103 protein-coding genes and 2 pseudogenes (2 of these 105 only partly in view) are annotated in these 115,343 nt (G+C 43.9%); 59 read left to right on the plus strand and 46 right to left on the minus strand.

Annotated features, from left to right (window positions below):
- Together OCU36_RS16660 and kdgR are read right to left on the minus strand one after the other, a co-directional pair.
- On the minus strand, window positions 1–758 hold the 5' portion of the coding sequence (locus OCU36_RS16660; protein ID WP_261840646.1) for an MFS transporter. The gene continues 574 nt to the left of window position 1, outside the view; the window shows 758 of its 1,332 coding nt (coding positions 1–758); the start codon lies at window positions 756–758; the stop codon falls past the left edge of the window.
- A 129-nt stretch (window positions 759–887) separates the two neighbouring features.
- Window positions 888–1,673 carry a DNA-binding transcriptional regulator KdgR gene (gene kdgR / locus OCU36_RS16665; RefSeq protein WP_261840647.1) on the minus strand — a complete coding sequence of 262 codons (786 nt, stop codon included), beginning with the start codon at window positions 1,671–1,673 and terminating at the stop codon, window positions 888–890.
- A gap of 245 nt (window positions 1,674–1,918) precedes the next feature.
- Between kdgR and kduD the strand changes: the two genes are divergently transcribed.
- From kduD to OCU36_RS16690, 5 genes are all read left to right on the plus strand, one after another.
- On the plus strand, window positions 1,919–2,680 hold the full coding sequence (kduD, locus tag OCU36_RS16670) for a 2-dehydro-3-deoxy-D-gluconate 5-dehydrogenase KduD (RefSeq protein ID WP_261840648.1): 762 nt from the start codon (window positions 1,919–1,921) through the stop codon (window positions 2,678–2,680).
- Window positions 2,681–2,694: 14 nt separating this feature from the next.
- Window positions 2,695–3,207: a YgjV family protein gene (locus OCU36_RS16675; protein ID WP_261840649.1), complete on the plus strand. Its 513-nt coding sequence runs from the start codon at window positions 2,695–2,697 to the stop codon at window positions 3,205–3,207.
- Window positions 3,208–3,357: 150 nt separating this feature from the next.
- The gene (locus OCU36_RS16680; RefSeq protein ID WP_261840650.1) at window positions 3,358–3,996 is read left to right on the plus strand and encodes an RpiB/LacA/LacB family sugar-phosphate isomerase; all 639 of its coding nucleotides are present in this window, start codon (window positions 3,358–3,360) and stop codon (window positions 3,994–3,996) included.
- Between the two features lie 97 nt (window positions 3,997–4,093).
- Window positions 4,094–5,518, plus strand: coding sequence for a glucuronate isomerase (gene uxaC, locus OCU36_RS16685; protein WP_261840735.1), 1,425 nt, complete (start codon window positions 4,094–4,096; stop codon window positions 5,516–5,518).
- Between the two features lie 9 nt (window positions 5,519–5,527).
- A complete protein-coding gene (locus tag OCU36_RS16690) occupies window positions 5,528–7,528 on the plus strand; it encodes a heparinase II/III domain-containing protein (protein ID WP_261840651.1) in 2,001 nt (666 codons plus the stop codon).
- A gap of 214 nt (window positions 7,529–7,742) precedes the next feature.
- Here OCU36_RS16690 and OCU36_RS16695 read toward each other — a convergent pair whose 3' ends face one another.
- Both OCU36_RS16695 and OCU36_RS16700 read right to left on the minus strand, forming a co-directional pair.
- Complete coding sequence (locus tag OCU36_RS16695) at window positions 7,743–8,321, minus strand: hypothetical protein (protein ID WP_261840652.1); 579 nt, start codon at window positions 8,319–8,321, stop codon at window positions 7,743–7,745.
- Window positions 8,322–8,536: 215 nt separating this feature from the next.
- Window positions 8,537–10,135: an isocitrate lyase gene (locus OCU36_RS16700; protein WP_261840653.1), complete on the minus strand. Its 1,599-nt coding sequence runs from the start codon at window positions 10,133–10,135 to the stop codon at window positions 8,537–8,539.
- Window positions 10,136–10,263: 128 nt separating this feature from the next.
- Between OCU36_RS16700 and OCU36_RS16705 the strand changes: the two genes are divergently transcribed.
- From OCU36_RS16705 to OCU36_RS16715, 3 genes are all read left to right on the plus strand, one after another.
- The gene (locus OCU36_RS16705) at window positions 10,264–11,217 is read left to right on the plus strand and encodes a LysR family transcriptional regulator (protein WP_261840654.1); all 954 of its coding nucleotides are present in this window, start codon (window positions 10,264–10,266) and stop codon (window positions 11,215–11,217) included.
- A 136-nt stretch (window positions 11,218–11,353) separates the two neighbouring features.
- A complete protein-coding gene (locus OCU36_RS16710) occupies window positions 11,354–13,534 on the plus strand; it encodes a malate synthase G (RefSeq protein WP_261840655.1) in 2,181 nt (726 codons plus the stop codon).
- 434 nt (window positions 13,535–13,968) lie between these two features.
- Entirely contained in the window at window positions 13,969–14,541 is a 573-nt protein-coding gene (locus OCU36_RS16715) for an aldolase/citrate lyase/malate synthase family protein (RefSeq protein ID WP_261840656.1), read from the plus strand.
- Window positions 14,542–14,715: 174 nt separating this feature from the next.
- Here the strand turns inward: OCU36_RS16715 and OCU36_RS16720 are convergent, their stop codons facing one another.
- Window positions 14,716–14,880: a hypothetical protein gene (locus OCU36_RS16720; RefSeq protein WP_261840657.1), complete on the minus strand. Its 165-nt coding sequence runs from the start codon at window positions 14,878–14,880 to the stop codon at window positions 14,716–14,718.
- A gap of 124 nt (window positions 14,881–15,004) precedes the next feature.
- On the opposite strand from OCU36_RS16720, the gene OCU36_RS16725 reads away from it, so the two are divergent.
- Window positions 15,005–16,612 (plus strand): BCCT family transporter, encoded by a 1,608-nt coding sequence (locus OCU36_RS16725; RefSeq protein WP_261840658.1) that lies wholly within the window; start codon window positions 15,005–15,007, stop codon window positions 16,610–16,612.
- Window positions 16,613–16,811: 199 nt separating this feature from the next.
- Here OCU36_RS16725 and OCU36_RS16730 read toward each other — a convergent pair whose 3' ends face one another.
- Complete coding sequence (locus OCU36_RS16730) at window positions 16,812–17,738, minus strand: M14 family metallopeptidase (protein WP_261840659.1); 927 nt, start codon at window positions 17,736–17,738, stop codon at window positions 16,812–16,814.
- 173 nt (window positions 17,739–17,911) lie between these two features.
- Between OCU36_RS16730 and OCU36_RS16735 the strand changes: the two genes are divergently transcribed.
- Window positions 17,912–18,817 carry a DUF808 domain-containing protein gene (locus tag OCU36_RS16735; protein WP_261840660.1) on the plus strand — a complete coding sequence of 302 codons (906 nt, stop codon included), beginning with the start codon at window positions 17,912–17,914 and terminating at the stop codon, window positions 18,815–18,817.
- A 116-nt stretch (window positions 18,818–18,933) separates the two neighbouring features.
- Here OCU36_RS16735 and pyrC read toward each other — a convergent pair whose 3' ends face one another.
- Entirely contained in the window at window positions 18,934–19,962 is a 1,029-nt protein-coding gene (gene pyrC / locus OCU36_RS16740; protein ID WP_261840661.1) for a dihydroorotase, read from the minus strand.
- 192 nt (window positions 19,963–20,154) lie between these two features.
- A complete protein-coding gene (locus tag OCU36_RS16745; RefSeq protein ID WP_004731890.1) occupies window positions 20,155–20,313 on the minus strand; it encodes a YqaE/Pmp3 family membrane protein in 159 nt (52 codons plus the stop codon).
- 217 nt (window positions 20,314–20,530) lie between these two features.
- Between OCU36_RS16745 and OCU36_RS16750 the strand changes: the two genes are divergently transcribed.
- On the plus strand, window positions 20,531–22,387 hold the full coding sequence (locus OCU36_RS16750; protein WP_261840662.1) for a hybrid-cluster NAD(P)-dependent oxidoreductase: 1,857 nt from the start codon (window positions 20,531–20,533) through the stop codon (window positions 22,385–22,387).
- 97 nt (window positions 22,388–22,484) lie between these two features.
- On the opposite strand, the gene nadE is transcribed toward OCU36_RS16750, so the two are convergent.
- The gene (gene nadE / locus OCU36_RS16755; protein WP_261840663.1) at window positions 22,485–23,315 is read right to left on the minus strand and encodes an ammonia-dependent NAD(+) synthetase; all 831 of its coding nucleotides are present in this window, start codon (window positions 23,313–23,315) and stop codon (window positions 22,485–22,487) included.
- Window positions 23,316–23,424: 109 nt separating this feature from the next.
- Between nadE and OCU36_RS16760 the strand changes: the two genes are divergently transcribed.
- Together OCU36_RS16760 and OCU36_RS16765 are read left to right on the plus strand one after the other, a co-directional pair.
- Window positions 23,425–23,946: a nicotinate-nicotinamide nucleotide adenylyltransferase gene (locus OCU36_RS16760; protein ID WP_261840664.1), complete on the plus strand. Its 522-nt coding sequence runs from the start codon at window positions 23,425–23,427 to the stop codon at window positions 23,944–23,946.
- Between the two features lie 27 nt (window positions 23,947–23,973).
- A complete protein-coding gene (locus OCU36_RS16765) occupies window positions 23,974–24,453 on the plus strand; it encodes a hypothetical protein (protein WP_261840665.1) in 480 nt (159 codons plus the stop codon).
- A 124-nt stretch (window positions 24,454–24,577) separates the two neighbouring features.
- Here the strand turns inward: OCU36_RS16765 and OCU36_RS16770 are convergent, their stop codons facing one another.
- Window positions 24,578–25,204: an AraC family transcriptional regulator gene (locus tag OCU36_RS16770; protein ID WP_261840666.1), complete on the minus strand. Its 627-nt coding sequence runs from the start codon at window positions 25,202–25,204 to the stop codon at window positions 24,578–24,580.
- 175 nt (window positions 25,205–25,379) lie between these two features.
- Between OCU36_RS16770 and OCU36_RS16775 the strand changes: the two genes are divergently transcribed.
- Window positions 25,380–26,486, plus strand: a complete 1,107-nt coding sequence (locus OCU36_RS16775) for a 1-acyl-sn-glycerol-3-phosphate acyltransferase (RefSeq protein ID WP_261840667.1) — start codon at window positions 25,380–25,382, stop codon at window positions 26,484–26,486.
- A gap of 164 nt (window positions 26,487–26,650) precedes the next feature.
- Here the strand turns inward: OCU36_RS16775 and OCU36_RS16780 are convergent, their stop codons facing one another.
- Complete coding sequence (locus OCU36_RS16780) at window positions 26,651–27,250, minus strand: hypothetical protein (RefSeq protein WP_261840668.1); 600 nt, start codon at window positions 27,248–27,250, stop codon at window positions 26,651–26,653.
- Window positions 27,251–27,354: 104 nt separating this feature from the next.
- On the opposite strand from OCU36_RS16780, the gene OCU36_RS16785 reads away from it, so the two are divergent.
- Window positions 27,355–27,654, plus strand: a complete 300-nt coding sequence (locus OCU36_RS16785; RefSeq protein WP_261840669.1) for a YnjH family protein — start codon at window positions 27,355–27,357, stop codon at window positions 27,652–27,654.
- A gap of 34 nt (window positions 27,655–27,688) precedes the next feature.
- Here the strand turns inward: OCU36_RS16785 and OCU36_RS16790 are convergent, their stop codons facing one another.
- The gene (locus OCU36_RS16790; protein WP_261840670.1) at window positions 27,689–27,988 is read right to left on the minus strand and encodes a YfcZ/YiiS family protein; all 300 of its coding nucleotides are present in this window, start codon (window positions 27,986–27,988) and stop codon (window positions 27,689–27,691) included.
- 528 nt (window positions 27,989–28,516) lie between these two features.
- On the opposite strand from OCU36_RS16790, the gene OCU36_RS16795 reads away from it, so the two are divergent.
- Window positions 28,517–28,978: a TetR/AcrR family transcriptional regulator gene (locus tag OCU36_RS16795; RefSeq protein WP_261840671.1), complete on the plus strand. Its 462-nt coding sequence runs from the start codon at window positions 28,517–28,519 to the stop codon at window positions 28,976–28,978.
- A gap of 374 nt (window positions 28,979–29,352) precedes the next feature.
- Here OCU36_RS16795 and OCU36_RS16800 read toward each other — a convergent pair whose 3' ends face one another.
- From OCU36_RS16800 to OCU36_RS16825, 6 genes are all read right to left on the minus strand, one after another.
- Window positions 29,353–30,135, minus strand: coding sequence for a heme ABC transporter ATP-binding protein (locus tag OCU36_RS16800; protein WP_261840672.1), 783 nt, complete (start codon window positions 30,133–30,135; stop codon window positions 29,353–29,355).
- Window positions 30,135–31,172 carry a FecCD family ABC transporter permease gene (locus OCU36_RS16805; protein ID WP_048609731.1) on the minus strand — a complete coding sequence of 346 codons (1,038 nt, stop codon included), beginning with the start codon at window positions 31,170–31,172 and terminating at the stop codon, window positions 30,135–30,137. Before OCU36_RS16805 ends, OCU36_RS16800 begins: the two co-directional genes overlap by 1 nt.
- Window positions 31,173–31,275: 103 nt before the next feature.
- Complete coding sequence (locus OCU36_RS16810; protein WP_261840673.1) at window positions 31,276–32,163, minus strand: heme/hemin ABC transporter substrate-binding protein; 888 nt, start codon at window positions 32,161–32,163, stop codon at window positions 31,276–31,278.
- 162 nt (window positions 32,164–32,325) lie between these two features.
- Complete coding sequence (locus OCU36_RS16815; RefSeq protein ID WP_019826831.1) at window positions 32,326–32,739, minus strand: ExbD/TolR family protein; 414 nt, start codon at window positions 32,737–32,739, stop codon at window positions 32,326–32,328.
- On the minus strand, window positions 32,736–33,437 hold the full coding sequence (locus OCU36_RS16820; RefSeq protein ID WP_017062755.1) for a MotA/TolQ/ExbB proton channel family protein: 702 nt from the start codon (window positions 33,435–33,437) through the stop codon (window positions 32,736–32,738). Before OCU36_RS16820 ends, OCU36_RS16815 begins: the two co-directional genes overlap by 4 nt.
- Before the next feature lie 2 nt (window positions 33,438–33,439).
- Window positions 33,440–34,237 carry an energy transducer TonB gene (locus OCU36_RS16825; protein ID WP_261840674.1) on the minus strand — a complete coding sequence of 266 codons (798 nt, stop codon included), beginning with the start codon at window positions 34,235–34,237 and terminating at the stop codon, window positions 33,440–33,442.
- A 161-nt stretch (window positions 34,238–34,398) separates the two neighbouring features.
- On the opposite strand from OCU36_RS16825, the gene hutW reads away from it, so the two are divergent.
- The 6 genes from hutW to OCU36_RS16855 all read left to right on the plus strand — a co-directional run bounded on the left by hutW (window position 34,399) and on the right by OCU36_RS16855 (window position 39,933).
- Window positions 34,399–35,808 (plus strand): heme anaerobic degradation radical SAM methyltransferase ChuW/HutW, encoded by a 1,410-nt coding sequence (hutW, locus tag OCU36_RS16830; RefSeq protein ID WP_261840675.1) that lies wholly within the window; start codon window positions 34,399–34,401, stop codon window positions 35,806–35,808.
- A 57-nt stretch (window positions 35,809–35,865) separates the two neighbouring features.
- Window positions 35,866–36,387 (plus strand): heme utilization cystosolic carrier protein HutX, encoded by a 522-nt coding sequence (hutX, locus tag OCU36_RS16835; RefSeq protein ID WP_261840676.1) that lies wholly within the window; start codon window positions 35,866–35,868, stop codon window positions 36,385–36,387.
- A gap of 156 nt (window positions 36,388–36,543) precedes the next feature.
- Window positions 36,544–37,074, plus strand: coding sequence for a heme utilization protein HutZ (gene hutZ, locus OCU36_RS16840; protein ID WP_004731858.1), 531 nt, complete (start codon window positions 36,544–36,546; stop codon window positions 37,072–37,074).
- A 113-nt stretch (window positions 37,075–37,187) separates the two neighbouring features.
- Window positions 37,188–37,733, plus strand: coding sequence for an ATP:cob(I)alamin adenosyltransferase (locus OCU36_RS16845; RefSeq protein ID WP_261840677.1), 546 nt, complete (start codon window positions 37,188–37,190; stop codon window positions 37,731–37,733).
- Between the two features lie 247 nt (window positions 37,734–37,980).
- Window positions 37,981–38,259 carry a peptidylprolyl isomerase PpiC gene (ppiC, locus tag OCU36_RS16850; RefSeq protein ID WP_261840678.1) on the plus strand — a complete coding sequence of 93 codons (279 nt, stop codon included), beginning with the start codon at window positions 37,981–37,983 and terminating at the stop codon, window positions 38,257–38,259.
- A gap of 285 nt (window positions 38,260–38,544) precedes the next feature.
- Complete coding sequence (locus tag OCU36_RS16855) at window positions 38,545–39,933, plus strand: alpha-amylase family glycosyl hydrolase (protein WP_261840679.1); 1,389 nt, start codon at window positions 38,545–38,547, stop codon at window positions 39,931–39,933.
- Between the two features lie 106 nt (window positions 39,934–40,039).
- Here OCU36_RS16855 and OCU36_RS16860 read toward each other — a convergent pair whose 3' ends face one another.
- The 3 genes from OCU36_RS16860 to OCU36_RS16870 form a co-directional block, all read right to left on the minus strand.
- Window positions 40,040–41,911 (minus strand): methyl-accepting chemotaxis protein, encoded by a 1,872-nt coding sequence (locus tag OCU36_RS16860; protein WP_261840680.1) that lies wholly within the window; start codon window positions 41,909–41,911, stop codon window positions 40,040–40,042.
- Window positions 41,912–42,328: 417 nt separating this feature from the next.
- Window positions 42,329–43,699: a YjiH family protein gene (locus tag OCU36_RS16865; RefSeq protein ID WP_261840681.1), complete on the minus strand. Its 1,371-nt coding sequence runs from the start codon at window positions 43,697–43,699 to the stop codon at window positions 42,329–42,331.
- Between the two features lie 228 nt (window positions 43,700–43,927).
- Complete coding sequence (locus tag OCU36_RS16870) at window positions 43,928–44,602, minus strand: YoaK family protein (protein ID WP_261840682.1); 675 nt, start codon at window positions 44,600–44,602, stop codon at window positions 43,928–43,930.
- 275 nt (window positions 44,603–44,877) lie between these two features.
- On the opposite strand from OCU36_RS16870, the gene OCU36_RS16875 reads away from it, so the two are divergent.
- Together OCU36_RS16875 and OCU36_RS16880 are read left to right on the plus strand one after the other, a co-directional pair.
- Window positions 44,878–45,519 (plus strand): hypothetical protein, encoded by a 642-nt coding sequence (locus OCU36_RS16875; protein WP_261840683.1) that lies wholly within the window; start codon window positions 44,878–44,880, stop codon window positions 45,517–45,519.
- Between the two features lie 216 nt (window positions 45,520–45,735).
- Window positions 45,736–47,058: a peptidoglycan DD-metalloendopeptidase family protein gene (locus OCU36_RS16880; protein ID WP_261840684.1), complete on the plus strand. Its 1,323-nt coding sequence runs from the start codon at window positions 45,736–45,738 to the stop codon at window positions 47,056–47,058.
- A 117-nt stretch (window positions 47,059–47,175) separates the two neighbouring features.
- On the opposite strand, the gene OCU36_RS16885 is transcribed toward OCU36_RS16880, so the two are convergent.
- A complete protein-coding gene (locus OCU36_RS16885; RefSeq protein WP_261840736.1) occupies window positions 47,176–49,032 on the minus strand; it encodes a putative bifunctional diguanylate cyclase/phosphodiesterase in 1,857 nt (618 codons plus the stop codon).
- Between the two features lie 129 nt (window positions 49,033–49,161).
- Window positions 49,162–50,058, minus strand: a complete 897-nt coding sequence (locus OCU36_RS16890) for a LysR family transcriptional regulator (protein ID WP_261840685.1) — start codon at window positions 50,056–50,058, stop codon at window positions 49,162–49,164.
- Window positions 50,059–50,166: 108 nt separating this feature from the next.
- Here OCU36_RS16890 and OCU36_RS16895 point away from each other — a divergent pair, with 108 nt between their 5' ends.
- From OCU36_RS16895 to OCU36_RS16905, 3 genes are all read left to right on the plus strand, one after another.
- Window positions 50,167–51,372: a multidrug effflux MFS transporter gene (locus tag OCU36_RS16895; RefSeq protein ID WP_261840686.1), complete on the plus strand. Its 1,206-nt coding sequence runs from the start codon at window positions 50,167–50,169 to the stop codon at window positions 51,370–51,372.
- Window positions 51,373–51,470: 98 nt separating this feature from the next.
- On the plus strand, window positions 51,471–51,821 hold the full coding sequence (locus OCU36_RS16900) for a hypothetical protein (protein WP_017057980.1): 351 nt from the start codon (window positions 51,471–51,473) through the stop codon (window positions 51,819–51,821).
- Between the two features lie 210 nt (window positions 51,822–52,031).
- On the plus strand, window positions 52,032–52,166 hold the full coding sequence (locus tag OCU36_RS16905) for a hypothetical protein (protein WP_261840687.1): 135 nt from the start codon (window positions 52,032–52,034) through the stop codon (window positions 52,164–52,166).
- Window positions 52,167–52,321: 155 nt separating this feature from the next.
- Here OCU36_RS16905 and OCU36_RS16910 read toward each other — a convergent pair whose 3' ends face one another.
- From OCU36_RS16910 to OCU36_RS16925, 4 genes are all read right to left on the minus strand, one after another.
- Entirely contained in the window at window positions 52,322–52,939 is a 618-nt protein-coding gene (locus OCU36_RS16910; RefSeq protein WP_261840688.1) for a glutaredoxin domain-containing protein, read from the minus strand.
- A 68-nt stretch (window positions 52,940–53,007) separates the two neighbouring features.
- Window positions 53,008–53,898, minus strand: coding sequence for a DMT family transporter (locus tag OCU36_RS16915; protein ID WP_261840689.1), 891 nt, complete (start codon window positions 53,896–53,898; stop codon window positions 53,008–53,010).
- A gap of 152 nt (window positions 53,899–54,050) precedes the next feature.
- Window positions 54,051–55,049, minus strand: coding sequence for a porin (locus OCU36_RS16920; RefSeq protein WP_261840690.1), 999 nt, complete (start codon window positions 55,047–55,049; stop codon window positions 54,051–54,053).
- Window positions 55,050–55,434: 385 nt separating this feature from the next.
- Window positions 55,435–55,683 carry a hypothetical protein gene (locus tag OCU36_RS16925; RefSeq protein ID WP_261840691.1) on the minus strand — a complete coding sequence of 83 codons (249 nt, stop codon included), beginning with the start codon at window positions 55,681–55,683 and terminating at the stop codon, window positions 55,435–55,437.
- Window positions 55,684–55,934: 251 nt separating this feature from the next.
- Here OCU36_RS16925 and OCU36_RS16930 point away from each other — a divergent pair, with 251 nt between their 5' ends.
- Entirely contained in the window at window positions 55,935–57,539 is a 1,605-nt protein-coding gene (locus OCU36_RS16930) for a mechanosensitive ion channel family protein (RefSeq protein WP_261840692.1), read from the plus strand.
- A gap of 165 nt (window positions 57,540–57,704) precedes the next feature.
- Complete coding sequence (locus OCU36_RS16935; RefSeq protein WP_261840693.1) at window positions 57,705–58,541, plus strand: RecX family transcriptional regulator; 837 nt, start codon at window positions 57,705–57,707, stop codon at window positions 58,539–58,541.
- Window positions 58,542–58,718: 177 nt separating this feature from the next.
- Here the strand turns inward: OCU36_RS16935 and OCU36_RS16940 are convergent, their stop codons facing one another.
- The 3 genes from OCU36_RS16940 to OCU36_RS16950 form a co-directional block, all read right to left on the minus strand.
- A complete protein-coding gene (locus tag OCU36_RS16940; RefSeq protein WP_261840694.1) occupies window positions 58,719–60,125 on the minus strand; it encodes a YfcC family protein in 1,407 nt (468 codons plus the stop codon).
- A 74-nt stretch (window positions 60,126–60,199) separates the two neighbouring features.
- Complete coding sequence (locus OCU36_RS16945; RefSeq protein ID WP_261840695.1) at window positions 60,200–61,309, minus strand: NAD/NADP-dependent octopine/nopaline dehydrogenase family protein; 1,110 nt, start codon at window positions 61,307–61,309, stop codon at window positions 60,200–60,202.
- Window positions 61,310–61,501: 192 nt separating this feature from the next.
- Window positions 61,502–62,437 carry a LysR family transcriptional regulator gene (locus OCU36_RS16950; RefSeq protein ID WP_261840696.1) on the minus strand — a complete coding sequence of 312 codons (936 nt, stop codon included), beginning with the start codon at window positions 62,435–62,437 and terminating at the stop codon, window positions 61,502–61,504.
- Between the two features lie 199 nt (window positions 62,438–62,636).
- Between OCU36_RS16950 and OCU36_RS16955 the strand changes: the two are divergent.
- A pseudogene (locus OCU36_RS16955) lies at window positions 62,637–62,819 on the plus strand (IS3 family transposase); the annotation flags it as partial.
- Between the two features lie 434 nt (window positions 62,820–63,253).
- Here OCU36_RS16955 and OCU36_RS16960 read toward each other — a convergent pair.
- Window positions 63,254–65,101 carry a M3 family metallopeptidase gene (locus OCU36_RS16960; protein WP_261840697.1) on the minus strand — a complete coding sequence of 616 codons (1,848 nt, stop codon included), beginning with the start codon at window positions 65,099–65,101 and terminating at the stop codon, window positions 63,254–63,256.
- 225 nt (window positions 65,102–65,326) lie between these two features.
- Between OCU36_RS16960 and OCU36_RS16965 the strand changes: the two genes are divergently transcribed.
- The 3 genes from OCU36_RS16965 to dbpA all read left to right on the plus strand — a co-directional run bounded on the left by OCU36_RS16965 (window position 65,327) and on the right by dbpA (window position 68,579).
- Window positions 65,327–65,899, plus strand: a complete 573-nt coding sequence (locus tag OCU36_RS16965; protein ID WP_261840698.1) for a hypothetical protein — start codon at window positions 65,327–65,329, stop codon at window positions 65,897–65,899.
- Window positions 65,900–66,115: 216 nt separating this feature from the next.
- Window positions 66,116–67,024, plus strand: coding sequence for an aldo/keto reductase (locus OCU36_RS16970; RefSeq protein ID WP_261840699.1), 909 nt, complete (start codon window positions 66,116–66,118; stop codon window positions 67,022–67,024).
- A 175-nt stretch (window positions 67,025–67,199) separates the two neighbouring features.
- On the plus strand, window positions 67,200–68,579 hold the full coding sequence (dbpA, locus tag OCU36_RS16975; RefSeq protein ID WP_261840700.1) for an ATP-dependent RNA helicase DbpA: 1,380 nt from the start codon (window positions 67,200–67,202) through the stop codon (window positions 68,577–68,579).
- An 83-nt stretch (window positions 68,580–68,662) separates the two neighbouring features.
- Here dbpA and OCU36_RS16980 read toward each other — a convergent pair whose 3' ends face one another.
- The gene (locus tag OCU36_RS16980) at window positions 68,663–68,836 is read right to left on the minus strand and encodes an RNA helicase (protein WP_261840701.1); all 174 of its coding nucleotides are present in this window, start codon (window positions 68,834–68,836) and stop codon (window positions 68,663–68,665) included.
- 300 nt (window positions 68,837–69,136) lie between these two features.
- On the opposite strand from OCU36_RS16980, the gene OCU36_RS16985 reads away from it, so the two are divergent.
- The gene (locus tag OCU36_RS16985; RefSeq protein ID WP_261840702.1) at window positions 69,137–69,973 is read left to right on the plus strand and encodes a DUF6279 family lipoprotein; all 837 of its coding nucleotides are present in this window, start codon (window positions 69,137–69,139) and stop codon (window positions 69,971–69,973) included.
- 81 nt (window positions 69,974–70,054) lie between these two features.
- Here the strand turns inward: OCU36_RS16985 and OCU36_RS16990 are convergent, their stop codons facing one another.
- The 3 genes from OCU36_RS16990 to OCU36_RS17000 all read right to left on the minus strand — a co-directional run bounded on the left by OCU36_RS16990 (window position 70,055) and on the right by OCU36_RS17000 (window position 72,451).
- The gene (locus OCU36_RS16990; protein ID WP_261840703.1) at window positions 70,055–70,678 is read right to left on the minus strand and encodes a 3'-5' exonuclease; all 624 of its coding nucleotides are present in this window, start codon (window positions 70,676–70,678) and stop codon (window positions 70,055–70,057) included.
- Window positions 70,679–70,744: 66 nt separating this feature from the next.
- A complete protein-coding gene (locus tag OCU36_RS16995; protein WP_261840704.1) occupies window positions 70,745–71,149 on the minus strand; it encodes a PPC domain-containing DNA-binding protein in 405 nt (134 codons plus the stop codon).
- A gap of 102 nt (window positions 71,150–71,251) precedes the next feature.
- Window positions 71,252–72,451 carry a DEAD/DEAH box helicase gene (locus OCU36_RS17000; protein WP_261840705.1) on the minus strand — a complete coding sequence of 400 codons (1,200 nt, stop codon included), beginning with the start codon at window positions 72,449–72,451 and terminating at the stop codon, window positions 71,252–71,254.
- A gap of 433 nt (window positions 72,452–72,884) precedes the next feature.
- On the opposite strand from OCU36_RS17000, the gene bluB reads away from it, so the two are divergent.
- The 3 genes from bluB (at window position 72,885) to OCU36_RS17015 (ending at window position 77,039) form a co-directional block, all read left to right on the plus strand.
- Window positions 72,885–73,556 carry a 5,6-dimethylbenzimidazole synthase gene (bluB, locus tag OCU36_RS17005; protein WP_261840706.1) on the plus strand — a complete coding sequence of 224 codons (672 nt, stop codon included), beginning with the start codon at window positions 72,885–72,887 and terminating at the stop codon, window positions 73,554–73,556.
- A 170-nt stretch (window positions 73,557–73,726) separates the two neighbouring features.
- Window positions 73,727–75,382, plus strand: coding sequence for an ABC transporter substrate-binding protein (locus OCU36_RS17010; protein WP_261840707.1), 1,656 nt, complete (start codon window positions 73,727–73,729; stop codon window positions 75,380–75,382).
- 196 nt (window positions 75,383–75,578) lie between these two features.
- Window positions 75,579–77,039, plus strand: coding sequence for a hypothetical protein (locus tag OCU36_RS17015; protein ID WP_261840708.1), 1,461 nt, complete (start codon window positions 75,579–75,581; stop codon window positions 77,037–77,039).
- Window positions 77,040–77,160: 121 nt separating this feature from the next.
- Here the strand turns inward: OCU36_RS17015 and OCU36_RS17020 are convergent, their stop codons facing one another.
- Entirely contained in the window at window positions 77,161–78,792 is a 1,632-nt protein-coding gene (locus tag OCU36_RS17020; protein WP_261840709.1) for an NAD(P)/FAD-dependent oxidoreductase, read from the minus strand.
- A 252-nt stretch (window positions 78,793–79,044) separates the two neighbouring features.
- On the opposite strand from OCU36_RS17020, the gene fdxA reads away from it, so the two are divergent.
- On the plus strand, window positions 79,045–79,368 hold the full coding sequence (gene fdxA / locus OCU36_RS17025; protein ID WP_017074827.1) for a ferredoxin FdxA: 324 nt from the start codon (window positions 79,045–79,047) through the stop codon (window positions 79,366–79,368).
- 195 nt (window positions 79,369–79,563) lie between these two features.
- Here the strand turns inward: fdxA and OCU36_RS17030 are convergent, their stop codons facing one another.
- The 3 genes from OCU36_RS17030 to OCU36_RS17040 all read right to left on the minus strand — a co-directional run bounded on the left by OCU36_RS17030 (window position 79,564) and on the right by OCU36_RS17040 (window position 82,043).
- Window positions 79,564–80,298 (minus strand): RNA methyltransferase, encoded by a 735-nt coding sequence (locus OCU36_RS17030; RefSeq protein ID WP_261840710.1) that lies wholly within the window; start codon window positions 80,296–80,298, stop codon window positions 79,564–79,566.
- A gap of 190 nt (window positions 80,299–80,488) precedes the next feature.
- Window positions 80,489–81,541, minus strand: a complete 1,053-nt coding sequence (locus OCU36_RS17035) for an aldo/keto reductase (RefSeq protein WP_261840711.1) — start codon at window positions 81,539–81,541, stop codon at window positions 80,489–80,491.
- A gap of 355 nt (window positions 81,542–81,896) precedes the next feature.
- The gene (locus OCU36_RS17040; RefSeq protein ID WP_261840712.1) at window positions 81,897–82,043 is read right to left on the minus strand and encodes a hypothetical protein; all 147 of its coding nucleotides are present in this window, start codon (window positions 82,041–82,043) and stop codon (window positions 81,897–81,899) included.
- 347 nt (window positions 82,044–82,390) lie between these two features.
- Between OCU36_RS17040 and pepT the strand changes: the two genes are divergently transcribed.
- The 3 genes and pseudogenes from pepT to OCU36_RS17055 all read left to right on the plus strand — a co-directional run bounded on the left by pepT (window position 82,391) and on the right by OCU36_RS17055 (window position 84,820).
- Window positions 82,391–83,623, plus strand: coding sequence for a peptidase T (gene pepT / locus OCU36_RS17045; RefSeq protein WP_261840713.1), 1,233 nt, complete (start codon window positions 82,391–82,393; stop codon window positions 83,621–83,623).
- 161 nt (window positions 83,624–83,784) lie between these two features.
- Window positions 83,785–83,853, plus strand: a pseudogene (locus OCU36_RS20175) (DM13 domain-containing protein); the annotation flags it as partial.
- Between the two features lie 124 nt (window positions 83,854–83,977).
- Complete coding sequence (locus tag OCU36_RS17055) at window positions 83,978–84,820, plus strand: mechanosensitive ion channel family protein (protein WP_261840714.1); 843 nt, start codon at window positions 83,978–83,980, stop codon at window positions 84,818–84,820.
- 165 nt (window positions 84,821–84,985) lie between these two features.
- Here OCU36_RS17055 and OCU36_RS17060 read toward each other — a convergent pair whose 3' ends face one another.
- Window positions 84,986–85,429, minus strand: a complete 444-nt coding sequence (locus OCU36_RS17060) for a dCMP deaminase family protein (protein WP_261840715.1) — start codon at window positions 85,427–85,429, stop codon at window positions 84,986–84,988.
- A gap of 258 nt (window positions 85,430–85,687) precedes the next feature.
- On the opposite strand from OCU36_RS17060, the gene OCU36_RS17065 reads away from it, so the two are divergent.
- The 3 genes from OCU36_RS17065 to OCU36_RS17075 all read left to right on the plus strand — a co-directional run bounded on the left by OCU36_RS17065 (window position 85,688) and on the right by OCU36_RS17075 (window position 90,975).
- A complete protein-coding gene (locus tag OCU36_RS17065) occupies window positions 85,688–86,824 on the plus strand; it encodes an efflux RND transporter periplasmic adaptor subunit (RefSeq protein WP_261840716.1) in 1,137 nt (378 codons plus the stop codon).
- A gap of 11 nt (window positions 86,825–86,835) precedes the next feature.
- Window positions 86,836–89,988, plus strand: a complete 3,153-nt coding sequence (locus tag OCU36_RS17070; RefSeq protein WP_261840717.1) for an efflux RND transporter permease subunit — start codon at window positions 86,836–86,838, stop codon at window positions 89,986–89,988.
- A gap of 300 nt (window positions 89,989–90,288) precedes the next feature.
- A complete protein-coding gene (locus OCU36_RS17075) occupies window positions 90,289–90,975 on the plus strand; it encodes a MaoC family dehydratase (protein ID WP_261840718.1) in 687 nt (228 codons plus the stop codon).
- Between the two features lie 92 nt (window positions 90,976–91,067).
- On the opposite strand, the gene OCU36_RS17080 is transcribed toward OCU36_RS17075, so the two are convergent.
- On the minus strand, window positions 91,068–91,883 hold the full coding sequence (locus OCU36_RS17080) for a phosphate ABC transporter substrate-binding protein (RefSeq protein ID WP_261840719.1): 816 nt from the start codon (window positions 91,881–91,883) through the stop codon (window positions 91,068–91,070).
- Window positions 91,884–92,127: 244 nt separating this feature from the next.
- Here OCU36_RS17080 and OCU36_RS17085 point away from each other — a divergent pair, with 244 nt between their 5' ends.
- Window positions 92,128–92,490, plus strand: a complete 363-nt coding sequence (locus OCU36_RS17085) for a DUF3024 domain-containing protein (RefSeq protein ID WP_261840720.1) — start codon at window positions 92,128–92,130, stop codon at window positions 92,488–92,490.
- 99 nt (window positions 92,491–92,589) lie between these two features.
- Here the strand turns inward: OCU36_RS17085 and OCU36_RS17090 are convergent, their stop codons facing one another.
- The gene (locus OCU36_RS17090; RefSeq protein ID WP_261839747.1) at window positions 92,590–93,414 is read right to left on the minus strand and encodes a helix-turn-helix domain-containing protein; all 825 of its coding nucleotides are present in this window, start codon (window positions 93,412–93,414) and stop codon (window positions 92,590–92,592) included.
- Between the two features lie 122 nt (window positions 93,415–93,536).
- The gene (gene rnb / locus OCU36_RS17095) at window positions 93,537–95,543 is read right to left on the minus strand and encodes an exoribonuclease II (protein WP_261839748.1); all 2,007 of its coding nucleotides are present in this window, start codon (window positions 95,541–95,543) and stop codon (window positions 93,537–93,539) included.
- Between the two features lie 378 nt (window positions 95,544–95,921).
- Between rnb and OCU36_RS17100 the strand changes: the two genes are divergently transcribed.
- The gene (locus OCU36_RS17100; RefSeq protein WP_261839749.1) at window positions 95,922–97,907 is read left to right on the plus strand and encodes a DEAD/DEAH box helicase; all 1,986 of its coding nucleotides are present in this window, start codon (window positions 95,922–95,924) and stop codon (window positions 97,905–97,907) included.
- A 402-nt stretch (window positions 97,908–98,309) separates the two neighbouring features.
- On the plus strand, window positions 98,310–99,503 hold the full coding sequence (locus OCU36_RS17105; RefSeq protein WP_261839750.1) for an acetate/propionate family kinase: 1,194 nt from the start codon (window positions 98,310–98,312) through the stop codon (window positions 99,501–99,503).
- A 437-nt stretch (window positions 99,504–99,940) separates the two neighbouring features.
- On the opposite strand, the gene OCU36_RS17110 is transcribed toward OCU36_RS17105, so the two are convergent.
- A complete protein-coding gene (locus tag OCU36_RS17110; protein ID WP_261840737.1) occupies window positions 99,941–101,263 on the minus strand; it encodes an MATE family efflux transporter in 1,323 nt (440 codons plus the stop codon).
- A gap of 553 nt (window positions 101,264–101,816) precedes the next feature.
- Between OCU36_RS17110 and OCU36_RS17115 the strand changes: the two genes are divergently transcribed.
- Window positions 101,817–102,203: a hypothetical protein gene (locus OCU36_RS17115; protein ID WP_261839751.1), complete on the plus strand. Its 387-nt coding sequence runs from the start codon at window positions 101,817–101,819 to the stop codon at window positions 102,201–102,203.
- Window positions 102,204–102,362: 159 nt separating this feature from the next.
- Here the strand turns inward: OCU36_RS17115 and OCU36_RS17120 are convergent, their stop codons facing one another.
- A complete protein-coding gene (locus OCU36_RS17120) occupies window positions 102,363–103,286 on the minus strand; it encodes a LysR family transcriptional regulator (protein WP_261839752.1) in 924 nt (307 codons plus the stop codon).
- 235 nt (window positions 103,287–103,521) lie between these two features.
- On the opposite strand from OCU36_RS17120, the gene OCU36_RS17125 reads away from it, so the two are divergent.
- The 4 genes from OCU36_RS17125 (at window position 103,522) to OCU36_RS17140 (ending at window position 107,560) form a co-directional block, all read left to right on the plus strand.
- A complete protein-coding gene (locus tag OCU36_RS17125; protein WP_261840738.1) occupies window positions 103,522–104,289 on the plus strand; it encodes a glycine betaine ABC transporter substrate-binding protein in 768 nt (255 codons plus the stop codon).
- A gap of 155 nt (window positions 104,290–104,444) precedes the next feature.
- Complete coding sequence (locus OCU36_RS17130; RefSeq protein ID WP_261839753.1) at window positions 104,445–105,470, plus strand: zinc-binding alcohol dehydrogenase family protein; 1,026 nt, start codon at window positions 104,445–104,447, stop codon at window positions 105,468–105,470.
- Between the two features lie 350 nt (window positions 105,471–105,820).
- On the plus strand, window positions 105,821–106,714 hold the full coding sequence (locus tag OCU36_RS17135; protein WP_261839754.1) for a DMT family transporter: 894 nt from the start codon (window positions 105,821–105,823) through the stop codon (window positions 106,712–106,714).
- A 423-nt stretch (window positions 106,715–107,137) separates the two neighbouring features.
- Window positions 107,138–107,560 carry a VOC family protein gene (locus OCU36_RS17140; RefSeq protein WP_261839755.1) on the plus strand — a complete coding sequence of 141 codons (423 nt, stop codon included), beginning with the start codon at window positions 107,138–107,140 and terminating at the stop codon, window positions 107,558–107,560.
- Window positions 107,561–107,702: 142 nt separating this feature from the next.
- Here OCU36_RS17140 and OCU36_RS17145 read toward each other — a convergent pair whose 3' ends face one another.
- Window positions 107,703–108,659, minus strand: coding sequence for a LysR family transcriptional regulator (locus OCU36_RS17145; protein ID WP_261839756.1), 957 nt, complete (start codon window positions 108,657–108,659; stop codon window positions 107,703–107,705).
- Window positions 108,660–108,759: 100 nt separating this feature from the next.
- Between OCU36_RS17145 and OCU36_RS17150 the strand changes: the two genes are divergently transcribed.
- From OCU36_RS17150 to OCU36_RS17180, 7 genes are all read left to right on the plus strand, one after another.
- Window positions 108,760–110,112, plus strand: coding sequence for an MATE family efflux transporter (locus OCU36_RS17150; protein WP_261839757.1), 1,353 nt, complete (start codon window positions 108,760–108,762; stop codon window positions 110,110–110,112).
- Between the two features lie 120 nt (window positions 110,113–110,232).
- Window positions 110,233–110,478 (plus strand): hypothetical protein, encoded by a 246-nt coding sequence (locus tag OCU36_RS17155; RefSeq protein WP_261839758.1) that lies wholly within the window; start codon window positions 110,233–110,235, stop codon window positions 110,476–110,478.
- Window positions 110,479–110,745: 267 nt separating this feature from the next.
- Entirely contained in the window at window positions 110,746–111,750 is a 1,005-nt protein-coding gene (locus tag OCU36_RS17160; protein ID WP_261839759.1) for a response regulator, read from the plus strand.
- 1 nt (window position 111,751) lies between these two features.
- Entirely contained in the window at window positions 111,752–112,201 is a 450-nt protein-coding gene (locus tag OCU36_RS17165) for a PAS domain-containing protein (protein WP_261839760.1), read from the plus strand.
- 666 nt (window positions 112,202–112,867) lie between these two features.
- Window positions 112,868–113,911 carry a GMP reductase gene (locus OCU36_RS17170; RefSeq protein WP_261839761.1) on the plus strand — a complete coding sequence of 348 codons (1,044 nt, stop codon included), beginning with the start codon at window positions 112,868–112,870 and terminating at the stop codon, window positions 113,909–113,911.
- A gap of 331 nt (window positions 113,912–114,242) precedes the next feature.
- On the plus strand, window positions 114,243–115,022 hold the full coding sequence (locus OCU36_RS17175; protein ID WP_261839762.1) for a MipA/OmpV family protein: 780 nt from the start codon (window positions 114,243–114,245) through the stop codon (window positions 115,020–115,022).
- A 16-nt stretch (window positions 115,023–115,038) separates the two neighbouring features.
- Window positions 115,039–115,343, plus strand: the 5' portion of a protein-coding gene (locus OCU36_RS17180) for a CC0125/CC1285 family lipoprotein (protein ID WP_261839763.1). The gene runs 151 nt beyond the window's last position; only the first 305 of its 456 coding nucleotides appear in the window; the start codon lies at window positions 115,039–115,041; its stop codon lies beyond the right edge, outside the window.

The following is a 115,343-nucleotide window of genomic DNA, read 5'->3' on the forward strand; positions in this document are numbered from 1 at the left end:
AGCAAGATAAACAGAACGTAAGGGGTAGCAAGTACCCACTTACCGGTGTCGGCCGTTAATTTAAGGCTGGCAATGATGGTGGCTGCTTTGGTTTGATCGCTTGGCCCCGTTTTTTTCTCTTCACGCATATTTATGGCGGCATAAATGGCGATCATCGCCACCAACAGGGTGGCAAACACGGGAATGCGCATCAGGTCTTTGGTGCTTTCGGGCTCGGCCAATCCAAGAGTATGAAAGAGAGGCGCCATGACGTTCACATCGTACATGGCAGCACCGAGCAAGGTGACAAAGATACCAACGCTTGAAGCGATTCGAAGTTGTATTTGTAAAACGCGCGGCCACAGCGCTTCATTGCCTTGCTCTTTCAAAGTGTCGTAAGCCAATGCCTCATCGGCACCACTCGCAAGTGCCATAGCTAAGCCGCTGAGTATCCTGTTAATCAAAAATACAACGAAGACCACATCGGGCTCTCCGGTTGGTACTAAGGCGATCATGGCGATTTCAATAAACATCACCATCGATGAGAGCACGACAAGCTTTTTACGCCCGAGCGTATCAGCCAATGCCCCTGATGGTACTTCAGCAAGTACGATGGTGGCAGCCCAAACCACGTTAAGCATGGCAAATTGAGAGAGGGTTAAACCATAGTCTAAGTAGAGTAGGGTGAAGATAGGGTAATAGAAACGCGCAAAGTAACTACTTCTAAACATTAAGAAATAGCGAACGTTAGGAACTTTTAGTATCTCTTTGAGCGTCATGATCGTTTCAGTACTTTAGATAACACATTATTATGTATATACCCTTTAGCTTTTTTAATCATAGAATTATTGTCAAACGCCTCATATATCGAGTTAGAGACGCCTTGATTCGCTCTAAAACCTTTCTGGCTATTTTACTGGGTAATCATTAAACCCTAATTGTTTGGATATATTTCGACCTGCGTTGTGTAATAATTCCACATAAGACGCTTTTTTCTGCTCATCAAAGCGCATGGTCGGAAATGAAATTGACACACCAGCAATCACGGTACCAAAACGATCGTAAACAGGGGTTGCGATACAGCGTAATCCTGGTTCTTGCTCTTCATTATCCTCGCCAAAGTGTTGTTGTTTCACTATTTTTAGCTCATCCATAAGTTGGTCGACGCTTTCGATTGTATTTTTCGTGCTTTTCACAAACTCGGTATCTGCAAGTTGAGCGCGAACGTATTCTTCGTCACGTTCTGCCAACAATACTTTGCCTATGGCAGTAGTATGCAGAGGGTTTCTTCTGCCAACACGTGAGTGCATACGCAAAGCAAAGCTAGAATCAATTTTGTGAATATAGATGATAGAGCCATGATCCAATGCCCCTAAGTGAATGGTTTCATTGGTCTCTTCTGAAATCACACGCATCTCTTTCTCTGCAATTGTGATCATATCAACCCACTCAAGCGATTTAGATCCAAGCTCGAACATCTTCAATGTCAGTGAGTATCTATCGGCCTCGCCTTGCTGAGACACATAGCCCAGCATTTTCATTGTTTGTAGAAAGCGATACGTCGTGGCCTTCGACATCATTAAGCGCTGTGAAAGATCAGATACGCCGATTTCCTTTTGTTTTCCCAGAGATTCAAGAATGTTAAAAACTTTCAATACCGATGAAACGGCTTCTGGTTGGGTGGACTTTTCCATTTTTATTCCTTTGAACTGTCTAATATCAAGATAAAATACCACTTTTCGTAATTTCTAAAAAGCCTATTCAAAAAAATAAAACTCTAGAACGATCAACTTCAAATTTTCGATATAATTTATGATTGTTTTTGAAATGTCGTTTCAAAAATAATTGTCAGAAAGGTATTTATGTTTTATTGTATGACTAAATTAAGTGGCAGGATTAATTGAAGCGCCGCAAACGGAACATAATTGAGGAAGTAAGCATGATATTAGGGTCATTCAATTTAGAAGGAAAAGTCGCGATAGTGACGGGTTGCGATACAGGCCTTGGTCAAGGTATGGCAATCGGACTGGCTGAGGCGGGTTGTAAAGTGGTTGGCGTTAATTATGTTGAACCAACAGAGACGATTGAAAAAATGAATGCGGCAGGTCATACGTTTTTAGACGTACGTGCCAACCTTCTTAAGCAAGAAGATATTCCTGGAATAATCGACAAAACGCTTACTGAATTTGGTCGTATTGATGTGCTTGTAAACAATGCCGGTATTATTCGCAGAGAGGACGCGATTGAGTTTTCTGAGCAGAACTGGGATGACGTAATGAACATCAACACCAAAACAGTTTTCTTTATGTCTCAATCGGTTGCTAAGCAGTTTAAGGCGCAAGGCACCGGCGGTAAGATCATTAATATCGCATCAATGCTCTCTTTCCAAGGCGGTATCCGTGTACCTTCTTATACCGCATCTAAGAGTGCGGTAATGGGTATCACTCGTGCGATGGCGAACGAGTGGGCAAGCGACAATATTAATGTCAACGCGATTGCACCTGGCTACATGGCAACCAACAATACTCAAGCACTACGTGAAGACGCAGAGCGCAACCAAGCGATTCTTGAGCGTATCCCTGCTGATCGCTGGGGTACACCGAAAGATGTTGCTGGCCCATGTGTATTTTTAGCGTCACCAGCATCAGACTATATTAATGGTTATACCATTGCCGTCGATGGTGGTTGGTTAGCTCGCTAACTGAGTATTATAAGATGGTTAGTGATTTTTTTGCGCAGGCAGTCGGGCTATTCAGTTTTGTTCTGGGGTTATCGACCTTTTACCAGAAAGATGACAAAAAGCTCAAAGTGGTGATGTTGCTGTTAAACATTAACCATCTTATTCATTTTTTATTATTGGGTTCCATTACATCGGCAATTGGTGCATTGATTTCAGCGCTCAGAACTTGCACATCAATGTATACAAAATCGTTGTGGGCGGCCGGGTTATTTGTGGTTCTGGCTATCAGTGGCGGCATAAGCTTTGCGCAGCATTGGTATCAGTTTCTACCTTTGGCCGGATCGATTATTGGAACGTACTCAATATTTAGACTGAGCGGTATCGCGCTGAGAGTCGGCTTTTTATTAGGGGCTTTCTGTTGGCTTATCAACAACCTAATTATTGGTTCAATTGGCGGAACACTGATGGAAATATCAGTGATAGGGATGAATCTAAGAACCATTTTCCGCTTATACAAAGATGACGCTAAGTGCAAAGTTACGACGTAAGAATAGAAAAGACATGTTTGCCAAAAGCCAGCGTGTTAATGGATAACTTTACGCCGATGCGTAAAGCCTTTGTTTAAACACTGAATTTTAATATTGATAGTTTCAGACTCAATTTTTTTAAATTTGCAGCAACGCTGCGGGAGAACGTATATGAAAATCGCACTAATGATGGAAAACAGCCAAGCGGGCAAAAATGCAATGGTATCTGCAGAGCTTGAGTCAGTTGCGGGTGGTCTTGGCCATGATGTTTTCAACCTAGGCATGACCGATGAAAACGATCATCACTTAACTTACATCCACCTAGGTATCATGGCGAGCATCCTGATTAACTCTAAAGCGGTGGATTTCGTTGTAACGGGATGTGGAACAGGTCAAGGTGCGTTGATGTCACTGAACTTACACCCAGGTGTGGTTTGTGGGTACTGTTTAGAGCCGTCTGATGCATTCTTGTTTAACCAAATCAACAACGGTAATGCTATCTCGCTTGCTTTCGCGAAAGGTTTCGGTTGGGCTGGTGAGCTAAACGTGCGTTACATCTTTGAAAAAGCGTTCACAGGTGAGCGTGGTCAAGGTTACCCATTAGAGCGAGCTGAGCCACAGCAACGCAATGCAGCGCTACTTAATGACGTAAAAGCAGCAGTAGTGAAAGATAACTTTATTGATTCACTACGCGCTATTGATCAAGAACTTGTGAAGACCGCGGTCGGCAGCTCTCGCTTCCAACAATGTTTCTTTGACAACTGTCAAAACCAAGACATTGCAGATTACGTTCGTTCAATTTTGGGCTAACACTAGCGTTTGGTTTGATAGAGCCAGCCTAATTAGGCTGGCTTTTTTATTCAATTTTTCCTAACGGTTATCAACTCCTGTTTATATAAGACTTTGAATTATGGCGTATATACATACAGATTTTCTATTGCAAGGAGACACTGCCAAGCGTTTATATCACGAGTATGCGGCAGAACTTCCTATTATTGACTATCACAATCACCTTGATGCCAAAGAGATCTATGACAATCGCCAATACGCTAATATTGCGCAAGCTTGGTTGAGTTGCGATCACTACTTGTGGCGTGCATTGCGCAGTAATGGCGTTGATGAACATTATATTACGGGTGATGCGAGTGACTATCAAAAGTTCCAAAAGTGGTGTGAAACCATGCCGTATCTTATTGGTAATCCGCTGTATCACTGGTGTCATTTGGAGCTGAAAAAATACTTCGATCTTGATCTATTACTCAATTCAGAAAATTGTGAGGTAATTTGGCAACACTGTAATCAAAAGCTTAACCAAGCATCTCACCGGTTCCAAGCTCTGCTTAAAGAGAGTCGAGTTGATACGTTATGCACGACCGATGATCCGCTGAGTGATTTGATGTATCACGATAAGCTTCATCGTTCAGAATTTTCAGTAACGGTTTTGCCTACATTCCGAGCAGATAGTCTAATTGAAATTGAGAATCAAAGCGGCTTTCAAAAGATGCTCAATGCATTGGCAGCCATTACGGGCATTAATGTGGTCGATTTTACCAGCTATGCTCAAGCGATCACTTCTCGGGTGGATTATTTTGCGCAGCACAACTGTCGATTATCTGACTTAGGGTTAAAAGTGGTGGATTTTGCACCCTATCATCCTGAGGTGCTTGATCAAGTCATAGCGAAGATCAAACGTAGTCACCCTCTGAATAGTAACGAAATTGCACAGTTTAAAACGGCGGTTTTTGAAGTGCTTGGTAAGGCATACCACAAGCATGGGTGGTCGATGCAAATTCATATTGGTGTGTTGAGCAACGTGAATAAGCGCCGGTTGGATGCGTTGGGTGGCGGGACGGGCTTTAGTGTTATCAGTGATAACCCCATTGCGGAAAATTTAGGAAAATTACTGAGCTTGTTAGATCAAGAACGCCAATTACCGCAAACCATTGTATACAGCCTAAACCCGAAAGATAGCCCAGTTCTCGGGTCTATTATCGGGGCTTTCCAAGACAGTGATGCACAGCCAGGTAAAGTGCAACTTGGCTCCGCTTGGTGGTTTAATGACCATAAAGCGGGCATGGAAAAACAGCTTCAAGACCTCGCTAATTTAGGCGCTTTGGGGCGCTTTATTGGAATGTTGACTGACTCGCGCAGTGTGCTGTCACTCTCTCGCCATGATTACTTTCGTCGCATTCTATGTAACTTACTTGGCCAGTGGGTTGATGAAGGACAGATACCCAATGACGAGTCTTTGCTTAAGCAGAGTGTCGAGAACATCTGTTATCAAAACGCCAAACAATACTTCAATTTTCATCCATCTAAAGATTTAATATAGGTATCCATTATGTTGCAGTTTACCTCTCAAGAAATGGCGGTCATTCGTAAAAATACTAGCCAAGATATCATCGAACAGATCATCCAAGATAATCAAGTTGTGCTTAACTCTGATACGTTGGTGCCGCCAGATGCTCGTGCTACTTGGAACCTGTACTACTTTTGTCCTACACACGGAGTACGTTTAAGCTGGGATAGAAATCGCCCTACAGAACATGTGTGTCCTGTGGATGGCGAGGTACTCACTGGAGAACCTTATGATGGGGCATGGTGGCGCTGGCTAAATGGGCTGAATTCGAAAGCGTGTAATGACTTAGGCTTGCTTTGGCAGGTGACTCAAGATAAGCAATATGTAAACAAAGTTCGAGAGATCTTATTGGGTTATGCAGAGTATTACCCAACTTACCAAGAGCACGGTGGCATTCCATACAACGGTCCAGGTAAAGCGAACGCCCAAACGCTTTGTGAAGCGAATTGTAATCTTGATTTTGCTCGAGGTTATGATTTCGTTAAAGAGCAATTGAATGCTGAAGACCAAATGTTTATTGAACAGCGTTTGTTGCGCGAAGGGGCTGAGTTCTTGATGCAGCATCGAGCGGATCAGCTTCATAATCATGAAATGAAAATCTCAGCAACCATTGGTGTGATTGGTTTGATTCTCGATGACCAAAAATTTATCGATTTTTCAGTGAATACCCCTTATGGCTTGAAATATCAGCTAGAGCATGGTGTGAAAGGTGAGGGGTTGTGGTTTGAAGGTTCAATCCACTATCACTATTACGCGTTACAAGCGCTGCTAAATTTTGAAAAATTGGCATGTAAGACGGAGTATTCACTGCAAGCGGTACCAAACTTTCATACCATGTTGGCATTCCCGCTCAAGCTACTCATCAATACGGGGGATTTTCCTCGCTTAAACGATTGTATTGCGGGTCAAGAGAAGCTCACTCATAGTCACTTATTCGAATTTGGCTACCGAGAGTTTAAAGATCCTTTATTTGCATCAGCGTTGCAAAACATCTATCAAAGTAAACCCCGTAATAATATCGACGCGCTGTTGTACGGTGTGAATGAATTACCAGTGGTTGAGCCACTTAAATGCCAGCCTATTCATGCTGAGCAATCGGGTATCACCATTATGCATAATGAAGAGCATGACAATATGCTATTGGTGAAACACTCTCCTTATGGTGGTGAGCATGATCATTATGACCGATTGGGCATTATCATTACGCGTAATGGCAAAGAGATTCTCCCTGACCTTGGAACGACAGGTTATGGAGCAGAACTGCATTATGGGTATTATAAAAATACCGTCACGCACAACACCTTGGCCGTTAATCAGAAGAATCAACCGCCGGCAAACCCGACAGTGAACCAGTTTTTAGAAGATCAAAAGTACACGTGGTTAGACACGCAAGCCGATTGGTGCGGTGAGTTACCGACAGTTGACAGCCATACTATTGTTCAATGGGATTTAGACTCTTACAAAGACGTTGTATTTCGCCGTCAAATTCTATGGTTAGGGGATGCGGCGATTGAATTCAATACCGTGGAAAACCCTCACCGCCAACAACTGGATATGATTTGGCATGTCAGAGGGCAACACCGTTCTTTGGCATCGACCCAAGGCTGTGATAACCCGTTAGATGGACCTTTAGCTAGAATGACGAGTTGCCATGAGGTGACACTTAAAGAGTCCATTGATTTGTGTTACTCGATTGAACAGCAAACGGAGTTTAATCAGCAGGTGATCACGGATTGTTCTGCGTCTCTATTGTTGGGATATGCCCCCGATAATCCTGCAACCAGTGATTTAGCTTATACGATTCTACGTAGTCAAGAGGCGGTTCTTAAAGTGGCGACTGTACATAACCTGACGCAAAGCGACGAGATCAGAATGTCAGATCTTGAGTGGCGCTCAGATGTAATCAATTTTACCTTGCGAAAAGGTGGCGTGGAGCAATCTGTTTCGATAAACCAAGAAACAGGGGTTGTTTTAGGGGTTTAGTCACCAAAAGATTGAGAATGATAAGTCGTAGAATTTAACCAATCTCCTTATGTAAAAAACCTCAAAGACATTTGAGGTTTTTTTGTTCATTATCGATGTCTAGTCAATCCGTTGCCATCGATGATTGAGTTTTAGGCTCCCTAGTGGTGTTGGCGCTTGTTCTTCACTTTCACTTTAATTTTTCTTTGTAAAAAAGATGGACTGATTGAACGTTTTAGTCGGCCAACTCAGCCTCTGCTAACTCTTGAACACAAGCTCGGCTGATGTCTTGATCAATGTAGGCCATACCAAGTTTATTGAGGAACTCCATGCGATCGGCAGTGCGAAGCTCGATGTCAGGGCCTGCAATGTTGTTGGCTTGATAGATGTCAGTAAGGTGAGACATGAATTGCTCACCCACACTCATCATTAACAGGCTCATCGCACCGACGTCCGGTCTTACTTTAGCTCGTTGCTTTTCCGATAGGTTTACCGCTAAGACGATAGGCTGTTCTTCACCATCGAAGCGAACGCTGCGCTCGCGAACGGTTTGCTGTGCCCAGTAGTACGCCAGCTCTTTACTCTGAGTTAAGAATACGGGTTCAACCGATTCGGTATAGTGGTTGCCGATGGTCGCCATGGTTTTTGAGGCGGCTTCGTTGAGCGCTTTGTCTCCTGAGCGTTTTAGCCCCTGATCTTTAATTGAAGCGAGCAAGGCGGAAGATGTGCCGTGATACCAAGTATCACCTATCGCGAAGCCGTTTTCTGATAACAGTATTTTTGCATCTTGTAGGTGTGTCGGTATCGAAGTCATAGGCACTCTCAATCAATAGGAATTCAAACAAACGTAAGTGTGATTAGCTTAAACAGAAGTCGTTCGGTTAACTGTGGTGTGGAACGCAAATCTGAGGCTTTGAGATAAAGCTGGCAGTCTTAGCTTTATCTCAAAGCCTTCCCCCGGATCTTACCTAAGTAAGAGAGAAGGGCGGGGGAGGCTTTAGCGTTAGCGATTAATCAAAGTGTTCGCGATTAATCAAATTGGTTCGATGTATTCGCTTCACCTGCCGCTTTTAGTGCGTTTTCACCCGCAAAGTACTCTTTGTGGTCATCACCCATGTCTGAACCAGACATGTTTTGGTGTTTAACACATGCGATGCCTTGGCGGATTTCTTTACGTTGAACATTCGCAACGTAACCCAACATGCCTTGGTCACCGAAGTACTCTTTCGCAAGGTTGTCAGTAGACAGCGCGGCTGTGTGGTACGTAGGCAGAGTAATCAAGTGGTGGAAAATGCCCGCTTCACGAGATGCATCGGCTTGGAAGGTGCGGATTTTGTCGTCAGCACGTTTAGACAGTTCAGACTCGTCGTATTCCGCGCTCATTAGGTTAGCGCGGTCGTATGCAGAAACATCTTCACCAGCTTCAACCATCGCATCGTATGCTTGTTGGCGGAAATTTAGCGTCCAGTTGAATGATGGAGAGTTGTTGTACACCAATTTCGCATTAGGGTGTACTTCGCGAACGCCATCCATCATCTCTTTGATTTGACCGATGTGTGGTTTCTCAGTCTCAATCCAAAGTAGGTCAGCACCGGCGTTGATGGCTTCGATACAGTCAAACACACAACGGTCTTCTCCCGTACCTTGGCGGAATTGGTATAAGCCTGAAGGTAGGCGCTTAGGTCGAACCAGCTTGCCGTCACGATTGAAGCAAACATCGCCTTCAGCCATATCAGCCACATCGATCTCTTCAACATCTAGGTACGAGTTGTAGATGTCACCTTGGTCGCCCGGCTCTTTCACTACTGCAATTTCTTTTGTTAGACCCGCACCTTGTGAATCGGTACGCGCAACAATGATGCCGTTGTCGATGCCCAGTTCAAGGAATGCGTAACGAAGCGCACGAAGTTTCGCGTGGAAGTCAGCGTGTGGCACCGTTACTTTGCCGTCTTGGTGGCCACATTGTTTCTCATCGGCTACTTGGTTTTCGATTTGCAGACAACAAGCACCCGCTTCAATCATCTGCTTAGCCATTAGATAAGTCGCTTCTGCGTTACCAAAACCTGCATCGATGTCAGCGATAATAGGCACTACGTGTGTTACGTGGTTGTCTATTTTGTCTTGGATGCGGTCTTGTAGATTGACATCGCCTGCTTCACGAGCGGCATCCAGTTCACGGAATAAGCCTCCTAATTCACGAGCATCGGCTTGGCGCAAGAAGGTGTATAGCTCTTCTACGAGAGCTGCAACTGAGGTTTTCTCATGCATTGATTGGTCTGGGAGTGGGCCGAACTCTGAACGAAGTGCTGCAACCATCCAACCAGAAAGGTATAGGTAGCGGCGATCTGTTTTGCCATCAAAGTGCTTCTTGATAGAAATCAACTTTTGTTGACCGATAAAACCGTGCCAACAACCCAGAGACTGAGTGTATTGAGAGCTGTCTTTATCGTAAGCCTCCATATCCGCACGCATGATATTTGCCGTGTATTGCGCGATATCCAGACCGGTTTTGAATTTGTTTTGAGCTCGCATGCGAGCTGCAGATTCAGCATTGATTGCATCCCATGGAGCACCTGCAGCGCTTTTAGCAACTTCTATCATTTCGATATCTTGTGTAATTTGCGACATAACTATTCCTTAGTTTCACGTGGGTATGGTTGCCAACTTGGCTTGGATTAAACTTTGCTATGGACAAAGAATAATCATGTATGTGATAATTTTGTTAATTTATAGTTATTATGTTCGGTATTTTTTTTATGAATATTGCTCGTATAGACCTTAATTTACTTGTGTATTTAGACATCTTGCTACGTGAAAGAAACGTAACACGCGCCGCAAATCAGTTGGGTATTACTCAGCCAGCCATGAGCAATGGTCTACGCCGATTACGTGATCTGTTTGAAGACCCGCTATTGGTGAGAACCAGTGAAGGGATGGTGCCGACCGAACGCGCACACAAGTTGCAGCCACTGGTTCGAAACATCTTGGCGAATGTAGAAAAGACGTTGCAACCGACAACGGAATTTAACGCAGAAGACAGCGAACGTGTGTTCCGTATTATGGCAAGCGATTATGCAGAGTCGACTCTCATTCAGCCATTGCTTAAAAAGTTGAGTGAGATTGCCCCCAAAATACGGTTGGATATCATGACGCCAAGTGACGTGAGCTATCAGGATGTGGAACAAGGAACGGTGGATATTATAATCAACCGATTTGACGATATTCCTCAGTCTTTTCATCAGATGAGCCTTTGGCACGACGGGTTTTCTTGTCTATTTAGTTGTGACAACCCGATAGCCGATAACTTCGATATTTTATCGTATCTAAAGGCGCAACATATTTGGGTAAGTAAGACAGGTATGGGAACGGGAGTGGGAATAAACCCAAGCGAAGCACAAAAGCTTGGTTGGATAGATGAGGCATTAATGCGCATTGGTAAAACCCGTAACATCACGGTGTTTACTCGACACTACTTGTCGGCGATTCTCTTCGCACAACAGAAGAACCTGATTCTGACTATTCCTACCAAAGCGGCGCAACTGCAGCGCAATAACCCTAGATTGTTGATCAAGCCTGCGCCATTTGCGATTGAACCCTTTGAGGTAAAAATGGCGTGGAGTCCATTGTTACAAACCAATCCCGACCATCAGTGGATGCGTCGCTTGATTAAAAGTGTTGCCAATGAAATCGAAAGTGGTGTCACGGGATAACATCGTTTTTATGGTATTTCTTTTGTGAATAGCCAATATAAACAACATAAATTAGATAAATTTTTGCCATTTAAGTAGGTTTAAATAAGTGAAGTAAATTTATTGAGTTGTCATCCGTTAGTTTGAGAGGGATTTTATGAGCAGTCGTATTCAACAGGGAAGCTTGAACATTGATAGCACCCTCTACCAATTAATTAATGATCAGGTAATTCCAGGGACGGGCATTGTCGCTGAAGACTTTTGGCAGTCATTTGCCACCATCCTTAAAGATTTGGCGCCAAAAAATCGCGCTTTGCTTATCAAGCGTGAAGATCTTCAACATCAAATTGACGTTTGGCACCAAGAGCGTGCTGGGCAAACGCTAGATCCTGTGGAGTACAAACAGTTCTTACAGCAGATTGGTTATTTGGTCCCTGAAGGTGATGACTTTCAAGTGACGACAGCGAGTGTAGAACCTGAGATCGCAACACAAGCCGGGCCGCAGCTTGTGGTGCCAATCATGAACGCACGTTTTGCACTTAACGCCGCCAATGCGCGTTGGGGCAGCCTCTATGATGCGCTCTACGGAACGGACGTGATCAGTGAAAGTGATGGCGCGGAAAAGGGCGGAAGTTTTAATCCAGTGCGCGGCGCCAAGGTCGTGGCTTATGCTCGTGAGTTCCTTGATGATGCCGCGCCATTAAACGGTGTCTCCCATAAAGACGTCACCCAATACAGCATCAGTAATGTAAGCATCGGCAATAAGCTGACAGCGACCCTCAATAATGGTGAAGAAGTCACTCTCATTGATAGCGACCAGTTTATTGGCTATCAAGGTGACGCCAGTTCCCCTTCGTGCATTCTTCTTAAGCACAATAATTTGCACATCGAAATTCAAATTGACCCGAGCGCACCGATTGGTAGCGTTGATGTGGCGGGTATTAAAGATGTACTGGTTGAAGCGGCACTCACGACCATTATGGATTGCGAAGACTCGGTTGCTGCAGTTGATGGTGAAGATAAAGCACTGGCTTACCGTAATTGGTTAGGCTTGATGAAAGGTGATCTGCAAGAATCGCTAGAGAAAAACGGCAAAACCATTGTTCGTAACCTTAACCCAGATCGCCAATACACCAGCGTGACGGGGGGTGAGATTTCACTTAAAGGGCGCAGTATGTTGTTCATACGCAATGTTGGTCACCTGATGACTAGCCCAGCCATTATTGATGCCGAAGGCAATGAAGTGCCTGAAGGTATTATGGATGGCATGATCACTTCGCTCATCGCCATCCATGACTTAAAAGGCAATAGCGTGTACCAAAACTCAACCGCAAACAGCATCAATATTGTAAAACCTAAGATGCATGGTCCTGAAGAGGTTGCATTTACCAATGAGTTGTTCGGTCGAATAGAAGATGCGTTAGGGCTGGAGCGATTCACGATAAAAGTCGGCATCATGGACGAAGAGCGTCGTACTTCGGTTAACCTTAAAGAATGTATTCGTGCCGCTAAAGATCGTGTTGTGTTTATCAATACTGGTTTCTTAGACCGTACCGGTGATGAGATTCACACCAGCATGGAAGCGGGGCCTTTTGCCCCTAAAACACAGCTGAAAACCATGACTTGGATTGGCGCATACGAAGATCAAAACGTTGATCTTGGCTTAGCTTGTGGCCTGCAAGGTAAAGCCCAGATTGGTAAAGGTATGTGGCCAGAACCAGACAATATGGCGAAGATGATGGACGCGAAAATCGGACACCTACAAGCGGGTGCTAATACCGCTTGGGTTCCATCGCCAACCGCCGCGACTTTGCACGCGCTGCACTATCACAAGGTGAGTGTACCAAGCCGTCAGAAAGAGCTTCGTGAGCGAGTGAGAGCCAATGTCGATGATATTCTCACTATCCCGCTACTGGGCAATCAAAAGCTGACAGCGCAAGAGATTCAAAATGAATTAGACAATAACACCCAAGGTATTTTGGGGTATGTCGTGCGTTGGATTGACCAAGGGGTAGGGTGCTCGAAGGTGCCAGATATTAACGATGTCGGTTTGATGGAAGACCGCGCGACGCTGCGTATTTCAAGTCAACACATTGCCAACTGGTTACGTCATGGGATTTGTAATGAAGCCCAAGTCATGCAGACTATGAAGCGCATGGCCGCAGTGGTGGATGAGCAAAATGCGGGTGACCCGAACTATCGCAACATGGCCCCTGACTTTGAAAACAGCATTGCATTTTCAGCAGCGTGTCAGTTGGTGTTCGAAGGCTGTGCACAGCCTAGCGGTTACACCGAACCAGTGCTGCATGCCATGAGATTGAAGTTAAAAGCGCTTTAATGAAAACAACGTCATCACGCAGTAAAACAGAACAATCAATCGGATGAGTAGCGAATAAGAAAATAACAAAAAAGAAAGTCCCTTTAAACCGAGCCAAGGTGCCGCGCTTAATTGTTTATAGCGCGGCTTTTTTTTTGCTTTTTCAGGGGAGAATAGGGGAAACCCAATGATGATCAAAACAGTGGTACTTTATTGATGCCTGCTTTCATCTCATCCGTTTCCCATTTGCTGCTGACGTCATTTGGTATTCACAGGGGCGGGGTTTTAAAAAGCAATTTAGTAAAATTTACAGTGTGAAGTTTTTGTTGTGAAATTGTTTGAAAAATAAAGGTAGTATGAAATACATAGAGACCACACGGTACTAAACCATTTTGAAAAGGGTCAATCGGGATGTTTGGCCTACATGACATTCAAAGCCGTAAGAGGGAAAGACGATGAATATGCTGACACTAGACAAAACAGAACTTCACAGAAACCATTCAACATTTATTGCTGAAGCTGTCTTTGCCGTTGAAATGGTGAAAGCAGACAAGCAACTCGAAAAACAGAAAATGGCGAAACAGTTGCTTGATACCCTATTTCCTTTAGAAGCGGGTTCACACGAAGACGCGGTGAGCTATGAGATTGATTATCGACACGTTCAGGTTTACTTCAAAAACGGTGAGCATACAGGTCTGAAACGCGCTAAGCACTTTGTGGCTTACACAGGGGATAAGGCAAAACCTTCGGCCATTCTTTTCCGTGATGAGAGTGGTACACACGTTGAAGTGACAATTGGTGCTCGTAAAGGAACAGGCCGTCTGGAGTTGGTTGACATTCAAGATATCCAACTAGAGACATGCACCACCTTTGGCCAAACTGAGGTCAGCCGCTCTTCGGGTATCCGTCATTGGGTCAGCTTAGTGAAAGGTGATGAAAGCGGTCGACCGAATGCATCGAGTGAAGACAAAGAGTTCACGGCAAAGAATGGTGAAGACTACAACCTAGGTTTTTGTTTCGCAATTTAATGCTGTGTCACCGCTATAGGCTATAAGCTATCTTACCATCGCTCTCTCTTTTAACTTTGATAACCTTGCCCCGCTTTATTGCGGGGTTTTTTGTTAGAGCTATAAATAAATTGCTCGGATATCAAAGTGATCTGAAAATAATTAACCAAAACTCTCTTTGGGCTATTGTATTGTTTAAAATGTTGTAAAATAATGATTTTTAATCTTTTTTGTCTCAGGTTTGTAGCCGGTTAATTGTTGGTTTTGACTGCGGTAGTGATCATCATCAGTCCAGAATTCAAAAAAAATGCTTTGAGCTGTGCTATAATGCGCAGCTTGAGATTGAGCTAATAAGTCCATTTGTCACCTATTTCAGTGATTTTTACCATGTGTGTTTACGTGATGTGGCAAGCCAATCAAGTAGTAATTGGATATGGAGAGCGTCCTTATATTCGTTGATTCGGATATGCGAACATCATAATTTATGAGTTTTAAATCAAAAAAGTACAGTATTGATTCTACCGATTATCAAGTTGGTCAAGATAACGTTAGCAAATGGGGCATGGATGTCCATAACACCGTATTCTTAGCCTCAGTCGGCTTATCTATTCTCTTTATCGTCACTCTTCTTGCTTTTCCTGCGGCAGATGCTAAAGCTGCGATTGACTCCATCAAGGGAGCCGTTCTATCAAATTTCGACTTCCTGTTTATGTGGGGAGCCAACATTCTTCTCATTTTTGCCATTATTCTTGCGTTTTCACCGTTGGGTAAAATTCGCTTAGGTGGTGAAGATGCGACTGCAGATTATTCAATGCCATCTTGGATCGCGATGTTATTTGCCGCAGGTATGGGAATAGGACTTATCTTCTGGGGTGTTGCAGAACCTACTGCATTCTTCACAAATTGGCTTGGAACGCCCCTTAACGTAGAGCCTTTTACTGCCGAAGGGCGTGAACTAGCATTAGGTGCAACGGTATTCCACTGGGGATTGCATGCATGGGCCATTTATGGCATGACAGCACTTTGCCTCGCATATTTTGTTTATAACAAAGGTTTACCGCTATCAATGCGATCGGTGTTTTACCCACTATTAGGTGATCGTGTTTGGGGCAAGATAGGAGATGTAATCGATGTGCTAACCGTATTGGTGACTCTGTTTGGTCTAGCGACCTCCTTAGGTTTAGGTGGCACACAAGCCGCAAGTGGTATAAGCCATGTGTTTGGTTTAGAAAATAGTATTTACCTTCAGCAAGCGATTATCGTTTTGATTATGGGATTAGCGATCATTTCTGTTTTGCGTGGTATGGATGGTGGGGTTAAGTTCCTAAGCAACCTGAACATGGTCATTGCGTTCGTATTCCTGGGTCTTATTGCTGTTCTGAACTTCACAACCGTGCTTGATTCAGTGGCGACCGCGGTAACGGGTTACGTGAAAAATATCGTGGCCTTGAGTCAAAGTTCTGGCCGTGAAGATACAACATGGTTGCATGGCTGGACGGTGTTCTACTGGGCATGGTGGGTTGCATATGCCCCTTTCTTTGGTATGTTTGTCGCGCGCATTTCTAAAGGCCGCACGGTTCGTGAATTCTTAGTATGTGTATTGGTCATTCCAACATTAGTTACAACGGCTTGGATGTCTATCTTTGGTGGTGTGGCTATCGAACAAGTGATGAATCAGGTTGGGCAACTTGGGCTAGAACAAGGCATTACAGATGTCTCTCTAAGCTTGTTCTACATGCTCGATGCATATCCGTTTGGCAATGTATTATCAGTCATCGCCGTTGCGTTGATCGTTGTATTCTTTGTTACCACGTTAGATTCAGGCTCTATTGTTGTCGATGGTATGACGGCGGGTGGTAAGCTTGAAGTACCAGTGAAGCAGAAAGTCGTTTGGGCGGTGATTTCAGGTGCTATCGCAATGGTGATGTTGTGGATCGGTGGAACTCAATCAATTCAAGCATTGCAATCGATCACGATCATTGCTGCATTGCCGTTTACTATCATCCTTCTGCTCGCTTGTGTAAGCTTGTTCAAAGGCTTACTGACTGAAGTTGATAAAGGACAAACAAGCGTTAGCGAAACAGTGAAATAAAGTCACTGCGTGAATAGTTAACGGCTCATTTCAGACGAAGCGTTGTTCCAAAGCTCTCTTGCACAGTGTGTAAGGGAGTTTTTTATGTTTGATAAGACATTAAGATAAGAAAAAGACAAAAAAGAGCCACAAGCGAATCGTTACTTGTGGCGCTTTTAAAATATAGAGGGCTAGCGATTATTAGGGGGTAGGTATTTGCTTACGCGTTTAATTCGTGTTGAATTACATAGTCTAAAGCACCGACTACCGCAGCAACCTGAGCGTCATTGCACTCTTCGTCTGTTACCTTGTCGCTGTCCGGGTAAACCTCAGTGGTTGTACCGTACTTACAATCAGTCACACCGCCACATAAGCCAAGCTTCTTCATTGGGTAGTTAATCACACCATGTTGGGTAACTTCAGAACCAATGATCTTGCCGTCTTCATCTGCTGGCGCAATGTGAGTTACCTTTTGTACTGCAGCAATCACTGCCGCTTGGAAGTCAGGTTGTGGATTTTCAGTATCGCCCACCGTGTAGAAACCGTCTGGGATCATCCCTTCAATGTACTCAATACCATCACGCGCCGCGAGTGCTGGTCGGAATTCTGTTTCATCAGAGTCTGTCGTCTCATGCAGGTCAACGTGAACCAAAACTTCTGGTAAAGAAGCGACTAAAGCTCTTAAGTTGGCTGACTCTTCTACTGGCGTATCGTCGTAGAAAGAGCGGTTTGGATCGACAGCATTTGGGTTCCAACGGTTGATCACTTCGTAACCCCAAGGGCTTACACAAGGTGCAACAACAATGTTGAAGTGTGCTGAGTATTGTTCCGCTTGAGTTGCGGCGAACTTGATTGCGCCATGCACACCACTGGTTTCGTAACCATGAACGCCACCCGTGACAAGAATCGTTGGTTTTGATGCGTCCCAGTTTTTGCTTTTGATAGCGAAAAGCGGGAAGCGAGCTTCATCGTAGCTCAGCGCCCCGTATTGCTCGATGTCAAAGCGGTCTGCCAGTGCTTGGATTTTTGACACGACTTCTTGCTGGTATTCACGCTTAACGGTTCTTTGAGCGAACCATGCTTGACGTTCTGCTTGTTGCCATTTTTTTCCTGGCTTACCAATTGGGTAGGAGTATTCACTTTTCATCTATACTTGTTCTTTTATGTTCGCGAAAGATGAAGACAGACTAGTCCTGTCTAGCAGAGACGGCAATAGAAAACACACTTTGTGACTTTATTTTTACAGACTCATAACTTTGACGAGCGGATTGATGGTGTTACATTTTATTCATTGTTTAATCCCTTAAAAGAGACCATAAAATGGCTGGAGCAAGTTTATTAACGCTACTGGATGACATTGCAACCGTATTAGATGATGTCGCATTGATGTCTAAGGTCGCCGCGAAAAAAACCGCAGGTGTGTTGGGGGATGATTTAGCGCTCAATGCTCAGCAGGTATCCGGTGTCTCTGCTGAGCGAGAGATCCCTGTGGTATGGGCCGTCGCAAAAGGCTCATTTAAAAACAAGCTAATTCTAGTCCCCGCAGCATTATTGATCAGTGCTTTTATTCCTTGGCTGATCATGCCGCTCCTTCTGCTTGGTGGCCTGTTTCTTTGTTTTGAAGGGGCGGAGAAAATTTTAGAGAAGCTCTCTCCTCATGCTCATCAGCATGACGATAAGGAAAAGGATTCGAGCACTGGTGAATCCATAGAGGCATATGAGAAGAGAAAGGTCGCAGGCGCGATTCGTACCGATTTCATCTTATCAGCGGAAATCATTGTGATTGCATTGGGTACTGTAGCGGGCGCAAGCATCATGACTCAAATTATTGTCGTCAGCTTAATCGCAGTTGTGATGACCATGGGGGTATATGGCTTGGTAGCAGGAATCGTTAAGCTAGACGATTTAGGTTTTTACCTTGAACGTACGTCTAACGGTGAAGGGGTAAAGGCCAAGCTGGGTGGCGCGTTAGTCGCATTTGCACCAAAGTTAATGAAGATGCTTGCTGTGGTCGGCACTGCGGCGATGTTCTTGGTGGGCGGTGGAATCGTGGTGCATAACGTTCCTGCGATTCATCACTTAATTGAGCCGATTATTATGGATTTTCGTGGACATACGATAGCGACAGCGGTGGTTCCAACTCTGTTGAACGGTGTTATCGGCGTCTTAGCTGGATTGATCGTCGTTACTGTTTGGACTGTGATTGGAAAAATTCGCGGTAAGTAGGGCTTAAACAACGTCTTAGTTAAAGCGTTCCTTTCATACAAAATAAAAAAAGGGTCACCCATAAGCGGGTGCCCCTTTTTAGTTAAAGTGAAGTATTTACTACGCTTGCTAAGTTCTTACTTTACAGACCAAGCAATCGTCTCGCCGCCACGGATTGGCACAACGATGTCTGAACCAAAAGGCATCGTTTCAGCAACGTTCCACTCTTCTTTAACAAGAGTGATGGTGTCCGTGTTACGTGGAATACCGTAGAAGTCAGGGCCGTTGTGGCTTGCAAACGCTTCTAGGTTCTCAATCTTACCTTCTAAGTCGAACACTTCTGCGTACAGTTCAATGGCAGCGTGTGCTGTGTAAGAACCCGCACAACCACATGCCGACTCTTTTGCCCCTTTTGCGTGTGGTGCAGAGTCTGTACCCAAGAAGAACTTCTTGCTGCCGCTGGTTGCCGCTTCGATAAGTGCTAACTGGTGAGTGTTGCGCTTCAGGATAGGAAGGCAGTAGAAGTGTGGCTTAATGCCGCCAACCAACATGTGGTTGCGGTTGTAAAGCAAGTGGTGAGCAGTAATGGTTGCCGCTACGTTGTCGTTCGCGTTTTTAACGAAGTTTGCAGCATCAGCAGTTGTGATGTGCTCTAGAACAATCTTCAGGTTAGGGAAGTCGTTCACAATCGGCGCTAGCACGGTGTCTAGGAATTGCTTCTCACGGTCAAAGATATCAACATCGTGAGTGGTTACTTCACCATGAACCAGTAGCAACATATCCACTTCTTGCATGGCTTCTAACACGTGGTAAATCTTTTGAGCCGAAGTTACACCTGAATCCGAGTTAGTCGTCGCGCCTGCTGGGTAAAGCTTTGCAGCGACTACTGCACCAGACTCTTTCGCTTTGCGAATTTCGTCAGGTGTTGTGTTGTCTGTCAGGTAAAGTGCCATTAGAGGCTGGAACTGCTCGCTTGGCTGCTCTGCCATGATGCGTTCACGGTAAGCAAGAGCCATTTCGGTATCGGTTACCGGTGGGATGGTATTTGGCATGATTAACGCTCGACCATTGTAGCGGCTGATATCGCGCACTGTATCTTTTAATACTTCGCCATCGCGTAGATGAACGTGCCAGTCGTCAGGACGAGTAATCGTAAGTTGTGTCATTGAAGGCTCCCACCATTTGAAGTGTTATGTAGTTGGAGCCTAAACTCGGCGAAATCTGTGAAAGCAATCGCTTACGTTTAGGCGACAGGATGATAGTGGAAAAGCACTTTCATTTCATCCTATTTTTAACTCTTCAGGGTTAGGAGCTTGTTTTTCTTAGTATTTTATTCGGTATTTAATTTTGAGGACGAGTTATCGAGTCGCCACCCAAAGCCCGTGGATCATTCCTGGCACCCAGAAGAAGAAGGTCAGGATGATGTTAATCAGCAGATCTTTACCTGCACCACGAGCGAAGAACACACCAACAGGCGGAAGCAGTACACATAAAATGATAATGACGAGTTTGTTCATGATAAATCCTTTTTATTCAATGAAAGTTCAATGCAGTAATTGTGTTCAAAGTATAGAGCGTATAAAGAGTGTTACTGCATTGCTGCCTTAATGTATCAAGGTAGAAAGCTAAACATCTCAAGATAATAGCTTAGTATCAAGTGTTTAGTAGCTGCCAGTTTATCTATTTATAACCATTTGTTAGCATTGGGACAAACAACAAAACATTGGAATCGTTATGTCGCAGCTACCGTCAGATCAAAAGGCTTTAGAGCAAGTGCCTTCTCTATCTCAAATCAATGTATTTCCCGTGAAATCTGTGGGCGGGATCGCGCTCTCTTCTGCTTGGGTCGAAAAACAAGGTCTAACTTTTGACAGGCGTTTCATGCTGGCGTTGGCAGACGGTTCAATGGTTACAGCGCGCAAGTACCCGAAGATGGTTAAGGTCTCTTCAAGTTTGCAGCCAGACGGTTTGATTTTTACTTATGAAGGTAAAGAGCCACTGCGTCTGAAATATGCAAACTTCAAGATGCAAGAAGCGCCAGCAACGGTGTGGAAAGACAGCTTCACGGCATACACGACATGTGATGAAGCAGATGATTGGTTCAGTGACGTGTTGGGTGTTCGTGTTGAGTTACTTTTCTCTGGCGAGCAATCAAATCGTGTCCGAGAAAAGCTTGGTCAGAATGTCAGTTTCGCTGACGGCTATCCAATGTTGGTGATTAGCCAAGCATCACTTGATGAGCTCAACCGCCGCAGCCCTGAAGTTCATTCAATGGATCAGTTCCGCACCAACTTTGTTGTTTCAAATACAGAAGCCTTTGCCGAAGACGGCTGGAAGCGTATCCGAATTGGTGAGGTTGAATTCGAAGCGGTGAAGCCTTGTGAGCGCTGTATCCTAACGACAGTCGATGTTGAGAGTGGCGAATTCAGAGCGACAAAAGAGCCGCTCAATACCTTCTCTACATTCAGAGCCAACGAGCGTGGTGGTGTTTTCTTTGGTCAGAATCTGGTGGCGAAAAATGAAGGTCTGGTGAAAGCGGGTGACATCGTTGAGGTACTTGAAACCAAAGAGAAAGAACACTACGAAGACACTTGGGTAGAGTCACTGCATTTAACTTGCGTTGAGCGTGAAGAGATCGCTCGCGATTTCACAACGTTCTGGCTAGAACCAGCGAAAGAGAACCATTCATTACCAAGCTATCAGCCAGGGCAACATCTGCCGATTGAGATGGTGATTGATGGTGAAAAAGTGTCTCGTCGTTACACACTATCTTCGAGTCCTTCACGTGCCGGTCGCTTGGCGATTTCTGTCAAGCGAGTCAATGATGGTCTAATCTCAAACTGGCTCAATGACCGCTTCCAAGTCGGTGATACACTGGTTGCTCAAAACCCCGATGGCGCTTTCTATCTCGAAGAAAACCCTAAGCATCCACTACTGCTGTTGTCTGCCGGCAGCGGCATTACCCCGATGTTGTCGATGCTTCGTTACTTAGCCGATCACGGCAAAATAGAGGATGTGGTTTTCTATCATCAATGCAGTAGCGAAGAAGATATCCCTTATCAAGCGGAGATCGATCAAATGGCTAGTGAGCATGCAGGGCTGCGTGTAATCTATTCGCTAAGCCAGCCAACGAAAGAGTGGGAGGGTTTATCTGGGCGTCTGAGCGTGTCGCATATCGCTAACATTGAAGAGCTGCATAAGCGCCAAGCATTTGTGTGTGGCCCTGATGGCTTTATGGAGAATGCCAAGACACTGTTGATTCAAATGGGACTCAACCCTTTGCACTACCATCAAGAAACATTTGGTGTTACCCAGTCTACTGAAGAGGCGGTGAAGCAACTGCAGTTAAGTGTTAATGGCTACTTGTTCGAAGGTAATAACCAAGCAACGTTATTAGAGCAAGCGGAGTCGGCGGGTGTGCCTATCGCTTCAAGCTGCCGTGCGGGGTTTTGTGGCGCTTGTAAAGTGACCCTTGAGTCAGGGCAAGTTCACCAACCAGATGTGCCTGCACTGCAAGAGCATGAACGCAATATGGGCCAGATACTGGCGTGTTGCAGTGTGCCGCAAACCGATATCGAAGTTGTGGATTAACAACTTGTTCGGTTAAAACAAAAAGCATTCAATAGAAAAGGTCGAAAGTTCGTGAATGAGCTTCCGGCCTTTTTAACTCTGAGACTAATTCAAAAAATTAATCGTAGATCGTTGGGATAGGTTGACGCTTATGCTGTGTGGCTTTGTAGATGCTCACTAAGCGATCGGATACATCTTGAGGCACGGCTTTACCTTCAAGGAAATCATCGATTTGATCGTAAGAAAGGTTCAATGCGGCTTCATCGGCTTTCTGTGGTTCAAGCTCTTCGAGATCAGCCGTTGGTACTTTCTTAACCAGTAGCTCTGGAGCGCCCAGTGTTGCTGCTAGTTCACGAACTTGACGTTTATTGAGGCCGAACAAAGGGGCTAAATCACACGCGCCATCACCGTGCTTAGTGTAAAAGCCAGTAATGTTTTCTGCTGAGTGGTCAGTACCAATCACCAAACCGCCAACGTAACCTGCAATTTCGTATTGCGCGATCATGCGAGCGCGAGCTTTCACATTGCCTTTCACAAAGTCGATTTTTGCGGAGTCTGTTGGTAATAAACCTGTGCCTTCAAGCGCAACGTGAGAAGCAGCATGCAGCCCATCAACCCCTGCTTTAATGTTTACAGAAACAGATTGAGAAGGCTGAATGAAAGAGAGCGCAAGTTGCGCTTCGTCTTCATCTTTTTGTTCACCGTACGGTAGGCGAACCGCGATGAATTGGTAGTCGTCGCTACCCGCACTGTCATTTAGGCTATCAACGGCCATCTGCGCTAAGCGGCCACAAGTTGTCGAATCCACACCGCCACTGATACCAAGGATCAGAGACTTGCAGCCTGACTGCTGAAGTTTCGTTTTGATAAAGTCCACACGACGAGTCACTTCGAAGTGAGGGTCAATTGAAGGTAGTACGCGCATTTCGTCACGAATTAACTGTTCCATTCGTATTCCTTTCCTGCAAGCAAATTAAAAATCTAGTGTTATCATACATAAATCATCCGATTTAAAAACCTCTTTGCACAAGCTTAGAAAGAGAAGGCAGTAATTAATAATGGAAAAAATAGCCATTTTCGGTAGTGCGTTTAATCCACCGAGCTTAGGGCACAAAAGTGTGATTGATTCGTTGGCTCACTTTGACAAAATTCTCCTGGTTCCAAGTATTGCCCATGCTTGGGGAAAAGAGATGCTAGACTTTGATACGAGATGTCAGTTAGTTAACGCATTTATTCGCGATCTTTCACTGGAGCAAGTGGCGCTTTCCGTGATTGAAAAGAGTCTATTTACGCCAGGTGAAAGTGTGACGACTTATGCTGTCCTGAACGAGCTGCAGAAATTACATCGTGACGCTGAACTGACATTCGTTATAGGGCCTGATAATTTCTTTAAATTTTCATCTTTCTACAAAGCGGATGAAATTACCGAAAGATGGTCGGTAATGGCTTGCCCAGAAAAAGTAAAAATACGCAGTACAGACATACGTAATGCGCTTCTAAATGGAAACGATATTGCAAAACTGAGTACTAAGTCAGTAACAAAGATATTGCAAGGTCGTGGACTGTATTCGATAATGTAAACCCATTTATTAAGAGGTCAGAGGACTATGTTAAAGCGCGCAATACCAGCGACCTTGTTCTTGGCTGGATGCATGCCTGCTTATGCTGAGTGTGATTTTTTTCGGTTAGATTCGATCATGCTGGTCTCTGACGACGGCAACTGCTTAGATCTTTCAATGGGTATTGAGTCTCTTGGACAACGTATTATGGAAATCAGCGGTCTGAGCGATGAGCAACCGAAAAGTCAATCGGACTATTGGTCTGATTGGGTTCTTCAAAGTGAAGACGTCCCTCTGTTAACACAAAACATTGAATCAAGTTATATTGGTTTGGGGACGTGGTTTCCAGAAGATCTGGCAGATGAGGTGGCTGATATGTCAACCGAAGAGTGGTTGTTAAATCATGGCTTACTATTGAGTATTGGCTTTGGTGAGAAAGTTGAGGGGCAACCTCGCATTCGCTTTGATTACCGCTGGCATGAGTCACGAGAGGCCGATCTCATGATGCAGATTGAGTTGCCATTTTAGACAGATACACAGAGAGATGGCGACCTGCGTCTGAATACTAACCATTAAAAAAGCCGCAAAAACTCAGTTTTAGCGGCTTTTTTGTATCTGGACTGCGATTTCAGTCTTCTTAGTATCTTGGTGCTTACAGGTCGTCACCAAAAACAAGCATACACAGTTGCTCGAACTCTTCTTCCTTGCCTGAGAATAGATCGTCAATCACCAGTGAACGCTTCTGGCCAGATTGCATGCGTTTCTTCGCTTCTCGCATCACCATCACCAGCGTGTGCTCTTGTGGCAGGTTGGAGTCATCAATGTTCCATTGGTTGAATCGCTGAGAAAGAGCACTTTCACAAAGCAGTGGTTTAAACGACAACACTTCTTGCTTTAATACAGAAAGCATATCTTTAAACGCTTGTTCAGTATTATTGGCATTGGATGTTCGAGATTTAGTGGCCTCAAGCTTTTCTAGTAGCGCCAAAGAGAGGTTAGTTTGCGTGATGTAACCTGCCTGTTTTGGGAAGGTGTCCGTCAAACGTACAGAGAAATCGACACGATTGATTTGGGTGTTTGGGAAGTAAGTCAATGACGTTAGGCAGTCGTATGGAATCCAGACACTTTGTCCTGGTTCAACGGCATACTCTTGTTTCCCCAGCTTAATCAAAACCAAGCCACTTTGAACCGATACAAGGCTATGTTTGAGTACTTTCTTACGTGGTGTAATCACCAAGTGTGAAAAGTAAGCCGATGTATATTCAATAGCAAAGTTCATAGATAGTACCTTAATTTTGGGGCGTCAAGATTACCGTTAATCTTAACGAATGCCAACAATAACCGGGAATTTTCAATATTTCTGGTCTGACCTTGTCAAAAGTATGGGCTCTGTAGCTGCGATAAGTCAAAACAACGCGTAGAATGAGCCAGCTTTTTATTATATGAATGAAAAAATGACCTCTCCAACCGATCCATATGTTGATATTCGTCCTTACGGCGATGATGAAATTCCAGCGGCACTAAACCGCCTTATTAATGATGAAGAATTTATCAGTGCGATTCTGCACTATCGTTTTTCAAACCATGCGTCTTGGTTCAAAGCACTAATGAGCCCAATTTTACGTGTGTACCTAAAAATGAAATGGAGCAAGCTGACTAGCGTTGAATCCATTCAGATTGAAGTGAAAAAGTACTTACGTGATACGCTCGCGAAAACCACCAATGGTGTGACGTACACGGGGGTCGAGTCACTGGATACGAATCAAGCTTATCTGTTTGTATCAAACCATCGTGATATTGCCATGGATCCTGCGTTGGTAAACTACGCTCTGCATCAAAATAATCACCAGACTTGTCGTATCGCGATTGGTGATAACCTGCTAAAGAAGCCATGTGCGACAGAATTGATGCGTTTGAACAAGAGCTTTATCGTAAAGCGTTCTTTGAAAGGACCGCGTGAGATGATGAAAGCGCTGGGGCAGTTGTCTTCTTACATTAAGCATTCTCTGGAAACGGGTAACTCAATCTGGATCGCTCAAAAGGAAGGTCGTGCTAAAGACGGTAACGATTTTACCGAGCCTGCAATCTTGAAAATGTTCCATGTTGAAGGACGTAAGCAAAAAATGCCTTTTCCTGAATACGTGAAGTCATTGAAGATCGTTCCTGTGGCTATTTCTTACGAGAACGACCCATGTGATACCGCTAAAGCGATAGAGCTTTTCGAAAAAGACGTAAACGGTAGTTACGAAAAAGGTGAGTTTGAAGATATCGAAAGTATCATTCAAGGCATCATCGGTAATAAAGGACGCGTTCACGTTGGTTTCGGTCAGGTTATTGACCAGGATTTTGACACGCCTGAAGCGCTTGCTGAAGAGATCGATCGTCAAATCCACGAAAACTACAAACTGTTTCCTGTGAACTTGCTGGCAGCAGAAAAAGAAGACGAGTCGATTACAGCAGCGGTTAAGCAAGAGTTTGAAAATAAACTATCGGGCTTACCACAAGGTGCTCGTCAGTATTTAATCGACAGTTATGCGAACCCTGTGAAGAACATTGGCTAGCGAATGTCATGCGAGTGAATAGTACTGCAGTTAGTTAACGCATAAGAGAAGCAGCGATTATTTTGCCAATCAATAGATGGAATTGAAAAAGGAGCCTTAGGCTCCTTTTTTATGGGTTGTTTTGTCCTTTCTGCCATGTCGATAATAAGCGCCTTTGGCCTCATTTAGCGAGCGACAGCACCACCAAGTTCTAGATTGGCTGGCCATGTGGTGACCGTGTTGCCTCCTAAGTAGATATTGCCTTTGACTGTCATAGTCTCGGGGAACACGGTAATGGCAGAACCGCCGATATATAAATCACCATCAATTACGATTCCGTTGGGTAGCTCTGTTAAAGGCGTTCGAATTACACTGAGGTCACCTTTGACTCTGAATCCGTTTGGTAGCTTCGTTAGGGGAGTATCGGTGAGGTTGATAAATCCCCCCACCTGGACGCCTCTAGGCCACCGGGTGATTTGGCTGCCCATCAAGTCGGCGTAGCCTTTTATCTTCACTCCAGAGGGAACGCGAGCCAGTTGGCTGTTAGACGCTTCAAGACTACCATTCACCTCTAAGCCTTTGGGTAAACGTGTGATAGCTGTATTTTCGATATTGAGGTTACCATTAACCACCAGATCATTAGGGAGCGATGTATAAGGTTTATTACGTAGGGATAAATTTCCGTAATTATCCAGATGGTTCAATATTTGATACTGATCGAGTGGTTCAGCAGTGACATTTGTTATGGTTAAAGAACCAATAATAAGTGCAATTATTCGCAGCATAACAAGCTTCTAATTTCGATAGACGTTATACACTATAATGATAAAAAAATTCTCGCATAGTGTTTTACTCATTTACTGGTCTGTAAAAAAGGAATTGAGTGACAATGAAAGGTAAATCAGTGATTGGAGTCGGGCGCCAAATGGTTAACGGGGTCGCCATTTTAAGTTTACTGTTTTGTTCTCTATCAGTGAATGCAAAGAAGATCACATCAACACCTACCAATACAGCCGTGATCGTGTCTCATGCTGATTCAAAGCACCGAATTTGTTATTACAATGATAAAGCTTTTAGTATTGGCGCTATTATCGAGGTTTCTGGCGTCGTGATTCAATGTGTAGCAGAAAATGACTTTGAGACTAATGGTACGCTTAGTTGGGTTGAAATGAAAAAAAAAGACGAGTAATGCGCTCGTCTTTTTAATCTTATTGATACTTATACTAACGCGCTAGAGAGCGGGTTTTAAGTTCAAAAATAATTTTTTCAGCACTCACTTCAAATTTAAAGCGAGCTTGTAATTCCGTGCTCTCTTCTGTTACCTCAGAGGCTTCAAATTCGACATTGCTCGACACTTGCTTTGCTAGCTCAACATACTTAGCGAACTCTGCTTCAATGAGAGCTTTAGAGTTACCGTAGATCGTTACTTCAGCAACATCATCACCTTCTTTAATGATGAAGCCGATTTCACCTGCACAACCGCAAGCTTCACACACATCGTTATTACCCATATCTTGGCTCATAAATAATCCTCTTACAAAGTCTGAGGTTATTCTAACGAGCAATTTGAACGGTATCTACAAAAATAAAAATCTTTGAGCTGATTTTTTATCGTTCGATATGTTGTTTATATGGGTATTAAATGGATATTTGAATTCGCGGCGCAAAATATGTATGTGATCTCCATCATGTTTTCCTGAAGGCAACTGTTATTACTTTGTCAGAATATCATCCACTTAGTTGCTTCAAGAATGATTTTATAAGAGTATCTATCGCTTGATAGTTATTTATACAATGAATTCTTGTGAGTATTTCATTTTCTAAGTGGTTATTAAAAATTATTGACCTAGGATCGTAAGGTGATAATTCGAGAACAAATTGTTAAAGCGTCCAAAGAGGTGCCAATGCAGATTTGTTTGTGCAAAGTATGGGTGTAGGGTGAGTTAAAAATACTTGCGAAAAAGCACCTTGTTCACATAATGCGGATAACGATTTTCATTCGCGCTCCTCTTGATGGGGCGAGATGGATTGACAAAGAGAAGAGCCTGAATATGCCAAAGCGTAGTAAAGAAGATACAGAAATTACAATCCAGAAGATCATGGATGCCGTTGTCGACCAGTTACTAAGATTGGGTTATGACAAGATGTCGTACACGACATTAAGTCAGCAAACGGGGGTTTCTCGTACTGGTATCAGTCATCACTTTCCAAAGAAAACGGATTTTACTGCTGCTTTAGATGGTCGTATTTTCAAAATGTTTATGGAACACGTTGACTTCGAAAATGGGCTTGATGCCTTTTCTGATAGTTGGATTAGTGCGCTTGAGGACGCCGAGTTTTTAGCCATTTTACGTTTGCTTTTCCATCATATCGTTGTGACTGAAAGCGCCCATGAGTTTGCTGAAAACGGTATTGTTCGTTTATACAAACTGACAGAAACTCAGTTTGGTGATTCAAGTGGTAAAGTACTTGAGTGGCTAATCGGTAAATCATTGATTCGTATGAGTCAATAATTAATATAGATTAAAATGAGCTCCTGAGGGAGCTTTTTTTATGTTTGTCATTTCACTTATCTTTATATTCTGTTGCTTATGTTCACTTATCCAACTCAGCCGCTGTTTATTTTAGCTTAATATATTTACGTTAATGCACTATGGACTAGTTCGAATCATTAATTAAAAGCAAGGGCAATCAAAGATAACTATTTTTTATATTCTCCAATGACTCAGAGTGGGTAGTGTTAGATTGACTGCTGATGGCGTTATAAATGGTTTTTGAGGTAAAAGAGTGGATTTGAGTTAGAAAACCTCGAAATAATCGAGGCTTAGAGTAGACCGGTAGGTGATACATGGGGTCGCTACTCCAAAACGCAGACCCCTAACGAGACTTATTGTGCAGAGTGTACCTGTGGGAAGCTCATGGTTGGGTGTTTTTCTACGATGCTTCTGTACCCATATACCTCTTCGATCATTGAAGGGTGGAGTGCTTCCCAAGGGCTGCCATCACACACTAAATTGCCATCTTTCAATACCACTAATCGATCGGAATACTGCGCGGCTAAGTTGAGGTCATGCAACACGATGATAACCGCGGCATTGTGGTTATCGGCTAATTCTCTCGCAACCTTTAAGGTGTTGTGCTGATGGGCAAGATCCAATGCAGACGTTGGTTCATCAAGCATCAAAATACACTGATCACCAGAGTGATGAAGCTGGGTTAACACTCGAGCCAAGTGCACTCGCTGCTTTTCACCGCCTGATAGCGAAGGATAAAGCCTTTCACTCAAGTGAGTTACATCAGCCACCTCCATTTTCTGGCTAGCTATGGTGGTGAGTTTCTTGTTGGACTCTTGCAGAGGGATTCCACCAAGCTCGACGACTTCATGTGCCAAAAATGGGAAGGTCAACGTACTGTGCTGAGGTAGCATAGCCAGATGCTTCGCCAATTTTTGAGAAGGCCACTTGTCCTTGGTGTGTCCAAAATATTGGATATCACCGTTGCTTGATATCTCTTGGCACAAGGCTTTAAGCAGCGTGCTTTTACCTGCGCCATTTGGCCCAAGCAGTGTGGTTACCTTTCCCGCTTCAATCTCAATCGAAACGCTATCTAATATCACTTTACTGCCGAACTTCACTTCGATATCGGTCGCTTTTAACGCTGAAGGAAACATTAAAGGATTCTCCCTTTCTGTTGAAATAGTAGATACAAGAAGAATGGAGCGCCGATAATCGCAGTGACAATACCAACAGGAAGTTCAGCCGGAGCAAGTACCACACGTGAGAACATGTCTGCGGCGGTTAGCAGTAGTGCGCCTAGTACTGCGGATAGTGGTAACAGAACTCGGTGGTCAGGGCCTGCCAACATGCGACCTAAATGTGGGATAACCAATCCAATAAAACCAATCATGCCAGACAGGCTCACCGTGATACCAACGCCTGCAGCCGTCAGTAGAATCAGCTTTCGTTTAAGCTTTTGAACTGGGATGCCAAGGTGTTGCGCTTCTGACTCGCCCAGTAATAGAGCATTTAGAGACATCGCTTGGCGGTAGAAAACAACAAACAATCCAACGAGCGTGACAGCAGCCAGCAAAATGCCTGACCACTTAGCGCCCGCCAATGAGCCCATCGACCATAATGAAAGATCGCGCAGCATTTGGTCGTCAGCAATGAAGTTCAAGAAGCCAATACCAGCGCCAGAGAGCGCACTGATTGCCACACCCGCCAACAACATGATGGTGACAGAGGTGCCGAATTTACCGGTGCCCAACTTATAGACCAACAGGGTGGTTAAAGCGCCGCCAAGAAAAGCGAACACAGGAACCGCAGCAAAGTTCATGAAAGCAGGGTATTGAAGTGATAACTCAGAGAAAAGTACGATGGCCAGTGCTGCACCTAGCGCCGCACCCGCAGACACACCGATGATCCCAGGCTCAGCCAGCGGGTTTCGAAATAAGCCCTGCATAACAGCACCACATAACGCGAGAATCGCACCAATCAACATACACAAAATGGTTCTAGGTAAGCGAATCTCTTGAATCACCAAGTTGATGTGGGGGGCCAAGTCATTGTTTGGCTGGAGTAAGCTCGCTGCGCTGTCAGCCAAGCTAATGTTCATTGGCCCAACGGTGATTGAAAACAGTGCGACGAAGACTAGGGTAGCACCTAGGCCTAACATCGATGTTTTCAGTGGGACGGATCGTAACAACATAAAGGGCCTCAATATCTATCTCTAACTTTAATCCCCTTTACTAACAACGTGAGTCTGTGGTGAGGGGGAGTGGATTAGCGATAGCAGAAATAGGGTGGTCGAGTTATAGCGGGTAGATAAGTGCGTTTAAACGCTTGGCTTCAGAGATACTTTCTAGGCCAAGCCCACCAACCAAAGCACTGCCATTCACGGTGATGATTTGCTTGTTCATACCTGCAGGGGTTGCCGCTAACATAGGTAACGATTTAAGGATGGCATCCGCACCGCCGATTTTTTGGTAGCTACGGCCGCTGACTAAGATGACATCTGGCTGCATTTCTACCAGTGACTCCATCGATAGTGGCTTGTAAGACGTTAGGCTTTGAGCGGCAGGGTTCACACCGCCAGCCAATTCAATGATCGCGTTTGGTGACGTTTCACCGCCGGCAACATTCGCAGGACGACCTTCATGCAGCAATAGGAACAGTACTTTCTTTGCTTCATTTTTCGGTAATTGATTTGCTTTTAGTGCAGCAATCTTTTGATTCACATCGGCTTTGACTTGTTGTGAGTGATCTTCGGTATGGGTAATCTTGGCGATTTGGTCGATACGTTTTAGTAGCCCTTCAACGTTAGCCTCGGTGTTGACGATCTCTACATTGACACCCGCCGATTTCAATTGAGAAATCGCGTTGTCAGGTCCCATTTCATCTGAGCCAATCAAGGTGGTCGGTTCTAGGGCAAGTAAGCCTTCCGCAGACAGGTTTCGGTGATAACCAATCTTTGGCAGGTTTTCTGCTTCAGGAAAGTGGCTGGTTATATCAATCGCGACTAACTGCTCTTCAGCACCTAATGCTAAAACCAATTCAGTAACGGCACTGCCCGCACTGATGATTCGAGGTTGTTCAGCGTCGTTGGCCATTGCGGGTGCGCTAAGTGACAAGCTCATAGCGGCAATGGAAAGGAGGTGTGTCTTGGTCTTTAATTTATTGAGCACATTTAAGTTGTTCATAATAAGTTCTTTATATTTTCTTTTTGTATCGCGAAGAGACTCAGTGAGCAGTCCGTTCGCATTGTGAGTTCGAATCGATAGAGGTTTAGCTCTGGCTATTTGGTCTTAGTAACAGGAGCAAAATTTCATAAACGCTAGGCCTCATAAAAATTGAGTATTGTTCTAGCCATCGTCAGTGAGCAATTGAGTCGCTGGTATTCCGTTCTCTTGAAGGAATGACAGCAACTTCACTAGGTTTTCAACGTTGGCGGCTTTGTCCGCGCCAATGATGATCGGTTTTTTATCCGTTGAACCAGTCTCTTCTAACAGGGCAATCTTGAAGTTTTCCCAGTCGATGTATTCTTGGCCGTTAATTGCCCAGTAGGGTTCGCGGTCTAAAATATTGACGCTAATCGAATCCTTGTGGACTTCAGAAACGTTTTTAACATCCGAGCTTGGCAGCTCAACTTCTAGCGATTCCAGCTTTACCGATGCCGTAAGCAATAGAAAAACCATCACGATAAAAATGATGTCGAGCAGCGGTGTTAAGTCCGGCGCTAGGCTTTGTGTGTTCGATGAGTGGGGCGTCTTAATCATGCTTGGCTCACATCACCGATAGAGGTTTTGTTGACAGGCTTACCTTGAGTATCATCAGACTGATTGGTTTGAATCGACATGCCTTCTAGCCACACATTCACATAGTTCAATGTATGCTCCAATTGAGCCAGCACTCGATCGGCCCATAGCCCGAGTAACTGAGCACCTGAAATAGCGGGAAGCGCAATCATCAAACCCGCAGCTGTGGTTCGCATTGCTAAGCCAAGACCGTCTGCCAAATCATTAGGTGTGATGCTGCCTGTTGTCGCAGCAACGCCTTTAAACATCTCAATAAGACCAAGTACCGTACCAAGCAAGCCGATGAGTGGGCTGATCACGCCGATCAAACCAAGCAGTCTTAAGCCAGCATGAAGCTGGTGGCGTTTTTCTTGTAGCCAGATCCCAGCAGCATCTTCACGTAACCCTTTTGAGAAAGAGTGGTGAGCAAGCAACATTGACACGCCCTTGTAGAGTAGCGGGCGTTTACCTGAAATCGACTGAGCAAGCGCTTCAATCTCTTTACTGTTGGTTGGTGAAATTTGGTTAAGCTCACGACGAATGGCACGTTTGCCCACACCAATGCTGAGCATAACTTGGAAGACACGTTCAGCGATGATCATTGCTGTTAATGCTGAACAGATAAGAAGAGGCCAAGTCATTAAGCCAAGTTGATCTTGTAAGTAACTGATTTGTTGCATGATTAATCCAACCTAAAACGAACAGGTATTTGTACTCGGTGAGCAATCGCTCGACCATTGACAGTGTGAGGTGAGAATTTCCATTGTTTAATGGCCTCTAATGCGGCGTTATCGAGCATTAGTGCGCCTGATGAATTGACTAATGCTTGTTTAATTTGTTTGCCTTCAGCGTCTAACCAGATCTCATAAGTCGCGACACCTTCAACGCCACGACGTCTTGCTTGGCGAGGGTAATTCGGTGGGGTAGGACGCGCAGAGAACGAAGGTTGAGTGACCAAAACTGGCTCTTGGTTTGATACGCCTTGATTTACTTCCTGAGGCTGGTTGGCAGATTCGTCCATATTCTTATCGACTTTGTTGTCGGCTAGCTTCTCTGGTTTAGTGGCTGTTTTTGGCTCTGGGCGTTCTTTCTTCACCACCTTTTTCTCAGTCACTGGTTTCTTTTGAACTGGCTTCTTTTCAACAACCTTTTTTTCTACTTTCTTTGGTTGAGGTTTATTGGTGATCGCTTTTTTCTTTGGGGTTGGCTTAGCTTGCTTTGGCTCAACCGTTTTTGGTTCGACTGGTTTAGGTTCAGCTTGTGAGACGGTTTCTTTTATTGGTTCTGGTTCAACTGGCTCAGTGACTGTTTTTTGCTGAGCTTGTGAAGGAACGCTGTTAGGAGTGAAGTTGATTGATACCGTGTTTGATCGGCTACCTGCAGGCATCGCAAATACTTTGGATTCTTGAGCGACAAATAACAACGCTGCATGAATCACTAACGATGCACCGCCTGCAATAACATATCTAGGAACGTTCACAATCAATCCTTTACCAAATCAAAATTCTGTATCGGATTATTGCTTAGAATCTAAATAAGATCAATTATCAATTGCATTATCATTTGCGTGTATTTATGATTCTCTCAGTTTTTAGCGAATAGTCTTCCAGACTTTGCTATGTGAGTGTTTAGAGAGATTATATGAGTCTTGATATTTATAAATTTGACGAATCAATCTTGGGCGTATCTAGCCCTGATCCGCTTCGTTTTGCGTTTGCGAAAAAGCATTCTGCGCACGCTGGAGGAAGTTCAATTCCGGTCGAACCCAGTAAGAAGTTAGAACTCTTTGACGAACTGATGCTGAGTGAAGGGAAAAAACAGGATAAGCGTTGTTTGTATATCCACATTCCTTTTTGTCGCGTGCGTTGTACGTTCTGCAATTTCTTCCAAAATGCCGCAAGCCGTAAATTAGTGGATGAGTATTTCGACGCACTGATGGTTGAGCTAAAGCAGAAAGCCAAAACACCTTGGGCTCAGTCTGGACTATTTCACACGGTCTATATTGGTGGCGGAACACCCACCGATTTGTCACCTCAGCAAGTTGAACAGCTGGGTAAAGCGATTCGTCAATATTTCCCACTAGCAAACGATGTTGAGATGACATTGGAAGGGCGCATCAATCGATTTGGTGACGAGATGTTTTATCGTGCGCTTGAAGGTGGCTTCAATCGTTTCTCATTCGGTATTCAAAGTTTCAATACTCAAGTTCGACGCAGTGCTAAGCGCTTAGATGACCGAGAAGTTGTGCTAGAACGTATCAGTTCACTAAGCCGCACCGAGCAAGCGCCCATCGTTCTTGATCTGTTATACGGATTACCACACCAATCGATGGAAGTGTTCCTGCAAGATTTAGAAGACTACATGTCTACTGGCGCACACGGCATTGACCTCTACCAACTGATTGTTGCGGGCAATGCACCTATGCTTAATCTTGTTGAAAAAGGAAAAATCCCACCACCGGCCAATACGCCCGATAAAGCGAGCATGTATTTGGCAGGTGTGGAGTTCATGGCAAAAAATAAGGTTAAGCAACTGAGCGTGAATCACTGGACTCGTGATAACCGCGAACGCAGTATTTACAACAGCTTAGCCAAAACTTATGCCGAAGTTCTACCCATAGGTTGTGGCGCTGGTGGCAACATCGGTGGTCATGGCGTGATGCAGCATCGAACTTTAGACAGCTACATGGAGTCTATAAAGCAAGGTCAATTACCTGTTGCCATAATGACGAAGCAAAGCTCAGCAGAGCCTATCTTCTCAACATTAAAGGCAGGTTTCGATTCTGGTGTTGTTAGAAGAAGTACGCTACCGAGCTTTATGGGACAAGACACGTTCGACTACCTAAAACCTCTGTTTGCGCATTGGGAAAAGAACGGTTTAGTTGAACTTTCGGAAGATTATTTGAGCCTGACTATTGCTGGCAGCTTTTGGGCAGTAAGCCTAGCGCAGAGTGTAATTCAAGTGCTCAACGCTGAATATCAAACTATGCACCCAGCGCCTAAAGCGTCAGGTTCGGGCGTACACCCGCATGCAAGTTTGAAGCACGCTTAATCTCGAATTTTTAGTTTATAACTTACGCAAATTACTCGTTTATACGGAACCTATTCAATGACAGAGACAAGATTAGAAATGACAGAAACTCTAGAACAACGTGTCGCTCGAATTCTAGAAGAAGAGCCAAAACTACTGGCGACCGCCATTGCGGAGAAGCTAGGTGTTTCAGAGGTTGAAGTGGTTGCTGCTTTTCCAAACGACATGGCGGTAATGCTAGATGGCAGCCGTGCTCAAGAGATTCTAGAAGGTTTAGTGGGTTGGGGCCCTGTGACCACAATTGTGCATTCATTTGGTTCTATCTTTGAAGTAAAAGCGCCATTCCCGAAAGGTAAAGTCGCGCGTGGTTACTACAACCTAATGGGCAAAGAGGGCGAGCTTCATGGCCACCTAAAACTGGATAACGTTAAACATATCGGTTTGGTGAGCAAGGCGTTCATGGGGCGTGAAAGTCATTACTTCGGCTTCTTCAGTGAAACTGGCGAGAACATTTTTAAGATTTACTTAGGCCGCAATGAAAAGCGTGAGCTGATTGCCGACCAAGTAGAACGCTTCAAAGCGCTAAAAAAACAAGCTTAAGTACAGTCAATAGTAAATAATCAGCAGCAATCTTACATAGGGTTGCCAACTGGTTTAAACAAGACATCAATGCTCGAGGGTTGTTTAGTTCGCGAAATGATCGCTCAACCTCGGGCAAAAATAATAAATCAGAGAACGTGAAGAAAGGAATTACCCATGGAACAGCAAGTAAAACAAGAACGTCTACAAGGTCGTCTAGGTCCAGAAATTAAAGAGTTTCGCCAAGAGCGCCGTACCCTTCAACTTGCAACGGTTGATGAAGAAGGTCGCCCGAACGTAAGTTACGCACCTTTCGTTCAGAACCAAGAAGGTTACTTTGTTCTCATTTCTGATATTGCTCGTCATGCTCGTAACTTGAAAGCGAACCCTCAGGTCTCTTTGATGATGATCGAAGACGAAGAGAGCTCGAAGCAGCTTTATGCACGTAAGCGTTTAACGTTTGATGCTCAAGCAAGTGTTGTAGAGCGTGAAACAGAGCTTTGGACTCAAGTGATCGGCCAGATGCAAGAGCGTTTTGGTGAAATCATTGATGGTTTGAGCCAACTTCAAGACTTCTCTCTATTCAACCTTAAAGCAGAGAACGGCCTGTTCGTTAAAGGATTTGGTCAAGCATACCAAGTGTCAGGCGACGATCTGGTCGATTTCGTTCACCTACAAGAAGGCCACAAAAAAGTGTCTAATGAGTAATCTCGTTTAATCGATTTCTTTAGGAGCCCTCCAATGTGAGGGCTTTTTTATGTCTAAATCCAAGAGTTTGGTATATTGGCGTTTGATGACTATTTATGTGTAAGGATCGGTACGTGAAACCAGTAAGTCGAGATTGGGACGAGTTTTGTTATCCGTTTATTTATGAAGACAGTCCTATCTGTGATTTTGAGATTTTATCGGATGAACTTTGTTGCCGAGTTGGATTGGTGTTGTCTTTAGAGCTAGAGCCTCAGGTTCGTGAGATCCTGCAACGCTTGCAGCCAAACCTCTACCATTTGAATGGCTCTGTGCGCGGTAAGCTTGCCATCACCGAGTCTGAATTGGTCGAGCTCAAGCAAGACTATCACCGTATCCGTGAGCAGCTAGAAGGGGGTTTTAAAGGCTTTGTCTTACCCGGTGGACACCGAGTGTCCAGTGAACTTCACTTGTGTCGTTGTCAGGCTAAGAAAGTTGTGCGAGCTTTGGTGAGTATTGAACATCATGAAAGCAAAAAATCGCCAGACCCGATTCTTTTTAAATACGCAAACCTAGTGGCGAACACTCTCTATGCATTGGCCTCTTTTACCAATCATGTCAATGAAGTTGAGGAAGTGGAATTTGTGAGTAAGAGCTACCCTATGCCCAAGAAAAAATCGTGAAACCTAAGTACAGGACACAAAGCGTAACTCGGCGTTCTGTCATTGGGTGTCCGATTACCACGCTTTAGGAGAGTTGTTTTGGGTTATAGAGTGAAGAACACGAGATCTTGGGGTAAAATTACGTTCAATGTCGATGGCTTCATGTCGACAAGTCGTTAGCGATTAATCGATTTATAATAGTCAGTACCTTGGCAATGTTCTAAGCAACGCTTGTAAGTCAACTGACAGAAACAAACAGAGAATGATCATGGCAAGAACAGCAGCAGCACTTCATATTTTGGTGAAGCATAAAGAACAAGCAGAAGACATTATTAAGCAGCTTAAAAAAGGCGCTAAATTTCAAGCACTCGCGAAGAAGTATTCAACATGTCCATCTGGCAAAAAGGGCGGTGACTTAGGCGAATTTCAAAAAGGCCAAATGGTGCCTCAGTTTGATAAAGTTTGTTTTTCTGGTGAGACGCTTGTCCCACATCTTGTTAAAACAAAATTCGGCTGGCATGTGGTTAAGGTACTTTACAGAACCTAGCAAAAGATATGTGTTAGGTGGAATAAAAGGAGCGTTTATACGCTCCTTTTTTGTGATCCTGAGGCAAATTTACGCGCCACCTGGCTGAGTCTATCATCCCATACGTTATGCGATAATTGGCGCTACGCCCTTAACCATCCGCCATGACTAATCGATGGGAGGAGGAGGGGATCTTAATGAGTACCCCCTATAATAAGTGTCATTCTTAATGAAATTTATACAGCTTTGCCTTTTAGCTTTGGTATTTATCTAGAAAGCTGAAACTGAGTTTGGTAGGAGAACAACATGGAGAGTTCAGCTCTGTTAAGCAACCCAGCAACAGATGTCATATTGCATGCCTTTGACTGGTGCTACGCTGACGTAATGAAGAACGCCCCATTGATTCAAGAGTTGGGTTATAAATCTGTTTTAGTTTCACCTGCGATGAAGTCGTTACGTGGCCCTAAAGGTTGCAACCGTAATTCTGGCACTCAATGGTGGCAGCGTTATCAACCGCAGGATTATCGTGTGATTGATAATCAGTTGGGGGATACACAAGATTTCACTGCGATGGTCAACACGTTAAAACAACATGGGCTTCGCACCTATGTAGACGTTGTGTTTAATCATATGGCTAACGAGTCGAGTATTCGCAATGACTTGACGTACCCGAACCTTCAAGATTTAAACTCATACCAAGAAGACGCAGAATATTACGCATCCATACGTTTGTTTGGTGATCTTTCGAAACCGTTATTTGATGAAAACGATTTTGTGGAAGCGTTTGGTATCAAAAACTGGAAAGATACTTGGGAAGTGCAAAACGGACGTATTACCGGTGGTGCGAGCGACCCTGGTTTACCAACACTGCTGGATAACGATAATGTGGTGGCACAACAGAGATCTTATCTAAAAGCCTTGAAAGCGATTGGTGTGAAAGGATTCCGCATCGATGCTGCAAAGCACATGACGCTGTCACATCTACGTAAGGTGTGGACCGATGATATCTGTGAAGATATGCACATCTTTGGCGAGATCATTACCGATGGTGGTGCGACCGAGGAAGAGTATGAACTGTTCCTTGAGCCGTACCTAAAGCACACTCGCTTAGGTGCGTACGATTTCCCGTTGTTCAACACCATCTTCAAGGCTTTTGACAAGCAGGGCAGCTTTAAGTCTCTGATTAACCCCTACTGTTTTGGCCAGGCACTATCGAATATGCGAGCCATTACGTTTGTGGTCACTCATGATATTCCCAATAACGAGGTGTTTTTGGAGCATGTGATGGATGAAGTGGATGAGCAATTGGCTTATGCCTTCATTCTTGGTCGAGATGGCGGTGTACCACTGGTTTACAGTGAACTAAGCACCAGCGGTATTCTAGACAAGAGTGGTCAGCCTCGTTGGCGGAATGACTGGCGAGCCCCGTACATGAAAAGTATGATTCAATTCCACAACCATGTTCATGGTCAAGCGATGAGTGTGATCGAAGCAAATGATGACTTGTTGGTGTTTGTCCGTGGCGACAAAGGCATTGTCGTAATCAACAAATCGAAGCGAAGTAAAACCGCATCATTAGCTTGGACAGGTGCGGTGACTGACTTATTGTCTGGTGAACAATTTGAATGTGCGGACAAGGTGTTAACGATAGAGGTTAAACCTAATGAATGCATGATGCTGACGACGAATGGTTGATTGAGATTAAGCCAGAAGTCACAAGCTATCTAAAATAAACAAAGAAAAGGCATGCTTAGATAAAATCTAGCATGCCTTTTTTGTTCGTATCATTTTTAACGTATTTTTACACGATAAACTTATTCAATAGTTCATCTTGTGCTCGAACATTCTCAGTTTGTGCCTGCATGGCTGCGTTAGCGTCTTGAGCTGCGTTAGAGACTTCCGTTGAGAGATCTTTGATCTTAACGGTATTGTTATTGATTTCTTCCGCGACTAGGCTTTGTTCTTCAGCGGCTGAAGCTATCTGAATATTCATATCAGAAATACGTTGAATCGCATCTCGGATACGGTCAAGCGAGGTGTTCGCTTGCTGAGCACATCCTACGGCGTCAGTGGCGGTATCTTTACTTTGATGCATTGCATTCGATACTGAGCTTGCGCCGGCTTGCAACTGCTCAATCATACTGCGGATTTCAGTTGTAGATTGCTGAGTACGTTGTGCCAAGGTACGAACTTCATCGGCAACCACTGCGAACCCACGACCGGATTCACCAGCACGCGCGGCCTCGATGGCGGCGTTCAATGCGAGTAGGTTCGTTTGGTCTGCAATATCGTTGATGACCTTAAGGATTGTCTCGATGTTTGCTGTCGCTGACTCAAGTACTTGTACTTCAGCTACGGCCTCGTCGATCCGAGTAGACAGATTATCAATTGCTTTTGTTGTGTCACTTACGACTGATGTTCCGTCCAGCGTTGCTTCATCGGCTTCACGAGCGGCGGCTGCGGCACCTTGAGCATTGTTTGCCACTTCTGTTGCTGTTACAGCCATTTCATTCATGGCAGTCGCTAACTGCTCAAGCTCTTGAAGTTGTGTATTAACCGCATTTGCTGATTTGCTTGAACCTTCAACCGTGATTTCCGTACCACGTTTAATTTCGACACCAATCGCTTTCGATTGAATGATTTGATTTTGGAGGTTCTCGGTAAAGGTGTTGAAGCCTTTGGCAAGGTCAGAAAATTCTTTATCTGTATTGGTATCTAAACGTTTAGTTAAGTCACCTTGTCCGCTTGCTACGTCTTGAATCGCTTGGTTGAGTGCTTCCAATGGGCGCATTAGCACTCGGATTAACATTGTCAGTGCAATAATACTGAGAATAACGGCAGCCAAAGAGTATATGATTGAGCTATTTTTTAAGTCATCAATGGTTTTGAACGCAATGTCCTTATCAAGAACGGTTCCAATGTACCAATCTTCACTGGGAATATGAGTAAAGCTAACTAAGAGTGTTTTACCGTCGACTTCAATTTCTTGGGAGCCTTCACGGATAGTGACTTGCGGCATATAGCTTGAAAGCATTTCGCCATTATTTTTAGAATCTGGATGAGCGATGGTCGTGCCGTCGGCCGTGACTAGGAATAAATAACCCGCATCAAACAAGTTAACTTGGTTCACTAAAGTCGACAGGTTCGTTAACTCTACATCGTAGAACATGCCCGCTGTGAAGCGTCCATTGTCTTTAACTGGTGTACCGACTGAAATGATAACTTTTTTACTTGAGGCATCGACATAAGGAGTGGTCACGATTAAATTGTTTTTGGCCTTAGCTGCGACGTACCAAGGACGAGTTCGAGGATCGTAATCGGGACCCGCTTCCCAAGCATCATCATTTTCAATGACTAAACCGCTTTTATCATAACCAAAACCAATCGCAAGAAAGCTACTTTTAAGTTTCGGCTTTTCCAAGATTGTTTTTACGTAGGCAGGATCTTGAGGATTGCTCTCAATGATTTCGGTTGTTGATTGTGCTAATGCTTTCTTGGCATTCATTTCTGACACGACAACATCTCTTACCCCCAAAACCATTTCTTTTAGGCTTGTATTGACGTGGCTTTCTACAGCGTTCTTTACTGTATAAAGTTGTTGTATCGAAAGCAATGATACTGTCACTAGCAGTAGTACTGATGATGCAGTAACCACCTTATGGCTAAATTTCATTGAGTATTCCCCTTCTCACAGAATTTGCGAAGACTAAATCTAATCATGTTTTGTAATTATAGGTATCGACTGGATTGATAATTACTTAAATATAATTCTATCAAATAGGCTAAAAAATAAACGGAAAGTTGTGCGATATCCAGTTATTTAACCATTAAGTTACAACTTTTCAATAACTTGAAGGCTAACTAAAATAAGGTGTGTGTGAAACAAGCGTGCAGTAGTTTGGTGTTTATACGTCAGGAATGCTTTTAAAATTAGCCATGAGTAATAACATAAGTGAAATAGACTCAACACCAGCGTTTTTTCGAAGCTGTCTTTAGAGAAATAATGGAGATATTGGAGGGAATAAAAAACCTCACATTTGTGAGGTTTTCCGATTGATAGCGTTACGTGTTATGTCCGCAGTAAATCACTTTAGAATATTAAATGCGCGACACCAGCAATCACAGGGAGTGTGATTAAAGTACGTAGAATAAAGATAATAAACAGTTCAAAGATATTGACTGGAATCTTACTGCCTAGCAGTAGTGCGCCCACTTCTGACATATAGATCAGTTGAGTCACTGACATGGCAGCGATAACAAAACGAGTCATCTCATTGTCGATAGAAGCCGCCAGGATTGCTGGAATGAACATGTCCGCAAAACCAACGACGATAGTTTCGGACGCTGCGACGGCTTCTGGAACGCCAAGGAGTTCTAAAAATGGAATGAAGGGTTGACCTAGAGTTGAGAAAACAGACGTGTATTCTGCAATAACCAATGCCATTGTACCAAGACCCATAACGACAGGCAGTACTCCAAATACCATATCTATGGCGTTACGAACGCCTTCGCCAAATACGGACTTAACAGACTTAACTTGTGAGGCTTTGCTGACCGCTAATTGTAGACCCCAAGAGAATGTGGAGTGACCCATTGGGATCGCATCAGCATCTTTGTGTGGCTTGCTCCCATCAATAAACGTATCTTTCTTCCTACTCAAGGGCGGAAGGCGAGGAATGATGACCGCCGCGACAATACCGGCTAAACAGATGGCTGCGTAGAAAGGTAGGAATAGGTGTTCAAGATTGACTTGAGCAATAACGACAAGGCTGAAAGTGATCGATACGGCAGAAAAAGTCGTACCAACCACGGCGGCTTCACGTTGGGTATAGAATTTATTTTCGTATTGTTTGCTCGTAAGTAGGATACCAACACTGCCGTCCCCTAACCAAGAAGCCATACAGTCGATAGCACTGCGGCCTGGTAGGTTGAAGATTGGGCGCATGACTTTACTTAACAAGGTGCCAAAGAGTTCTAATAGGCCAAAGTTAAGCAGTAGTGGCAAGAGTAAACCTGCAAAGATGAAGACTGAAAACAGTGTAGGAAGTAGTCCCTCAAGCACTAAACCACCGGTATTTTCTTCCCATATCATTTCAGGACCGATATGGAAGAAAGCCATCAATGCAGCAGCACCGCCGATCAAACGCACTAACAACCATAGAGGCGATGGGTTGAAAAGACCGCTTAAGAATGAACTTGATACGATGAATGTAGGCTTAAAAATGGTGCTTAAAATGGAAGCTACAGACATGAAAGCAACGATTGCAGTGATGATAGGGACCAGATATTCACCGAAAACCGCTTGAATTGACTTGGCTAAGATAGCAACAGGGATCGTAAGATTACCTTGATAGCTAATTGGAGCCATGAAAAGGAATAAACCAATCAATGATGGGATTAAGAAAACCCAGAAACTGCCTTTTGATTTATTGGGCTGAGCAGTATTCGTATTGTTAGACATGTTAATTGTTCTCGTATTTCTACATGAAAAAAAACCACATCCTTGGCATTTTTATTCACTAAACGTCCGTGTTTTTCATTGGCTGCAAGATTACCCAGTATTCACACTCCTTGCAATACTATTCATCAAATATCGCTAAGTATTCAAGTGGGATAATTTAAAAATCACTAATAGCTTAGAATAAACGGTTGTTGATGTTACGGATTTCGATGAGTCATTACCAGATATTTACAGTTTGAGTTGTGTTTCTGTTCGATGGCTCAAATAAAGCCAATAAATGAAGGCAATGATGAAAGCAAAAGAGGCAGGAAAAGCCAGTGCTAATATTTCAAAATGATCGAACAGACAAGCACCGATTAAACCACCAAACAGGAAACCGACGACAATAAATATCAGCAGTTTGGCTTTGCGACGGTCAAAGGGCATGCCTTTTAATCGAGCACCGATCATTATCCCTAGATCAGTAATGATTCCACTCATGTGCGTTGTTCGAATGATCGCGCCACTGTAGGTCGTTATCATAGCGTTCTGCAAGCCACAAGCGGCTGAAGCGAAGTATTGTCCGGAAGTGAAGCCTTGTAATAGTGCCCAAAGCGATACAAACAGTAATCCCCCTTCAATACACAAAGCGACACCGTAACGACGTCCTAACTTTAGAACTTGGTTCTCGATAAAGAATCCACTAAATGCTGCGCCCAACATAAAACTCAATATTACTAATAGTAGGTGTACTGAGGATGAGGTTGGAATCAGTAAGCTACTGCCTAATAAAGATACGGTACCTGAGATGTGCGAAATGGCTTGATGTTGGAAGCCGAGTAATCCGATAGCATTTACGCTACCAGCAAGACCGGCTAGTAGTAAGGCGCCATATTCAACCCAGCGAGGTAGTTTAGAAATCATGGAAGTCATTCCGGGTTAAAATTAGGACCCAGATTATAACGCTAACGAAAAGATACGCTAGCGTTGTTGAACCACTATATTGGATCTTGAACTGCATAGTGCCATCTCATTTTAACGGGTCAATTTATCGCAGTATGACTGTTAGCCGTCATGGTTCATTTGATGTTCAAATTTATCATAACCGTGTTCTACTTCCAGTTAACCCGATATTGATCATTAGACTAAAGCCCTTTATGGTCAGCACAACCAATGAAAATAAAAGATTAAAACTGATCATGAAAAAGAAAATTTTACCGATACCTCTGATTTTACTGGTTCCAATTGTCATGCTAGTGGTCGTCATAGTGGCTGGTATTTATCGATTCAGCCTCAGTGATGAAGAGATCTTAGCGAAGTTTCCTTCATCACAAATCACTTATGATCCCATCGTTGACACTGTGTTTGATTTGAAAACGACCAACCCATGGACAATTAAAGTGCCAGAAACGAATGCATATGCTTTCATTAATCGTGTCGACAACGCCAAAGCGCTCGCATTTGGCCGTTATGACTCTGGTGTGGAGCGTGGTGTGATTACTGTAGATACTAAAAAACTTTCAACCGTGATCATGGGGGAGGCGAGTTTCTTTGTTGCGCCTATGTGGGTATCGAATCAAGGTAGCGGTGTGTTCTACTACCTTGGCCTGTTTAAATTTGATCAAAAGCGAAGCCGTGTCGTGCTAGTCGATCAACTCCTACTGGGCGATCGTGTGCAAATTCAAACCTTGGACGTCACTCCGCCAGCTGATGGTCAGTTTACTGGCGCTGGTTTCATCGGTTTCACTCAACATTCTTCAAAACAATCCTTCGCAGAAGCACCGTCGGAAAAGGTGTTAATGAGTTTTTCTTTTGATACGCAGTCGATAGGTAAGGAGTGACATTTGAGTGAGTGTAAGAAATCACTGTTTGTATGAATGAAGTTGGGGTCTATCTCTCATGGGAAAATGAAATGTAGATGCGTTTTTTCATTTCCAACAACTCAATGACTTAGCCTGCTATTGCAATATTAGTATCATATTATTGCAATGTATTGATGATTTATGCGTATGAAAAGCATATCCTACACCTTTATATCGTAGAAAGACCTGTTTACCGTGTATTCAAAAATATTACCCTCTTCGCTTTCTGAGCTTTCACCTCTAAAAAAAGTGGCTATTTTAGGATTGCCACTTATTGCTGCGATTGGTGTTACTCTGCAATCTACCCATTCAGATCTGACGAAAACCGTTGATTTGAATTTATCGGACTCCAGTGTTATTGAGTCAACGGCACCACCTTCTTCTGTGACGGCTATTGAGCCACCGACGTTTGAGTACCAAATTCAAACAGGTGATAACTTGAGTAGTATATTCACTCAGCTTGGATTTTCGTATAAATCGATGATGAGTGTAATGGAAACCGATTTAAACTTTCTAGCGCTTGATACGTTACGCCCTGGTGATACATTGCGTTTTTGGAAAAGTGAGGCGACAGGTGATCTTTCCAAAATGGAACTTCAATTTAGTATCGCTGATAAAGTGGTCTATCGACGACTTGAAGATGGCACCTATGAATTTAAAGATATCTCTATTCCGGGTGTGTGGAAGCAAAAGCCTTTAGTGGGGGATATCCAAGGCAGTTTCTCTATGTCGGCGAACAAGGCGGGCTTGAGCAGTCTTGAAATTGACCACATTGTTACGTTGCTCAAAGATAAGTTGAATTTTAGCCGAGACTTACGTGCTGGTGATCAGTTTGAGGTCCTTCAAAAAGTACAATTTGTTGAGGGTGTTGCAACCGGAAAACGCGAAATTGAAGCAATAAAAATCATCAACCGTAACCGAGTCATTTCTGCTTATCTTCATACTGATGGGCAATATTACGATATGAATGGTGATAGCTTACAACGTGCTTTCCAACGTTATCCAGTGAACAGCAGTTGGCGTCAGAGCTCTCAATTCAACCCTAAACGTCTACACCCGATTACAGGTCGTATCTCACCACACAATGGTACCGATTTCGCGGTTCCCGTTGGAACTCCGGTTCAGGCTACGGGTGACGGTAAAGTCATTATGACGCGTAAGCATCCTTATGCGGGTAATTACGTGGTTATTCAACACGGCAGCACTTACAAAACGCGCTATTTGCATCTAAGTAAGATCCTCGTTCGAAAAGGGCAAGCGGTTTCTCGTGGGCAGCGTATTGGTTTGTCGGGTAAAACAGGCCGAGTGACAGGTCCACACTTGCACTATGAGTTGATCGAACGTGGTCGTCCAGTCAACGCTATGACAGCGAATATTCCGATGGCAGAGTCGGTACCTAAGAAAGACAAAGCGAGCTTTATGGCCGCGAGAGACGAAGCTGACAAGCTATTTAAAGAAGCGTTGGAATCGCAATCCGATCATAGTGAACGAATTGTTTCGGTAAACGGTCTTAATTAATCCATTGGGGAGAGCCGCGAGTTGCATGCTAAACCGTTCAAAGTTTAGTCATGAACTCGCGGCTTTTTAATGTGTTTTTTTGGGTTAAGGCAATGGGTTTGAACGCGGGTTATTCGGTTATGTATTGTCCGTAACAGGCAGCTCAGCATGGGAGAGATAACTGACGATAGCTTCTGGTCGCATGGGCGGTGAATAAAAATATCCCTGAATCTTGTTACACCCCATAGCGTGAAGTTTTTCTAATTGCTCACGTTCTTCAACCCCCTCAGCAACGACGGATACGCCTAAGCGATGAGCAAGCTGGATGATCAACCATACAACGCTCTCGGAGGTAGAACTTGTCAACAAGTTACGAATGAAGGTCGCATCAATTTTAATGCAATCGATAGGGTAGCTGTGAATGTAATTGAGGCTTGAGTAACCGGTCCCAAAATCATCGAGTGCGACTGTAAATCCTTGATCCCTTAAAAAGTTAAGCGCCGATTTTGTCTCTTTTGTGGGGGACAGTAATACCGTTTCAGTTAACTCAATTACAAACTCATTTGCCTTGAAATGGTGTTGTTCAATAGTGCGAGTGAGGTAGGATATATAACGTTTAGAGTCGGTAAGCTCATGAGCGGAACAGTTAATCCCAAGTTTAACTTTGTAGCCTAAACCTTGTTCTAATATTGTTTTAGCTCGGCACACCAGTTCTATAATACGTTCACCCAGTTCGACAATCAGCCCTGATTCTTCAGCGATTTGAATGAACTCGACGGGTGAAATATCACCGTATTGCGTTGTTTTCCAGCGAGTCAGGACCTCGAAATATTGCCATTGAGATTCGTTTTTAATCACAATGGGTTGTGTCACCACGTACATACCATTGTCATTGTTTATGTCTTTATGTGAAATTGGGCTTTCAAGCTCACGACGTAAAGCCGCGATTAACTCGGTTTTCCTATGGTAACGAACGCTTAGATGAGTGTCATAACATCGAGTTTGGTTATCTTGGCTAAGTTTGCACTCTTTCAACGCCAAGCTGGTGTTAAAGATGATCTGTTCTATGTCTTTGTTATGTCCATCTGAGCGAGCAATACCGATACTGACGTCGATATTAATTTTTATATCGAGGTTGCTATAGCCTTCTTTGGTTTTAGCCTGTAGATGTTCACACACCGCTATGGGATCGGAATGGTAGGTAATAAAGGCAAACTCATTCCCCGCAGTTCGAAAAATCAAGTTACTCTCGGGTAGATTTCGACGCAAGGTATCGGCAACATACTGAAGCACCTTATCGCCAATATAATGGCCATGCATATCATTAATGGCTTTGAAGCTATTAATATCGATCATCGCTAATGTGAATGGCGTGATGCCCTGCTGAGTAATGGATTCTAAGGTATCTGACAAGCAACTTCGATTTAGCAACCCAGTTAAATTATCGTGTGAAACCTCATAACTGAGCTGATTGAGCAGTTGCTCAGAGCGCTCGTTGAACCACATTTCTCTAAGTGTATGGACGATGATATCGGCAAAAAGTTGATGGTACTTTATCGCTTCTTGTTTTTGGCTTGGACTCAGTGGAGAAGCAAAGGTTGAAAATAGTACACCTATTACTTCACCACTCTGAGTGCGAGTAGGAATTGCGATAGTCAGATCTGATGTGATTTCTTGTCTAAATGCCGACGTTGGTAGCGACTGAATGATGTGCTGCGCAAAGGAGCAATCGGGGTGCTTTTGATTGACAGCTTGTTGATAGATGTGACCATGACGTGCGTTGATTTTGTCATGTACGATATGATCAGAATGCGCAATCACCGAAGGAAGTATTTGGTCTGGAAAGTTTCTTTTTTCTATGATGCTGGTGCTCTGAGTACCAAATGTTTGATGCAACATGAGCGCGGCCGACTCTAAAAGGTCGATACCTTCCAATTTGAGTAGACGCCCAATGTGGTCGGTGTTGATTAAGCTGTTGTGTGTATCTTGATACATCGTTTTCACCGCTAATTTGAAGGTGTCTTTATGCATGAAAACCCATATTGTTTTGATACAGTATTGACCACGTTATCGTTTTTTTCAAATTCAGTGCGACTTATAACGTTTATCGCACTTCCTTCCTATTTATAAAACTAATGTGCTGCGCTCTTTGTCTAGCCTACCTTTTAGGTGGTCTAAAAACAGCTTGGTCCGAGTATGTGAGTAATCAAGTTTAGGATAATAGGCGTAAACCATGACTTCATCGGCTGTTATATTTGGCAATACTGGAACTAATGTCCCTTGTTTAAGGTCATCTTTAATCATCGCTTTGATGGTTAATAATATACCCATACCTCTTTTCGCTGCATGGAATAGAGCTTCTGGATTGGTGGTCGCAAAGTTGCCGTTCAAAGTGATTCGCTGTTCTTTGGTTAGCGCCACTTCACGAGTAGGACGCTCTCCCCAGATCAAGGAGTTGTGCCGTTCTAAATCTTGCTCTGATGTGGGGTAACCATGTTTAGCGAGATAACTCGGAGCCGCGTAGAACCCTGCTTTATGTTCAAACAATGGTGTTTTTTTAAAGCTTAGCGAGTTGAGTTGCTCTAACTCACGACTTATCACCAGATCCAATCCAAGTTCGGGCAGTTGGCCGGGGGTGGTGGTGATGAGTTGCACTTTTATGTCGGGGTATTTTTCTAAGAAATCGTCCATATATTGCACTAGAAATTTGGATCCAACAGCAATAGTCGCCCCTATTTTTAACAGGCCGGCAGGGGTTTGATTGACGGAGCGGGTTTCATCGATGATCGATTGCCAACTATCCAGTTGAGCTTTGGCTCGTTGGTAAAAGAGTGCGCCAGCTTCTGTTTGGCTAATCGAGCGTGTCGTGCGTTTTAAGAGCTGCGTGCCGATACGATCTTCTAGCCAATTCACTCTTTTACTGATGGCCGAGCTGGTGGTGTTGAGTTTACGAGCGGCACCATTGAAACTGCCTTCTTCTATTACTCTGACATAGCTTTTTGCGTTAAGAATCCAATCCATATTATTTCCTGATGGGACTTAATAAAATTCCAATTTGGTTGATTATCAATTATTGGGTTTGAATGTAAACTCATTTGATGAACAAATAACAAACAAGGAGGGAATTATTTGAGCCAATCAAACTTTAAAAAAACACCGTTACTGTTAGCCATGATGATCATTGCTACCGGACAAGTCGGTGTCAGCATCTATTTGCCATCTTTACCGTTAATTGCTGCTGACTTAAGTGTTTCTCAGGTGGATGTTCAGCTGCTTGTTACGCTGTTCCTTGTGGGCTTTGGTCTGTCTCAGTTGTTTTATGGGCCGATGTCCGATGCGGTGGGAAGAAGGCCTATTTTCCTATTAGGCCAAGGTGTGTATCTGATTGGTACCATTGTTTGTTTTATATTTTCTGACAATATGACGGCGTTAGAGGTGGGGCGATTACTACAAGGTTTAGGAGCGGGGAGTGCTTCGGTACTCGGGCGTAGTGTTCTGAGGGACAGCTATGATGGTCCGCAACTCACTAAGGCTTTATCTTATATTTCGATGACGGCTTCGATCATGCCGATCATTTCGCCTGTATTTGGTGGTTGGATTTCATTTCACCTAGGATGGCAGTCTGTCTTCTTGTTTGTGTTAGTTTATTTATCTGCGATTTTCATCTTAGGTTACTGTGTGCTACCTGAGACCTTGCCTTATGGAAAAAGTCGCTTTGATGTCAGTCAAGTGGTGAAGAATTACGGACGCTTGTTGACCAATCGCCAAGTGATCAGCAGCGCGAGCTACAACTGGATGAGCTACATAGCGAGTTTGGTGTCGTTGTCTTTGTTCCCATTCTTAATGCAAGAACAACTGGGGCTGACCGCCGCTGAATATGGTTCTTTGATGATTATTCCTTCTGCGGGGTTGATGATCGGCAGTGTTTCTCTTAATTTACTGAATCGAAGATTTAGCACGCCCCAACTCATGAGCCTTTCGATTGTTATTACTTTGGCTTCTGGTGTTTGGTTGCTGACTCACGAACTCTCCATCTTTCATCTTGTGTGGGCATTTACTTGGTTGACGATAGCGCAGGGGATGTCATTCCCTCTTTCAATTAGTTTGTTGTTGGAACCTCATAAGAAACAAGCGGGAGCCGTGTCTGCACTCTCGGGCTCAATTCAAATGTGTTTGGCGGGTTTATTGGGGGGATACTTAGTTGAAAACTGGGTGACGACTCATCTGCAATTGGGGGTGTTTTATCTAACCATTGGTGTGGGGATGGGGCTTGTACTTTGGTTTACAACGAAAATAAATAACAAAGCCGTCTCTCCAAAAGTGGAATACAACTAAATGGTTCTTGCTTTATAGTCTGGCATACCAACGTTAATACATTGTATTTATGTGGTGGGTTTTCTACAATGCTTCGGTCCATTTAATAGGTAAACAACATGCAGCAAAATGAATTTGAAGTACTGGTAAAAGCTATTTGCGCACTCGATGGCCTGCCACAAGCGCTTGAGCTCTTGAAATCCAACGAAGACACTGAAGTCGCTGAGGCTGCCGCATCACTGACTGGTCAATTTGCGCTAGCAGAAGTGGAAGGCGAAAAGCGTATTTACCACGTGACACTTCAAGAGAATGAACAAGGCGAAGAGCAAGAGTACATCGAACATGTTATGAATGAAGGTGATGACTTAATCAAATTTGCAGCTTGGTTCTTCGAAACGATGTTCGAGTTAAAGCAAAAAGATACCTACCAAATTGCGGGTAAAACCTACAGACAGCCAAAGCGTAGCTAGAGATGAGTTATTGCGAATAGCTTCAGCAAAGTCTGTCGTTTTAAGCGAAGCGAGTAAAAAAGCAGCTCACATGGGCTGCTTTTTTATATATATGTGTCTACGTGTAACAACTTAAGTTAACTTGCAGTAAAGTGTGATTTATGTCTTGTTTTTGGTTGGTTTAAGTGTAAAATCCGCGCAAAAGAGAGTCGACTATGTGCGGAGATAAGCATGAATTACGAATTAGGTAACGCATACCTTAGCCAATTAGCTGCGAAAAATATGATGCATGAAGCATTGTATGGCAAGCCAAAGCCGAAAAAAGCATCATTCTTTAAGCGAATGATGAAGAAAATGGCGAAGTAAGTATTGTCCAAAACGGAATTTTAAAAGGCCTTAAACTTGATGAAGTTTAAGGCCTTTTTCGTTTTAGCGATGGGTGAATTTCATCGCTCTATTGTGGATGGATACAATATGGATTAGCGATTAGCTGCCAGAATCCCAACTCTGCCTAAGCGAAATCAGCTAGCCGATTGATTGGATAAATCGATAACGTTGTTTGGAATAGAATCTAGATCACTTTCTTTTATCCAAGCGGCCAAGTTGTCTGCTCCGCCAATGTATTTACCATCTAACCAGATCTGAGGAACCGTGACTGGCGTTTTCTCACCAATGTGTGCTTTTACTTCTGGGATCATGCGATATAAGGCGGCACTGTTTTTTACAACATCGTGGTATTGGTACTCGACGCCGGCTTTATCCAGCATTTTCTTTGCCTTAACGCAAAATGGGCAGGTCGCTTTACCATAAACGATATTGCCTTTCAGGCTGTCTCGTTTTGTCCACTCTTTGATCACGGATTGAACCAATACACCGCGGTTGAGTGCCTCGCCTTGGCTGACTACCTTGCCTTCAACGACAAGGATCGGAGCATGCCAAGAGCCCAGTTTTAAAGGTTCCCACCAGTGAGATAACCAATCTTTCACTTCCAATTCGACATCGACACCAGCCAACTCATTCTCAAATGTATCCTCAAGAATGTCTTTGGTCAGAGTGCATTCTCCGCATGGGATATTGACTTTAAATGGCCCCCAACTGCCAGCCCAACGGTATAGTGTAATCTTGACGGGTTTGTTCATGGTTACGACCTCGTTTAAATTCTCTTATCAATATAGAACGGATAAGAGAATTATTTATTTCATTCACCCTATAGCTTGTTCACTTTAGCCGGTTTTTTTGTTTCCCAATGAGTGATAAATGCGACGGAGGCAATAATAATTGCGGCCCCTAGCCATAGACGGCCCGGTGGAACCCAACTAAACACAATCCAACCGGCTAAGACGTTGAGTGGTAATTTGGCGTGATCAAAAGGTTGCACAAACGAAGCATCAGCGACTGAATAAGCTTTTACAATGGCCCATTGTGCAAGCGCTGTCATCACACCAATGATGAGTAAAATCGCCCAAATAGTCCCCCCGGTAGGGGTTTGCCAATCTGGGATCGCAAGTAGAATATTAAATGGTGTGATCAAGAGTAAAAGGTAGACCACCATGGTTGAAGGGCTGTCTTGTGAAGAGAGTTTTTTCACCATCAGTGAGTAGCATGCCCAAAAGAACGCTGCGCCAACGGGTAACAGCGTTGCCCAGTTAAAGTCTTCAGCCCACGGTTCTAGAATCACCATCGCACCTACAAAGCCTGCTAAGGTTGCCCCCCAGCGAGCAGCCCCAACTTTCTCCTTGAGAAAAAGCCCTGAACCTATAGTTGCAAATAGCGGCGACGTCATCAGTAGGGCAATGCCTTGCCAAATCGGCACTGGGTAAGCCAGCGCCCATATCCAAAGTTGGATACCAATAACCGATAAGAAGACACGGAATACGTGTAATTTGAGATTGTCAGTTTTTAGCGCACGGCGAATACCCAACGTGTTCAAATAGGGAAGAATAGCGAACAGCGCGATGGTGTATTGAATGACGGCCACCGTGGTAGAAGTCAGTCCGAAATGAATGCTAGCAATTTGAGTTAGGCTGTTGATAACGGCAAAGGCTAAGCCTGCGGTTAGCATCCAGCTAGCGCCTTGGATCGGATGGTGTTGTGACATGATGCTTTTAATTGTTTGATGTGGTTCGCCTATGATACGGATTTAGCACCACTTAACCAGAAAAAGCATGGATGAAGTTATTCAGAATATTTGAATATGAAAAAAGGTTGAGCAATGCTCAACCTTCTGTCTTTATCTAATGTCGATTTTGGTTAGAAGTCGTAGCGTAGACCTAGGCGAAGAGAGTCTTCACTTTGTGTTTCTAGACCCGCAACTTTTATATCATCTAAGTTGTTCAATTGGTAAGCAACGTATGTACGGATAGATTTGTTGAACTTGTATGTTCCCGTTAGCTCAAAGAAATCTGCTGTATCTGCAGTGACGTTCTGTGTCGTGTCTTGTTCTTGTTTTTGGTACAAAGCAGCCAGCTCAAATTGGTCAGTTAGTGTGTATTTAGCCGCTACCTCTACACCTGAAAACTCAGTCTTCGCTTTGTCGTCTAGGTCGCCCATTGTGTATGTTGCACCTAGGTATAACGCATCCATCTTGTAATTGATACCCGCTATTACAGCCGTTGCAGAACCGTTGCCAGCACCGTTGTCGTTCCCCGAGTAACCAAGACCGAAACCTAAGCCCATTGGTAGTGTGTAGATACCAGAGATACCGAAACCGTCCGTATCTTTATCGTCGCCAGCGATGAAACTGGCCTTCAACGCAAGAGTATCAGTATTGTAAGCGTAGACAAACGTGTTGTTAACCTGCTCGTTACCCGCGTTAATGAAAGCTTTTTGATCACCGGAATAGATAGTCACATCCGACATTTCTGAGATTTGAGCTGCGGCTGTATCTTGGCGACCTACCGAGACAGCACCGAAATTACCTTCAAGGCCTGCGTACATGTAGCGTTGTTTAAAGTTATCTGTTTCATCGTTATCCGCTGACGAATTTACGCCTTGTTCCGCTTCGTAGAACCCGAAACCAGATAGGTCGCCAGTGATGTCTGCTGTACCGCCAACATTCAAACGCACACGGCTTTTATTTTTCATGGTTCCGTCGATTTCTTTACCACCTGAACCAATGAAATCACCACGGAATTCCGCACGTCCACCAATCTTAAGCTCTGTACTGTCAGAGTTGTAAACGGTTGCTGCTAGAGATGAACCGGAAACTAGTGCTGCTACCACTGCTGAAGCTAGAACTGCCTTTTTCATAATCACTTACCTTGTATTTTAAAATCCGTGAGCAATGCGCTCTCCGTTTCGCTATGAAGCTAATTTAGAGCAGCCAAATTAAGCTTTCATTTCCATACAATTACATTTTCGTGAATGGGGAACTTTTTAGATGTTGATTTTATTGCACTTTTATTTCAGCGGTGGGGTGGGGACATTGTGTTAAGCGCATGAAAAAGCCGACTGCGAGTCGGCTTTCTATTCATTGCTTTTTCGAGGCGCTATCTCTAACTACACACGTTTAAAAAGCACCATCTAGCAGGTCTTTTCATCGCTCATAAGGATCAAGCCGCCGATTAAAGCAACGCCAATCATGACTAGAAAACCGTTGCTACTTTTTTGATGTGCTAAGGACGAATGGGATGCCTTAGTGAGTACGACGAGGTCCGTTGCGAACGAGGTCTTTACCATTATCAAAGACTTCTTTGGAGATCCAGCGAGCAAGAAGCACTTGATGATTATTATTAAAGACGGCAACGAAATGACGACCATCTGAATTATTGGTTGCCATACCGACACCTTCCACACCTTCAAGGCCTAAACCACCCGCTTCAACTGAAATTAGGAATTGTTCTAGCTCTTCTAGAGACTCGATAGTATCCAGTTCGTTGTTCATAGATATGCTCTCTTGCTGCGAGCCAATATAGGATTGAAGGCGTTTTCGTGTATGCGCCTAAGTCATCATATTGGCCATTTTTCTTTAATTGGCGGCTACTCTACAGGTCATAACGAGGGATTGGAACTCTCAAAGACTCAACATATTGGATATTTTGCAGTTTTTTAACACAACATACGTTTAAATGCTTGTTATTAAAATTCTTTTTACTAGTATTTACAGGAGAAATTTAGATATTTATAGGATTTAACATGATAAAGGTTTGGCGTTGTCTATTTTTAATGTTGGCGTTTGTTGCATTCGGGAGTTTTGCGCAAAGCATCGACAAAATAGCAGAAGTTCAAGACCAGCTAATGCTGGATCTAACGACACTTGAATCAGCGCACGAGGCTGAAAAACCGTTTCTTGAAGATATATTAAGGCGCAAAAACCAAGCGTTACGTAAGGAGATATCTTCACAATTATCTTCGGATAAAAAGGAAGGGCTTGATGCTGTGCTCTCCAAACAAACCGAGCTACTGCAGCATTTGTTGTCAATGAATGACGTCAAGATTGCGTCAATGAGCAAAGAGAGTCGCTCGGCAGATGGGGATGCCCAAAAGCGCCTTGAACTGTTGATTCAAAAACACATTGGAATGATGGATGTGTATTACGAGCAACTCTCTAAAACGTTAAGTTGGATCAAGGAGAGAGGTGGAGATGTCGCTTCTTCAGAAAGTCGTCTTAAATCCTCATTGATTGCGCGTTCTGAATACCTGACGAATGCGATTCTTTATACCGATACTCAACGTCAGGACTTAAAACGCCGTTTGTCGTTTGTTAGTGAAGAAGAGAAGGCGACGATTAAAACTGAGTTAGTGCGTTATAGCGAACGAACCAGTGTCATGGTCTCTAGTTTAGAAGAAACCATTTCTTTAATGGAACCTTTTGGTGTTGATGTCACGTCATATAAGCGAATTTTATTGGCGACCACGGGCGATATTAATGCTGATGTTTTAGATATTGATATTGCCTTGGATCTATTGGAGGGTTGGCTACATTCGTTTAGTGGATGGGCTTTTGAAAATACCCCTTCTTTTTTCGTTAAGCTTGCCGTGTTATTAGGTATTTTGTATGTGACTAGCCTGATTGCAAAGGTTGCTCGTAAAATGGTTCGAAAGAGCGTGTCACATTCAAAAATGGACTTCAGCGTATTGATGCAAGAGTTCTTCGTATCGATTGCTTCTAAAACCGTGATTTTGATCGGTTTGCTTATTGCCCTATCTCAAATAGGGATTGAACTTGCACCACTACTTACAGGGTTTGGTGTTGCGGGTGTCATCATTGGTTTTGCTTTACAAGATACTCTATCGAACTTTGCATCTGGCTTGATGATCTTGATCTACCGTCCATACGATGTGAGTGACATGGTCAACGTGGCAGGCGTTCAAGGCACAGTAAAAGACATGAGTTTAGTGTCGACTACCATTCAAACGATTGATAATCAAAGATTAGTGATTCCAAACAACAAGATCTGGGGGGACGTGATCAACAATATTACGGCTGAACGTGTTCGACGTGTGGATATGGTGTTTGGTATTGGCTATGCAGATGATATCGATAAAGCAAAAGCGGTGTTACATGACATCATTTTAACTCACCCTAAAGTACTGAAAAAACCTGAGCATATGATCAAGCTTCATACCTTAAATACATCTTCGGTTGATTTCGTGGTAAGACCTTGGGTTAAAACGAATGATTACTGGGATGTATATTGGGATGTAACGGAAACCGTTAAAAAACGCTTCGATGAAGAAGGCATTACGATCCCATTCCCGCAAAGAGATGTGCACATTTACAATCACGAAGAGAGCTAAGGTTAGCCTAAAGCTCATCGTTGGGTTGGATGTGAAATGGACGCTGAAGTAAGCGTCCATTTTTATTGGCTGTCGTTTATCCGGTATATGGTTTTTTTCTGTCACTTCACTCATCTTAGAATTACGTTATCATGGGGTAGGCTCAGTTTGGACAGTTGAAATCGAATGGATAATTCCCAGCAAAAAACGCGCACTAGCAATACGACGGTAAGAAAAGCGACGCGAATTGAAAGTGTCATGAACTCTGCGATGTGGCATTTAACTCAGAGAGACATGACAGAAAGCGAGCTGATTGCGAAGCTAAAAGTGAAAACCGACAATCAAGAATGGATCGATGAAACGTTGAATACTTTGAAAGGCTTTGGGTATCTCAAGTCTGACCAAGTGTTTGCAGAACAATTCGTGGAGCAAGCGTTCTCTGGTGAGTTTGGCTCTCGCTACATTATCGAAAAACTGAAGAAGAAAGGGCTAACGGATTTGGTCATTTCAGACGCGATCCATAAAGTGTCCTTCGAAAAGTCTATTGATGAACAAACCATCTTGATAGACCGAATCAACCACTACTACTCAAGCTTTACCATGAGTCGTGAGAAACTGGTCGCGACACTACAAAAACGTGGATTTACTTACCAGCAAGTGAAAGTCGCGATGGAGCAACACCCACAAGCACATGAACTTAAGAGCACTCTTCAAATTAAGGCAGAGAAAGCCGATTTGGAAAAAGAGGTGCTCAAGTATGCTCGTAAAGGCAAGGGCTTGACGGCCATTCAGCAAGAACTGAGGCAACGACAAATCGACACGACTGAGTTGTCATCGTTAATCGAGCGACTAATAAACGAAGAGCAGCTGGATTTTTACTCATCTTGTTTAGAACAGTTGCAGAAAAAGTCCTATGATCTTAACGATCACAAAGAGCGTTCAAAAGCCTACGCTATGTTAAGTCGAAAAGGTTTTTCATCGGATGAGATCAAGTTTGCTTTGAGTGAAGGGAAGGAGCAATAAAGCGATAGAAAGTTGCTATTTTTCTATTTTTGCTATTTCGTGTGTGGTTTTTCCTTAAGTCACTATTAATGAATGGCTGAACAAACAAAGTTCATCTCTAAAGAGGATAGCCAATCCGGAGATGAACTTTAATCTACAGCTAATTGACGTTGCTGTTGGGTGTATACTTCAATCAGATTAGCTGATCACAACACCAAGACTTAGAAGAATCATAATCATGGTACAAAGTACGCCAAGCAATGGACCAATGAATTTTAGCCAAGATGAGTAAGCAACTCGCCCAATGGCTAGGCCGCCCATCACCACGCCCGATGTCGGTGTCACAAGGTTTGGTAAACCAGAAGCAGATTGGTAGGCAGTGACAACCAGTTCTCGGCCAACACCAGCAAAATCCGCGAGTGGGGCAAGGACTGGCATTGAGAGTACCGCAAGTCCTGAAGAAGACGGAACGACTAAACACATCACGGCTTCGACCCAGTAGATAGCATTGATGAATGCGATTTCGTTTAACCCACCTAATAAGCCTTCCGCGTAATGCAAAATGGTGTGGGTTATGTTGCCGTTATCCATGACGACCACAAGACCACGAGCAATAGCGATGATCAGGGCCACTCCCAGAAGATCGCGAGCTCCGTTGACGAAACTGTCGGTAATTTCAACTTCTGACATTCGACCAACGAAGCCAACAAGAATGCTTGAGCCAAGAAATAGAGCGGAGAGTTCAGCCATCCACCATCCTGCTGCGGATACACCCCACATCATAACGGCGAAGGTTAAACCGAAGATAGCCAGTACCGCTTTACGTGTGTTGTTTAGCTCTGGTGTTTTTTGCTTTTTACTATGCAAGAAATATTCTAAGTTTGATTCTTTCTGGTGAGCGACGATTGAAAGTTCAGGGTTGTTTTTGACTTTTTCAGCGTAACGCATGACGTAGACGACACAAACGATCCAACCAAGAACAAGGATCACAGCGCGAAGGGCGAAACCTTCCATAAAATTGATTTCAGCGGCGTTAGAGGCAATAACGGTCGCAAAAGGGTTAATGGTAGAACCCAAACAACCTATCCCTGCGCCAACCATAATGATAGCAACACCAACGATGCTGTCATAGCCCGCAGCGATCATGACCGGAATCAAGAGGGCATAAAATGGGATGGTTTCTTCTGCCATACCATAAACCGTACCGCCCAATGCGAATAAGCCCATTAGAATAGGGATCATCCATTTTTCTCGGCCTGCTAGGCGCTTCATGGTACCTGCTATGCCAGCATCAATCGCGCCAGTCTGGGTTACTACAGCCAAAAATCCACCGATAACCAATACAAATAGGGCGACGTCCACCGCACGCGCCACGTAGCTGCCGGGGTCATAGAAGCCTTGAATTGGTGCCATTAAAATATCAACGATACCTTGAGGATTTGAATCAACGGTTTGATATGTGCCTACCATTGGCACCATACGGCCTAGTGTTTCATTGGTTTCCATCTGATACTGACCGGCTGGGATAACCCAAGTTAAAACAGCCATAAGTACGGTCAGGATCATCAAAATTGTGTAGGCAGAAGGGAATTTTAATTTTGTCATTGCGATGTCCTTTTGTTCCTTATGGGGCCGAAGCCCCATTGATTCGGATTTAGCCTAAAGGCCGTTCCTTCACGTTAATTAACGAATTCCATGATTTGTTGAGCGGACATATCGGCAAGCCCCATTTGTTTTAATGTTCTTCCGGATTCGAAATAGTTAGTCTCGTTGTAGGCGTTGTCGATGTGCAGGCATGACGTCACCATAGGCGTATCAATACCGACCAGCTTACCAAGCTCGTAACAAGGGACGAGAAGGTAAGCGGCATCTTCCGTGATGTATCGGTTGCTGGCTGAGTTGGGTGCGCTGTTGAGTTTGCCGTGGGTTTCTGAAGTGCGGTTAACCTCATAAACACTTTCACATTTCATACCGTAAAGGGCATTCATTGCTTGAAGCTCAGGTAACAGTTGTAACCCTAGAGCTTTGCCTATGGATTGACGCTCTGACTCCATTGCTGCTGCCGCTTTTGCTGTTGAAACTGAGCAGCAATCTTTGTAGTAATTGAATTGGCCATCGAAGTTTTCTAGTAAGCCAATATTGAGTGTTGTTAGTAATGGATGTCCACCAAAGTTGATGTTTTCTAATCCGGCTTCAATGACATTACTCAGCCTTGTTAAAGGCAAAGGCATCACAGTTTGTAAGGCTGCAATAGCCTCTTCCGTGCGATGTGCAGGATAAGCAGCGACAGGGAGGTACTCTTTCATACCTAAAATAGCGATCTCTGCAGGCCCAACAATTCGAGTTGCCCAGGGAATCGAAATTGCGTCGACAAAAGTGATATCTAAATGCGCAAACCCTTGTTCATTTTTAATTCGATTAAGCACCAATGAGCCATAATTTCCTGGCATAAGCATGATGATTTGACCATCACGTAAATGGGGCAGCATTTGAGTAAAGAGTGGCTCTTGCGCAAATGATGGAACCGGTAAGATGAGTAAGTCTGCATAGGCCACTGTCTCCGCCAGATCGCGGCTGATTCTGTCACACGCCTGAAAGCCACTGTAAGTCAGTTCAACGCCATTAAAGTTTTCAAGTGCACAGATCCCTCCTCGTTGTTCTATGTCTGCCAGAGGATGGTCAAAACCTGGCGAGCCATAGAGGCAGACATCAGCACCTTGTAGGGTGAAGTGATAGGCCGCTGTTAATCCAGCATTACCGGAGCCAATCACAGAGACGCGTGTTTTCATAATTTCTTCCTTATTGATTTTTGTTTTTCTGGTTGAGAGCTTAAGGAAGAAGGCACATTCGTCGCCAATGATTAAGCTGGAGACTAGTATGCAAAAAAGGAATGATGAACAGCTGGTTGTGTGTCAAATTATTGATTTTAATCGTATAAATTGATTTCTTTAAAGTGATCTGGCATCTCTGTAACTGTGAACTTACTCAGAACCATATTCACTGAGGTTTCGCATTGGCCCAATTTTTAGCTGAATATTCATTGCGTCAGCTTGCAACATGAATTGCTCAATGAACTGTTCCGCATTTCGGTGAATAGGCTTTAACGAAGGGTAGAGAATATCAAATTCAAACGGTAGGCCGAATACGAGCGGTTTCATGACAACCTTTGGGTGCTCGCTTTCCATGTAAGCGGTAAATGGATCAGTGATCGCGATCCCCACACCTTCTCGAACTAAGGTTGCAGCGGTGCTTGCCAGTGAGACTTCGATTTGCTCAATCGTTGATAGATCATAACGACGTAACAATGCATCGATTCTTCTCTGAGTAATATCCTTTTCGTGGCGGATGAGTACTTGACCCGCAATATCGTAGATGTCTATGACCGAGCGTTTGGCCAGTGGCGAATCGGATGGAATAAGACAGACGCATTCGCACTCTACTTTTTGTGCTTTTACACCCGCGAGATGTTCATCAATAAACGCAAAGCCAATGTCTGTTGTTTGACTTTGAACCCGCTGAATCACCTCTTCGGAACGATATGTTTTAAACCCGACTTTGACTTTAGGCGCTTGCTTTAAAAAGACCGCTAAGATTCTGGGCAAAAAAGCGTTTGAGAGAAGAGGCATCGCTGCAATATTCAATGTCCCGAAATGGCATGAGCGAATTGAATGCGCAGCATGATCGAGACTTGATACAGCATCAAAGACTTTGGAGACTTCAATATAGAAAGCTTCGCCCTCATTGCTAAGCTCTAAGCGATTTCGTTTACGAATAAAAAGTTGAAAACCAATTCTTTGCTCTAAACTGGCTAATAGTCGACTGACGGCGGATTGACTAAGTGATAAGCGCTCTGCCGCGGCAGTGACGGTTTGACATTCAACAATGGCTTTAAAAGCATTGAGTTGGGTTAGCTTCATTACATACAGCTCTGGATACAGGAATCAATGAAATTACCAGAAGCTCTAGTGGAATACCTTGAGCTGCTATGAGTAATCAATAATTTCTTGGCAACTTTAGAGTGGGTAAAGCCCAACTAAAAGTCGCTTTGAACCGTGATCCACCCCCGCATTTTTTGGACATCGAGTTAAGTGAGTTCAATCACTAACGAGGTGAACGATGACAACCAAGAAAGCGAGAATTAAACATCCCCCTGAATTTAAAGCAGAAGCACTGAAGTTAACCGAGACAGTAGGAGTAACTGCGGCAGTAAAACAGCTTTCCTTGCAGCAATCTCAGCTCTATGGTTTACGTAAGGTTGTCAATAAAGACACTAAGACCAGTCGACGGAGACCAGCACTAACGACTGGTAAATGAAGAAAACTAAATGATTCCATATGAACCGATTTCCTCGAGAAGCCTAACGGCTAATAGATGGATTTCTTCCTTACCTATATGTAACCGAACATAGTGATAATTATGGTTTAGGCGCACACTAAGTGCCGTTACGTTAAATCGCTCGCCTTAGCCTCAAAAATTGGTGTTTATTATTCCTATTACGTTAAACGGGCGAGTTAGCTATCAAAAATAGCCTTTAAAGCATCTAAAACGTTCTTAGTGAAGATTTTAAACACTTAACCGAGGCAATGCGTACGAGCAATTCACAGGTCAAAAATCAGCGTATTCCTTTGAAGCAAGAACCGCAAATGATACCCATCCATCAATATAAAAAGGACGATGAAATATCGTCCTTTTGCGTTGTTAGCTGTAGGTTACTGAGTTCCCTTAATCAGGTTCTATCGTCCATATTGTTCTAAGATAAAGTGTTCAAAGTTGTCACACATTTGGCTATTCGACTTCGCATTGTTGGCCAATTCTGTTGCGCCATCAACGATCGATATCTTCGCATTCAAATCCGCGACGGGAGCACGTTCTCTTAACGAAAGCTGTTTGATTTTTTGTTCTTCTATTGCCCAAGCTTCTTCTGGTGACAGGTTGCATTCGTCAGCGAGGTATTTGGCATTAAACCCTTCTCCAGTCAGGCTTTCGATGGTTCCATTATGGTTGACACTATTACCTTTGTGCCAATAGTGCTTCGCCAATAAAGGGCCGATCTCTGGGTTATCAGTTAAATAGCCAAACTTATCGGTGAAATACGCACGAGTTTGATACACCGCCATATGAGCCAGCAGGTAACCTTGGTATGCACAAGACGCTTCATCGGACATTAGGTGTGGTATTGCCATTAATGGGCGGGGGCTACAAGCCAACCCAAGAATCGTTTTCTCACAATTGCGAGCAAGCGCAGTGATCTTTTCCGGTGTCAGATCTTCATCCGCCAATTCGTAAAGTGCTCGCTCGAAATACGGAACCACTAAAATGCTGCGTTCTTGATAGGCTCTGAAGGGTTGTTTGTTATCGATGATTGCTTTGATCAGCTCATCAGGCACGGGCTGCTCATCGGCATTGAGCGCGTATTGTTTCAGCCAATCGGCGTCATTTAACAAGCTGTCGCAGAACATGGATTGGGTTTCCGCATAGGCCATCGAGGTTGGGGCAAACTCTTGAGAGAAGCAGGGTGCGTTCATTTTAACGTTGGAAAAATGTGCCGCGTGACCACCCTCATGAAATAATGTGTTGATACCATCATAACCGCTGCCAACTTGATCGGGCTTAGCGTTACTGGTGAAGTTCACTTGAGCGGCTACCCAAGTACCTTGATCGTAGAAAGAAGGGATAGGACCATGGCAGAAGCCGTTTGGATATTTTCCTTTTCTATCGAGCAGGTCGAGCTTGAGTGTTGCTTGAGAGTAGTCAATGTTGAGGCGTCCAAAAGATTCAATCCAGCGCCTCAGTGACTTTGAAAATGGCACATAAGGGTCGAGTTCATTCATAACGTTCCCTGCAAAAGAGTAGGTAAAGTTATGAGCCTCGAGCGCGCTCTGACCTTTTTGTTCAGCTAACGTATTGAGACTTTTTTGATGGTTAGCGCGCGTACGGGTTTCGAAGTCGTCAAGAATCGTAAACAGCTGCTCAGTCGTCATCTGTTCGGTTTTAACCACCGAGTAATCAAAGAAGGTTTTAAAACCCAGAGATTGAGCAAATTGGTTACGCTTTTTGATCAGCTCAATAAAGCCATTGACTAACAACCATTGTTCTAGATCTAATAGTGCTTGGTGTGCTGAAAGCCTCACTTTTTCATCACTATTACTTCTAATTGCTGAGCCTAATACGGGAAGCGATCCTTCTATTTCTTCCCCGGTTTCATTGATGTAAGTCATCACATGATTCTGCTTTTTCTCAAACAGTTCTGCCTCAAACTTTATGAGTTCGGCTTTAAGCTTCTGTGACTGTTCCGACTCAATAGCGTGAGCTCTAAAGGTCGCTAACCAACCATTTAAGCCGGTTAGTGTAGTCTCTTTTTGTTGGGGATCTTGAATGTCATCGATAGCCGCAAGTTGCGTTTCAATGGCAGCAATTTGTTCAGCCGAGCTAAGAAATTCCGTCCACTGAGTTTGCGCAAGTGTCGAACCCGCGTGGTCGTCACTGATGCCCATATATGTATCCCAAAAGAAGTCCTCTTTTGCTTTATGAGTCGCAAGATACTTTTGATTCAATTGGTTGAGATAGTTCGTTGCCGTCATGACATTCCTTGAAAATTAACTCGTAATTTCAACATTATGACATATTCATCGAATGTATTGTGTGATATTGCATATGACGGTGTGTCAGCACTGCGGTTGACACTACGCGACAAGAATATCGCTTAATCAACCGTTTATTTCTCCTAAAATAGGCAGTTCGAACAGTTGTTCTTGGATTGGTCAAGTATAATAGACGCTTCGTATCACATGAGGTAAGCACAATTAATGAGAGCTCTTCTTGTCTTAATCCCACCTTTGTTATTGTCTCTGAATGCTATTTCGTTTTCCGTGCAAGCAACCGAAAGCTGGTGGCTGAGAACGGTCTTCAATAGCAGTCCCACTCAACCGAGTACTCAACACTATATTAACGATAGTGACCTAATGGATTGTGGCGAGAGTGAGGGCTCTCTGTTGTGCAGTGACTTAACCCAATATTACGATTTGGATGTTTATGTTGAGCTGGAGTTGGCAAGCTCAAGCGTCGAGGTGGTTCGCTTTAACTTGCCATATTCGAGCTTAAGTTACACAAAGCTTCAGGCATACCTTCGTCAAGATGGCTTTGCTTTAAGCTCAATTCGTATTGGTGAAGATGCATTCGATGTTACTGCTCAACTCGAACAAGCTCGAAATGAAGGGGTTGGTTTGGATAGGGTGGATAAGCAGTTGGTCGAATTTATCAACGCGCCACACCATTCATCGGAACACGTGAGCCTCTGGAATGTTCCAAGTACACCCTCGCCTTGGATTCAGTTACATCGTGATGGTGAGCATATAATGGTTGAACTACATCGCCTTTAATCAGGTGAGTTTGTCAATGGCTTGGTAATTCATTCGAGTCGGTAAGCCTTTTGGGATGAAGGATCATGGCTAGACTGCAAATTATTATTGCTTTAAATGTTCATTTTTCTGTGGCTCTCACATTTTAGAAACGAGTTTACTTTTTGCATTTATTGTAGTTGAGCCTTTCGCTAAACGGGCATAGGATACATGCAGTATTGATAAAGGAGACAACCCATGGTTGCAAGAGTAACAACAGCGCCACAAGGCCCAGAACTTTCGGAGTTAGTGCAGGGGTACTGGCGTACAGTTGAGTGGGGCATGACTGCGCAACAACGCCTAACTTTCCTGAAACAGCACATTGAGCTTGGTATAACAACGGTCGATCACGCGGATATCTACGGAAACTATCAATGTGAAACGCTGTTTGGAGAAGCGCTCGCACTTGAGCCAGCCCTTCGTGATGAAATTCAAATTGTCACTAAGTGCGATATCAACTTATGTGGCGACCACACTCCTGATCGTAAGATCAATCACTATGACACCAGTGCTCAGCATATTTACCAATCAGTCAATAATTCATTAGAGCGCTTAGGTGTTAACGATATCGATGTATTGTTGATTCACCGCCCAGACGTGTTGATGAATGCCGATGAAGTAGCAGAAGCGTTCGCAGAGCTACACAAGGTAGGCAAAGTTAAGCATTTCGGTGTTTCTAACTTTTCACCGCGTCAATTCGAATTGCTTCAATCTCGATTGGGTAAGCCATTAGTGACCAACCAGGTTGAAATCAACCCATTGAACTTCGAAGTGGCTCATGATGGCACGCTAGATCAATTGCAGATGAATCGTATTCGCCCGATGGCGTGGTCTTGTCTCGGTGGTGGTAGCATTTTCAGTGGCGATTCTGCACAAGCAATTCGTGTTCGTGATGAGCTAGAAGCCATTCGTCAAGAAGTGGGTGCAGACAGCATTGACCAAGTGATTTACGCTTGGATTCGTTGCTTACCATCGAATCCGATCGCGATTATTGGTTCAGGTAAGATTGAGCGTGTGAAGACTGCGGTTGATGCACTAAAAATCGAACTGACTCGTGAACAATGGTATCGCGTGTGGGTGGCATCTAAAGGTCATGGTGTGCCATAGAGAGCTTTTGGAGGTCGTATTTCTATATAGATTTCGATGTCACAATATAAAAACCAGCATCGACGCTGGTTTTTTTGTCTCTGCCTAACATGTTGCCTCAAAACTGTGATTAAGGTGGAATAATTTTTAAAAACACTCATAATGCACTCTGTTTTTCACCAGTTGGATATTTCCATTGAGCACTTCAAAATTCTCTTCAATCGCCCTTAAACCAGAGCTTCTAAACACGTTAGATTCTTTAGGTTATACTGAAATGACGCCCATTCAAGCGTTAAGCCTTCCTACCATTCTGGATGGCAAGGACGTTATCGGTCAGGGTAAAACGGGTTCAGGTAAAACAGCTGCTTTTGGATTAGGCGTGCTGCAAAACCTACGCGTTAAGCGTTTCCGTGTTCAATCTTTAGTGTTATGTCCGACTCGTGAGCTTGCAGACCAAGTAGCAAAAGAGATCCGTACTCTTGCTCGTGGAATTCACAATATTAAAGTGCTGACACTTTGTGGCGGGATGCCAATGGGCCCACAAATTGGTTCACTAGAGCACGGTGCGCACATTCTGGTGGGCACGCCAGGTCGTATTCTTGATCACTTAGAGAAAGGTCGTATCGATCTGTCTGAGCTGAACACACTGGTGTTAGATGAAGCCGACCGCATGCTCGAAATGGGCTTCCAAGATGCTTTAGATGCTGTGATTGAAGCGGCACCAAAAGAACGTCAAACTTTGCTATTCAGTGCCACTTTCCCTAAACAGATCAAATCTGTTGCGGACCGCATTATGCGTAACCCAGAAATGGTGAAGGTTGAATCAACCCACGATCACTCCAGCATTCAGCAATACTTCTATAAAGTGGAAGGGACAGAGGCTCGTGATGACGCATTAGAGTTACTGCTTCTTCATCATCAACCAGAATCAGCGGTTGTGTTCTGTAACACGAAGAAAGAAGTACAGAACGTGACCGATGAATTGAGCCACCGAGGTTTCAGCGTTATCGAACTTCATGGCGATATGGAACAGCGTGAACGTGATCAAGCTTTGGTTCAGTTTTCAAATAAAACCATCTCGATTCTAGTGGCGACGGATGTGGCGGCTCGTGGTCTTGATGTTGACAACCTCGATGCTGTATTCAATTTTGAGTTGTCTCGCGATCCTGAAGTTCACGTGCACCGCATTGGTCGTACTGGTCGTGCAGGAAGCAAAGGCGTTGCGATCAGCTTCTTTAGCGAAAAAGAGATGTACCGTGTTGCTCAAATTGATGAGTACATGGATATGCCAATTGAGCCATGTGAACTGCCAGCCAAACCAATCGCGAAGCCGTACTACTCAAATATGGTCACCATTCAGATTGACGGCGGTAAGAAAGCCAAACTTCGTGCGGGTGATATTCTTGGTGCATTGACGGGTCAAGGCGGCATTGATGGTAAATCGGTCGGTAAGATCAATCTGTTCGCAATGCGTGCTTACGTAGCGGTAGAAAGATCCGTCGCTAAAAAAGCATTGAACAAAATCGAATCTGGTAAGATGAAAGGGCGTCAATTCCGCGCCCGAATTTTGAAGTAATTCGAGTCGTTCTCCCTTTACTGTTGAGCCATACTTGTGACAATGCAGTAAAGGGTGTTCACCATTAATGACGCATCAATAATTTATTCGTCGGGCCTGATTGAATAGATATCATTGATATGTCTTTCTTCACTTAGATACCAAGCTATCGCTTCCTGTCGATTATGAGCGGATATCGTAATTGTAGTGAGTCTTCCATTGTCAAAATAGCAAAGTTCGTACTCTAACTCTTGGGTCTCATGAGTCGTTGTGGACATCGCTTTCCCCCCAATTTAAATCCTTTAAACATAAGTAAACCATTTGTTTTTATGGTTCGTATTCCGTCATGTGAACAATATAAATAAAGTTATCTTCGGTCAGTCGCTGCTTTTATTCTAATCATTTGCCGAAATAACGAGATTAGCAAGGTTGAGCCTCAATTTACTTCATAATATTGATGGAAAAGGTCTGATAAAACGCGTTTATTACTGCTAGAACCAGTATTCAAGATCTTGAGCTAACCTTAGTAAGGTTGTATTGGGAAGTCCATTACTCAGTAAAAATGGCGAGAGGGTTTGATGACAAATTACCGTTGGTCAGTATTATTGTTCTGTTTTCTATTGGCTGGATGCGGAACTAAATTTGCCTATAACAATATAGATTGGTTGATTATTCGCTATATTGAAGATTTCGTCTCTCTCTCAAAGAGTCAAGAATCCGAGCTTGATGAGCGTCTCAATGTTTTGCAGCAATGGCACAAAGACACCCAACTGCCGCTGTATATTACTCAATTAGAAGCCATTGAAAAGGTTGACCGCTCCGAGCTCAATTCTACTTTTATCGTTGGCCAAAGTGATCAAATAAAAAACCACATTCGCACGATCATCAATCAGTTTTCACCGGATATTTATGCGTTAAGCATGCAGCTTAGTCCAAAGCAAGATAGTCAATTCTTAAAGAACTTTAGAGAAAAGCAGCAAGACTATTACGAAGAAAAGTTGCGGTTAAATGATGAAGATTCGAGAGCGCGATATCGAAGTCGAATTGAAGCTCGGCTAGAGCGCTGGCTAGGGTCGGTATCGAAAGAACAAAAACAGATTATTTTTGTTTGGTCACAAGCGTGGGTCAATACGAACGAGAATTGGCGGCAATATCAAAATGCTATTTATCAAGATATATCAACGTTGATGGAAAAAAAGGCCGACCTGCATATCGCTCAGCCGATTATTATGAACCTGCTTTTAAATAATGAAACGTATTACCCAGATGAGCTTGAGTCACAGCTTGAGCAGAATATGCAGACGTCAGCAAAGTTCTTGGTGGATATAGCCGCAGTGAGCAGCGATAAACAATGGGCCTATTTTATGACTGAGTTAGCAAGCCTCAAATCAACGTTGATGGCATTGCAAGAGTAGGGCGTCAAACTTGACTATAACGAGGCTGATGTTACGACACTCATCAGCCTTTATTGTCAGTTATGGTGGCATGTGAGTGTTTTAATTTTGATAGCGCTTGAGCAGTGTTGGAATTGAGCCTTTCGCTGTCTTCGATATTTTTTGCATCAATTGGAAGCTTGGCTGCTGAATACCGTAGTCACTCTGCAGCTCATCGATCATTAACAGCCATAACCTTGCTGTCATTTCTGAATCAGCTAATGCCCTGTGGAAAGTACCATCGTTATCGATATTTTTGAAACGCACAAGATCACCCAGTTTATGGGTTGGCGCATCTTGGATTAGCCGACGAGCAATCAACATTGAGCAAGCAAACTTTCCGGTATAGTCGCGGCCAATAGCGTCTAATTCCGCATCGAGAAAGCGCTTATCAAATGACGCATTATGAGCAACAAGTTGGCAGCCTTGGATAAAGTCTGCAAACTCATCCATCACTTCACGGCAACTGGCCGCGGTGCTTAACATGCGGTTACTGATCCCGGTGTAGCTTTCAATGAAGCCGCTGACACGAAATCCAGGGTTCATGAGTTGTTGGAAGGTGTCGACGACTTCGCCGTTAACGAGTTTAACCGCACCGATTTCAATCGCTCGGTCACCCATGTTTGGCGATAAGCCTGTGGTTTCGAAATCGAGAACGATAACGGAGTCTGCGGAGTTTGGAGCCATCGTGTTTCCTAATACTATTTGGTTGTATCGCTTTATATGGGGCGCTTAGTGTTGCTATGGGGCGATCTATTGCGTGTTGCTGCTGATCGTGAGCTCAGTGTAACCCGTCGAATCGTCATGCTCTCTGTCGAAGGTCAAAGTATCGTAGCGGTGAACGATCAGTTCAGCGGTGGTGGCGATAAGTGTCCCTTCCAGCAAATGACCGCCAATGACATTACCCTTCTCATCGGCAACCGATAGGTGTATATGCTGATGGTTTGGGGTTAGCGTAGCCATTACAGAGACTATTTCGAATGGCGCTTGGACTCGCTTGGTATTGTTCGCATTCGCTAAACGGATATTGAGTTGAGAGACACAACCGACACAAGATGCGATAGAACCTGCCGAGATATTGTGTGTGGTTACTAACCTTTGGATCTCAAGCTTGAGGTCTTGGCCGCGGGTTAATCTCGTTGCGATAGGAGTGATCATCTTATTGCCTCAACTTTATTGATCTTGCAAAGAACAAAACGAAGCCGCATTAGGCTTCGTCTTATTTTTTGTTTTGGTTAAAACGAATTTCTGTCGCTGAAACTAATCAGGTTTTTGCTGTTCTCTTTTCTTCTTAGGAACGAAATTCAATACCGAAATGGGTACTTCTTTGCGTGGTTCGAAACCTTCAACGACGCGACGTTCAATTAAGTGACCGAGACGCTTTTCAATAATGCACAGGTTTTTGAAGTTATCTTTCGATAGGAAAGAGATCGCTTCGCCAGATGCATCAGCACGGCCTGTACGACCAATACGGTGAACATAGTCGTCAGCTGGGAATGGGATGTCGTAGTTCACTACGCGACTTAGATTATCGATATCGATACCACGAGCAGCAACCCCTGTCGCAACTAGATATTTTAGACGACCTTTCTTGAAATCAGCCAGAATCTTTTCACGAATGGCTTGGCTACGCCCACTGTGGAAGGCTTCCGCTTGGATACCACGCTTTTCAAGTTGAGCAACCAACTTAGCCGCACCGTGCTTAGTTTCAATAAAGATAAGTGCTTGGTCCCAGTTACCTTCGGTGATCATGTGGCTGAGTAGGGCTGACTTACGGTCTTTATCGACCGTCACCAACCATTGCTCAATGTTCGGCTTAGATGCATCAGTCTTAGCGATAGAAATCTCTTCCGCTTCACTGATTGCACTTTTCGCTAGCGCACGCACAGGCGTTGAAAGCGTCGCTGAGAACAATAGGTTTTGGATGTCTTGTGGTAGACGCGCGATGATCTTGTTGATGTCTTCAATGAAACCCATGTCGAGCATGCGGTCAGCTTCATCCAGAACCAGTACTTCCACTTCATCAAAGTGAACAGCGCGCTGACCGTACATGTCGATCAAACGACCGGGTGTTGCCACCAGAATGTCGACACCTTCAATCAAGCGGTCTTTTTGGTGTTGGTACGATACGCCACCGTACATCGCGAGTGATGTTAGGTTTAGGAATTTCGCGTACTTGGTAATGTTCTGTTCAACCTGAACCGCCAGCTCACGCGTTGGCGTTAGGATAACGGCGCGGATACGTTTTTTACGCTGCGTTTCACCTTTGCTTAGCATTTCTAAGATAGGGAGAACAAAGCTCGCAGTTTTACCTGTACCTGTTTGTGCTGCCGCAATAAGGTTCTTACCAGAAAGCACAATCGGAATTGCTTTTTCTTGAATAGAGGTTGGCTTTTCATAGCCTTGTTTTGTCACGGCTTTAACAATAGGTGAGCTTAATCCAAGCTTGGAAAATGGCATAAGTTTCTCGGTATGATTTGGCTAAATAGCGATGGAAAGGTTTAACAATCTTATACAAGGATAAGATTAATAGCGGCATTCTACCATGTTGCTTGTGTACTACTAGGGCATGTTGATCTTTCGAGCTGATTTTTGCAGCGAGTTGCTGGGTATTTTTACAAGGCAGGGGCTTTGATGTGTAGCTAGCCTACAAGAGAAGCCGATAACGTAGTAGAAATGACCAGCAAACGCTGCCCGAAGGGTTCGGCTAAAAGCGTTTTACTCTTTGTTGAGGGAGATTTGCTTAGAATGACTAGGCTACTTCTCCCTCGCCGCGATTAAAACGCTTTTATCTCGAACAAATTTTAACCACGAAAGGTCAACGCGCCCTAGCAACATAGACACTTTAGTTGGATAATACTGGCTCAATAAGACGACGATAAGACAGGGATGTATGGAAATTACGCCGAATGAACGCGATGCAGTATATAAAACGATTTTTTCTCGCCGAGATGTCCGTGGTCAGTTTTTGCCAGATGAGATCCCTGAAGATGTGTTGATGCGTGTATTAACTGCGGCACACCATGCTCCCAGTGTTGGATTTATGCAGCCTTGGGATTTTGTCGTTGTCCGTGATATCGAAACCAAGCAACAAATCAAAGCCGGTTTTAATCAGGCTCATGCCGAATCCGCGGAAATGTTTACCGATGAAAAGCAGGCGATGTATAAGCGTCTAAAGCTTGAAGGCATCGTCGAATCACCGATCGGTATCTGTGTGACTTGCGACCGTAGTCGAACCGGAAAGGTAGTGCTAGGTAGAACCATCAAACAAGAGATGGATCTATACAGCACCGTGTGTGCAGTTCAAAACCTATGGCTCGCAGCAAGATCCGAAAATCTAGGCTTAGGGTGGGTGAGTATCCTGCATGATTCAACACTGCGAGAGGCGTTAGATATTCCAGAAAACATCGATATCGTGGCGTATCTGTGTATCGGATACGTAGACCACTTTAAAGATAAACCTGAACTCGAAACCATGGGTTGGTTACCAAGAAGGGACGTCAATTCAGCGATTCATGAAGGGAAGTGGAATGCAGAGCAAATGACGAATTCAGTGAAAGACTAATCATCGCCTTATTTTGTTTGCTAAAAGCGGCGCTTATAAATTAAGTTGGATCTTGATACTATTTATGTCGGCCTTTTCACATCGCATATTCCACCTTTGAACGAGTAAATAGACCTCCCATTTGGGTTACAGCTATTTTCGTTCCTCTAGATGCTTAATTCGGATATCCATTGAACGACGCTAACTTACGTAGACTTCAGCAGCTTATTGCAAAGTATGAATTAGGTGAAGAGTATCACCTAACGATTGATGATCTCGAACACTCGCTATCGACTTCTCGCAGAAACACCTCGATCATCCTTAAATACTTATCGGAATATCGCTGGATTTGTTGGCTCCCGTCTAAAGGACGAGGGAAGCTTAGCCAGTTCAGAATTTTGGTCAGCCTTTCCGAAGCATTAGAACAAGTGTTAGCGCTTCAGTTAGAGCAAGGGTGTTTTAACGTTATTCCTCGTCTTCTAGAAAGTTATGGTGATGCGGCCATTAAGGCTCTAACGCTCGCTACTGAAAAACATAGTCTGTTCAATGAACAACATGACCACTTACTGATCACTCAATATCCATGGGTCGATAACCTTGAGCCAGCTAAAACATACCGAACCGCCGAACATCATATCTTAAGAAGCCTCTACAATACGTTACTCGTCCAAGATCGTGCGGGGAACCTTCAAGCGAGCCTTGCGCATCATTGGAAGGTGGAGGGGCGTTTTGTGCATTTTTGGTTGAGACCGAATGTGTTATTTCATGATGGGGATACTTTAACGGCCAAAGATGTTGCTCAATGCCTGTTGCAGTTAAAAAGCCTCGAAGGGCCGGTACAATCTTTATTTGATCAGTTAAGTGATGTTCAAGTTGTGGGTGATAAACAGCTGACGATTGAGCTAACACACGTAAACCCTATGTTTCTCTATGCATTAAGTAGTCCACACGCGTCTATTTACCGTCTTAAGCGTACTTATTTTTCGAGTGGTCGCAGTGCCTATATAGGAACCGGTCCTTTCTCATTAGATGATTGGAGCGAAGATCGCTTGGTTCTTAAACGTCACCGAAGTTACTTTGCTCAAAATGCCTTGTTAGAACAGATAACGCTCACCGACATCGAGGGCTTAAATGATCACACCCTGAGTTTTAATCAATCTGGCGTAGCAGAAGAAACTACGATTAATGCACTTTCGTACCTTGCGGTTAATCGCAGAGAAAACTCAGGCATAACTCCTGAAGACCTAGACAGCTTAGTCTTGTTTATCAAATCCAGCAGTAGAGAGTTCGATCCTGAAATAGTGGTGGATGATTTGTCTTTCTCATCCAACGAATTAGCGAGCAATCAGCTCATTCCTATTTTGACGGGAAATGTTGTGTTAACTCGACCTAAAATGACGATCCCTTTACTTCAAGAAATGGCGGACTGGCTACAACAAACTATTGCCAAGACTGGTGTTGTGGTTGAAGTTGTTGAACTTCCCAACATCAGTGACCCTAGCTCCATGAGTGAGTCAGCAGACCTACTATTCATTGAAGAAGTTATCGAGCAACCAATAGATTATGGTCTTTATGATTGGCTACTTGCTTCATCTGGACTTCGCTTCATTTTCAATAGCGCTGAGATGAAGGCGCATTGCGAGAGAGTTCGAGTTGCGGTGAGTAGCGAAAACCCTATGAACGAGTTGAAAGAGATTGAACAGTCGCTTTATCGACAGAAGTTACTTTGTCCATTATTTCACGGTAAAGAGATGGTTGCTAATAGTGTCGAGGTGCACGGCGTCGAGATAAACCAAACCGGTTATAGTGATTTTTATAAGCTTTGGATAGCGTCGAGCGAGAAGTAATTAATCCACTTTAAACCCATTCCCCATCTTTTGGTTTCTGGTCAAAATGAAAACAAGCACGAATCGGCGAGCATCCTTTCGTGTTTCTTTCTAATACTCATCACTATTATGACCGGCTATGGCTGTCAGAGTCATTTCTGGTCATCCCCTCAGTGACAACTCTACTTATCAATGTACTTCATTAGGATTTAATCGAATGAAACTTAAACTTATTTCTATCGCACTTATCGCTGGTGGCCTTACGGCTTGTGGCGGGGGAGGCGGTGGTAGCAGTTCCAGTACTCCCGCTCCTCAGACGAAAACCTTACAAGGTATCGCCATTGATGGGTATATTTCTGGGGCGACTGCGTTTCTAGATATCAATTATAATGGCGTGTTAGATGAGGGAGAGCCGAGTAGTATCACGGACGATGAGGGCAGTTATCAGTTGTCTTTGACGGGGTCTAATTCTGACTGTATGAACTATGCCCCCATCGTAGTGAACGTGCCGGTTGGTGCAATAGATGCGGACAGTCCTAACTCGCCGATTACAACACCTTATCAATTGGTATTCCCGCCAGTCATGACGGTGAGTTCTAATCAAGACATTAAATCGACGACACCACTTACGACCGTGTTATGGAATCAGATCCAAGCCGATTTATATAAAGGTGGTTTAAACAGTTGTTCCGCGTTGAAGCAAGCCGTAAACACCCAAAATAGCATTATCCAAGATGTGAAAGAACATGACATCCGAATTGCAAATCGATACAACATCGCAGTCGAAGACTTGTATGGCGATTTTGTTAAAGATCAAAATGCGGAGCTCTATGAACTGGCGCAGAAATTGATGCCCGCTATCAAAAAGTCATATCAAGAGACCAAAGATATTCAACAAGAGAACCCCAAGGCTCAACAAGCTTATGTTGATTATTACTGGGCGCATTGGGATAACATCAAGAAGAATGAAATTAATAAGTGGTATAAAGTTAAGACAGTGATGACCGCTGACAAACTGATTGTCATTGAACATGAAGTGTCAGCTGATCTGCAGACCGAACTGGCCATAAACAAACATATCGAGCGTAATAGCCAAAAGAAAAATGGCTTGGAGTATGATAAACAAGCTTGGTTCTCATTGGATAGTGATGGAATCGAGTACTCATGTTCAGTGCAGGAGACGATCAAGCAACAAGTTTTACCTAACTCACTCGCGACCTTTGGTGTGCTGAACCGTGGTTGGTCTAAACAACCTGATTGGGAAAGTTGTTCAAGTCAGAATGTTGGTGTTGGATTCATGCAAACCTTGACGGCAGATGTTGTCGATGATTACAAAGATCAGTTTACTCAGGTACAAGCGAAATTTAATTTTGAGAATAAAGTGCCACACCCTGAGTGGGTTAATCTAGAAGATTCATTAAATAGCGTGTCGCGTAGCGACTTTGATGAGCTCGACTACCTGTCGGTAGATTTTGATGATAATAGTTCATACGGTGCTGATAGCTGGAATAGACATAAGTATGCGTACATTGAAAATACGCCGTTTGATTATACTCAAACGATAACGTCTAAATATTCTCAAGGGAACTGGACTAAAGGTTATTATTACCAGAATGGAACAAGTCGATTTGAATGTTCAGATAATGGTGTGAACTGGTCAAAAGACACATGTAAGTAAGCGGAGAAATCGTTACTTAATAACTCTAGATGCCTTTGCGCAATAAAAAATCCAGTGTCGACAAGACACTGGATTTTCAGTTTTGGCTGACCGCTATCGGGCTTTAGAGTATCGAAAGTGTTTAAGCGATCTCAATCTTCTCTGCTTGGTTCTGCTCTACCATTGATAGTGCTAGCGCTTCTGCAGCCTTAATACCATCGATACCCGCAGACAGGATACCACCTGCGTAGCCTGCACCCTCACCAGCAGGGTAGAAACCCTTTAAGTTAATGCTTTGGAAGTCCTTGCCACGTTTGATGCAAACAGGTGAAGACGTGCGTGTCTCAACACCGGTTAACAGGCCATCAGGTGTCGCAAAACCTTTGATTTTTTTATCAAACGCTGGGATTGCTTCACGAATCGCTTCGATAGCAAAATCAGGCAGTGCTTTTGAAATGTCAGTCAGGTGGATACCTGGTGTGAATGACGGTTGTACTTCACCGATGGCACTTGGATCGCGGCCTTTCAAAAAGTCGCCGATTTTCTGTGCTGGAGCATCGTAGTTTTCACCACCAAGAACATAAGCACCGCTTTCTAGTTCACGTTGTAAACGGATACCGGCTAGTGCGTCACCTGGGTAGTCACGTTCTGGGTCGATACCGACAACGATCGCACTGTTTGCGTTACGTTCTGCACGAGAGTATTGGCTCATGCCATTAGTTACTACGCGGCCTTCTTCAGAGGTTGCTGCAACCACAGTCCCCCCCGGGCACATACAGAAGCTGTATACCGTGCGGCCATTCTTACAATGGTGAACGAGTTTGTAATCCGCAGCCCCTAGGATTGGGTTGCCTGCGTTCTTACCGAAACGAGCTTCATCGATCATCGATTGCTTGTGTTCGATACGGAAACCGACAGAGAAAGGTTTTGCTTCCATGTAAACGCCACGATCGTACAGCATTTCAAACGTATCACGCGCACTGTGGCCAACAGCCAATACCACGTGACGAGATTTAATCTCTTCACCGTTAGAAAGCGTTAGGCCAGTAATTTGACCCTCTTCCATATGAATGTCGTCGACACGGGTGCTGAAACGGATTTCTCCGCCGAGTTCAATGATAGAAGCGCGCATCTTTTCGATCATGGTAACCAGTTTAAAGGTACCGATGTGCGGCTTGCTTACGTATAGAATTTCTTCTGGTGCGCCAGCGGCAACGAACTCTTCAATTACTTTACGGCCGTAATGCTTTGGATCTTTGACTTGGCTGTACAATTTACCGTCAGAGAAGGTACCTGCGCCGCCTTCACCAAACTGAACGTTTGATTCAGGGTTCAGTGTACGCTTACGCCAAAAACCAAAAGTATCTTTCGTACGTTCACGAACTTCTTTACCACGCTCAACGATGATGGGGTTAAAGCCCATTTGAGCAAGCACTAGGCCAGCGAACAAGCCACAAGGGCCAAAGCCGATAACCACAGGGCGTTCAGTCTGATTTTCCGTAGCTTTAGCAACGAATTTGTACGCCATGTCAGGAGTGACTTTTACGTGCGGATCGCTGATGAATTGCTCTAACAATTCAGCTTCGTTTTCAACGAGAACATCCAGCGTGTAGATAAGTAAGATTTTTGATTTCTTACGAGCATCGTAGCCACGTTTAAAGATATTAAAAGAGAGTACCTGATCAGAGTGAATACCAAGTTTCGCTTCAATAGCGTCTTGAATTGCCGACTCTTCATGGTCTAGTGGGAGTTTAATTTCGGTTAAACGTATCATTTTGATGTCTCGTTTTTAAGGTGTCTTAGCTAGACCACTTCTAAACACAGCGTTTTTTGAAACGCTGTAATTGAAAAGAAGTGATAAGCTCACAATGGCGCGCATTTTACGAGAAATTGATTTATCTGTCATACTAATTTGGAAACATGGCGCAAATAGACATCATATTGGCGCCGTATGATGTTGAATTTTGCCTTGGGATGAGTATTATCCCCATTCTTCAATTTTGACTAACTTATAGAGCAGAGCAACATGGCATTTGTCGTAGGCGATAATTGTATTCAATGTAAATACACAGACTGTGTGGCCGTGTGTCCCGCAGATGCGTTCCATGAAGGCCCCAATTTCATGGTAATCAACCCAATCGAATGTATTGATTGTGGCTTGTGTGTACCTGAATGTGATGCTCAAGCTATTTTCCAAGAAGATGATCTGCCAGAAGATCAAAAGATCTTTATCGAAGTGAATGCAGAGCTTGCTGAGATTTGGCCGGTACAAACGGAAGTCAAAGCCCCGATGGATGACGCTGAAAAGTGGAATGGTGTGTCTGATAAGTTGGCAATGCTAGAAAAGTAATTCTGTTACTTGAAATAAACTTTCTCAAAAAAAGATCCCCAACTCAGTCGTTCCTCCTTCTTGAGAGTGACGGCTGAAGTAAACTTTGCCTCGATTCTCTTTTTTACGTCATTCCCTACAGCGAGGGACGAGCAAGATAGGGAATCTTGCTCTTAAATACCCGCTAAGTCTGGCTAGTCGTTTTTCTCGAATCGATTAGCTATGCTGACGACGCATGTTGTCGAGAATAATGCCTGTCGCCATGGCTACGTTCAAAGATTCGGCACCACCGAATGCGGGAATCGTGATCTTATCCGTTACGAACTTAGCCGCATGTTCACGAATACCGTGTGACTCGCTACCCATCAGTAAAATACCATTGGCCGTAAACTCTGTCTTATGGACACTTTCGCCTTCTAAGAATGCACCGTAAACAGGCAGGTTCGCTTGCTCTAAGTAAGCTGGTAAATCTGTTTGGCTTACCTGAACTCGGCCAAAACTGCCCATAGTCGCGCTGATCGTTTTAGGGTTGTATGGGTCTGCGCAATCGCTGCTGGCAACGATATGCTTGATACCATACCAGTCTGCTACGCGAATAATCGTGCCTAGGTTACCTGGGTCTGACACGCCATCAAGTGCGATCATCAGCCCGGTTGCTTTTGGTAATTTAACGGCAGGGATCTCAACAACCGCAATCGCCGCGTTGTTACTCACCAAAGTGCTCGCTTTGGTAAGGTCGTCTAACGAAGCTTCAACACAATCAAACTCAATCAGTGAAGCGTGATTTTCAGATAAGAAATCCGCGGTAGCAAAGACGTTCTTCACGACTAAGTCACTATTGAACAGCTCAAGAACGTTTTTTTCACCTTGAACTAGAAACAGGCCATGGGCTTTACGTTGTTTTTTTTGGCCCAAAGCGCGAAGGAGTTTTAATTGGTTTTTTGAAATCATGTTTTTATCCTAGATATAAGCCCGCGCATTATAGAGCAAAGGCTGGAGAACCAAAAGCGTGATAACTCAATGCGATCCACATAAAAAGCAAAGCGCCCCACTTAAAAAGAAAAGCGCACTCAATAGCGCGCTCTTATGGGATTGACTGACCTAAGTTAAGCTCAACCGAACAGGCCGGTAAATTGACGGCTTAGTACGGAGCAGGATAGCGCTTAAAAACCGTGTTGATATCGGTAAGAATCTCTTTTGATAATGGCTTACTGAAAGCAGCAACATTCTCTTTTAGCTGCCCGATCGTCGTTGCACCAATGATAGTGGACGTCACACCATCGACTTGATTACACCATGCCAATGCCAGTTGGCACGGAGTGAACCCGTGAGCATTCGCCACTTCAACATAGCCTTTAACCGCTTCATTGGCAGATTCAGTGTCACGGAAAATGCCTTTACGTTGCATGTAAGTCCAACGACTGCCTTCCGGTCTTGCACCATCAATGTATTTACCACTGAGCATACCCGCAGCCAGAGGCGACCATGGCAGGTAAGCGACATCTTCGTGCACACAGTTCTCAATCAAATACGGCCAATCTTTTGCGTGTAGCAGGTTGAATTCATTTTGGATAGAGACCATACGCGGTAAATCGTACTTCTCACTTAGCTTAAGGTAAGTATTAATGCCCCAAGTGGTGTCATCTGAAAGACCAATATGGCGAATTTTTCCGGCCTTAATGCAGGTCGCCAGTGCTTGGAGGATCTCCAGCATATCCGCTTCATGCTGTTTTCGGTCGATGTCACTGAATCGAATGTGATTTGGACAATGTTTACCAAAGTGTGGAGATGTCCGATTCGGCCAGTGCAGTTGATAAAGGTCGATATAGTCAGTTTGCAAACGCTTTAAGGAAGCATCAACGGCGGCGATAACGGCGTCACCCGTAATCGGACCACCATCTCGAACCCAAGGTAGTCCGGGCCCCGCTATTTTACTGGCAATAATGAGCTCTTGGCGGCGCTGTGGATGACGCGATAACCAGTTACCAATAATCGCTTCTGTTTTGCCGTAGGTCTCCGGAGAAGGTGGAACCGCGTACATTTCTGCCGTATCAAGAAAGTTAATACCTTGGCTTAATGCGTATTCGATCTGTTGGTCTGCTTGCTGTTGCGTATTTTGTAGCCCCCAAGTCATGCTACCAAGGCAGATACGGGAAACGGGAATTTGACTACTGCCTAGTTTTGAATATTCCATTGAATTCGGGATTCCTGTGGTTAGGTTCTCTGGTACTCGCATTATAGTGTTGAAAAGCGGGCGAGTGAGGAATGAAAACGAATATGAATTATTAGCACAAAATGGCGCGACAAGGTATGACATCAGAGAGTTTAGTGAATCATTTCTCAGCGCGATAAGCTTGCGTGAGTCATGGGCGAAAATACACTTGTGAAAAGTGATGAACAAGAAGTGACGAGTGACGTTCTAATCGTCAAAACGTGGGCGATCAGAATAGATCAAGAATAAAAAAGCTCTACAGAATAGGGCGTAGAGCTATTTTATAGGGGTATTTTAGGACGAGACAGGGTCTTAATTGTGCTCGGTATTCATTGAGTTATGAGGTCGCGTTTGTATCTAACCCACCTTGGGTCTGCGCACGTTTAAGCGCTTCCTGTCTTTGAACTTCTTTGTCTGTTAATACGGGCTGAAGTGTTTCCTCACAGGCTTGAGGATAGAAAATAAAATATTTATTGATCGTCATAACTGTGTCTCCGTGTAACGTATGACTGATTCTGCATCAAGGATAAATTGTGATCATCATCCACTTTGTACTTTTTTTAGGCTGAGAGTGGAGGGCGTAGAATGTGTACAAAGTCATCGTTTATCATCCTGATGCAAGGTATAACTGACGAAACCCTCTGTTTCTAGTATAGGAAGCTTGCCTAATTTCGCACAATAATGATTTAGAGCAATTACATACATGGCTAGGGGCGTAAGATAAAAACCTCGCTACTGACTCTACGTAAGTAATCCAATAGCAAATAATTACTTATCTACATAAATAATTAAGTCAGTCACTCAATCACTTAATCCATGGTGAGATGAATTATGGAAAAGCTTGTCGAACGCTTCCTCAATTACGTTACTTTTGATACCCAATCCGATCCTTCTAATCAGCAATGCCCAAGTTCTCCGGGTCAAATCACGTTTGCTGAAGCCTTAAAAGCAGAATTGATCGCATTAGAGTTAGCTGATGTCTCTCTAGACCAAAACGGTTACTTGATGGCAAAGCTGCCGTCGAATGTTGATTACCCAGTGCCATCCATTGGTTTTGTCGCACATATGGACACTGCACCTGATGCTTCTGGTTTAAACGTTAAACCCCAAGTTGTTAAAAACTACCAAGGCCAAACCATTGAGTTAGGTGACAGTGGTGAGAGCTTGAACCCGAGCCAATACCCAGATCTTAATCACCTACATGGACATGATCTGATCACGACAGATGGAACGACTTTGCTTGGCGCTGATAATAAGGCGGGCATCGCTGAAATCATCAGTGCAATTGCTTATCTGAAAGCGAACCCTGAAATCAAACACGGTGACATTTGTATCGGCTTTACGCCAGATGAAGAGATTGGCCGTGGCGCGAACTTGTTTGATGTGAAAAAATTTGGTGCTGAGTGGGCGTATACTATTGATGGCGGCCCTGTCGGAGAGTTGGAATTTGAGAACTTTAACGCCACGAGCGCCGATGTTATTTGTCATGGCGTGAACGTTCATCCGGGTACGGCAAAAGGTAAAATGGTCAACTCAATGAACATTGCGGCGCAATTCCAGTTGATGATGCCTGCGCAAGAAACACCTGAGTGTACTGAAGGTTATGAAGGTTTCTACCACTTGAAATCGGCTGAAATGGGCGTGGCGCATTCTGAATTAGGCTACATCATTCGTGATTTTGAGCGAGAAGGAGTCGAAGCGCGTAAAGCATTCATGCAACAGAAAGTGGATGAGTTAAATGCGCGTCTTGAAAAGGGCCATGTTGAGTTGGTGTTGACTGACAGCTACTTCAATATGAAAGAGATGGTAGAACCACATCAACATATTATCGAATTGGCTAAGCAAGCGATGATTAAGTGCGATGTTGAGCCAATGATTAAGCCTATCCGAGGTGGTACGGACGGTGCTCGCTTGTCGTTTATGGGGTTACCATGTCCGAATATCTTTACTGGTGGCTATAACTTCCACGGTATTCATGAGTTCATTACGATTCAAGGTATGGAACAGGCGGTTAAAGTGATTGTTGAGCTGTCTCAACGTACCGCAGTTCACTACAAAAAATAGCAGCTTAGAACGCGAACTCTCTTGATATTGTTGAGAGTATTCAATAGTACTCTCGTTAAGCAAAGGGCGTTCGCGATCAAACAATCAGTATAATTTTGCACCCACTTAGCCGTGGGTGTTGTTGTTTTTGGGCTGGGTGTTACTGCACTGCCTGTTTTGAACGATTTAATTCGGTTGTGATTTGGTGTGAAACTTTTGGTCAATTTATTACTTCTACCAAGATAAAATGATAGCCTTATCTCTATAGTTAACATAAGCATGCAATCGAGCGCTCTCAAATGAGTGTTTGTCCATAACGCCGTTTGTGGCTGTTTTTTTGTAAAGCTAATCGTCTCAAAGCGAAAGGAATAAGTAATGGAAAAGATGTGGCAAGTAATAGATTTCCTGCTCGCGCATAAGTTTATTTTCAGTGCTCTGATCATCGGTATTATTTTGATCATCCGACGCATCACATTGTCTCAGATTCGAGGTGATGTTGCTTTCCTGAGCGAAGATCAACGGAATTGGATGTCACGAACCAAGAACGGTACCTTTGCCGTGATCGTATTTACGATGTTCGTTTTGTGGAAATCGGAAATAAGCGAGTTTGCCCTGTCTGTGACGGCGATTGCTGTCGCGATAGTCGTTGCTTCAAAAGAGATCATCTTGTGCTTTACCGGTTCAATTCAACGAGCGAGTTCTCGTTCATTTCGAATCGGTGATTGGATTGAGGTAGGCAAAATAAGCGGAGAGGTGATTGAGCATAATTTGATGGCGACGGTTATTCAGGAGATTGACCTTTATCATGGGCAATATCATTTCACGGGTAAAACGGCGACGCTGCCCAACAGTATGTTTTTTACTTACCCGGTGAAAAACCTGAATTTCATGAAGCGTTATGTTTATCACAGCTTTACCGTGATCGTAAAAGAATTCGTTAACCTATATCCAATGTTGCCGGGACTGAACATTAAAATTGAAGAACATTGTGACGAATTTATTGATGTTGCACGCCGTTATAACAGTGTGATTGAAAAGCATGCAGGTGTAGACCTTCCGGGGCCTGAGCCTCATATCCACATCACGAGCAGCTCAACAGGTGAGCAAGAGGTCCACTTTATGATTTTTTGCCCAACAGAAAAAGCGGTTCATTTAGAGCAAGATATTCGGAAAGCGTTTATGGAAGCCTACGCGCTGGAATTCCCAGCCGTCAGTTAATTTGCTTGTTTTTGTTATCAACCAGCGGCATTAATGATGCTTGTATTCACTTATATGATTTCATTTTAGAAAGCAGAAAGCAGAAAGCAGAAAGCAGAAAGCAGAAAGCCGAGAGCGATAAGATCGACTCTCGGCTTTTTTGTTCGATAAATCTAGGGGGAGGGCTCAGTCTAATTCGGCAAGTGGTAGCCAATCAATGTGTACGCCTGCTTGCTCAAACATATCTTGGCTTACTTTGATTTTATCTCCCCAACGAGACAAGAAGTCTTCACTTTGCTCTGGGCAGTGGACAGCAGAGATACCCGTTTGAATTATCTTGGCTGCGCAGTTTGGACAAGGAAAATGAGTCACCCAGATTTCACAGCTATCTAAATCACGTTTAGCGAACAGAATGGCATTCTCTTCAGCATGCAGTGTTTTGAGATACTTCATTTCACGATCATCGGTATCGGCACTGTCTGATACGCCATGAGGGTAACCATTAAACCCGACTGAAACGATGCGGTTATGCTTGGTTATGACAGCACCAACTTGTGTTGATGGATCTTTACTCCAAGAGCCAACTAGCTCAGCCATTTGATAAAAACGTTTAGCCCATTTTGAAATCATGTGAATTACCTTAAGTAATTAAATATGAATGCTTATCTAACAAGATACAGGATGTGCGTTAATATACCTAGTTGATCAAAGCGTTGAAAGGGTTTTGGATTAAAATTGTTGCTTATTTGTAATCGCATTATAAGCATCGGGTTGCCTGTTACACACTGATACATATTCCAAGTAACAATTGATATTCCTCGGACATTTTAGGCATGGGTGTTACGTAACTTTCATACTGTTCAAATTCTTATAAGTGACGGTATAACAATGCGTAAAAAGTTAATCCTTACGGCTCTTGCAAGCTCTCTTTTTCTTGCTGGATGTGGGCCAGATGCCCAGAATGCCAAGCAAGCGCCATTACCTCTCGTAGCTGTACAGGATGTTAGCGTTATTTCTCACCAGCAAAGTAAGTCGTACATCGGTCGTATTGAAGCGGTTGAAGATACGGCGATCACGGCGCAGGTTTCGGGCTACTTACAAAGCCGCCATTTCAAAGAGGGACAAATGGTCGAGAAGGGCCAGCTGCTCTATTCGATTGAACCATCGCCATTTGAAGCTCAAGTCGCCAGTGCAAAAGCATCGGTTGCTCAAGCGAATGCGAACCTTAAAAAAGCAGAGCTTGACTTTAATCGTGGTAAAAACCTCCTTCCTAAAGGCAGTATTTCTCAATCGGAATTTGATGCTTTAACGGCAAATTTATTAGGTTCTCAAGCTCAGCTTGAAGCAAGCCAAGCTCAGCTTAATGCCGCGAATGTTCAACTTTCTCACACCCAAATTATCGCGCCTTTTTCTGGGAGAATTAGCGACACCAAAGTCAGTCAAGGGGACCTCGTTTCACCCTCCTCAGGAGTACTGACTACTTTGGTTAGCTTAGATCCCATTCATGCATCGTTCAGCATCAGCGAGCGTGAGCGTATAGAGTTGGGTATGGATCGTATTGAAGGCGATGGCAGCAGTAGCTCTGATCGCGTTGATGTTGAGATTGTGTTGGAAAACGGTGAGGTTTTCGAGCACCTAGGTCAGCTGGATTTCTTAGGCAATCGTATCAATCTCAATACAGGTACGATCGCGATGCGCGCGATTGTCGATAACCCTGCACAACAACTTTTGCCTGGCCAACACGTACGCGTAAATCTGCGTGATAAAAAAGCAATAGATGTTGTGACGATTCCTCGCCGTGCCGTTCAAACCGATTTAGAAGGTGATTTTGTGATGGTGTTAGTCGAAGGTGATACCACACCAGTTGCTGAGCGTAGAAACATCCAAATGGGTCGACAGGTTGAAGGGGGGGTGATTGTTCATTCTGGCCTAGAGAAAAACGACGTGGTCATCACTCAAGGCCTACAGCGTGTCCGTAATGGTATGTCTGTTCGTATTCAACCTTCTGCTGAACAAGCGGAATAAGGGAACTATTTATGTTAAGTCGTTTCTTTATTCAAAGGCCTAAGTTTGCCCTTGTTATTTCCATCATATTAACGCTGGCAGGCGCGATTTCTCTCGCTATTTTGCCAGTCGCTGAATATCCAAAAATAAGTCCGCCTTCTGTCAGTGTTTCTGCATTCTACACGGGGGCAAGTGCGGAAGTGGTAGAACAGGCGATAGCCGACCCCATAGAGACTTCGGTTAACGGCGTTGAAGATATGATTTATATGTCTTCTAAAAGTGCAAACGATGGTTCATACAACCTTAATGTCACCTTTGATGTTGGGACGGATCCAGATATGGCTCAGGTCAACGTCCAGAACCGCGTTGCTCAAATTGAATCGAAGCTTCCACAAGAAGTAAGAATGGTGGGTGTAACGGTTAAGAAGCGTTCTCCGGACCTGTTGATGGTATTGAACTTCTATTCGCCAAACGGAGAGTATGACGATCAATTCCTGATCAACTATGTAAACTTGAACATTAAAGACCAATTAGCACGTGTGTCGGGGATCAGTGAAGTAAACGTGTTGGGTGGCGGTGAGTACTCGATGCGTGTTTGGTTAGACCCGGAGAAAATGGCAACGCTTAACTTAACCACATCAGATGTGTACGGAGCATTGGCAGAGCAGAATGTTCAAGTCGCGGCAGGTCGTATTGGTGCTGCGCCATACGCTAATCCACAAGAGGTACAGTTCAACTTAGTCACCAAAGGTCGACTCGAAACGGCTGAGGAGTTTGAAAATGTTGTCCTTCGCGCTAATCAAGATGGTTCAACGGTTTACTTAAAAGACGTTGCACGCGTCGAGCTCGGTAAAAAGTTCTACGACGGCAATGGTAAATACCGTGGTCAAGATGCTTCAATCGTAACACTGTCACTTCAATCAGACGCGAACGCGCTGGAAAGTGGTAAAGCGGTCATGGCAATGCTCGACAATTTGAGCAAAAACTTCCCTGAAGGCGTCGCTTATGAGGCCAGTTATGACACCACATTATTTGTAGCAGAGTCGATCAAAGGCGTCGTCAAAACATTAATTGAAGCCATTTTATTGGTTATCGCGGTGACATACCTGTTTTTGGGCAGTGCTCGTGCAACCTTGATTCCTGTAGTGGCGATACCGGTCTCTTTGATTGGTACTTTCGCGGTAATGCAAATGACAGGGTTTACGATCAACACCGTAACCCTGTTTGGTTTGATATTGGCGATTGGTATCGTAGTTGATGATGCGATCTTGGTTATTGAGAACGTCGATACCACGATGGCCAAAGACCCAACCATTTCACCGCGTAAAGCCACCCTTATTGCGATGAAAGAAGTGACCGGCCCGATCGTTACTTCAACCTTGGTTCTGTTAGCGGTATTCATCCCAGTGGCAATGCTGCCAGGTATCACGGGAATCATGTATCGTCAGTTCGCTCTGACTATCTGTATCGCGGTGGTTATCTCGTCGATTAACGCATTAACACTTTCCCCAGCATTGTGTTCACTGGTTCTCAAGCAAGGTGGTGGAAATACGGCGCGTTGGTATCAAGCGTTTAACCGTGGTCTTGAATCAGTCACCAATAAATACGGTCAAATTGCAGGTTTCCTCGTGAAAAAGGGAGCTTTGCTGTTTACCTTCTTTGTGGTGGCACTGGCGGCTGTTACTTACTTCACCAAGACAACGTCAACGGCATTCGTTCCTCAAGAAGATAAAGGGATTTTGCTGGTGAATGTTCAATTGCCCGATGCGGCGTCTTTGTCCCGTACAGAAGAGGTCACTGAGCAATTGCTTGAAATGGTTGAGCAAGAGCCTGGGGTTGATGGCGTAACACTGGTTAATGGTTATGCATTCATGACGGGCGCTTCCGCGTCGAATGGTGCGTCGCTTTTCATTAAACTTCACGATTGGGATATGCGTAATGCGTTAAAGGGAGAGCATTCAGCTCAAGCGATCTCGCAGCGTATTAATGGTCGAGCAGCAACGGAACTGCCTCAAGCTATCGTCTTTGCTATGGGACCACCTGCGGTGCCAGGTATGGGCGCGGCTTCTGGTTTCGAATTTGTTCTTGAAGACACATTAGGTCGTAGCCGTACTGATTTAGCGATGGTTATGAATGACGTGATTGCTGAGGCCACGAAACAGCCAGAGATTTCACACACATTCAGTACCTTCCGTGCCAATGTACCGCATTACTATGTCGACATTGACCGTGAGAAAGCGCAACAACTTGGTATTCCGTTGTCGGAAATCTTCCAAACACTGCAAGGGAACCTAGGTTCACTCTACGTGAATGATTTCACCATGTTTGGTAAGAATTTCCGCGTAACCATGCAAGCTGACAGTGAACACCGTAGTAGCATGGATGACCTACAACGATTCCACGTTCGTTCGTCTAATGGTGAGATGATCCCATTAAGTACCTTAGTTACGTACGACCAGATCTTCGAACCGGATGTAGCATGGCGCTACAACATGTACCGAAGTGCCGTGATCCAAGGGCAACCCGCTCCGGGTTACTCAAGTGGTGATGCGATTGCGGCTATGGAACGGGTGGCGGCAGATGTATTGCCTCAGGGTTATCAGTACGAATGGACAGGTATGGCATATCAAGAAGTTCTTGCTGGCAACCAAGCCATTTTCGCTTTTGCATTGGCATTGATCTTCATCTATCTGTTTATGGTCGCTCAGTACGAAAGCTGGACCATACCCATTGCCATTATCTTAGTGGTACCCGTTGCGACTCTCGGTTCCTTTTTAGCCTTGAACCTGACAGGGACACCGTTGAACCTCTATGCACAAATCGGTTTAGTGCTCTTGATAGCCTTAGCCGCAAAGAACGCCATCTTGATTGTGGAGTTCGCGAAAGTTGAACGTGAAGAAAAAGACACATCAATCGAAGATGCCGCTGTGAAGGGGGGAACACTGCGTTTCCGCGCTGTGAACATGACGTCTTGGTCGTTTATCTTAGGTATCTTCCCGCTTATTTTTGCTGCGGGTGCGGGTCACGTGAGTCAGAACTCGTTGGGTATTTCACTGATCGGTGGTCTGTTATGTGTATTACTGGCGGGTACGTTCTTAATTCCCGGTTTCTATGCTTTCGTGCAACGCCAGCGTGAAAAGGCACACGGTGGTAACACGAAGTTGATTCCTCTCGATGATGAGTAAAGCGCATCAATGCTAAGTAAACTGACCGTTTATAATAAAGGCTTGGTATTGTTCTAAGCCTTTTATATTTCAATAGGGAATCAATAAAACAATACATATAACCAAATGTTTATTTTTTGATGGAGCTAAAAGTCTAATTTTAGGTTTGTAATAAAATGATGTTTTATTGCTAACGTTTTGTTTTTAAAAGAGGTATTGGGGTTCAGCTAACGTGTGTATGCTCGAAAAGGTTTGCACAATAATGTGAAGTGTTTCAAAATTAACGTGTTACATTGAAATTTATTACGCATTGAGGTTCTTATGAGAGTCATTGATTTATTTAAACATCGAGGCGAAGGCGTGTCTTCGCAACACTCAGAGTTTATGCAATGGATGTCTCCAGCTCTTAAAGATTACTGGGGCGATTTTCTAAATCGTACTCAAAATAGCCACTTTTTCGCGTGGGTTCGTGATCACCATATACCTGCGGTAAATGAAGATGCTCCTGATATGCCAATTGAACAACCGATCCTTCTAAAGCCGGAAGCACAACGTGTGTTTGATGAGCTTAATGAACAAATTGGTGAAGTGATTCATACTGGTGATTGGATCAATGTAAGTCAAGAACGTATTAATCAGTTCGGCTTAGTGACTGAAGATATGCAGTGGATTCATACTGAACCTTCGAAGGCAGAGACCGACTCTCCGTTCAAAACAACCATCGCCCATGGTTTTTTGACCTTATCTCTGCTTCCTCGATTGACTGACAGTGTCGATCCGGATAAATCTCAATTCCCGACCGCTAAGATGGTTGTGAATATTGGTCTTAACCAAGTACGTTTCCCATATCCGGTGAAATCAGGCAGTAACGTCCGTGCTAAGAGTACACTGATAAAAGTTACGCCAATTAAAAAAGGCTTAGAGATCGAGCGTGAAATCCGCGTCGAAATCGAAGGGGTTCGTCGCCCTGGGGCTGTGATTGTTTCGGTCATTCAACTGCACTTCTAATCGACCTATACTCGATACCTAAAAAGAGAGAGCCTAATGCTCTCTCTTTTTATTTGTGTTCTATCCGACCGCGAGCGTTGACCGCTTATCGCTTACTTTATAGGAGTGTAGCCATACTCTTCGATAAGTTCTTGTGCCGGCTTTGACTTGACGAACTTGATGAAATCTTGAGTCTCGCGAGAAACAGTATCGATTTTGTATAGCAATAGGAATGGGCGAGCTAAATCATAGCTGTGGTTGGCAATGTTCTTTGATGTAGGCTCGATGCCTTCAAAGGTGAGGGCTTTGATTGAACGATCGATAGAACCAACAGAGATAAAACCAATCGCATGTGGATTGTGGTTTACAATTGTTTTGACCATGCTGTTGCTGTTCACCACCAAGTTATTTGGGTTGATATCAGACACCAGACGATCGTTAATGATCTTCGTTAAGCCAAGCAAGCTTTCGAAGCTATAACGGGATCCTGAAGACGCTTCACGAGTGACCACTGCGATAGGTTGATCGGCACCACCAATGTCTTTCCAGTTTGCGATCTTGCCTTTGTAGATATCGAACAGTTGTTCGCGGGTAACGTTATTGACACCGTTTGAACGGTTAATAATGACGGCTAGACCATCAAAGGCGATTGGAAATACCTTCAATTTTTCGTTCTGTTCACGGTCGGTTAAGTAGCGTGAACTCATACCGATATCAGACACACCTTTATCCACCATAGTAATACCGGCTGTAGAACCTATGCCTTGGACTGCAACATAATTGTCAGGGTGAGTCTTATTGTACTCTTCTGCTAATACATCCATCACTCGTGCTACAGAGGTCGACCCCGAAATGCTGGTTTGTTGTGCAAAAGCAGTTTGGGAAAAGAGGGTTAAGGATAAAAGAGAGATAAGTGCGACTCGTAACATAGATAATTCCAAATTGATGACATTTGTCGAATATCATAGGTCGGTTACATGACATTTTTGTGAAATTCTAAAAGCACGATGTGGTTGGTGTTTTAAAGTAATGCACCTTTGGAATAGGCGGGGATGTTTCTGGGAGCAAGGCCGGTATTTTGTTGGCGCGAGTTAGCTAAAATGTGGGTTGAGTCCTAAGCTAGTTAAACGCACTCACGACTGAGAGAGATGCTAAGAAGTTACAAGGGGTGTTATGTCTGTTACTCATATTGAACTGAATCGTCTTTTAAGCGGGGCTGAAAGGCTCTGTACTTGCCGTAATCGCAGTTTACCGGTTGAGCTAGGCAAATCCTTGTTTGAAGTGTACAAGGGCGGTGTACTGTTTTCTCAGGCGCATTATCTACTCGACTCTTCACACAGTCATTATACCAATGAGATTGCCTATGTAACCTTTGATGAGTCGTTATCTTGTTGGTTAGTGATGGTGCCCGTTGGTGAACAGGCGGAATGTGACTCAGTAAATTGGGGACCTTATCCTTACCTACCTCAATCGAAGGATCTTGACGCTATTCTGACTGAGATAGAAAAAGATCCTAAATCGTACTTCTGGTCATGATCCGGTCACTTTAACTTATACTGGTGGTTTTAAGCCAAAGTGAATTCCTTTTCAGAAGTTTCAAACGAATATATCGCGAGCAAGCTATATTTTTTATATTTACGACTTGATACGTTTCCGTCGATTTTTTTCGATTAATGCACGAAAGTCTTTCGGTGTCTGACCGTGATACGCTTTAAAGGCGGTACTGAAGTGTGCGGCACTTTTAAAACCGGACTCATAAGCGATTTGAGTAATCGATTTGTTTGATGCTCTGAGTAGAGTTGCAGCGTGCGCAATGCGCTTAATTTTCAATAGGTTTGAAAATGATAGGTCTTCAGCGGACAAACGACGTTTAAGCGTAGCGGGAGACATCCTCATATAACGGGCTAACGTATCCAATGAGATACTGTTTTCGATGTTATGATCGATGTAATGGATGACTTTCTGTGTCACCGTTAGATTTGAAGCTTGAGCTATCGTCAACAATAAAGCCGGGTATTGCTCGACCATAAGGGATAGCAGGCCTAGGCTTAATTGAGTGAGAGCATAGTTATTTTGAGTTGATGAATTCGCCAAAGATAGGATAAGTTCTTTTAACTGATGTATCTCAATGTCAGTTTTGTTGAATTTAATGTGTTCATCAGGCTGTTGATTTAATTCAAAATCACCAAACTGATTCATAAAGGTTTGGAAAATAGACAAATCAAAATCTAAATAGGTGGCACTAAACTCACCATACTCAGTGTTAATGGTGATGTCTTTGAGCTGACTTGAATTGTAAAGAGTAAAGTCACCCGCTTGCAGTGAAGCTTCTGAACCATCGGGTAAATTAAAAGAAATACGGCCTTTAGATACGATGAAGATACCGTTTTTAGAGGCTGGATAGCGTTCTCGTTTTCTTGGGATGAAGTTTCTGATATGAGTAACTGTGATCAATGACATAGCGTGCTTCTTTAACGTTGTAAATTGAATGCTTAGAGCTTATTTTCCAGTATTATTTAAGAATGAGACCTCGAAAAAAGGCGCTAATCATTAGCGCCTTTAGAGTTGAACCTTGTGAGCTTTTAAGCTTCGGTTCCGTTTGTCGTTTCAGGCTCGCTAGGCAAGTCCGCAAATACTTGAGTAGGTTTTGCGACTAAATTACGGTTTTCTTGATTAACTTCTGAGAGCACAACTTCTAAAGCGTCCCCCAATTTGTATACCATTTCCTTATCGATAGAAACAGTACCCATTTCACCGTTGCACTCTATTCTTTCTTTATTATCAACAATGAGAGAGCCTGGGATAAAGGCAGCCGCACCATTTTCAAGTAAACGTACACGCATACCTGCACGGTTAATATCGAAAATCTCAGCTTGGAAACGAGTTTCTTCTGCTGGAGCATTGGCGAGAGTGCGAGCATACAACCAATCGCCAACATTACGTTCAGCCATGCCGTGGTGACGGCGGTGCAGGGCAAGTTCATCACCAATGGTTTCATCTGGTGTTTGAATGGGTGCTTTACCTAGGATGTGTGCTTTTAGCATACGGTGGTTAATCATATCGCCGTATTTACGAATTGGAGAAGTCCAAGTTGCGTAAATATCTAACCCCATCGCGTAGTGTGGTGCGGGCTCATTGCTGATCTCGCTGTACGCTTGGAACTTACGAATACGGTTGTCGTAGTAGCTGTTGTCTAAAGAACCTAACCAACGACGTAGAGTCGCAAAACCTTCTAGAGAAACGATTTGTTCTTCAGTGAACGGCGTTTCCGCTTGTGGATTTACCAGCTCAAGAACATCAGAGACTTTCTCAGCCTTGAAACCAGAGTGGCAGTTAAACACACCTTGGTTGAAGCTCTCTTTTAGTACTCGGCCCGCACAGATGTTCGCGCTGATCATGGCTTCTTCAACCAGCTTGTTTGCGCTACGACGCATGTCAGCGTGGATAGCGACAACATCGTTATCTTCGCTAAGTTGAAAACGGTAGTCAGGGCGATCTGGGAACACAACAGCGTTTGCTGAGCGCCATGCTGAGCGTGCTTGAGCGAACTGGTGAAGATCAGAAACAATGGCAGCAATCTCTTCTGATGGTTGCCATTTCTCTGACGCCCCTGTTTCTAGCCAGTCTGATACGTTGTCATAAGCAAGACGAGCATGAGATTTGATGTTTGCAGCGAAGAAGTGAATGTCATCACCGATAACGCCGTCTTTAGATACCGTTACTGTGCAGCAAAGTGCAGGGCGAACTTCGTTCTCGATCAGTGAACATAGATTGTCAGCAAGGTCGCGAGGTAACATTGGGATGTTACGACCTGGAAGATAAATTGTGAAACCACGCTCGCGCGCCACTTTATCCATCGAATCATCTGGAGAGATGTAAGCTGTTGGATCCGCAATCGCGATAGTCAGCTCAAAGTCACCGTTCTCTTTCTTCTTCGCGTAAAGCGCATCATCCATATCTTTTGTGCTTTCGCCATCGATAGTCACGAAAGGGATGTTTGTCATGTCTACACGTTCAAGATCGGCGTCGTCGTTGATTCGCCAGTTGTCGATGCCTTCAGGTTCGCTGTTTGGTAGGTCGTTTTGTGCCAGCGTTACCCACCAAGGGGCAATTTTGTCGTCAGCATCTGTGATTTTCTCAGAGATCTGAGCTAAGAAGCCATTGTCACCTTTTAATGGGTGCTGAACGATATGAGCAACGACCCAGTCACCTTCTTTAAGCGTTTCTGGGTTTAGGCCCTTCTTTGCTTTCGCTTTAAGTTGCAGCTTTTTCAATTGCGGATGATCAGGGACAACGTTCAGTCGACCTTTGAAAAGTTTAACTCGGGCGATGAAGCGAGTAAGACCTTGTTCAACCAATTCCTCTGGTTCGGCCACTTCACGATCTTTCTCCGTACGAATGATGGCAATGACCTTGTCACCATGTACACATTTCTTCATGTACGGAGGCGGGATAAAGAAGCTTGTTTTGCTATCAACTTCGAGAAAACCAAAGCCTTTTTCAGTGGCTTTGATAGTGCCTTCCTTTTTAGGGAGGGTTTCTTGGATTTGCTGCTTGAGCTGAGCGAGTAGAGGATTATCTTGAAACATCTTACTTTTATCTAACGAGAACAATTGAGCACACTATAATCATTGCGAGGGCCGATTACTACTTAAAGCCGAAGTGGACTTAAATTAATTACCCACTTATTTGATTGAAATGATCAACGGTGAAGAGATATTCATCAAGTTTTGACCAAATGATGGTCAGATTTGATATAAAACCGGAAAATATGTGATGTATTTCAATTTTTTCTGGCTTTTTTTATGCATTTAGGGAATAATCCGCCTCCCTTAGACGTCCCTAATGGCTTGAAGTGTTTTATTACTGCTTCGTAACTCTGAATGGAATCAGTATCTGATTGGATCAGTATTGGAATTGGTAGAGCTCCCGGGACCTTTTGTTTTTTTATATATAGTGGGATCCCAATGTCCGAATCTGTAATTCAATTCAATGAATTAGCCCTAAACGATAACATTCTTTCAGCTCTTGATAGTATGGGTTTCGTTTCTCCGACTCCAATCCAAGCAGCAGCAATTCCTCTTCTACTTGAAGGCCGTGACGCACTAGGTAAAGCACAGACTGGTACTGGTAAAACAGCCGCATTCTCTCTGCCTTTACTTAACAAAATCAACCTGAACCAACACAAACCACAAGCAATCATCATGGCTCCTACTCGTGAGCTAGCGATTCAAGTTGCTGCGGAAATCAAAAACTTAGGTCGTGACATTAACGGTCTTAAAGTTCTTGAAATCTACGGTGGTGCTTCAATTGTTGACCAAATGCGTGCTCTAAGCCGCGGCGCTCACATTGTTGTAGGTACTCCAGGTCGTGTTAAAGACTTACTGACTCGTGACCGTCTACACCTAGATGAAGCACATACATTTGTTCTTGATGAAGCAGATGAAATGCTAAAAATGGGCTTTGTAGATGATGTTACTTGGATTCTTGAGCAAGCGCCAGAATCTGCACAGCGTGTACTTTTCTCTGCAACTATGCCTCCAATGGTTAAGACTATTGTTGACCGTTACCTACGTAACCCGGCTCGAGTTGACGTTGCTGGTACTAACCACACAGTGGACAAAGTCGCGCAGAATTACTGGGTTGTTAAAGGCGTAGAGAAAGACGAAGCAATGTCTCGTCTTCTTGAAACTGAAGAAACTGACGCGTCTATCGTATTCGTACGTACTCGTCAAGACACTGAGCGTCTCGCTGATTGGCTATCTGCACGTGGCTTCAAAGCTGCTGCATTGCACGGTGATATTCCTCAGTCTCTACGTGAGCGCACTGTTGATCACATCAAACAAGGTGTTATCGATATCCTAGTTGCAACTGACGTTGTAGCTCGTGGCCTCGATGTTCCACGTATCACTCACGTATTTAACTACGATATCCCATTTGATGTTGAATCTTACATCCACCGTATTGGTCGTACTGGCCGTGCTGGACGTAAAGGTAAAGCGATCCTACTCGTTCGCACTAACCAAATTCGCATGCTTCGCACAATCGAGCGCGTAACTAAGTCATCGATGGAAGAAATCCAACTTCCTCTACGTGACCAAGTTGCTGCTGCACGCGTTGCTAAGCTTGGTGCTGAACTTGAAACTGAGAAAGAGAGCAAAGCACTAGAAAACTTTGCAGGTCTTATCTCTACTCTTCAAGAGTCTCTAGACGTTGATGCTGCTACTCTAGCTGCAATGCTTCTTAAGCGTCAGCAAGGTAAGAGCCCACTATTCTACGTTGGCGAAGACCCAATGATTGCGGCTATTGAGCGTGATAAGAACCGTCGCAAAGAGCGTCGTGAAGATCGTGACAACGGCCGTGACGGTGGTGGTCGTAACTTCAATACTCAAGATTGGGATACGTACCAACTACAAGTTGGCCGTGAGCAAGGCGTTCAGGTTAAAGACATCGTTGGTGCACTAGCAAACGAACTTGGCCTAACTAAAGGTTCTATCGGTGCTATCAAGCTAGACCAAGGTTCGACTTACGTTCAACTGCCAAAAGCAATGAACTCTGAAACGGCTGGTAAGCTAAGCAAACTTCGCATTCGTCAAAAAGAAGCTGGCGCTGTAGTGGTTGATTTCAACGACTTCCGTGAGCCTCGTCGTGGCGGCGGCGGTCGTGATGGCAACCGTGGCGGCGCTCGTGGCGGTCGTGATGGCGGCGGCTACCGTGGTAACCGTGAAGGTGGCAACCGCGAAGGTGGTAATGGCGGTCGTGGTGGCTACCGTGGCAACCGTGACGGTGCTCGCGATGGTAACGCTGCTGGCGGACGTGATGGTGAACGTCGCTTTGACCGTAACCGTGGTGGTGATCACCGTGGTAACTTCCGTGGCGAACGTGGCCATGGCAACGCAGCAGCTGGTAATGGCGGCAACCGCGGTCGTCGTCCAGAGCGCAGCGAAGGTTAATCAACCTTTAGCTTGAACAAAGTATTTAGAAGCCGAGCATAATGCTCGGTTTTTTTATACCCAGAACACTACTCTTTTTTGGTGTGTTACCGAATTATTGGGCATACGTAGTCAAACAGGCATCTTTATGCTGTTGTTCATTGCTCATAACTTTAGGGTTATTTGAAGCATTTAAATTGACTGAAAGAGTGAGCGCAGTCGTTTGCTTTATCAATTTATTGTATTATTACTCAACTTTTTTTTAATTTATATCTCGAAATAAATAAAATGATGACGAAGATCAACTTAATAGTGTTCATTTGGCGACTTTTACAAAACAAAAGTTGAAACATTCAAAAATTATTGAATAATGGGTTTAACTAAAATTTCATCCAATTCGTAAAGAAACAGGAACCATATCCAATGTCTAATTCGTTTGTTCTGGTTATTAACTCGGGTAGTTCATCCCTAAAATTTGCTGTAATCGATTCTGTTTCTGGTGAGGCAGTATTAAGTGGTCTAGGGGAATGTTTTGGCCTTGAAGATGCTCGTATGAGCTGGAAATATCAAGGTGAAAAAACTGAAATTGCCATTCAAGGTGAAGATAGCCATCACAAAGTTGCTATTGGCAAATTGGTTGGCCTAATGGAAGCTCTTGGCTTCACGGCTGATATTGTGGCTATCGGTCATCGTATTGTTCACGGCGGCGAGAAATTCACTCAAACCGTTCGCATTACTGAAGAAGTAACCAACGAGATTGAAAGCCTATCTGATCTTGCTCCACTTCATAACCCAGCAGGTGCTATTGGTATCCGTGCTGCGATTGAAGCTTTCCCTTCTCTGCCTCAGTTCGCTGTATTTGATACGGCTTTCCACCAAACAATGCCACAGCGTGCATTTACTGGTGCAATCGCTAAAGAACTCTATACAGACTTCGGTGTTCGTCGTTACGGCTTCCACGGTACGAGCCACTACTTCGTAAGCCGTGAAGCTGCGAAAATGCTAAACAAACCGGTTGAAAAGTCTAGTTTCATTTCTGTTCACCTAGGTAACGGCGCATCGGTATGTGCTATCAAAGATGGTAACAGTGTCGATACTTCTATGGGCTTCACACCACTTTCTGGCCTAATGATGGGTACACGTTGTGGTGACCTAGACCCAGGTATTATCGAATACCTTCTTAAGAAAGGTTGGTCACAAGAGCAAGTTTTCAACTCTCTAAACAAGGAGTCTGGCTTCCTAGGTGTGTCTGGTCTTACGAGCGATGCTCGTGGCATTCTAGAAGCGATGGAAGAGGGCCACGAAGGCGCTAAGCTCGCTTTCGAAGTGTTCACATACCGCGTAGCTAAATACGTTGCTTCTTACCTTGCAACGCTAGATTCTTTAGACGGCATTATCTTTACTGGTGGTATCGGCGAGAACTCTTTACCAATTCGTCGTGAAATTCTAAACAGCCTTAAGATCCTTGGTTTTGTTGAAGATGTCGCTGGTAACGAGGCGGCTCGCTTTGGTGCTGAAGGCATCATCGCTAAGTCAGAAATGTTAGGCGCTGTTGCAATGGTTGTCCCAACCAACGAAGAATTCGTGATTGCTCAACAGTCGGTAGAACTTCTGTAATAGATTCTAAGAAAATCAGATAATGAAAAGCGAGCCCAAGTGGCTCGTTTTTTTGTTTTATATGTTGGTTAAATCATCACGAACGATACTTTCTTCGTCTCGTAGATCTTTGAGTCAACGAGGCTAGAGTGGGCTTTTTCACTTCTCATAAATGACAATGAACTTAGCTTCTAAGGTCGTGCTCTTCTGATGGCTCCCCCATACCGGAGATAATGCATCATTTACTAAATTAGAAAAAGCTTCTGTCCAAAGGTGTGTCATAAAACTCGAAATGCCCCTTTCCATGCCCGTGATGCTCAATATCATGAATCACTTACAGGTGGTTTGACCTACTTTTTCTTATCTGTGTATTGTCTAGATAACCGGGGTCTTACCAAGTTGGAAACAGTGTTGTCGAAGCAGTAACGAGCAGAGAACGTTAACGCTTACTAACGCAATCAGTCATACATGAGCTCTTTGGCTTTTTTACTATCAAACTCTCGCAAGAACTTACGCGCTTGATAACGCATTGGCACTATTTTCAAGGCCTGCTCAAACACAACTACCGCATAGACCCAGAAGATTGATGCATTTAGAACGAGCACAACAAAGGCACACAGCGGTAAGGCAATAAGCCAACGAGTAATAAAGTTGATATTGAAGACAGCTGTTGTCTTACCCAACGCTCGAAGTACCTGACCATGCACTGTTGTATAGCCTTGTATTAAAGGCATCAAGATGTACAAAGGGGCGATCACCGCTAGTGCTTGATAAGTGATTGGTGAATGACCTGGGTAGATTTTGTCTATTACCAAGCTCAGGATAAAAGAGGCAAAGGCAATAATCCCAGATACCGCAATAGTGACCTTAATGCTCAAACGCACATCAGAGTCCAAAGTCTCTAGATTGTTTGAACCGATAGCCTGAGAAATCGTAATTGCCGAAGATACCGCCCACGCCAAAACAAACTGCGACAACGCAGAAAGCCAAGGCGTTATCATAACGATAGCCGCATACGCTTCTGTGGGCAACTGCGTATACAAGAGGTTATAGGCAGCAAGACCCATCGCCAACACCATCATGTTGGCCGCAATCGGGAAGGTTTCTTTAAAGTGCAGCCTAACATTACGTGTAACACCGTCGCTAGCCTGCTTAAACGGAAGTTTAGAGGCCTTTTGGTATCGCAAGCACACCAATAAAAATAGCATTCTCAGCCCTAGTGCAATCACAGAACCTAAGGCTGCGCCCGAGATCCCAATACCCGCAAAATCCCCTAATCCGTAGATCAGATAATAAGAAACCACAGCATTGACTGGCATGGTGAGCAAATAGCTGAGTAACGGCAGTTTGGTTTTACCCATAGCATTGAACAGGGCAATGGACACCTGAGAGATGCCGGTCAGTAGTAAGGCATATTTGATCGTAGACAGATACGCATCGATGTCCGTGTACAAATGAGTATTGTGACTGATCAGCTTGATCAGCGGCCATTTGAATACCGTTACTAAGGCAAAGAACAACACGGCAACCGACAGGTTGATGATCATGCCAGAGAGGAAGGATTTTGATAACAAGCTCTCTTTACCAGAGCCAAAGGCGCGAGATAATACGTTCTGCGAACCATTCGCTAATGCATTTTGAACCCCTAGCATCAATGCAACGATCGTACTCGCAATCCCCATTGCCGCCAGAGAGCCTTCTCCCAATGGCGAAATAAGCAGAGTATCAATCATCAGCATTCCCTGCATTAACAAGGCATTGATCGCAATCGGCCAAGCCATCTTGATGTTTTTCATAATGTAGGTGCTGTTCTTAAACACGGAATGCCTTTTTATAGGTTGCAGGGTGCGGGAGTAATAGGTTCTGTCGTAAATCTAGTTCGAGGTGTGGTAGACCAACATTACAGATACAATTATACAGTGAGTGCCTATAATCGTTCAAAGGTAGTTTGCCCTTCAATACATATCAGCTTTTGTTCAACATCGTCCACACTTATTGTCACCTAACGTTATCAGTAATTGTGCCGCAGATTCATATCCAACCGCTTTTTGTTCGATTAATTCAGGAGCAAGGGGACTTAAAAGTGCCAGAGTTAGAGGTGATACCTTTAGAACAAATTGGTGAGAAGTTGTTAGAAATGAGCCAACAACGAACACTTGGTAAAATTGTTGCTAGTGTCATTGAATAAAGACACCTCAAAGTAGAGGGGGGGAGTGAAGCGGGTCACTATTGCTCGTTTTTTTGTGTATGTTTGCCTGCGATGTTGATTGAGATAGTATTTTGCTACAAAACGCGCATAATCTTGCTATACAACATTTAAAGAAGAAATGACCTATGACTAGCTTTCAATATTACTTTCACCAACTGCCTTGTTTCGACTGTAAAAAAACGACAGTCAGTACGGATCTTGGTTGGTTAACACCTGCGATGAAAGACGAGGCTATCGCACAAATCACGGCAGTGCTTGCTGAAGGTGAGGTTACCCCTGATCTTTCTGCAAACATAGTCTGTACGAAAGAGGAAGCTCGTGAGTATTTACTGCTGAACTTCTTTGGCTATTCAGAAGAAGAGTTAGCAAGCGAAATTGAAGCCGATGATGAGAAAGAAGTCGCGGATGAAATTGCAGAGCTACTCGAAGAAGGTAAAGAGACTATCGTCTTCGAACATGAAATTGCGCTTCAGTGCTGTGCAGATTGTGATGTTGAAGTCGAGTCAAACTAAGTATTCATGTTAAATAGACCGGTTCATTAACACAGTGTGATGTCCCATCTCTTTAAAGCGTTAGCGGATTAATCTTCGCTAACGCTTTTTTGTTTTTGGATTCTAAATTCCAGCATTTAAGAAAAATGAGTGTATTAAAAGGAACATCAGCCTAAGTTTTTAGTTATCTATTATGCCTTGAGCACTCAGTTGATAAAGGATCTCTGCGGTTTTCTCTCGGAACAGATCTCTCAATAAACGAACAGTAGGCGTGATGGATTGACGACTTGGACACACTAACCACAGCTCGGTAGGTGTTGGCTCAAATTCAGGCATAACTTTAACTACTTCACCAGAAAGCAGATGACGTGACATGTCTAAACAAGATTTTATTGCTACTCCTTTACCTGCGATACACCAGCGTCTGACAAGGTCAGCGTCGTTCGAAGCGCGATTTCCTTTTAGTTTCACTTTATGATCTTGAGTACCATCGTTAAACACCCACTCGTCTTGCAGCATGTCCTGGAGTTGATAAAGCAGACCATTGTGCAGTGCTAAGTCACTCGGGTGGTTTAGGGTACCGAATTCAGCCAGGTACTCAGGGGCAGCGCACAGTATTCTCGGCACATCACATATCTTGAAACCATACATGTTGGCCTCATTTGGCGAGCCGTAACGCAGCGCCATATCAACAGAGTCTCGATAAAAATCGATATTGCTATCACTGATACTGGTGCGGAGTGATGCGTTAGGGTAGTCAAGCAAGAATTCATCAAGCCAAGGTGTGATTAAGTTTCGTCCTAGATCCGATGAGAGTGCAATGCGGATTTCACCATCAACAATACCCAACTCCTCTCGTATATTGAGTTTGGCTTGGTCTAACACTTTTAATGCTTTTTCACATTCAGGTAGATAACGTTCGCCGGCTGGAGAGAGCCTTAGATGACGAGTGGTTCTTACAAACAGTTCAGAGCCTAACGCGGCCTCAACACGTTTTACTGCGGCGCTCGCAGTGGCTGATCGCATATCGAGGTTAGTGGCCGCTGCGGTGATACTGCGAAACTCCGCAACCTTTAAAATGACCTGTAAGTCTTCAAGAAGCATATTATCTACCTATGTTTGATCATGTTCTAAATCGTGTAGTGAAATACCGCTTAATCACAGAGCGCGTTACCTTATTTTACCCCTTTTAAGCCAACCTAGATCTATCATTATCAAAAATAATTTGAAAATAATTCAATTATTAGGCTGTTTTTCTTCCGTTTATTGCGATGTATTATCGGTTGCAAGATAACAAGGTGGACAAAAACGGGATAACAACGTGGCTAAGAAAATCACAATCGGTGTAACAGATTTGTCGTTCCACCGTACGACGGCATCATTGGTCACCAATATGTTGGAAGCGATGGGGTTCGAGGTTGAGCGCATTTTCTCGCCTCATCAGGATAACTTTGAAAAATTAAAATCAGGTCAAGTGGATATGCTTTCTTCTGCTTGGCTTCCATCAAGTCATGGTATTTACAAAGCTGACGTTGAGGAAGTTGAGCCGTTGGTAGAACTTGGACTTCATTATGAACCTTATGCGCTGTGGGGGGTACCTAACTATGTGCCCCAAGAAGCGATTTCTGAAGTGGCCGATCTTTTAAAACCTGAAGTTGTAGCGAAAATGAATGCTCAAATTCAGGGGATCAATCCCGGTGCAGGTATTACACGATTCTCTATCGAGATGATGAAAGAGTATGGACTGAGTGACGCCGGTTATGAATTTTTCACGGGTACTGAAGATGATTGTTTTCGTGCTTTTGAAGATGCAGTCGCCAAGCAAGAGTGGGTTGTAGTGCCACTTTGGAAACCTCAGTTTTTACACTATCGCTATGATATCAGGGAAATCAAGGATCCAAAGGGTTTGCTTGGCATCGTGGATAGAGCGGTCCTTCTTTTAAGAGAGGACAAGAAGAAATTGTTCACAGAAGAGCAACTCCAGACGCTGGACTCACTTCGATTCTCGAACGACATTATTGCTGAGCTAGACTACAAAGTTTGCCGTGAAGGTAAGCCACAAGATGAAGTGACGCGCAATTGGTTGATCGAGAAAGGCTTACTTTAACCGTGATGTCATGGGCTATATGACCCACTTTTGTGTCACCAGAACGCGACAGCATCATTCACAAATTATTAATTGCTAACGATTAAAATATTGGGGCGTGTATCTAGAGTGAGAAATCTCTGAGATTCACGTTTCGAATTTATGGAGAAAAAACCATGTCACTACCATCAAAAATGAAAGCTATCGGCTTTACTCAGTCATTTGCTATTACTGAACAAGAGAGTTTGTTTGAGTTTGAAACCCATCTACCAGAACTCAAAGAGCAGGATCTACTTGTTAAAGTAAGCGCGACTTCTATTAACCCGGCGGACGCAAAAATTCGTATTCGTAATGCCAAAGACAAAACGCTTGAACAGCCAAAAGTACTGGGTTACGACGCTGTGGGTGAAGTGGTCGGTAAGGGTAGCGATGTTGAAGGCTTTGAAGTGGGTGACCGTGTGTACTATGCGGGCGATGTAACACGTATGGGTGCAAATGCAGAATACCAAGCAGTCGACTATCGTATCACAGCTAAAGCGCCTAAGAGCCTTTCTGATGAAGCGGCGGCTGTTATGCCACTGGCAACACTTACGGCTTGGGAAGCGTTGTTTGACCGTCTCCGTATTCGCCCAGAAGAGAAAAAGTCGATATTAATTATCGGTGGTGCTGGTGGCGTGGGTTCAGTTGCCATTCAATTAGCAAAACAATTGACCAATCTTAAAGTGATTGCGACCGCTTCAAGACCCGAAACTGAACAATGGGTGAAAGATATGGGAGCTGACCATGTTGTCAATCACCGTCGTTTGGTTGAGTCTGTGCGAGAGCAAGGCATTCAGCATGTTGATTACATCTTCAATGTCGCGGATACCAAAGGGCATTGGGACGCGATGGTAGAGTTGATCGCACCACAAGGTATGATTAGCTCAATTGTTGAGTTCGACGACGGTATCAATTTATCTGCATTACAAGGTAAATCGGTAGGCTTTATTTGGGAACTGATGTTCACGCGTTCATTGTTTAATACTGAAGATATCCAGAAGCAGCAACATATTCTTTTCCAAGCCGCTAATTTGATCGATTCGGGTCGTATTCAATCGACACTGACTTCAACGTTGCATGGTTTTAGTGCTGAAACATTGAAAGAAGCGCATCAACGTATAGAAAGTAGTGCATCAATTGGTAAGACAGCCATCAAATATTGATGGTTATAAATATTAATAGCTATTAGATTGAATCGTTGACGATTTGAAGCAAATAAGCCCCTGAAATCAATCGTAAGTCGAAAGATATCAGGGGCTTTTGTTTGTATTCCGATTCAATAAGACGTGTCCCTGTATTGCGATCACTGATTTGAACTAGAGGCTTCCATGCTTAAAGGGTTGGGGGTGACAAGGCGTTAATCATAATTAATTCCCGAGATAGCTGAACCGTTGTTTGAAGTGAAATTGTTCGAAAACAATCGGTATCTGGCCACTTTGTTGTTACTTATTTTTTATTCTCATGTATGATGTGCGGCCATAATTGTATGACAAATGTATAGTTCTGTTCCCGCATGAATAAAGCCACTAACCACGCCATTTTTCTTTTGGTCTTCGCAAATCTACTTGCGTCTTTTTCCGATGTCTCATTAAAAGTATTGAATGGTGAAGTTCCGACATTCCAGTATGTGTTTATCCGTCAACTAATGAGCGTGATATTACTGCTCCCTTTTTGGTTGAAACTCCCCAAGGAAACACGCATGCAAGGTGGTTGTCGCATTAACTTTTTACGAGCCCAATTTATCTTAGTGGGAAGCGGTTGCGCGATGATTGCTATCACACATCTGACGTTAGCGACGGCCAATGCGATGTTCTATGTTGGGCCAATACTCATGCTTCCATTATCGATCGTGTTGTTGAAGGAAAGACCGACATCCTCAAAAGTGATAGCGACACTGATTGGTTTCGTGGGGGTATTAATTGTGTTACGTCCGGAGCAATTTCATTGGGCGGCCATCGCTGGCTTGGGCAGTGCACTCGCGATGGGCGTCGGAAATATTTTGATTAAACGACTAAACGCAGAGCAACATATTATCTCGACTCTGTTTTGGACAAGCATTATGACTTTACCACTTGCGTTGATATTTGCCCTTCCAACATGGTCAGTGATTGAATGGCGTCATGTTGGGTGGATCATGGCAATCAACCTGTTTGTTCTTGGGTACCATGCGCTTGTGGTCGTGGCATATAAAAAAGCACCGGCCAACCAAATTGCGCTCGCAGAGTATTCAGGATTGGTGTTTGTGACGTTATTTGGCGTGATGTGGTTTGACGAAATTCCAGATATTCTGACGTTGATTGGGATCAGTCTCATCGTTATTCCGATGATGCCAATCAAATGGCACAAGTGTTTTAGTTTGAGAGGGCGAGCGGCTCTTGATGCTGAGTTGAATCAGCCGAAGCCATAATGCTGGGCTTTTTAATCACAGCATAGTGTGACTAAACGATAAATACATAACCGAAAAGCGAGTCCAAGTGGCTCGTTTTTTTGTCTTTGAGTTTGACTAAAAATCCGTTTACCCACCTTAAATGACCTCGATATTCATTAGACTTTTTTCAACAAGGCTTATCGTTAAAGCATGATCAAGTTGGTTCTATTGATATTTAGTGTTGTTGGATCTTTGCTTAAAGGTTGCCTCTTAATAAGTGAGTTATCCAGGAAGTCACATTGGGGCTCGTCGTCTAAACTTAAGCTTGTATGCCGTTAAAGTAGACCCATTTGGGCGAGAAAAATGTTCTCCAAATCAATATAAATTATTGCTTTATTTCAACTTAATTTGAGAAAGTCGGATACGCAACATTGTTTACGAGAATACTTTAGGGAGAGAAGAATGATCCAACTTGAACATGTAAATTTAGTGGTAAAAGACATTCCTGAAATGTTGGTTTTCTATAAAGCGGCATTTCCTCATTGGTATGTCCGTGATGAGGGAAAAGGAGAGTGGTCAGGTAAGCCACGTCACTGGTTGCATTTTGGTGACGATTACCAGTATATCGCACTGAGTGATCATGGTGAGGGTGATAATAGAGATTTGGCCGGGCACTCTGTTGGCCTCGCGCATTTCGCTTATGTGACCAATAATATTGAAAACGTGACTAAGCGGCTTGTTGATGCAGGCTTCCCCATTGCCAAACCTGGCGTCGAAGAACCTTATCGAAAAAACGTCTACTTTGTGGATCCCGCTGGCTTTGAAATCGAGTTTGTTGAGTATCTGAGTGATGATCCCAAATTACGTAACACCACGAGTGAGTGACGTAATATGGCAAGTTAGCGGCAATAATTTCAAAGACGGGTATGCCATTGCTGCGGATGTATTGCGTACAAGCTCAGCTCGCATCAGTGTGAATCAAAAAGTGAAGAGAATCATGATTTATGTCTGGGCTTAAGGTTTACCGTTACTGTTGAGCGGTAATAACACCAAACCAATGGTTCTGTTGTGAGAGTGATTTCAGCAACTCAATCTCTTTTGCTGTCTCTTTCCTAAGCCATTCGATTAGGTCATTGATAATTGGTGTGTGGGTACGTTGGTGCATGAAATAGGTCCAAGCACTGTGTTGGATCTTTACGTACTTAGGGCAGTATAAGAAGCCACGTTGAAGGTCTTGTTGAACTAATAATAGATCCGTGACCGTCACTCCTTCACCCGACAAGCAAGCACTCAGTGCCATATCTAGAGACAAGAAGCTGGTATTTCGGACGGGGTTCTTTGGTGGAAATTCAACATCGGCCAACCACATTTTCCAGTCGTGGTGATCTAAGGTTGGATGGAGTCTTGGTAAGGTTAAGATCGAATCTAAATCTGTGTCCTTGGTGGTTAAGCTTGTCGAGCAAACTGGTGCCATAAACTCTTCGCGCAAGAAGGTGATATCAGGTGCTTTGTCATATCGTTTCTTGAAGCGCGTGTGGAAGATCAATAGATCATATTCACTACTATTGATGGATTCCTCTTCCTCAATCACAGGAACAATGACGATCTCATGATCTTGATAACGCTCGTTTAATTCCCTTACTTTAGAGATCAATACTCGCGTCGCGAAACTCAGAGTCGCTTTGATCACGATACGTTTCTGCTTGGGCTCACTCCAAGAGCCGATAATGGCTTCGATATTACCGTAGCTTTCTCGCAAAGCCACATACAAATCATGACCTTGTACCGTTAATTCAATCGCTCGATGCTTACGAACAACCAGCGATGCGTTTAACTCATCTTCAAGCTGCTTGATCTGTCGGCTGATCGCACTTTGTGTCACATGCAGCTCTTCGGCAGCCAGAGTAAAGCTCATCAGCCTTGCTGCAGCTTCAAAGGCTTTTAAGCCATTATGGGACGATGGCAAGCTAGGATATGGGGTCATAATTCGTTCGCATGAGTTTAAGGAATGTTAGGATCGCAAATTTATCAATTGAACGCTAGCCTCATCGATTGTATTTTGGGCGAAATTAACAGAGGCGCCCATGAAAAAAATACTCACTCTCGCATTCCCTTTGATCATTTCACAGCTGATTTCGATGGCGTTAGTCCTGACGGATGTTTGGATGATGTCGCGCATCAGTGTGTCAGCCCTTGCGGCCGGTGGGCTAGGTGCTTCTATCTACTTTTTTATTTTCATTATTGCGAGTAGCACGGTTGGCTGCGTCGCGAACTTGATCGCGATCGCTTATGGTCAACGCGTGGCTCGTCCAGAATTTGGTAATACTCAAATTCGATTGGCTGTGAAAGGTGCAACTATGTTGGCATTTGTGCTCAGTGTGATCTTAATGGCCAGCTTCTGGTTTGCTCCGTTGGTATTAGAAGCGGCAAAACAGCCGCCACAAGTGATCACTTTAGCCATGGAATATGTGCATGCCTTGAAATGGGTGATGCTGCCTTCACTTATTTTGTTGGTACTGCGTGGCTTAACCAGTGCGTTTGGTAATGTGCGTTCTATTCTAGTGATGTCTATTATCACCGTGATTTTGAATGTGCCAGTGAGCTATTTCTTAACGTTCCAATTAGACATGGGGTTAACCGGTTTAGGGTTAGGTACGGCTATCGCGGCATTTATCGTGATGGTTGGATACACAGTTTGGGTATTCAAGCGTGACGAATTCAAGCAGTTCGCCCCTTGGTTAAATAGAGAAGAGTATTCGATTAAACTCGTGAACCCTTTGTTATTGATGGGATTGCCTATTGGGTTGGCGGCTATACTTGAACATGGCTTGATATATGGTGGCACCTTGATGGCAGGAACGATCAGTATTGCCTCATTAGCCTTGCACCAAATCCTACTGCAATGCTTAAGCTTTACTTGGAACTTTAATTTTGGTTTCTCACAAGCCGCGGCGATTTTGGTCGGACGAGATTTTGGCGCAGGCAACTATCAAGGCATTAAAAAAACATCGATTCAAAGCTTCATATTAGTCACGGGGTTAAGCGTTGTATTGTCGGCTGTTTTCATTTTATGGCCAGAAATGATCGCCTCTCTCTTCAAACTGGATGATGGTACGGGCGCGATGACTTCACTGTTGGCGTCGGTTATTTGGGTTGTCGCGCTTTGCTTTGTCGTTGATGCTTGGCAGTTACTGGCTATTAACCTTCTGAGGGGAATGAAGATTGTGTCAATGCCAACAGTAATGACCGCAATCGGCTACTGGGTGTTTGGCCTACCTGCCGCGTGGTACTTGATGCCACCATTTCAATTGGCAGGGATTTGGGGCGGTATTGGCGTTGGTTTAGGGGTGACGGGTATGTTGTTACTCATCCAATTGATGTGCGTTATTCAAAAAAATAATCCGTCTTCAGCACTGAAGAGCCATGCATATCCATGATTGAACAAAGATGTGAAGCAAATGGGGGCAGAATGAATTAGACCTTGGTCTTACAGAAACCGAGTGCAAAGGTGACCAGAATGATGGGCGTTGCTCACCATTTTATCGAGGAAATAACGAATGGAAGTGGGATTGTTTTGGGTTGAAAAAGGAATGCTCGTACTGGGGGCATTGTTTGTTTTAACAAGCATGATGCAGTACGGAAGACGCAGCAGTGATTGGAAGGGGGTGATTACGATGTTTTACAAGCGCATCCCTATGAATATCGCAGAATACAAATGGTATCGTCTGGGTATCGCTTTATTGGTATTTGCCGTCATTGTGCGTTTTGCACTGCTGATCCTATGGCCAGCATATCAGCTATAACCTTTCATGTATTCAATACGTAAATGAAGGTACACATAACTCAATTGAGTCTTTACAAACTCGCTGACTAAGGCTTGTATAGGATTTGAGTGACAACTATTTTAGGGGAAGACCCTTTTAAATAAAGAATAATGTAAGGTATTGGCCGCTCACTTATATTATTCATGTCACCAACAATCTAAATATAAATCCATCCATTCCGTACCTGATGCCGTAATGATCTGTTACACTTCTGCGAATTAGCTTTAATTTGTCAGTGGTGCATTTATGTCGTTCCCAGTTCTTATATGTGATGATTCTGCGTTAGCAAGAAAGCAGATGGCTAGATCACTGCCTAGTTCTCTAAATGCAGATATAACTTTTGCTGTTCATGGGCTTAATGCACTTGAAGAGCTCGCTAATAATCAGTTTAAACTGATGTTCCTCGACCTTACGATGCCAGAATTAGATGGTTATGGCACATTGGAAGAGATGCAACGCTTGGGAGACACGACACCTGTTGTGGTTGTTTCTGGTGATATTCAGCCCAAAGCGCAACAGAAAGTTATGAGCCTTGGCGCCAAAGCGTTTTTGCAAAAGCCGATCGATAAAGAAGCGCTAAAAGCGATTTTACGTGAGCATGCCGAGCCGCCAAAACAACCTCAATTAGTTATCCCTTCCCCTTTAGAGCTTCCAATACTACGCAGACGCGATATCTATATGGAAGTGGCTAATGTCGCAATAGGCCGTGCCGCCGACGCTTTAGCACGCCACTTTGACGTGTTTGTACATTTGCCGTTACCGAATGTGAACATCTTTGAGGTGAGTGAGCTGCACATGGCACTTCGCGACCTGGCGAACAACGATCAAGTCTCCGGTGTTTGCCAAGGTTTTAGTGGCGAAGGGATAGCCGGTGAAGCGTTAGTCTTGTTGAGTGACTCCAGTGTGAGTGACCTGAAAAAGCTCATGAAGGTATCAACAGAAAGTGAGCAGCTTGAAGAACTCGAGCTGTTGATGGATGTATCGAATATCCTGGTTGGTTCATTCTTGAATGGGTTAGGGGAGCAATCAGAAGTCCGTTTTTTCCAGAGCTCTCCTGTGCTGTTAGGGCAACATCTCTCGATTGATTCAGTGATTGAAAATACCAGTGGTTCGTTTAAAAAGACGATGACTTTCGAAGTCAGCTATAACATTGATGGCACTTCAATCCGTTGTGATCTTCTGTTTATGTTTGTTGATGAATCTCTACCTCTTTTAGACAACAAATTGGCCTATTTAATGGAGGAGTTTTAATATGCTGCATCTTCCTGCCGAGTTTGAGCAATTTCACTGGATGGTGGATATGGTTCAAAACGTCGATATGGGGTTGGTCGTCATCAATCGTGACTTTCAAGTTCAAGTGTGGAATGGTTTCATGACTCACCATAGCGGTAAGCAGTCACATGATGCGATTGGTCAATCCATTTTTGAGTTATTTCCTGAGATTCCCAAAGAGTGGTTTAGATTGAAAACTAAGCCCGTTTACGATTTAGGTTGTCGAAGCTTTATTACATGGCAACAGAGGCCTTATCTCTTTAAGTGTCGTAATGTTAGACCAGTAACCCAGCAAGCGGATTTTATGTATCAAAACGTGACGCTCAATCCAATGCGTTCACCAACGGGTCAAGTGACGTCATTGTTCTTATCTATTCAAGATGCGACAGCGGAAGCCTTGATGTCTCAAAAGAGCGGGAATCGAATTTAAAGGGTGATTTCAATCATTGTTAGATGATCGTAACGTAATGGCTAAGGCTAACTACCTTAGTCACTTTTTGTGTTTTGGCCTTCGGATGGCTGGTTCAAAGTTTCGTTGTTTCCCCTCGGTTATCTTTAAAATCTTTTATTTCCCAACTTCTGACGCAAGTCAGTCACTTACCTCAAATCATCATTGACTCGATAAGAATGCCATGAATTTGCCCATTTTGGGTCGGTGACCGAGAAAAATGGAATTTATTTAAGGAAAAAGCGATCTTTTTGCAAAAATAGAAGGGTGATTTTTATGTAAATTTGGCGGGCTTTCTTCACATATTTGCTAGATAAGAAGTAAGTTTTGTCAAAAATAAAAGAAAACGTTTGCGTGATAAGCGGGTCGTGTTTGTGTGATTTTCTGTCTAAGTATTTGATTAGTGGGGTTTTAGTGGATAGAAAGGCGGTGCGTTTTTTAGCGGGTATGGAATCTTTGAGAGGATAGCACAAAAAAAAGTGAAATATCAGACTTGCTGTTACTAAATCACGACCTATAATGCTGAAAACCGGAGCGTCTGCCAACGCTCCGGTTTTTTTGTGTCCGAAGAAAAGTAAAATCGTCTGCCAACGGTTTTGCTACGCATTTCGCGAGAGACACATAATTTTATGAATCAAGGAAAACACCATGCGTATCGAACAAGAACTTAAGTTAGGTTTCAAAGATGTACTCTTCCGTCCGAAGCGTTCTACCCTGAAAAGCCGTTCTCAAGTTGAATTAACCCGCGATTTTACATTCAAGCATAGCGGTCGTCAATGGTCTGGTACGCCAGTCATTGCAGCGAACATGGATTCGGTAGCAAGCTTTGAAATGGCATCAGCTCTAGCAGAGCACGGTGTTATGACGGCAGTACACAAGCACTACACAGTAGAGCAGTGGGCTGAGTTCGCGAAAACGGCAGACAAGAAAACACTGAACAATGTATTTGTATCAACAGGTACGTCAGACGCTGAGTTCGAGAAAGTTAAGAAGATCATGGCGCTTAGCGAAGAGTTTGTATTCATCTGTATCGACATCGCGAACGGTTACTCAGAGCATTTGGTCGAATACGTACAACGTGTACGTGCTGAATTCCCAGACAAGGTTATCTCTGCTGGTAATGTTGTAACGGGTGACATGTGTGAGGAGCTGATTCTTGCTGGTGCAGACATTGTGAAAGTCGGTATCGGCCCTGGTTCTGTGTGTACGACTCGTGTTAAAACCGGCGTAGGTTACCCTCAACTTTCAGCCATCATCGAATGTGGCGATGCGGCACACGGCCTGGGTGGCATGATCATCGGTGACGGTGGTTGTTCATGTGCGGGTGATGTATCTAAAGCCTTCGGTGGCGGTGCTGACTTCGTCATGCTGGGCGGTATGTTAGCCGGTCACGAAGAGTCAGGCGGTGAAGTTGTAGAGAAAGAGGGTAAGCAATACATGAAGTTCTATGGCATGTCTTCGCAGTCAGCTATGGAGAAACACTCAGGTGGTGTTGCTAAGTACCGTGCTGCGGAAGGTAAAACGGTTTTACTTCCGTTCCGTGGTTCAGTTCATAATACAATTTCTGACATCCTTGGTGGTGTACGTTCAACGTGTACCTACGTAGGCGCAGCAAAGCTTAAAGAGCTAACGAAGCGTACGACTTTCATCCGTGTACAAGAACAAGAAAACAACGTATTCGGCAAAGAGTAACGTTTAAAACGACTGTTTGAAATTTTAAGAATTGAGCCACTTTAGAGTGGCTCTTTTTTTACCTGAAATTTGGCAAGTGGCGAGGAAGTAGCGATAGCCGAGAAAAATACAGTTCTTTTGAGGTAGACACTGCTCGATTTGTTTGTTTTTAGTCGTGGTAAATTGAGTCGATATGATTCCTTTTTGTTGTGTCGTGTTCCCCCCCCAACTTCCTTTCTGCCTACCTGAGTTTTTGTAACTCAGTCGGGATACATTTGGTTACAAAGTTTCTGATTGCTTTGCCATATAGTGTCATCACTGTCTGGTTAATCGAGCGAAAAGGGCTTTGATCATGAAAAAAATCACTTTAATTATCTCTACCATTTTATTTTCACATGCAGCTTTGGCTGACGCAGGAAACACTTATATCCGTAGCGGCAACATCTACACCCATGAAGGTAAGGCGTTTGTTGGAGGCGGTATCGTTACGGCAAGCCAATTCTATAAAGGCCAAAAGCACCAGACTGCTGTTTATCTCAATGGTGGTTATCATGGTGAAGATTTGAATGCCGATTTGGGGAGTGGTATCAATTACCGTTTTGTAGGCAGCAATGATGATGTGCTCAATATGAGTGTATTCATGGTTGCTAACCCAGGCTTTGAAGCTGACGATGCGAAAATCTTAAAAGGCATGGACGATCGTGACATCAGTGGTGATATTGGTTTGAATGCTGATTTCCACCTAGGACAAGGCACCCTTTCTGGTAAGTTCCAACACGACGTTACCGGTGTTTATAAAAGCTTCCAAACCGACCTGACTTACTATCATCCAATGGCATTTGACTTCATGGATTTTGTTCCATACGCAGGAGTCCATTACTACAGTGAAGATTACGTGAATTACTATGCGGGTGTGTCTTCTTCTGAGGCGACAGTGGGGCGTTCAGAATACAAGGCTAACGGTGCCTTTGCATACAGAGTAGGTTACACCATGATTTTCCCTATCACGGAGCATCTCGATATCACTCAAGCAACGGGCTACTCGTACCTAGACTCTGCTCTTGCAGAATCACCACTCATTGATAACAAGAACCAATGGGCAACCACTTTCGGCGTGAACTACACCTTCTAAATTAAGGAACAATATAATGAAATTATTTAAAAAGTTATCAATCGTGGCGGCTGTTGCAATACTATTGAGCGCTTGTGCTACGCCTTATAACACGCAAAAGAGCTTTTGGACGTTTGGTAAAGGCTTTACGACTACGCAGATTGCTCCTGAAAGTTGGCAGATCAGCTTTGTCGGCAACAACTACACAGATAGAGCTAAGATTCGTGAATATGTGATGTTTAAAGCAGCGCAGCTGTGCCATGACGCAGGACTTCCTTACTTTACTTACACCACTGAGCTCACCAATCGCGATTCTGTCGGTCAAATTGGTGTAGCGGATGT

Source organism: Vibrio artabrorum (assembly GCF_024347295.1).
Classification (GTDB): domain Bacteria; phylum Pseudomonadota; class Gammaproteobacteria; order Enterobacterales; family Vibrionaceae; genus Vibrio; species Vibrio artabrorum.

What these genes read in the sequence shown, in the direction of transcription:
- OCU36_RS16760 (WP_261840664.1), top strand. Translation starts at nt 23,425, where the DNA reads ATGGAAAAAATAGCCATTTTCGGTAGTGCGTTTAATCCACCGAGCTTA.
- OCU36_RS16680 (WP_261840650.1), top strand. Translation starts at nt 3,358, where the DNA reads ATGAAAATCGCACTAATGATGGAAAACAGCCAAGCGGGCAAAAATGCA.
- OCU36_RS16810 (WP_261840673.1), bottom strand. Translation starts at nt 32,163, where the DNA reads ATGAACAACTTAAATGTGCTCAATAAATTAAAGACCAAGACACACCTC.
- pyrC (WP_261840661.1), bottom strand. Translation starts at nt 19,962, where the DNA reads ATGACACAACTTACGATTACTCGTCCTGACGACTGGCACGTTCATCTA.
- OCU36_RS17070 (WP_261840717.1), top strand. Translation starts at nt 86,836, where the DNA reads ATGTTAAGTCGTTTCTTTATTCAAAGGCCTAAGTTTGCCCTTGTTATT.
- OCU36_RS17085 (WP_261840720.1), top strand. Translation starts at nt 92,128, where the DNA reads ATGTCTGTTACTCATATTGAACTGAATCGTCTTTTAAGCGGGGCTGAA.
- OCU36_RS17145 (WP_261839756.1), bottom strand. Translation starts at nt 108,659, where the DNA reads ATGACCCCATATCCTAGCTTGCCATCGTCCCATAATGGCTTAAAAGCC.
- OCU36_RS16720 (WP_261840657.1), bottom strand. Translation starts at nt 14,880, where the DNA reads ATGGACTTATTAGCTCAATCTCAAGCTGCGCATTATAGCACAGCTCAA.
- OCU36_RS17055 (WP_261840714.1), top strand. Translation starts at nt 83,978, where the DNA reads ATGGAAAAGATGTGGCAAGTAATAGATTTCCTGCTCGCGCATAAGTTT.
- OCU36_RS16775 (WP_261840667.1), top strand. Translation starts at nt 25,380, where the DNA reads ATGACCTCTCCAACCGATCCATATGTTGATATTCGTCCTTACGGCGAT.
- OCU36_RS17080 (WP_261840719.1), bottom strand. Translation starts at nt 91,883, where the DNA reads ATGTTACGAGTCGCACTTATCTCTCTTTTATCCTTAACCCTCTTTTCC.
- OCU36_RS16715 (WP_261840656.1), top strand. Translation starts at nt 13,969, where the DNA reads ATGAATATGCTGACACTAGACAAAACAGAACTTCACAGAAACCATTCA.
- hutX (WP_261840676.1), top strand. Translation starts at nt 35,866, where the DNA reads ATGACAGAGACAAGATTAGAAATGACAGAAACTCTAGAACAACGTGTC.
- OCU36_RS16980 (WP_261840701.1), bottom strand. Translation starts at nt 68,836, where the DNA reads ATGTCCACAACGACTCATGAGACCCAAGAGTTAGAGTACGAACTTTGC.
- OCU36_RS17130 (WP_261839753.1), top strand. Translation starts at nt 104,445, where the DNA reads ATGTCACTACCATCAAAAATGAAAGCTATCGGCTTTACTCAGTCATTT.
- OCU36_RS17060 (WP_261840715.1), bottom strand. Translation starts at nt 85,429, where the DNA reads ATGATTTCAAAATGGGCTAAACGTTTTTATCAAATGGCTGAGCTAGTT.
- OCU36_RS16820 (WP_017062755.1), bottom strand. Translation starts at nt 33,437, where the DNA reads ATGCAACAAATCAGTTACTTACAAGATCAACTTGGCTTAATGACTTGG.
- OCU36_RS17035 (WP_261840711.1), bottom strand. Translation starts at nt 81,541, where the DNA reads ATGGAATATTCAAAACTAGGCAGTAGTCAAATTCCCGTTTCCCGTATC.
- OCU36_RS17165 (WP_261839760.1), top strand. Translation starts at nt 111,752, where the DNA reads ATGCTGCATCTTCCTGCCGAGTTTGAGCAATTTCACTGGATGGTGGAT.
- OCU36_RS16735 (WP_261840660.1), top strand. Translation starts at nt 17,912, where the DNA reads ATGGCTGGAGCAAGTTTATTAACGCTACTGGATGACATTGCAACCGTA.
- OCU36_RS16860 (WP_261840680.1), bottom strand. Translation starts at nt 41,911, where the DNA reads ATGAAATTTAGCCATAAGGTGGTTACTGCATCATCAGTACTACTGCTA.
- OCU36_RS17140 (WP_261839755.1), top strand. Translation starts at nt 107,138, where the DNA reads ATGATCCAACTTGAACATGTAAATTTAGTGGTAAAAGACATTCCTGAA.
- OCU36_RS16765 (WP_261840665.1), top strand. Translation starts at nt 23,974, where the DNA reads ATGTTAAAGCGCGCAATACCAGCGACCTTGTTCTTGGCTGGATGCATG.
- OCU36_RS17150 (WP_261839757.1), top strand. Translation starts at nt 108,760, where the DNA reads ATGAAAAAAATACTCACTCTCGCATTCCCTTTGATCATTTCACAGCTG.
- OCU36_RS16945 (WP_261840695.1), bottom strand. Translation starts at nt 61,309, where the DNA reads ATGAAAACACGCGTCTCTGTGATTGGCTCCGGTAATGCTGGATTAACA.
- OCU36_RS16995 (WP_261840704.1), bottom strand. Translation starts at nt 71,149, where the DNA reads ATGATCACTCCTATCGCAACGAGATTAACCCGCGGCCAAGACCTCAAG.
- OCU36_RS16950 (WP_261840696.1), bottom strand. Translation starts at nt 62,437, where the DNA reads ATGAAGCTAACCCAACTCAATGCTTTTAAAGCCATTGTTGAATGTCAA.
- OCU36_RS16965 (WP_261840698.1), top strand. Translation starts at nt 65,327, where the DNA reads ATGAGAGCTCTTCTTGTCTTAATCCCACCTTTGTTATTGTCTCTGAAT.
- OCU36_RS17075 (WP_261840718.1), top strand. Translation starts at nt 90,289, where the DNA reads ATGAGAGTCATTGATTTATTTAAACATCGAGGCGAAGGCGTGTCTTCG.
- kduD (WP_261840648.1), top strand. Translation starts at nt 1,919, where the DNA reads ATGATATTAGGGTCATTCAATTTAGAAGGAAAAGTCGCGATAGTGACG.
- OCU36_RS16900 (WP_017057980.1), top strand. Translation starts at nt 51,471, where the DNA reads ATGCAGCAAAATGAATTTGAAGTACTGGTAAAAGCTATTTGCGCACTC.
- OCU36_RS16805 (WP_048609731.1), bottom strand. Translation starts at nt 31,172, where the DNA reads ATGTTGTTACGATCCGTCCCACTGAAAACATCGATGTTAGGCCTAGGT.
- OCU36_RS16785 (WP_261840669.1), top strand. Translation starts at nt 27,355, where the DNA reads ATGAAAGGTAAATCAGTGATTGGAGTCGGGCGCCAAATGGTTAACGGG.
- OCU36_RS16990 (WP_261840703.1), bottom strand. Translation starts at nt 70,678, where the DNA reads ATGGCTCCAAACTCCGCAGACTCCGTTATCGTTCTCGATTTCGAAACC.
- OCU36_RS16855 (WP_261840679.1), top strand. Translation starts at nt 38,545, where the DNA reads ATGGAGAGTTCAGCTCTGTTAAGCAACCCAGCAACAGATGTCATATTG.
- OCU36_RS16750 (WP_261840662.1), top strand. Translation starts at nt 20,531, where the DNA reads ATGTCGCAGCTACCGTCAGATCAAAAGGCTTTAGAGCAAGTGCCTTCT.
- OCU36_RS16710 (WP_261840655.1), top strand. Translation starts at nt 11,354, where the DNA reads ATGAGCAGTCGTATTCAACAGGGAAGCTTGAACATTGATAGCACCCTC.
- bluB (WP_261840706.1), top strand. Translation starts at nt 72,885, where the DNA reads ATGGAAATTACGCCGAATGAACGCGATGCAGTATATAAAACGATTTTT.
- OCU36_RS16910 (WP_261840688.1), bottom strand. Translation starts at nt 52,939, where the DNA reads ATGAACAAACCCGTCAAGATTACACTATACCGTTGGGCTGGCAGTTGG.
- ppiC (WP_261840678.1), top strand. Translation starts at nt 37,981, where the DNA reads ATGGCAAGAACAGCAGCAGCACTTCATATTTTGGTGAAGCATAAAGAA.
- OCU36_RS17000 (WP_261840705.1), bottom strand. Translation starts at nt 72,451, where the DNA reads ATGCCATTTTCCAAGCTTGGATTAAGCTCACCTATTGTTAAAGCCGTG.
- OCU36_RS17015 (WP_261840708.1), top strand. Translation starts at nt 75,579, where the DNA reads ATGAAACTTAAACTTATTTCTATCGCACTTATCGCTGGTGGCCTTACG.
- OCU36_RS16800 (WP_261840672.1), bottom strand. Translation starts at nt 30,135, where the DNA reads ATGTTTCCTTCAGCGTTAAAAGCGACCGATATCGAAGTGAAGTTCGGC.
- OCU36_RS16745 (WP_004731890.1), bottom strand. Translation starts at nt 20,313, where the DNA reads ATGAACAAACTCGTCATTATCATTTTATGTGTACTGCTTCCGCCTGTT.
- OCU36_RS16925 (WP_261840691.1), bottom strand. Translation starts at nt 55,683, where the DNA reads ATGAACAACGAACTGGATACTATCGAGTCTCTAGAAGAGCTAGAACAA.
- hutW (WP_261840675.1), top strand. Translation starts at nt 34,399, where the DNA reads ATGAGTCTTGATATTTATAAATTTGACGAATCAATCTTGGGCGTATCT.
- OCU36_RS16930 (WP_261840692.1), top strand. Translation starts at nt 55,935, where the DNA reads ATGATAAAGGTTTGGCGTTGTCTATTTTTAATGTTGGCGTTTGTTGCA.
- OCU36_RS16815 (WP_019826831.1), bottom strand. Translation starts at nt 32,739, where the DNA reads ATGATTAAGACGCCCCACTCATCGAACACACAAAGCCTAGCGCCGGAC.
- OCU36_RS16960 (WP_261840697.1), bottom strand. Translation starts at nt 65,101, where the DNA reads ATGACGGCAACGAACTATCTCAACCAATTGAATCAAAAGTATCTTGCG.
- fdxA (WP_017074827.1), top strand. Translation starts at nt 79,045, where the DNA reads ATGGCATTTGTCGTAGGCGATAATTGTATTCAATGTAAATACACAGAC.
- OCU36_RS16675 (WP_261840649.1), top strand. Translation starts at nt 2,695, where the DNA reads ATGGTTAGTGATTTTTTTGCGCAGGCAGTCGGGCTATTCAGTTTTGTT.
- OCU36_RS16730 (WP_261840659.1), bottom strand. Translation starts at nt 17,738, where the DNA reads ATGAAAAGTGAATACTCCTACCCAATTGGTAAGCCAGGAAAAAAATGG.
- OCU36_RS17030 (WP_261840710.1), bottom strand. Translation starts at nt 80,298, where the DNA reads ATGATTTCAAAAAACCAATTAAAACTCCTTCGCGCTTTGGGCCAAAAA.
- OCU36_RS17170 (WP_261839761.1), top strand. Translation starts at nt 112,868, where the DNA reads ATGCGTATCGAACAAGAACTTAAGTTAGGTTTCAAAGATGTACTCTTC.
- OCU36_RS16695 (WP_261840652.1), bottom strand. Translation starts at nt 8,321, where the DNA reads ATGACTTCGATACCGACACACCTACAAGATGCAAAAATACTGTTATCA.
- OCU36_RS17110 (WP_261840737.1), bottom strand. Translation starts at nt 101,263, where the DNA reads ATGGCTTGGCCGATTGCGATCAATGCCTTGTTAATGCAGGGAATGCTG.
- OCU36_RS16795 (WP_261840671.1), top strand. Translation starts at nt 28,517, where the DNA reads ATGCCAAAGCGTAGTAAAGAAGATACAGAAATTACAATCCAGAAGATC.
- OCU36_RS17040 (WP_261840712.1), bottom strand. Translation starts at nt 82,043, where the DNA reads ATGACGATCAATAAATATTTTATTTTCTATCCTCAAGCCTGTGAGGAA.
- OCU36_RS16915 (WP_261840689.1), bottom strand. Translation starts at nt 53,898, where the DNA reads ATGTCACAACACCATCCGATCCAAGGCGCTAGCTGGATGCTAACCGCA.
- OCU36_RS16970 (WP_261840699.1), top strand. Translation starts at nt 66,116, where the DNA reads ATGGTTGCAAGAGTAACAACAGCGCCACAAGGCCCAGAACTTTCGGAG.
- nadE (WP_261840663.1), bottom strand. Translation starts at nt 23,315, where the DNA reads ATGGAACAGTTAATTCGTGACGAAATGCGCGTACTACCTTCAATTGAC.
- OCU36_RS17135 (WP_261839754.1), top strand. Translation starts at nt 105,821, where the DNA reads ATGAATAAAGCCACTAACCACGCCATTTTTCTTTTGGTCTTCGCAAAT.
- OCU36_RS16870 (WP_261840682.1), bottom strand. Translation starts at nt 44,602, where the DNA reads ATGATTTCTAAACTACCTCGCTGGGTTGAATATGGCGCCTTACTACTA.
- OCU36_RS16905 (WP_261840687.1), top strand. Translation starts at nt 52,032, where the DNA reads ATGAATTACGAATTAGGTAACGCATACCTTAGCCAATTAGCTGCGAAA.
- OCU36_RS16935 (WP_261840693.1), top strand. Translation starts at nt 57,705, where the DNA reads ATGGATAATTCCCAGCAAAAAACGCGCACTAGCAATACGACGGTAAGA.
- OCU36_RS17020 (WP_261840709.1), bottom strand. Translation starts at nt 78,792, where the DNA reads ATGATACGTTTAACCGAAATTAAACTCCCACTAGACCATGAAGAGTCG.
- OCU36_RS16885 (WP_261840736.1), bottom strand. Translation starts at nt 49,032, where the DNA reads ATGTATCAAGATACACACAACAGCTTAATCAACACCGACCACATTGGG.
- OCU36_RS16780 (WP_261840668.1), bottom strand. Translation starts at nt 27,250, where the DNA reads ATGCTGCGAATAATTGCACTTATTATTGGTTCTTTAACCATAACAAAT.
- OCU36_RS16890 (WP_261840685.1), bottom strand. Translation starts at nt 50,058, where the DNA reads ATGGATTGGATTCTTAACGCAAAAAGCTATGTCAGAGTAATAGAAGAA.
- OCU36_RS16790 (WP_261840670.1), bottom strand. Translation starts at nt 27,988, where the DNA reads ATGAGCCAAGATATGGGTAATAACGATGTGTGTGAAGCTTGCGGTTGT.
- pepT (WP_261840713.1), top strand. Translation starts at nt 82,391, where the DNA reads ATGGAAAAGCTTGTCGAACGCTTCCTCAATTACGTTACTTTTGATACC.
- OCU36_RS16725 (WP_261840658.1), top strand. Translation starts at nt 15,005, where the DNA reads ATGAGTTTTAAATCAAAAAAGTACAGTATTGATTCTACCGATTATCAA.
- OCU36_RS16770 (WP_261840666.1), bottom strand. Translation starts at nt 25,204, where the DNA reads ATGAACTTTGCTATTGAATATACATCGGCTTACTTTTCACACTTGGTG.
- OCU36_RS17155 (WP_261839758.1), top strand. Translation starts at nt 110,233, where the DNA reads ATGGAAGTGGGATTGTTTTGGGTTGAAAAAGGAATGCTCGTACTGGGG.
- OCU36_RS16875 (WP_261840683.1), top strand. Translation starts at nt 44,878, where the DNA reads ATGAAAAAGAAAATTTTACCGATACCTCTGATTTTACTGGTTCCAATT.
- OCU36_RS16985 (WP_261840702.1), top strand. Translation starts at nt 69,137, where the DNA reads ATGACAAATTACCGTTGGTCAGTATTATTGTTCTGTTTTCTATTGGCT.
- OCU36_RS16700 (WP_261840653.1), bottom strand. Translation starts at nt 10,135, where the DNA reads ATGTCGCAAATTACACAAGATATCGAAATGATAGAAGTTGCTAAAAGC.
- OCU36_RS17100 (WP_261839749.1), top strand. Translation starts at nt 95,922, where the DNA reads ATGTCCGAATCTGTAATTCAATTCAATGAATTAGCCCTAAACGATAAC.
- OCU36_RS17105 (WP_261839750.1), top strand. Translation starts at nt 98,310, where the DNA reads ATGTCTAATTCGTTTGTTCTGGTTATTAACTCGGGTAGTTCATCCCTA.
- OCU36_RS16690 (WP_261840651.1), top strand. Translation starts at nt 5,528, where the DNA reads ATGTTGCAGTTTACCTCTCAAGAAATGGCGGTCATTCGTAAAAATACT.
- OCU36_RS17120 (WP_261839752.1), bottom strand. Translation starts at nt 103,286, where the DNA reads ATGCTTCTTGAAGACTTACAGGTCATTTTAAAGGTTGCGGAGTTTCGC.
- kdgR (WP_261840647.1), bottom strand. Translation starts at nt 1,673, where the DNA reads ATGGAAAAGTCCACCCAACCAGAAGCCGTTTCATCGGTATTGAAAGTT.
- OCU36_RS16865 (WP_261840681.1), bottom strand. Translation starts at nt 43,699, where the DNA reads ATGTCTAACAATACGAATACTGCTCAGCCCAATAAATCAAAAGGCAGT.
- hutZ (WP_004731858.1), top strand. Translation starts at nt 36,544, where the DNA reads ATGGAACAGCAAGTAAAACAAGAACGTCTACAAGGTCGTCTAGGTCCA.
- OCU36_RS17115 (WP_261839751.1), top strand. Translation starts at nt 101,817, where the DNA reads ATGACTAGCTTTCAATATTACTTTCACCAACTGCCTTGTTTCGACTGT.
- OCU36_RS17065 (WP_261840716.1), top strand. Translation starts at nt 85,688, where the DNA reads ATGCGTAAAAAGTTAATCCTTACGGCTCTTGCAAGCTCTCTTTTTCTT.
- OCU36_RS16940 (WP_261840694.1), bottom strand. Translation starts at nt 60,125, where the DNA reads ATGACAAAATTAAAATTCCCTTCTGCCTACACAATTTTGATGATCCTG.
- OCU36_RS17160 (WP_261839759.1), top strand. Translation starts at nt 110,746, where the DNA reads ATGTCGTTCCCAGTTCTTATATGTGATGATTCTGCGTTAGCAAGAAAG.
- OCU36_RS16920 (WP_261840690.1), bottom strand. Translation starts at nt 55,049, where the DNA reads ATGAAAAAGGCAGTTCTAGCTTCAGCAGTGGTAGCAGCACTAGTTTCC.
- OCU36_RS16705 (WP_261840654.1), top strand. Translation starts at nt 10,264, where the DNA reads ATGAATATTGCTCGTATAGACCTTAATTTACTTGTGTATTTAGACATC.
- OCU36_RS17090 (WP_261839747.1), bottom strand. Translation starts at nt 93,414, where the DNA reads ATGTCATTGATCACAGTTACTCATATCAGAAACTTCATCCCAAGAAAA.
- rnb (WP_261839748.1), bottom strand. Translation starts at nt 95,543, where the DNA reads ATGTTTCAAGATAATCCTCTACTCGCTCAGCTCAAGCAGCAAATCCAA.
- OCU36_RS17175 (WP_261839762.1), top strand. Translation starts at nt 114,243, where the DNA reads ATGAAAAAAATCACTTTAATTATCTCTACCATTTTATTTTCACATGCA.